This is a genomic window from Aminobacter sp. Piv2-1 (genome assembly GCF_037625995.1).
Classification (GTDB): Bacteria; Pseudomonadota; Alphaproteobacteria; order Rhizobiales; family Rhizobiaceae; genus Aminobacter.
In genome coordinates, this window is sequence record NZ_JARKMU010000016.1 from 1 (window position 1) to 96,838 (window position 96,838).

The following is a 96,838-nucleotide window of genomic DNA, read 5'->3' on the forward strand; positions in this document are numbered from 1 at the left end:
CAGAACCATCGATGCCCTGTGGAAGGCCATCGGTGACATCTGCAATCTCTTCTCGCCAACAGAATGCAGAAACTACTTCAACGCCGCTGGATATGGACTCATATGAAAGTCCGTCGCTCTAGCTATATGCAGTCGATGCTCGGCCAGCTGCGACAGATGGCCGAAGTCGAGCGCTGCCACATGCTCGCCTACCTCATCGAGATGGCCTACATCGAGGCGGGCGACATCATGCGGGGCGAGCGCCCCTCAGTCGTCCGGCGTGACGAGCGAAACCCGTCCGCCTGAGTGGCGTTCGAGACGGCCGGCCAGGTCGAGTTCCAGCAAGACCATGAAGATCTGCGCCGGATGCAGGCCGGTATGGCGAATGAGTTCGTCGACCTCGACCGGAACCGGCCCCAAGGCCTCGACGATGCGTGCCCGGTCGCCCTCGGCGGGCGGCGGCGCTCCGGTGAAGTCCGGGGGCTCCTCGACCTTCGGCGGCGTCGCCGGCAAGTTGCCGCCGGCGAGTGGCGCAAGGGCCTCGATCACGTCCGAGGCATCCGTCACCAGGGTCGCACCTTCCTTGAGCAGGCCGTTTGTCCCGGCCGCGCGCGGATCGAGCGGCGATCCCGGAACGGCGAATACCAGCCGGCCCAATTCCGCCGCGAGCCGCGCGCTGATCAGCGAACCGGAGCGGGTCGCCGCCTCGACCACCACCAGTCCGAGCGCCAGGCCGGCGACGATTCGGTTGCGCCGGGGAAAATCCTGCGCCCGCGGCTCCCATCCGAACGGCATTTCGGAGACGATCGCGCCGCGGATGGCGATCTCGTCGCACAGGTCGGTGTTTTCCGGCGGATAGGGATGGTCCAGGCCGCCGGCCAGCACGCCCACTGTCCCGGTGTCGAGGCTGCCGTGGTGAGCCGCCGTATCGATGCCGCGCGCCAGGCCCGAGATCACGGCATAGCCGTTGCGGCCGAGTTCGGCGGCCAGGGTGCGCGCCATCTTGATGCCGGCGAGCGAGGCGTTGCGGGCGCCCACGATGGCCACCGGCGGCAGTTGCAATACGGCAGCCGTTCCCTTCAGCGCGAGAAGGGGAGGCGGGTGGTCCATGCGCCTGAGCATCGGCGGGTAGTCGGCCTCGCCGATGGCGACGAACCGGGCGCCGAATCGGCGGGCCGCGTCCAGCTCGGCCTCGGCTTCGGCCACGGAGGGGATGCGCACGCTGCGCTGGGCGCCGCCGGCACGCATGACCTCGGGCAGCATCTCGATCGCCGTCTCGGCCGAGCCGAAGCGGTTGATGAGGTTGCGGAAACTCGCCGGACCCACGTTGGGCGTGCGGATGAGGCGCAGCCAGTGAAGCCGCTGCCGGTCGCTCAGTTGCGGCCCGGCGGCGGCTTGGCTCATCCCTTGGCTCCGATCCGCGATTCGGTGCCGGAGAGCAGCCGCGAGATGTTGGCGCGGTGGCGAATGAAGACGATCGCGCTCATCAGCGCGAGCAGGCCGGCAGCCTTGGGAAGGTCCATCATGTAGAGGGCCACGGGGACGACCACCGCCGCGGTGAGCGCGGCGAGCGAGGAGTAGCGGCTGACAAGTGCCACGAAGAGCCAGGTGGCGGCGAAGATCAGCGCGCCGAGGTAGGAGAGGCCGAGCAGGACGCCGAGATAGGTGGCGACGCCCTTGCCGCCCTTGAAGCCGAGCCAGATCGGATAGAGGTGGCCGATGAAGGCGCCGAAGCCTGCGAAGATCGCGGCGTCGTGGCTCCAGCGGCTGGCGATCACGACCGCGACGGTGCCCTTGAGGGCGTCGAGCAGCAGGGTCGCGGCAGCCAGCTTCTTGTTGCCGGTACGCAGCACGTTGGTGGCGCCGATATTGCCGGAGCCGATCTTGCGCACGTCGCCGAGGCCGGCCGCGCGCGTCAAAAGCAGGCCGAACGGAATCGAGCCGAGCAGGTAGCCGAAAACGGCAGCCGCGATCAGCACGCTCACCGCCGTCGGAAAAATGTCGTCCGGCATCAAGATACTTATTCTCCCCCGTGGCCGTCAGGCCGCGAATACTGTGCGACCGGCGACCATGGTTTGCAAGACCTTGCCCTGGAGCCGCGCGCCTTCGAAGCAGGTGTTCTTGGAGCGCGAGCGGATATCCGTTTCGCGTACGATCCACGGCTCGTCGAGGTCGACGAGCGCGAGGTCGGCCGCCGCACCCGGCCGCAGCGTGCCCCCGGGCAGGCCGAACAGCCTGGCGGGCGCCGTCGACAGCGCCTCGATGATTCGGATGAGCGGAACGTCGCCGTTGTGGTGCAGGCGCAGCGTCACCGCGAGCAGCGTCTCGAGCCCGATCGCACCGACGGCGGCGTCGGCGAACGGCAGGCGCTTGGTGTCGACGTCCTGCGGGTCGTGCGAGGAGACGATGATGTCGATGGTGCCGTCCCTCAGCGCCTCGATCATGGCCAGGCGGTCGTCCTCGGCGCGCAGCGGCGGCGCCAGGCGGAAGAAGGTGCGGTATTCGCCGACGTCGTTCTCGTTGAGCGACAGGCTGTTGATCGACACGCCCGCGGTGACCTTGGCGCCATCGGCCTTGGCGCGCGCGACCGCTCCGGCCGCCATCGCCGTCGAGATCTTGGCCGCATGGTAGTTGCCGCGCGTCAGCCGGGCCAGCGCCAGGTCGCGCTCGAGCGGGATGGTTTCGGCTTCGCGCGGGATGCCGGACAGGCCGAGCCAGCTGGCGTAGAGGCCTTCGTTCATGACGCCGGACGAGGCAAGGTCCGCGTCCTGCGTCTCGTGCGCGATGACGGCGCCGAAGTCGCGTGCATAGGTCAGCGCCCGGCGCATCATCAGCGCATTGGCGATGGTGTGGCGCCCGTCGGTGAAGGCGACCGCGCCTGCCTCGCGCAACAGGCCGAACTCGGTCATCTCGTGGCCGTCGAGGCCCTTGGTGATCGCGGCTGCCGGAAAGACGTTGATCGACGCCGTTTCCTTGGCGGTGCGCAGCACGAACTCGACGAGCGCGACATTGTCGATCACCGGGTCGGTGTCGGGCATCATCACCATGGAGGTGACGCCGCCCGCGGCTGCGGCAACGCTTGCCGATGCGATGGTCTCGCGATGTTCGGCGCCGGGCTCGCCAATGAAGACGCGGCCGTCGACCAGGCCCGGGACGATCGCCTTGCCGGCACAGTCGATGACCTCGGCGCCTTCCGGCACACCCTGGTTCAGGGCCGCCGCTCCGGCAGCTGCGATCTTCTTGCCGTCGACGATGACCGAGCCGGTCTCGTCGATGCCGCGGGAGGGGTCGACGACGCGGGCGCGCTGGAAAACCGTGATGCTCATGCGTTCATTCCGTCGCGGTTGCGGCGCGGGTCGAGCAGCGCCTCCATCACCGCCATGCGCACGGCGACGCCCATCTCCACCTGTTCCTGGATGACGCTCTGCGGGCCGTCGGCGATTTCGGAGGCGATCTCGACGCCGCGATTCATAGGGCCGGGATGCATGACGAGCGCGTCTTCCTTGGCGGCCTTCAGCTTCTCGGCATCGAGGCCCCAGTAGCGGAAATATTCGCGCACCGACGGCACGAAGGCGCCGGCCATGCGCTCGCGCTGCAGGCGCAGCATCATCACCACGTCGGCGTCCTTGAGGCCCTCGGCCATCGACTGGGTGACCTCGACGCCCATCTGGGCGATGCCCGAGGGCAAGAGCGTCGAAGGGGCGACGACGCGGACGCGGGCGCCGAGCGCATTGAGCAGGAGAATGTTGGAGCGGGCGACGCGCGAGTGCAGGATGTCGCCGCAGATCGCCACGGTGAGGCGTCCGATGCTGCCCTTGGCGCGGCGGATGGTCAGCGCGTCGAGCAGCGCCTGCGTCGGGTGTTCATGCGCGCCGTCGCCGGCGTTGACCACCGAGCAGCCGACCTTCTGGGCGAGCAGGGCGGCAGCACCCGCCGACTGGTGGCGGATGATGAGGATGTCGGGCCGCATCGCGTTCAGCGTCATCGCCGTGTCGATCAGCGTCTCGCCCTTCTTCACCGACGAGCTTGCCACCGACATGTTCATGACGTCGGCGCCCAGCCGCTTGCCGGCGAGCTCGAAGGACGACTGCGTGCGCGTCGAGGCTTCGTAGAAGAGGTTGATCTGGGTGCGCCCCCTCAAGGTGGAGGTCTTCTTCTCGGACTGGCGCGAGATCGACACGGCTGCGTCGGCACGATCGAGCAGCAAGTCTATGTCGGAAGGGGAAAGGTCGCGTATGCCAAGAAGATGGCGGTGCGGGTAGAGCGGCAGGTGCGGAGCGTCGGTCATCTCAAGCCGCTGCTATAGGCTGTGCTTAAGTGACCCGCAAGCCGACTTTTGGATGCCGAAAGTTGTCCCCCGGGATTTTCGTCGCAAGAAAGCTGCGCCATAAGCTATCGATAAGCATTTCGGCTATAAAGCCGGCCAAGGGCAGCGGATTCGTGCCGTCGCCAGACCGATGAAGGACGAGCGTGACGCAGGACGTGCCGAACCAGCCCCCGCCGCTGACGGGCAGCAATGCCTGGCGCGGCGACCCGCTGCTGATCCAGATCGCGGAGAATTTTTCGGAGCCGGTCCGGCGCGATCTGGACGGGCTGGGGCGCTTCGTCTTCACCCACGAGGCGCAGGATCTGGCGCGGCTCGCCAATAGCGAGGTGCCGAAGCTCAAGACCTACGACCGGCAGGGGCGCCGCATCGACCAGGTCGAGTTCCACCCGGCCTACCATGCCCTGATGCGCCGCTCGATCGCCGGTGGCCTGCATTCGTCGGTGTGGGAAAACGGCGAGGCCGAGACAGGCCGCAGGCACCAGGTCCGCGCGGCGCGATTCTATCTCACCGCCCAGCTCGAATGCGGCCATCTTTGCCCGATCACCATGACCAGCGCTTCGCTCGCCGCGCTGATGGCGAGCCCCAAGCTGTTCCGCGAATGGGCGCCGCGGGTGACCACTCGCAAATACGACCAGGCGCAGAAGCCGCCGGTCGAAAAGACCGGCCTGACGCTCGGCATGGGCATGACCGAGAAGCAGGGCGGCACGGACGTGCGCGCCAACACCACTAGGGCCGAGCGCGCCGGCGGCAGCTTCTACCGGCTCACCGGCCACAAGTGGTTCATGTCGGCGCCGATGTCCGACGCCTTTCTGATGCTGGCGCAGGCGCCCGAAGGGCTTTCCTGTTTCCTGGTGCCGCGCATCCTGAGCGACGGTTCCGCCAACGGGCTGCAGTTCCAGCGCCTCAAGGACAAGCTCGGCAATCGCTCCAATGCTTCGTCGGAAGTCGAGATCCAGGATGCCATCGGCGATCTGGTGGGCGAACCCGGCGGCGGCGTGAAGACCATCATGGACATGGTGACGCTGACGCGCCTCGACTGCGCGGTGGCGTCGTCGGCCATCATGCGGGCCGGGCTTGCCGAGGCGGTTCACCACACGCGCCATCGCCAGGTGTTCGGCAAGAACCTGATCGATCAGCCGCTGATGCAGCGCGTGCTCGCCGACATGGCGCTCGACGTCGCCGGCGCGACCGCGCTCGCCTTCCGCCTGGCGCGCTCCTTCGACGAGGCCGCCAGCGACCGCAGCGAAGCCGCGTTCGCGCGCGCCATGACGCCGGTGGTGAAATACTGGGTGTGCAAGATCTCTCCGGCGCTGCTCTACGAGGCCATGGAGTGCCTGGGCGGCAATGGCTATGTCGAGGAGATGGCGATCGCGCGCCACTATCGCGAGGCGCCGGTCAACGCCATCTGGGAAGGTTCCGGCAACGTCATGGCGCTCGACGTCCTGCGCGTCCTTGGAAGGGCGCCCGGCCTGTTCGACGACGTTCTGGCCAGCATCGAGCGCGACCTCGGCGCGGGCGGCCGCAGCATCCTGGGCGTGCTCCGGGCGGCGATGCAGGTTGCCAATTCCGACGAAGGCTCGGCCCGTATCCTGACCGAGCAGCTGGCCATCTCGGCGGCGGCGGCGGAACTGCGCCGCATGGGGGCAGGGCGCATCGCCGACGCTTTCATCGAGACGAGGCTCGCCGGCCAGTGGCGCGGTACCTACGGCATGCTCGACGCGCGCCACGATTCCCGCCTGATCATCGACACGCTCTATCCCCAGTCGAACTGAGTTCGCCGGGGGAGCCCGCCGCGAGGCTCCGCGTCGGCCGCCTCCCTGTTAACCTTAACGAATGGTTTACGTTGCACGGCGGGGACGCAGGGGTCACAGTCCTCCGCGAACAGGCGGGACTCCCCCATGCGCGTTTCAAGGCACCGGCCAGACATCGGCGAACTCCAGGGCTTACAGGCCCGGGACGGCATGTGATGCGCTACATTTTCGCGGCCTGGGCCACACCGTTGGTGCTCTTCTGGGGCTGGTACTTCCTGTCGATCAACGACATCAACTTCGGCACCCCCTGGTTCAGCCGGGCGTTGAACCTCGCGATCTTCAACCTCTACGGCGAAGTGCTGGGCGTCGACCCGGCCACGATCCCGTGGATGATCGCCAAGGCCTGCGTCATCGACACGCTGATCCTTTTGGCGATCTGGGCGTTCCGCCGCCGCAAGGTCATCGCGGTGAAGTTGCGGTCGCTGCGGGCGCGCTATTTTCCGGCGGAATCCGCCCCCAGCGTCTGAAGCCGGTCCAGCACGCCCTGGAGGATGAAGGCGGCGGCGGCCGAATCGATCCGCTCGTCGCGCTTCCGGCGCGAGACGTCCATTTCGATCAGGACCCGCTCCGCCGCCACCGTCGACAGGCGTTCGTCCCAGAAGGCGAAGGGAAGATCGGTGAGCGTCGAAATGTTGCGCACGAAGGCGCGCGACTTCTGGGCGCGCGGGCCCTCCGAGCCGTCCATGTTGATGGGAAGCCCGATCACGACGGCCGCGACATTCTCCTTAATCAGGAGACCGATGAGGGTGCCGGCATCCAGCGTGAACTTCTTGCGCATGATGACCGGACGCGGGTGGGCGAAGGACAGCCCGCGGTCGGAAACCGCCACGCCGATCGTCTTGTCGCCGAGGTCGAGGCCGGCGAGGGTCTTGCCACCGGCAAGAAGGGCTGGAAGCTGTTCAATGGTGACGACGGCCACGCGGCTTTCCTTTTGACATGCAATCGCGGCGTTCTATCCTCTGGCCGACGAAATTACGAGGAGTGCCGGACGAATGAAACTGACCTGGTATGGACATTCGGCGTTCCGCATCGAGGCTGCGGGGGCGACGATCCTGATCGACCCGTTCCTGACCGGCAATCCGTCCTGGGGCAAGTCGTGGGAGCAGGCGGCCGAAGGCGTCACCCACGTGCTGCTCACCCATGGGCATGACGACCACATCGGCGACGCCGTGGCGATCCTTAGGAAGACCGGCGCCATGCTGGTCGCCAATTTCGAGATCTGCATGTATCTCGTCGGCAAGGGCGTCAGCGACAGGAAGATCAATCCGGGGAATCACGGCGGCACCGTGGACTGCGGCGGTTTCACCACCACCTTCGTCAACGCGCTGCATTCGTCGTCTGCCGGCGGCGCGGGCGGCACCAACACCTATCTGGGCAACCCCGCAGGGCTGATCCTGCACTTCCCGGACGAGCGCACGCTCTATCACATGGGCGACACCGACATCTTCTCCGATATGGCGCTGATCAACGAGCTGCACGAGCCCAAGATCGGTATCGTGCCGATCGGCGACCGTTTCACCATGGGCGGCGCGGTCGCGGCACTCGCCTGCCGGCGTTTCTTCAATTTCGAGACCGTGCTGCCTTGTCACTTCGGCAGCTTCCCGATCATCGACCAGACGGCGGAGAAATTCGTCGCCGGGCTCGATGGCTCGGGCGTCGAGGTGGTGCTGCCGAAGGTGGGCGAGGCGAGGGAAATCTGAACGCGGCGGCCTGCGGCTGCGCACCTAAGGGGGCTTTGATGCGTGATTGGCGACTGCTTGCAGCCGTTACGGCGTTTGTGCTGGGTGTCCAGGTCGCGACGGCCGAAGAATTCATCAAGGGCGTCTACCTTCAATCCGAGGAGCTTTGCGCCAAGGCCAAGAAGGAAACGCTGCAAGCGGTCATCGATGACGGCAACCTGATGCTGTCGGCCAACGGCATCGAAAGCGTCGAGTACAATTGCGAGTTCCTGAACATCGCAAGGGGGCAACGCTCGCCGGCCTGGGCGGTCACCGCGCTGTGCCAGGAGCCGGGTCACCTGTTCCCCGACGTGTTGTCGATCCTCGAACTCAGCCCGACGCAGCTCGACCTCGTGTCGGTGCGGACCGTTGACGCCGAAAGCGGCCAGACCAGCAATGCCGGCACCTATTACCTCTGCGACGGCGTCACCATGCCGTGAGCGTGATCATGCGTGTTGCGCCGCGCGCGCCGCGCCGTTATAGCCGCCAATGATCCTTTCCCCCGGTCTGCCGGAGTTTTTTCGATGTCCGTTGATCTCAAGACAGTCAAGCGCGTCGCGCATCTCGCCCGCATCGCGGTGAGCGAGGAGGATGCCGAGCGCATGACCGGCGAACTGAACGCCATCCTGGGTTTCGTCGAGCAGCTCAACGAGGTCGATGTTTCCGGCGTCGAGCCGATGACCTCGGTCACGCCCATGGAGATGAAGAAGCGCGTCGATGCCGTCACCGACGGCAACAAGGCCGCCGACATCGTCGCCAATGCGCCGGCGACCGACGAGAACTTCTTCCTGGTGCCCAAGGTGGTGGAGTAAGCCACGGTGGCCATCGATATCGCCGTCGAAAGCCCGTTGCAGGATGAGGTCCGCGGCCTGATCGCCGAGCTCAACGCGACCCTGCTCGAGCTGACGCCGCCGGAATTCTGCTTCCATATGACGGCCGAGCAGATGGCCGAGCCGGAAACCACGGTTTTCATCGCCCGCGACAACGGCGAAGCGGTCGCCTGCGGCGCCCTGAAGCGCCACGAGGATGGAGTTGGCGAGGTCAAGCGCATGTACACGCGCCCGCCCCATCGCGGCAAAAGGATCGGCGCCGACATCGTCGGCCGGATCGAGGCCCTGGCGCGCGAGGAAGGCATTACCCGCCTGGTGCTGGAGACTGGCGACCGTCATCCGGCCGCCTGGGCGGTCTATGAGGGCGCCGGCTTCAGCCGCTGCGGCCCGGTACTCGACTATCCCGACTCGCAGTGGTCGATTTTCTACGAAAAGAATCTTTCGAGCTGAGCACATGACCGATCTGACCAGACTGACGATTGCCGAAGCGCGCGGGAAGCTGCGCGGCAAGGAGATCACCGCTTCGGAGCTGACCGAGGCCTATGTGTCGGCCGTCGAGCAGGCCAATCCGAGCTTCAACGCCTATGTGGCGACGACGCCCGACAAGGCGCGCGAGATGGCCAAGGCATCCGACGCCAGGCTCGCCAGGGGCGAGGGCGGGGCGCTCGAAGGCATTCCGCTCGGCATCAAGGACCTGTTCGCCACCGAGGGCGTGCACACCCAGGCCTGCAGCCATGTGCTCGACGGCTTCAAGCCGCGCTACGAATCGACGGTTACCGCCAATCTCTGGGCCGACGGCGCGGTCATGCTGGGCAAGCTCAACATGGACGAGTTCGCCATGGGCTCGTCCAACGAAACCTCCTATTACGGCCCGGTGGTCAACCCGTGGCGCCGCTCGCGCCTCGATCAGGTCGTGACGCCGACCACGCATCAGGGCGACGGCGGCTTCGTCTCCGCAGGCGGCGCCAGGACCGCGCGCACGCTCGACAACGCCCAGCTCGTGCCGGGCGGCTCCTCGGGCGGCTCGGCCGCTGCCGTTGCCGCATGGCTCTGCGCCGGTGCCACGGCAACCGACACCGGTGGCTCGATCCGCCAGCCGGCGGCCTTCACCGGCACGGTAGGCATCAAGCCGACCTACGGCCGCGTGTCGCGCTGGGGCACGGTCGCTTTCGCCTCGTCGCTCGACCAGGCTGGTCCGATCGCCCGCGACGTGCGCGACGCCGCCATCCTGCTCAAGTCGATGGCCTCGGTCGATCCGAAGGACACGACGTCCGTCGACCTGCCCGTGCCGGACTACGAGGCTGCCATCGGCAAGTCGCTGAAGGGCATGAAGGTCGGCATCCCGAGGGAATACCGCGTCGACGGCATGCCCGACGACATCGAGGCGCTGTGGCAGAAGGGCATTGCCTGGCTCAAGGACGCCGGCGCCGAGATCGTCGACATCTCGCTGCCGCACACCAAATACGCGTTGCCGGCCTATTACATCGTGGCGCCTGCCGAAGCCTCGTCCAACCTCGCCCGCTATGACGGCGTCCGCTACGGCCTGCGCGTGCCGGGCAAGGACATCGTCGAGATGTACGAGAACACGCGCGCCGCCGGCTTCGGCCGCGAGGTCAAGCGCCGCATCATGATCGGCACCTATGTGCTGTCGGCCGGCTACTACGACGCCTACTACCTGCAGGCGCAGAAGGTGCGCACGCTGATCAAGCGCGACTTCGAGCAGGTCTTCGCCGCCGGCGTCGACGTCATCCTCACGCCTGCCACGCCTTCGGCCGCCTTCGGCATCGCCGACCAGGACATGGCCTCCGATCCGGTCAAGATGTACCTCAACGACATCTTCACCGTCACGGTGAACATGGCGGGCCTGCCGGGCATCGCCGTGCCTGCCGGCCTCGACGGCCATGGCCTGCCGCTCGGCCTGCAGCTGATCGGCCGTCCGTTCGACGAGGAGACGCTGTTCCAGACCGCGCATGTGGTCGAGCAGGCGGCCGGACGCTTCCAGCCGGAGAAGTGGTGGTAGGCGCTTCGCGCCTGCCTTGAGGCGATGTTCTTCTACCTCTCAAAAATCTTCTGGTTCTTCGCCCAGCCGCTCAATTTCGCGATCCTCCTGCTGGCGTTCGGGCTCGCCGCCAGCTTCTTCGGCCGGCGCCGCCTGTTGCGAACGGCGTCCTTGCTGGCCTTCCTGATCCTCGCGCTCGCGGCCTGGACCTCGCTCGGCGCCGTCCTGCTGACCCCGCTCGAGGAGCGCTACCCGCGACCAGCCCTGCCGGACGAGGTCGCGGGCATCGTCGTGCTCGGCGGCGGCTTCGAGGGCGCGATCAATCTCGCCCGCGGCGGCTACGAGCTCAACAGCGGCGGCGATCGCTTCGTCGAGACGGCCGTTCTGTCGCGCCGCTACCCGCAGGCGAAGGTCGTCGTCTCGGGCGGCACCGGCACGCTGGTCCTCGACGGCGAGGGCGATGCCGACACGGCGCCGCGGCTGCTCGAGGCACTCGGCGTCTCGCGCGACCGTCTGGTTCTCGAGAACCGCTCGCGCAACACCTACGAGAATGCGCTCTATTCCAGGCAACTTGTGTCGCCCAGGCCGGGCGAGACCTGGCTGCTGGTCACTTCGGCCTTCCACATGCCGCGCTCGATGGCGCTGTTTGCCAAGGCTGAGTTTGCCGTCGTTCCCTGGCCTGTCGATTATCGCACGTCCGGCCAGGAGGGTATCGGCCTGTTCACCGACAACCCGGCCGATTCGCTGCAGAACACGACGATCGCCCTGCGCGAATGGGCCGGCCTGCTCGCCTACTGGCTGTCGGGCCGCATCGACGAGCCTTTCCCCGGTCCCTGAAGCAGGACGGCCCGCCGGGCTTCGGAGAAGAACTGGCGCCGGACCAGCACCGCCAGCAGCACCATGGTGGTGAAGAAGAAGACGCTGGCGTCGACGAACCAGCCAAGGTAGCCGAGCGAGAAGAACACGCCGCGCAGCCCGGCGTTGAAATGCTTGCCGCCAAGCACGTTCATGCGCGTGGCCCGCATCACCGCCAGGCCGATCTCGTCGTCGGGCTCGCCGCCGGCGCGAAGCTGCGGCACCGCGCCGATCAGGATCGAGCAGTAGTTGAACAGGCGATAGGCCCAGCCGAACTTGAAGAACGAATAGGCGAGCACGACGATCAGGCCGAAGACCTTGATCTCGAACAGCGGCCGTGCCGTGTCGCCCGCCAGCGGCACGTCGCTCAAGACTGCCAGCACGCGATCGGACGCGCCGAGCAGCGCGAAGCAGCCGCCGATGGCGATCAGCGAGCTCGACGCGAAGAAGGCCGTGCCCTGCTGCAGGCCGTTCATGATCGAGGTGTCGACGATCCGCACCTCGCGGCGCGCCATGGTTGCCATCCAGGCGGCACGTTGGGTGTTCATCGCCCGCGTGAGCGACATGCGCTTGACGATATGGCCTTCCGCCGCCGCGGCGTGGAATACCCAGCCGGCGACGAAGAACGCCAGCGCGGCCACGTCGAGTGTGCTCATCAGGCCGAGGATCGAGAAGGAATCGCCGTTCATCCGCTAGAGATAGCACGGTGGGAAGCGCGATTTCGAGAGCGCCCGTCTGTCACGCCGTTGCCGCACATGTTGACGATATATGAACCAATACGTCGGCTTAACCGTATGAATCCATTAAGGTGATGGTCTCGATGGGAGCCGGCATACGCATGCTTGCCATGGTTTCGCCATCTTTGGCCGTTGCGAAATCCCCGGCAAGGGCGTATCCAGCAGTCCCACTCGGGACAGGCTGCATGGCCGGCGAAATCGCCGGCCCGCCCAACGACAAGGGTCTTGCGACACATCATGGACGACGGCGTTCAGAAATCCTGCTGGGGCTTGACGGTCAAGGCAGTGCTCGGTTTTGCGGTTTTTCTCCTCCTTGCCTGGCTCGTCAGCGGCAATGCCGAAAAGGTGGCGGTCGTGACTGCCGGATGATCCAATCATAGAGAAAAATGGATACAGAAAGCGCGGCGGAGCCGCGCTTTTTTGCTATGTGGCAAATGTCGCGCGATGATCAGGCGGCGTCGGAGCGTGCCAAGCATTGGTGTAGAATGGGCGGGAAGATCGCATGGATACGCGACCGAACCGCGCCGTCGCAGGGAGTGAAACTTGTTCCTTTCGGTATTTGACCTGTTCAAGATCGGCATCGGTCCGTCGAGTTCGCACACGATGGGGCCGATGACGGCGGCTGCGCGCTTCCTCGACGAGGTCCTCAGCGGTGACTGGCCCCGTCCCGCCGGGGCCAAGGTCGACAGGCTGGCGGCCAGCCTGCACGGCTCGCTCGCCTACACCGGCGTCGGCCACGGCACCGACAGGGCGGTCATCCTCGGCCTGACCGGTTTGACGCCCGTGACGGTCGATCCGGACAAGACCGACGCGATCATCGATCAGGTTTCCCAGGACAAGCGGGTGTCTCCGCCCGGTCATCCGTCCTATCGCTTCGACCCGGCCGTCGACCTCGTGCTCGACAAGAAGACGCCGCTGCTCGGACATGCCAACGGCATGGCCTTCTATGCCTATGATGCCGGCGACCGGCTGCTGCTCAAGCGCATCTACTATTCGATCGGCGGCGGCTTCGTCGTCTCGGAGGAAGAACTGCAGCGCATGAAGGCCAAGACCGCGTCGCCCGCCCAGGGCAAGCGCGTGCCCTATCCCTTCTCCAACGCCGTCGAGATGCTGGCCATGGCGGCGCGCAGCGGGCTTTCCATCGCCGAGATGAAGCGGGCCAACGAGGAAATTCACATGCCGCGGGGCGAGCTCGATGCCGGGCTCGACGCGATCTGGGATGCCATGAGCCGGTGCATCGACCGAGGCTTGTCGCAGGACGGCATCATGCCGGGTGGGCTGAAGGTGCGCCGCCGCGCGCGCCAGTTGCACGAGAAGCTGCAGGAGCAGTGGAGCCAGAACCGGCCCAATCCGCTGCTCGCCAACGACTGGCTGTCGATCTACGCCATGGCGGTCAACGAAGAAAACGCGGCCGGCGGGCGCGTCGTGACGGCGCCGACCAACGGTGCGGCCGGCACGCTGCCGGCGGTGCTGCGCTACTGGCTGCATTTCCATGTCGAGGCCGACAAGGAGAGCATCCGCGACTTCCTGCTGACCGCCGCTGCCGTTGGCGGCATCATCAAGACCAATGCCTCGATCTCGGGCGCCGAGGTCGGCTGCCAGGGCGAGGTGGGCTCGGCTTCGGCGATGGCCGCAGCCGGCCTCTGCGCGGTCATGGGCGGCACGCCGGAGCAGGTGGAGAATGCGGCCGAGATCGCGCTCGAGCACCATCTCGGCATGACCTGCGATCCGGTGGCCGGCCTCGTCCAGGTGCCGTGCATCGAGCGCAATGCGCTCGGCGCGGTCAAGGCCGTCACCGCGGCCTCGCTGGCGATCAAGGGCGACGGCAAGCATTTCGTGCCGCTCGACGCGGCAATCGAGACCATGCGCCAGACCGGCATGGACATGAGCGAGAAGTACAAGGAAACCAGCCTCGGCGGCCTCGCGGTCAACGTCGTTGAGTGCTGAAGCTTTCCTTCTCCCCGTTCACGGGGAGAAGGTGGCCCGAAGGGCCGGATGAGGGGCGGCGCATCGATCTGCGAGGTTGGCTCAGTCCGTCTTCCGCCTGCCCGTCGCGGTGATGGTTGCCGGAGCCGAAAGCAAAAGCCTGGACGAACGGCTGTCGGAGGCGATCGAGCGCGCCGCAGGCGCTGCCTGAGCTGTGGGCGAGAGCCCGTTCGTTGTTGACCGCAGCACTTGTCGCGCCCATGTTCGAAACATGTCACTCAACTTGATTAAGCTCTGCGTCGGCTGCGACAGCGTCGAGGATCTCGAGGAATTGATCACTTTCCGCCTCGACGAACGGCGCCGCGCCGGCGAGCCCGCGGAGCAGTTCCACACCACCCGCATGGTCCCGACGCGGGGCACGGAGCTCACCGACGGTGGTTCGCTCTACTGGGTGATCAAGGGCATCGTGCAGTGCCGCCAGCGCCTTCTGGAGATCCGGCCGTTCACCGATTCCGAGGGCATCGGCCGCTGCCACCTGGTGCTTGAGCCGACGGTCGTGCGCACCGAATGGCAGCCGCGCCGCGCCTTCCAGGGCTGGCGCTATCTCAAGCCCGAAGACGCCCCGGCCGATCTCGGCCAGGGCAAGGCTGCACTTGCCGAAATGCCGCCCAAGCTCAGACTGGAGCTGGCCGAACTCGGCCTGCTCTGACGGCGCCGAGCCGCCGCAATCGACGGTCTTGCAAGCCGGCGCGCGCCGCCACATCTTGATGGGTGATGAGCGACGATCGCAAGCCACTCGCACCTTCTGCGAACCGCCCTCCGGCGGAGCGCCGTTCGGATGCGGTGGAGATCGATGCCTTCGTGCGTCAGGCGCGCGCACTGGCAGGGGCCAAGGCCAACGGCCGCCTGATCCTCGCCCTTGATGCCACCATGAGCCGCCAGCCGACCTGGGACCTTGCCTGCGAGCTGCAGGGCCAGATGTTCGACGCCGTCGGCAAGGCCGGCAAGCTCAACGTGCAGCTCGTCTATTTCCGCGGACTGGGCGAATGCCGGGCTTCGAAGTTCGTTGCCGATACGACTGCCCTGAAGGGCCTGATGACCTCGATCCAGTGCCGCAGCGGCCAGACGCAGCTCGGCAAGGTGCTCAGCCACGCGCTCAAGGAGACCACCGCCGCCAAGGTGGATGCACTCGTCTACATCGGCGACGCGATGGAGGAAAATGTCGACGAGCTCGCCGAGAAGGCCGGCCGGCTGGGCCTGCGCGGCGTTCCGGCCTTCGTTTTCCAGGAAGGGCACGATGCCGAGGCCGAACGCGCGTTCAAGGAGATAGCGCGGCTGTCCAAGGGCGCATGGTTCCGGTTCGACCGCAAGGCTGCGGCAACACTGTCCAAGCTGCTCTCGGCAGTCGCAGTCTTTGCGACCGGCGGCATCAAGGCGCTGGAGGCGAGGGGGCGGCCGGAGGACGTGCTGATGATCGAGCACCTGAGGGGGCGCAGTTCGCCATGACCGCGTTCGCCGTCATTGCGTTCGTCCTGCTGACCTTGGCCGCGCTGATCGCCCTGCTTGCGCGGGCCGATGCGGCCAAACTCGCCTGGGCGCTGAAAATGGCCGGTCCGATCGCCCTGGGCTTGGTCGGTGTCGTCCTGCTGCTTCTGGGCCGCGCTGCGATCGGAGGCGGGCTCATATCGGCGGCGCTCGCCTGGTATGCCGCGAGCCGGCGCGGCGGCTCTTCAGCCAGGACGCCGGGGCGCCGATCGACCGTTCGGACGGCGGCGCTCGAAATGGAACTCGATCACGACAGCGGTGTTCTGACCGGGATTGTCCTGGCCGGCCGCCAGGAGGGGAAGTCTCTCGCCTCGCTCGGTCTCGCCGAGCTGAAGGGACTTCTGGCCGAGCTCTCCGGCGATCCGGAGAGCCGGCAACTACTTGAGACCTACCTTGACGGCAGGTTTCCCGTTTGGCGCGAAGACGCGAAGCCTGACGGTCACGAGGGGCTGGGTGTTCCGCCAGGTTCTGGCGCCATGACTAAGGAGGAGGCCTACAAGATCCTTGGTCTTGAAGCGGGGGCTGCCGCGGCGGATGTCCGCAAGGCCCACCGCCGACTGATTCAGCGCCTGCATCCCGATCTCGGCGGATCGTCTTTCCTGGCGGCGCGGATCAACGAAGCCAAGGACGTCCTTCTCTCCGATCATCACTAGTTCTCCTTCGACTCGACACAATTCAGGAGATTGGCGGTCGCCTATTGCGCGATGGCGTAGCAGGCGATCTTCTTCTTCTTCAGTGCGTTGCAGGCCTTCCAGGCTGCGTCCTTCGAATCGAAACCGGAGAATCGGGCGCGGAAATAGGTCACGCCGCCCTTCTCGAAAGGCACCGTGAATGCGGATGCGTCGGCGAGGACCTGCGGAACCTGCTTGGCTGCCTTGTCGAGGATGGTGCGGGCTTCCGAGTCGCTCGGCGACGAGGCGATCTGGACGGCCCAGCCGGTCGGCACCGAGGCGGTCTTGAAGGCGTCCACTGCCGGAGCCTCGGACGGCTCGGCGAATGCCTGCTCGACGGCCTCGGCGGCGTTGCTCGGCACGGCCTCCTTGGACTTGCGGATCTGGAACGGGATGTTGCCGCCGAAGCGCTCGGCCGAGGCCATCGCGATCTTGGGCTGTGCGGAGAGGCCGATGGTCGGCTTCTGCGCAGGCGCCGCCACGGGGGCGACTTCGGCTGCCGCAGCCGGCGCGTCGTCGGAAACGGCTGCTACCTCGATCGGCTGCTCAGCCTGCGGACGGCGATCCGGCGTCGGCACTTCCTGCTTGGGCAGCGCGACCTTGGCGGCGACGACCGGCTCAGGGGCGCTCACATCGGCCTTGGCGATCAGATCGCCGCCGCCACCGCGTCTGGACGCCTGCGGAAGATAGGTCTTGATCAGTTCGGCCATGCGGCTGTCGCGGCCGGCGCCGCTGGCACCGCCCATGACGACGGCGACCAGGCTGCGGTTGCCGTCCTGCACCGAGGAAACCAGGTTGAAGCCGGAGGCGCGGGTGTAGCCGGTCTTGATGCCGTCGACGCCCTTGACGCGGCCGAGCAGGCGGTTGTGGTTGGCGATCCGCTGGCGGCCGAAGGCGAAGGAGCGGGTCGAGAAATAACCGTAGTACTGCGGGAAATGTTCACGCAGCGCGATGCCGAGCGTCGCCATGTCACGCGCGGTGGTGAATTGCGCGGTGTTGGGCAAGCCGTTGGCGTTGCGGAAGACGGTGCCCTTCATGCCGAGGCTACGCGCCCTGGCGGTCATCATGCGGGTGAAGTTCTCCTCGGAACCGCCAATCATCTCGCCAAGCGCGGTCGCTGCGTCATTGGCCGAGCGCGTCACGAGCGAAAGGATCGCGGCCTCGACCGTGATCGAGCTGCCAGCCTTGACACCGATCTTGGTCGGTGGCTCGGACGCTGCGTTCTTGGAGAAGACGACCTGTGTATCCTTGCGGATCTTGCCCTTCGCAAGCGCTTCGAAGGTCATGTAGAGCGTCATCATCTTGGTGAGCGAGGCCGGATAGCGCCGGGAATCGGCGCTCGACGAATGCAGCACCTTGCCGGTGTTGGCGTCGATGACGATGGCTGCGTACCTGCTGTCCTTCGCTGCCGAAGTGGGGGCGACCGTCGACAGTCCGATCGCTGCCGCGAGCGTGTAAACCATCATGGATTTTAATGAGATAGCCGCCTTGAAGAGCTTACCCGGCAACGCCTGACGCACTGTTTCACCCTTGGATTATCGTTGCGTTCGGGGCGGCAAAGGTTCCTGCCCCATATCCGCGCACTCTAAGGGTGGCCGCGTTACCAATCCGTTTATGGTAACCGCCCCGTTCACACTTTTGCTCGGGCTTAAATCGAAATTTAGGGAATGGCAGGGGCTGGCAAATGACGCTGGGTCAGTTGACAATTTGTGCGGTGCACAATATGTAGGCTGCATCGCACAATCGCATAGCGCAGCGCTCCCAACCCGAAAGGATGCAGCGATGACCCAGACCTATGAAGATTTCAGCAAGTACGGCAAGGAATTCGTGGACACCGGCCTGAAGAGCTATGCTTCGCTCTCCAAGGGTGCCCAGGCGATCGCCACCGAGGCGACCGACTACACCAAGAAGAGCTTCGAGACGGGCGCTGCCGCCTTCGAGAAACTGCTCGGCGTCAAGTCGTTCGACAAGGCTATCGAGATCCAGGCCGACTACGTCAAGCAGGCCTACGAGGGCTTCGTCGCCGAGGCGACCAAGTTCGGCGAACTCTACGCCGAACTGGCCAAGGACGCCTACAAGCCCTTCGAGTCGCTCGTCGCCAAGGCGAAGTGACCGATCCCAACAGTGGGGGGCGGATCTCAGCATCCGCCAAGAAAGACCCGGCTGCGCCTTCGCAGCCGGGTTTTTTGTTGCAAGAGCAGTCGTCGGCTTCACGAAAGAGGCAAAACGCTCTGGGTAGTCCAGTGGCCATATTGTCAGCACGTTAGAAGGGCTTAAAATCCTCCCAGTGACACCTACATGACGAGGTGGGTCGGAATTGACGAAGGGCAGGACCACGGTGACTATCGGCTTGGAGGCCACACGGCTTGATGTGGCGCGGATGCAGAACGGTGACGAGGGCGGCAACGGCCCCGGCCGCGGAACGGCAGTCATCACCCGCAGCAAGACCAAGACCAAGCGGCCGAGCCTCTACCGGGTCCTCATCCTCAACGACGACTACACCCCGATGGAGTTCGTCGTGCATGTGCTCGAACGCTTCTTCCAGAAGGACAGGGAGGCCGCGACCCGCATCATGCTGCACGTCCACAACCATGGCGTCGGCGAGTGCGGGATCTACACCTATGAGGTGGCCGAGACCAAGGTGTCTCAGGTCATGGATTTTGCCAGACAGAACCAGCATCCGCTACAATGCGTGATGGAGAAGAAGTGAGGTATTGAATGCCGGCTTTCTCCCAAGGCCTCGAAAAGGCGCTGCACCAGGCGCTGACGCTCGCCAACGAGCGTCACCACGAATACGCGACGCTAGAACATCTGCTGCTCGCATTGATCGACGACACCGAGGCTGCCGCCGTCATGCGCGCCTGCAACGTCGATCTCGACGAACTGCGCCAGACGGTGCTGACCTACATCGACACCGAACTCGACAACCTCGTCACCGGTTACGACGAGGACTCCAAGCCGACGGCCGGGTTCCAGCGCGTCATCCAGCGCGCCGTCATCCATGTGCAGTCGTCCGGCCGCGAGGAAGTATCCGGCGCCAACGTGCTCGTCGCCATCTTCGCCGAGCGCGAGAGCCACGCCGCCTATTTCCTGCAGGAGCAGCAGATGACCCGTTACGACGCGGTCAACTACATCTCGCACGGCATCGCCAAGCGTCCCGGCGCCTCCGAGGGCCGCACGCCGCGCGGTGCCGACGAGGAGCAGCACGGCCCCGGCAACGAGGCGGGCGAGGAAAGCGCCAAGACCAAGAAGCAGCAGGACGCGCTGACGGCCTACTGCGTCAACCTCAACGCCAAGGCACGCGCCGGCAAGATCGATCCGCTGATCGGCCGCGAGGCCGAGATCAACCGCACCATCCAGGTACTGTGCCGGCGGTCGAAGAACAATCCGCTCTATGTCGGCGATCCTGGCGTCGGCAAGACGGCGATCGCCGAGGGTCTGGCCAAGCGCATCGTCGAAGGCGACGTGCCGGAAGTGCTCGAGGATGCTACCATCTTCGCCCTTGACATGGGCACGCTGCTCGCCGGCACGCGCTATCGCGGCGACTTCGAGGAGCGGCTGAAGCAGGTCGTCAAGGAACTCGAGGAATATGCCGGCGCGGTGCTGTTTATCGACGAGATCCACACGGTTATCGGCGCCGGCGCCACCTCGGGCGGGGCGATGGATGCTTCCAACCTGCTCAAGCCGGCTCTGTCGTCAGGCGCCATCCGCTGCATCGGTTCAACGACTTACAAGGAGTTCCGCCAGTTCTTCGAGAAGGACCGGGCGCTTGTCCGCCGCTTCCAGAAGATCGACGTCAACGAGCCGACGGTTGCCGATGCCATCGAGATCATGAAGGGCCTGAAGCCCTATTATGAGGACTTCCACAAGGTGAAGTTCACCAACGAGGCGATCAAGGCCGCGGTGGAACTCTCGGCGCGCTACATCAACGACCGCAAGCTGCCGGACAAGGCGATCGACGTCATCGACGAGACCGGCGCCTCGCAGATGCTCTTGCCCGAGGGCAAGCGCAAGAAGACCATCGGCATCAAGGAGATCGAGGCGACCATCGCCACCATGGCTCGCATCCCGCCGAAAACCGTCTCCGCCGACGACGAGAAGGTGCTTGCCGGCCTCGAGACCGAGCTCAAGCGCGTCGTCTATGGTCAGGACACGGCGATCGAGGCCCTGGCCGCATCGATCAAGCTGGCGCGTGCCGGCCTGCGCGAACCGGAGAAGCCGATCGGCTCCTACCTGTTTTCCGGCCCGACCGGCGTCGGCAAGACCGAGGTCGCCAAGCAGCTCGCAGCCTCGCTCGGCGTCGAACTGCTTCGCTTCGACATGTCCGAATACATGGAGCGCCACACCGTCAGCCGTCTGATCGGCGCGCCTCCCGGCTATGTCGGCTTCGACCAGGGCGGCCTGCTCACCGACGGCGTCGACCAGCATCCGCATTGCGTGCTCCTGCTCGACGAGGTCGAGAAGGCGCATCCCGACCTGTTCAACATCCTGTTGCAGGTGATGGACCACGGCAAGCTGACCGACCACAACGGCAAGCAGATCGACTTCCGCAACGTGATCCTGATCATGACCACGAATGCGGGCGCCTCCGACATGGCCAGGGCGGCCATCGGCTTCGGCTCGTCCAAGCGCGAAGGCGACGACATGGAGGCGATCAACCGGCTGTTCTCGCCGGAGTTCCGCAACCGTCTCGATGCCATCATCCCGTTTGGCTCGCTGCCGGTGCCGGTCGTTCACCAGGTGGTTCAGAAGTTCGTCATGCAGCTGGAGACGCAGCTCTCCGAGCGTGGGGTCACATTCGACCTGTCGCAAGAGGCCGTCGCCTGGCTGGCCGACAAGGGCTACGACGAACGCATGGGCGCGCGCCCGCTCGCCCGTGTCATCCAGGAGCACATCAAGAAGCCGCTGGCCGAAGAGGTGCTGTTCGGCAAGCTCAAGAAGGGCGGAACGGTTCGCGTCACAGTGGAGAAGAAGGAGACCGGCGAAACCGGCCTCAAGCTCGAAACCGTGGCGGACGACGTGCCGGTCAAGCCAAAGAAGGAAGAGCCGGCCGACCGGCCCAAGACCAAGCGGATTGCCGCCAAGAAGCCCGCGGCCAAGAAGGTCGTGGCCGCCAAGCCGAAGTCCGACCCCAAGGGCAAGGACGGAGGCAAGCGGAGCCTGGTTCCGCAATTGCCCAGAAAGGGTTGAAATCAGACGAGAAAGCCCCGGTAACGGGGCTTTCTTTTTTGGCATTCCGCCAGCGATCAGTCCAGGATTGCGCTCTCGACGCGGTTGCGCCCCCGCCGCTTGGCCTCGTAGAGCCACTTGTCGGCGTCCTTGGTCATTTCCTCGACGGTCGCCGGACCGCCCTCGACGGTGGTGATGCCGATGCTGACGGTGGCGCTCATGCCGAGATCGGTGACGCTGGCCGACGCGACCGCGGCGCGCAGGCGCTCGCCCATGACCGCAGCATCGCCCGCATGCAGGTCCTGGCAGATCGCGGCAAATTCCTCGCCGCCGTAGCGGAACAGGTAATCGCCGCTGCGCAATGAGCCCGCCAGCGCATGCGCCACGTCCTTCAGCACCTTGTCGCCGGTCACATGACCGAACTGGTCGTTGATGTTCTTGAAATGATCGATGTCGATCATCAGCAGGCTCACCGGCTTGCCCGCGCCGACGCTCCGGTCGACCAGCGACTGCGCCATCGATTCGAACTGGCCGCGGTCGCGCGCGCCGGTCAGTGAATCGATGCCGGTGCGCTGCAACAGGTCTTCGTAGCGGTGGCGAAAGGTGAGCCTGTCGAAGACCTTGAGCAGCGGCTCTGGGCTGGCGGGGGCGGGGCGGGTCTCGACATAGCGCAGATAGCCGACAAGAAGCAGGCTGTAGAGCGCGGCCGCTCCCATCTTGGCAATCCAGCCGCCGTAGAGCGCGCTTATCGGCACGCCCGTGACGAGGCGCAAACCGATGAAGAACAGCAGCTGGTCGAAGGTCAGCACCACTGCAAGGCTCAGGAATGCGCGCTTGAAGATCGTGCCGGCTATGCGCTGGCCGAGCTTTTCGTAGAGCAGGATGAGGGCGATGCTGTCGACGAAGAGCAACAGCGTTCCCCACACCATCAGCAGGCCCATCTGGTCGAGGAAGGTGAGGTCCGGCTGGTAGCCCGGCAATTCGGCCGCGCCGCCGTAGAGGCGCAGAACCAGCGCAAGCCCGACCATCAGGCAGTTGCCGATCAGCAGGCCGTAGATCGGCTGGCGGACGGTCTCGGCGTCCTCCTTGATGTAGAGGAGCAGGAACATCACCAGCTTGCCCGAGAACATGACGGTCGAGCCGGGCGAGATGAGGCCGAAGGGAAGCGGCAGGAAGAAGACCGCGGCCAGGTAGGTCTCGAGGAAATGCATCACGCCCAGCACGCAGACGAAGATGCCGATGCCGAACCTGTGCCGGGCGTGGAACACGGCCGCCATGGTTGCGAAATAGATCAGAGCCTGCACCACTAGCAGAATCGTGCCGGACATGACTTCCTCGCTTCCCCACAAGACTTCTCTACATGTTGACGGTGCGTAAGTTGTCAATATGCCGTCGCGGCGTTCCGCAACTTTGACATGGCTGGGGGATCGAAGGCCTATCGGCTCGCAGAACCGCCGCGTAGGTCGGACGGCGGCGCTGACTTGGCGCAATGCCCGTGCTATCGGCTTGGCAATGGCTGCCCCGACCCACCACCTTCCGTGCCGAGCATGACCGCGCGCCGTCTTTGGTATCTGCGCGGCGCTCGAACGGCGGTTTCCATTCCGGGCCTCATCCTGGCCAGCGCCTTCGTCGGCTTTGCCGGCCTCGCCAAGGAAGCGGGGCTCACTCTGGCAGAGACCGTGTTCATGGTCGGCATGGTCTGGGCCTTGCCCGCCAAGGTCGTGCTCGTCGGCGCCATCCTGTCCGGGGCCTCGCTGCCCGCCGCCGCCTTTGCGGTCGCGCTTTCGTCCATTCGCCTCGCGCCGATGGTGGTTGCCCTGGTTCCCGAACTGCGCGGGCCGAAAACGCCGCGCTGGGTGCTCTACGTGCTTTCCCATTTCGTCGCGGTGACCTCGTGGGTGCTCGCCATGGAGCGGCTGCGCGGCATCCCCCGCGACATGCGCACCAGCTACTATGCCGGGCTCGGCTCGACGCTGGTGCTGGTCAACATGGCCGTGGTCGCAATCGTGTTCCTATTGGCCGACAGCTTGCCGCCGGCGGTTTCGGCAGCCCTTTTCCTGCTCACGCCGATGTATTTCCTGACCTCGCTGTGGGGCTCGGCGCGCGAGCGCGCAGGGCACGTCGCCATGGCCATCGGGCTGGTCGTCGGCCCCTTGCTCCACCTTGTGGTGCCGGGATTCGATCTGCTGGGGGCAGGGCTGATCGGCGGTGGCGTCGCGTTTGCTTTCCACAAGCTGTTGCGTCGGAGGGCGCCGGCGTGACGTTCCAATCGGTCGATGCCTGGTGGTGGCCGTTCCTGTTCATCCTGGTGGGCGGCTGGCTGGCTACCGACGCCTGGCGCTTCCTCGGCGTCTATCTGGGCGACCGCCTCTCGGAGGATTCCGACCTGCTGGTGCTGGTCCGGGCGCTCGCCACGGCACTTGTCGCAGCGGTCATCGGCAATCTCATCGTCTTCCCGAGCGGCGAGCTGGCCGAGACACCGCTGGCGCTGCGCCTGGCCGCCGTCGCGGCAGGCTTCGCCGCCTACATGCTGCTGGGGCGCAAGGTCATCGTCGGCATCATCGCGGCGGAAGCCGTGCTGCTCGGGGGGATCGCACTGTTCTAACTGCGGCCACGCTCGACGGGGACGTCGCGACAAGGATGGATTCACACGGGCTTAACCGCCGCTAACTAATGTGCTGCTCGGGTGCGAGGGGCAAATGGTGGAAATCCATTCGACGGTCAGGCACATTCAGGTCGCTGGAGCGGATCTGGGCACGGCGGGACGGCTGAAGATCGCCCTGATTTCCAGTCTCGTGGTCATCGACACGATCTGGATCGCCGCGTCGGATTTCGAATTCGATCTGCGCAGCCTGGCGAAGGTTGCGGCCGTCACCATCGCGTTGGCCACCATTTCCTGGTTCTACCGCGTGAAGCGCCCGATAAGGCAGTTCGAGACGCTTTGCACCGAGACCGCGTTCCTGTTGGCCTTCTCCGCATCGGCTGCGGTCTTCAGCGTCCTGATGACCTCAATCGGCTTGCCCTTGGTCGACGACAGGCTGATGGCGATTGACGCCGAGTTGGGTTTCGACTGGCTGGCCTATGTGGGTTTCGTCAATGACAGGCCCTGGCTCGGTGTAGCGTCGTCCTTGGTCTATGTGACCACCATCTCGCAGGTGGCGCTGACGGTTGTTGCCGTCGGAATGCTGGGACACCTCCAGATGGTCCAGCGTTTCGTCCTTTCGGTAATGTTTGGCGCTCTGATCTGCATTGTCATCTCTGCTTTGCTGCCTGCGGCTGGCGCATTGGGCACGATACGACCATCGCCGGACTTCATTGCGGCGAACAACCCCGTCGTCGACCTGGAATACAAGCAGGCCTTCTTCGACCTGCGCAACGGTCTTGGCCGCCTGATCTCGCTCGACGAACCGCGTGGCCTCATCGCTTTCCCCTCCTACCATAGCACTCTCTCCGTCCTGATCGTCCTCGCGTTCGTGGGGACAGGCAGGTGGTTCTGGCTGGTGTTGGCCCTCAATCTCGCCGTGATCTTCTCCACGCCAGTGGACGGTGGTCACCACCTCATCGACGTGCTCGGCGGCGTTGCGGTCGCCTTCGCGGCGTGGGCACTGGCCGGTCGCTTCTTCGCGGTGCGGACATCCATTCGGACGGATTCATGAGCGAGATTCCCTTCAGAGATGGTCCCGGTCCTTCGCTCGCCCCGCGCAGCCTGGTGGGGGATGCGCCACTCGGCCGGAGGTTGGCCGAGTTCCTTCGGTTGAATTGCAAGGAGCAGGGCCTGTTTCTCGGTGCGGTTCTGCTTGTCGTTGCCGCCCGTTTGATCCTGTTGCCCGGTGCAGTTGAAATGATGGCATGGTCCATCACGCAGAGCCTGCGGCCGTTCGTCGGGGCCTGGGCGCTGGCCATATGCGGCTACCTGGCGATCAGGACGCTTCGCTCGGGATCGATTTCGAAGAGTTTCGACTACCTTTGGGCTGAAGTGTTCACGTGGCGCAATGCAGCCGTGGCCGTTCCGGCCTTGGTGGCGGCCGCCCTCTTGATGAATTCGTTCAGTCATTTCAAATCAGCGATCCCGACTTTCAATCCGTATGGGCTCGATGCCTTGTTCAGGGATGCAGATCGCTATCTGCATTTCGGAACGGACCCGTGGAGATGGCTCGATGCCGTGCTGGGATACGGAACTGCAACGGTAATACTGGACCGCGTCTACTACCTGTGGTTCTTCGCCGTGTATCTTTCCATGGGACTGGTGATGGGGTTGCCGGACAAGTTTGGCATCCGCCACCAGTTCATGCTGACCTATGTGCTGATCTGGGGCGTCCTCGGCATCATATTCGCCACGGCGTTGTCGTCCGTCGGTCCGATCTTCTACGATCTTGCCTATGGCGGGCCGTCCTCGTTCACCGAGTTGATCCGCAATCTCGAGGCGGTAAACGCCACCTGGGGCCTGAATACCCTGCAGGTCCGCGAAGTGTTGTGGGGTTCCTATGTGAACGATATCGACACCGTCATTTCGGGCATCTCGGCCATGCCTTCCATCCACAACGCGATGTGCGTGCTTTTCTTTCTTGCAGCCCGGCATATCAACCGCTGGCTGGCCGCAGCCGCGGCGGTCTTCGCCCTGATTATCTTCGTGGGATCGGTCCATCTGGGCTGGCACTACGCCATTGATGCATATGCATCGGCATTCGGCGTTGCCCTGCTTTGGAAACTGGCTGGGCTCCTGACCGGCAACGCCGCAGCCCGCCGCGCAGTGGCCCCGCTTCACGTCGCGGAGCCAGCTCGACCGTAGGCCTTGGCCCGCAGCAGCGGGTTCAGGCGTTTGCCAGCGCCGCCCTGATCCTCTCGGCGTTGGCCGCGAGGACTTCCGGCTTTTCCATCGGCCCGCCCGGTGCCTTCAACGCCACGCCGTCGAATCGCGGGATCACGTGCACATGCAGGTGGAAGACCACCTGGCCGCCGGCGCTTTCGTTGAACTGGTGCACGGTGACGCCCTCGGCGTCGAAAGCCTTCTTCACCGCGCGCGCCAGCTTCTGCGCCGTGCGCATCACCGCGGCCAGGCTCTCTGACTCCACGTCGAGGATGTTGCGCGCCGGCTGCTTTGGAAGCACCAGGCAATGGCCCTCGCCACGCGGCATGATGTCCATGATGGCGACCGTGTCGGCGTCCTCGTAGAGCTTGTGCGACGGCAATTCGCCACGCAGGATCTTGGCAAAGACGTTGTTTGGATCGTAAGCGATGCTCGACATGGCCTATCCCGTTTGATGCTGATACGTGGTGGATGTTTCGGCGCTGGCGCCGACCGCGTCAAGCCGCGAGGGGGCCGAGAGGAGCGAAGTTGAACTACGTCTATTTGATCGTTGCGATCGCCTTCGAGGTGGTGGCCACCTCGGCGCTCAAGGAAACCCAGGGCTTTACCAAGCTGATCCCGTCGGTCATAGCGCTCGCGGGCTATGGCTTCGCCTTCTACTACCTGTCTCTGGTGTTGAGGGTCGTCCCGGTCGGCATCGTCTACGCTCTATGGTCGGGTGCCGGAATCGTCCTCATCACCGGGATCGCCTGGGTGTGGTTCCGCCAGTCGCTCGACCTGCCGGCGCTGCTCGGCATCGGCCTCATCATGGCCGGCGTGGTGGTCATCAACCTGTTCTCGAAATCGGTCGCGCACTGAAGCTCAGCCGCGCCGGAACGGGCCGTGGTCTTCCAGATATTCGCCGATTTCGGCGACCTCTTGCCGCTCGCGCTCTAGATATTCGGCCACTGCCCGGCGCAGGCCGGGATGCACGATGTAGTGTGCCGACTGGGTGGTGACGGGGCGGTAGCCGCGCGCCAGCTTGTGCTCGCCCTGGGCGCCTGCCTCGACGACCTTGAGCTTGCGTTCGATGGCGAAGTCGATGGCTTGGTGGTAGCAGACCTCGAAATGCAGGAACGGGTGGTCCTCGATGCAGCCCCAGTTGCGGCCGAAGAGCGTGTCCGATCCGATGAAGTTGATCGCGCCGGCGATGTAGCGCCCGCCGCGGCGGGCCATGACGAGCAGCACGTCGTCGGCCATGCGTTCGCCGATCAGCGAGAAGAATGTCCTGTTGAGGTAGGGCCGACCCCATTTGCGGCCGCCCGTGTCCATGTAGAAGGCGAAGAAGTCGTCCCAGGCCGCCTCCGTCAGGTCGCGGCCGGTCAGCCATTCGATCGAGATGCCCGCGGCCAGCGCCTCGCGCCGCTCCTTCTTCAGCGCCTTGCGCTTGCGCGAGGCGAGCGTGGCCAGGAAGTCGTCGTAGCAGGCAAAGCCTTCGTTGATGAAGTGGAACTGCTGGTCGGTGCGGCGCAGGAAGCCGGCCGCCTCGAGGACCTCGACCTCGTCGGCCGGGGCGAATGTCACATGCGCCGAGGAGACGCGCAATCCCTCGGCGACGCTGCGAAGGGCGGTAGCCAGCGCCGATCTCGCTTGGCCGGTATCGGTCTCGGCCACCGTTAGCAGGCGCGGGCCGGTGGCCGGCGTGAACGGGACCGAGCACTGCAGCTTGGGATAGTAGCGTCCGCCGGCGCGCTCGAAGGCGTCGGCCCAGCCATGGTCGAACACATACTCGCCCTGGCTGTGGGATTTGGCGTAGCAGGGAAGGGCCCCGAGAAAGGTGCCGTCAGCTTCCAGCCGCAGATGATGCCCCTGCCAGCCGGTCTTGCGGACGGCGCAGCCGGACTCCTCCAGGATGTTCAGGAAATCGAATGAAACGAAGGGGTTGTAGGGAATTCCTGCCTGGCCCTTGGCCGCGCCCGACAGTCTGCTCCATTCGTCGCGGCTGAACTCTGCGATCGAGGCGGCGACGCGGACGGCGTATCCGCCATCCGCCAATTTCGCCCCGGCGTCGCTCGCATTGGTCATTGGCTTTACTTACGCTCGAAAGCCGTTGTTGCAAGGGGCTAGGCGACCGCCGCCCCGTCGGGCAGGAACCCCTCGAAAGTCATCTGGTCGGCGTGGGCGAAAGTCCTCTCGACCGCGTTGCCGTCGCGCACCGTCCAGGTGATAACGGGCATGTCGAGGCGTTCGCGCACAAAGCTCACGAAGCGGTTGGGCAGGTGGTCGACCGCGTAGGAAACGAATGAGATCCCGTGCGCGAGCATGGAGAAATGCGCCTCGAGTTCCCGATCCTTGTCGCCCCATGCGGTCAGGCCGCCGGGAATGCCGGGGGCATGTCTCGCGAAATCCCGGATCAGCCAGTGGTCGAAGGACATGATCGCCGCCTTGCCGTGGTAACCGCGCAGGACTGCACCGACCTTGGCGACGAGGCCGTCGTCCTTGCCCGGGATGCCCTTGAGTTCGATCACCAGCGGCACGCGGCCGTCGACGAGCCTGAGCAGTTCCTGGAGCGTTGGCACGTGGTCGGCGGTGGCGCCGATGCGCAGGGCGCCCAACTCGGCCGCGGTTCGCTGCCAGACATAGCCTTCCGTGCCCGTCAGGCGGTCGAGCGCATTGTCGTGGAAGACGACCACTTCGCCGTCCGCCGTCAGATGCACGTCGCATTCGATCGCGTAGCCGTGCTGGGCGGCCCTTTCGAATGCCGACAGCGTGTTTTCCCAGCACTGCTTGTTGAGGTCGTGCAGGCCCCGGTGGGCGATGGGGCGGGCCGTGAGCCAGGCGAGGTCGGTCATCGGCATTTGTCCGTTCACTCGGTTTCAACGATCGCTTCGATCTCGACCGCCGCATTGAGCGGCAGCGAGGCGACGCCGACCGCCGAACGCGCATGCTTGCCGCGCTCGCCGAGCACAGCCACGAGGAAATCGGAGGCGCCGTTGGCGACCAGGTGCTGCTCGGTGAAGTCGGGCGTGGACGCCACGAAGACCGTGATCTTGACGATGCGGCGGATCTTCTCGAGGTCGCCGAGGGCGGCCTGCACCTGGGCCAGGATGTTGACGGCGCACTGCTTGGCGGCGTCCTTGGCCCCCGCCGTGTCGACGTCACGACCAACCAGGCCGGAGGCCAGGAGCTTGCCGTCCTTGAGCGGCAGCTGGCCGGCGGTGAAGACGTAGCTGCCGGTCGCCATGAACGGCACGTAGTTGGCCGCAGGTGCCGCGGCAGCGGGCAGCGTGACGCCGAGGTCGCTCAGCCGCTTTTCGATTGTTTCGCCCATTGTCTTTCCTTATCTCTGAGTCTGGCGTGGAAGGTGAGTTGGCGCCGAAACTGCTATTTTTGCCTCGCTTCCGCCACGACTTTTTTTAAGGTGGACCATCATTCCCAGCGGTCTGTCAGACCGCGCCGACCGGAGCCTCATATATGCGCGCAGCGCGCCTTGCCCTACTTGCCACCCTGTCCGCTCCGGCTTTCGGCGCCATGCCTGCCTTTGCCGCCCCTGTGGCGCTCGCTCCGCACCGCGCGGTCTATGACCTGGTGCTCGACCAGGCCTCCGATCGGTCGGGAATCACCGGCCTGACGGGCCGCATGGTCTACGAATTCAACGGCTCGCCTTGCGAGGGCTACACGGTCAAGTTCCGCTTCGTCACGCAGATCGCGACGCGCGAAAATACCCGCGTGACCGACCAGCAGACGACGACCTTCGAGGATGCGGAGGGAAAGACCTTCTCCTTCGTCACCAAGTCCTTCGTCGACCAGAGCCTCGACCGGGAGGTGAAGGGCACCGCGACGCTCGAGCCCAACGGCCTGAAGGTCGAGCTGGAGAAGCCGCAGGCCGGCGTGGTGGACCTGGCGAAGACGCAGTTCCCCACCCAGCACCTGGTCGAACTCATCGGCAAGGCGGAGAAGGGCGAGACCTTCTACGAGACCAGCCTGTTCGACGGTTCCGAAGACGCCGACAAGGTGATGACCACCACCGTCATCGTCGGCAAGAAAAGCCAGGCGCCGAGCGGCGATCCGGAGCTGCCGGTTCTGGCGGGGCTCGCCAAGGACCAATATTGGCCGGTCGACATCGCCTATTTCGACCTGAGCAAGGGCGGCGGCGAGGAAGTGCCGGAGTATCGCATCAGTTTCAAGCTGCACGAGAACGGGCTGACCCGTGATCTCGTCATGGACTATGGCGACTTCTCGATGACCGGCAAGCTGGTCAACCTTTCCCTGTTCCCCACGCCCAAGGGCGAGTGCAAGCGGTAAGCGAGCGCCGGTGGCGGTCTATGTCGACGCAGCTATCTGGAAGTGGGTGGGCCACCGCTGGTGCCACCTGCTCGCGGACGACACGGCCGAGCTGCATCGTTTCGCCGCGCAGCTGGGCCTGAAGCCGTCCTCCTACCAGGGGCCGCCCAAGACGTCGGCGCCGCATTACGACATCACCGGTTTCGAACGCGATCGGGCCGTGAGGCTCGGCGCGATCGAATGCAGCCGCGAGGAGATCGTGGCGGTGTTCCGGCGGGTCCGTGTCCGCAACTTCAGGCGGCGCGATCCGAAGCCCGCGGAGAAGCAGGCGCCGCCCGAGCCGACGCTTTCTGGATGGGCCGCCGGCAGCTGAACGGACCGAACCCGAGCGGGCAGGGCAGGCGATGCGGTTCGCGGGGTTGCCTTCGCAGCGCAACACGTCTATATGCCGCCGCATTCCACACACGGACTTTGGTTTCCGACCGGGAGAAATCCGGCTGAGACCTCCGGTGGCGTTTCGAGCAATCCAGCGAAAAGCGTCATGTCCGTGGAGGCTAACCGGAAAGGAAAATGACAGATGGCATTGCCTGATTTCAGCATGCGCCAGCTCCTCGAAGCTGGTTCTCACTTTGGCCACCAGACCCACCGCTGGAACCCGAAGATGGCGCCCTACATCTATGGCGCCCGCAACAACATCCACATCATCGACCTGTCGCAGACGGTTCCGCTGCTGCACCAGGCGCTGAAGCAGGTTTCGGACGTCGTGTCGCGCGGCGGCCGCGTGCTGTTCGTCGGCACCAAGCGCCAGGCTTCGGACATCGTTGCCGACGCCGCGCAGCGCTCGGCCCAGTATTACGTCAACTCGCGTTGGCTCGGCGGCATGCTGACCAACTGGAAGACGATCTCCAATTCGATCCAGCGTCTGCGCAAGCTCGACGAGATGCTCGCCGGCGAAGCCCAGGGCTTCACCAAGAAGGAGCGCCTGAACCTCGACCGTGAGCGCGAGAAGCTCAACAAGGCCCTCGGCGGCATCAAGGACATGGGCTCGACCCCGGACCTGATGTTCGTGATCGACACCAACAAGGAAGCGATCGCCATCCAGGAAGCCAAGCGTCTCGGCATCCCGGTCGTCGCGATCATCGATTCGAACTGCGACCCGGACAAGATCGACTTCCCGATCCCGGGCAACGACGACGCCGCCCGCGCGATACAGCTTTATTGCGACCTGATCGCCAAGGCTGCCATCGACGGCATCGCCCGCCAGCAGGGCGCGCTGGGCGTCGACATCGGCGCTGCGGCCGAAGCTCCGGTCGAGCCGGCTCTCGACAATTCCGCGTCGGGCGAAGCCGAGGCGTAATCGCGAAGGCCGGGTGACCGGCCTTCCTTCCAGGATTTGGCGCATACCTCGCGCCGGCGTACGGCGCATCATCGAACCCTCGGTGGTGCGCCAGCGCATTTAGAAACAAAGAGGCCACAATGAGCATTTCGGCAGCACAGGTTAAGGAACTCCGCGAACTCACCGGCGCGGGCATGATGGATTGCAAGGCGGCGCTGGCCGAGACCGGCGGCGACATGGAGGCCGCGGTCGACTGGCTGCGCAAGAAGGGCATCTCCAAGGCTGACAAGAAGGCCAGCCGCACGGCGGCCGAAGGCCTGATCGGCGTCGACGCCGGTGTCCGCGAAGCCGTCGTCGTCGAGGTCAACTCCGAGACCGACTTCGTCGCCCGCAACGCCGCCTTCCAGGAGATCGTTGCCAACGTCGCCAAGGTCGCGCTCGCCTACGGCACGACCGAGGCCGTCGCCGCGGCCAAGTATCCGGGCTCCGACAAGTCGGTCTCCGACACGATCAAGGACGCCGTCGGCACCATCGGCGAGAACATGAGCTTCCGTCGTTCGGTCAAGCTGTCGGTTTCGGAAGGCGTGGTTGCGACCTACGTCCACAACGCCGTCGCCGACAACCTCGGCAAGCTCGGCGTCCTGGTCGCGATCGAGACCGCCGGCAACCATGATGCGGCCCGCGCCTTCGCGCGTCAGGTCGCCATGCACGTCGCCGCGACCAACCCGCTTGCCCTGACCCCCGACGAGGTCGACGCCGCTCACGTCGAGCGCGAAAAGGCGATCTTCGCCGACCAGGCCCGCCAGTCGGGCAAGCCGGAGAACATCATCGAGAAGATGGTCGAAGGCCGCATGCGCAAGTTCTACGAGGAAGTCGTGCTCCTGAAGCAGGCCTTCGTGCTCAACCCCGACCTGACGGTCGAGGCAGCACTCAAGGACGCAGAGAAGCAGATCGGCGCGCCGGCCAAGATCTCCGGCTACATCCGCTTCGCGCTCGGCGAGGGCATCGAAAAGGAAGAGAGCGACTTCGCAGCCGAAGTCGCAGCCGCTGTTAAGGGCTAAAAGCCGCGCTGCATCAAGCGCTTCCTGAGGATAGCCGAAGGGCGCCGCGTGACATCGCGGCGCCCTTCGTGTATCGGAACTCCCGATCTTTCAACAGCCGCGAGGAATTCATGACCGCCAAGCCGCTCTACAGGCGTGTTCTGCTCAAGGCCTCCGGCGAAGCCCTGATGGGCGACCAGCATTTCGGTATCGACGTGTCGGTGGTGGACCGCATCGCGTCCGACATCGCGGAGGCGAGGGCGCTCGGCGTCGAGGTCGGCGTGGTCATCGGCGGCGGCAACATCTTCCGCGGCGTGGCCGTGGCCTCGAAGGGCGGCGACCGCGTCACCGGCGACCACATGGGCATGCTCGCCACCGTCATCAACTCGCTGGCGCTGCGCACGTCGCTGGTCAAGATCGGTGTGGACGCCGTCGTGCTGTCGGCCATCGCCATGCCGGAACTATGCGAGAGCTTCTCCCAGCGCCAGGCGACCGCCTACATGAACGCCGGCAAGGTGGTGATCTTTGCGGGCGGTACGGGCAACCCGTTCTTCACCACGGATTCGGCCGCGGCGTTGCGCGCCGCCGAGATCGGGGCGGATGCGCTGTTCAAGGGGACGCAGGTCGACGGCGTCTATTCCGCCGATCCCAAGAAGGACCCGAGCGCGACGCGCTTCGAGCGCATCACACATGCAGAAGTGATCAACCGCGGCCTGGCTATCATGGATACGGCGGCGATTGCGCTTGCGCGGGAAAACAACATTCCGATAATCGTCTATTCAATCCACGAAAAAGGCGGTTTCGGTGAAATATTGAAGGGTGGCGGCCACTGCACGGTTGTTGCGGACGCCTGAGGATATGAACGGTGGCCCCGGGCTTCGGGACCAAGGAGACTGCTATGAGCCTTGACTACAACGATCTTCAGCGGCGTATGGACGGCGCCATCAGCGCTTTCAAGCACGACCTCGCTTCGCTGCGCACCGGTCGCGCCTCGAGCAACCTCCTCGATCCGATCCACGTCCAGGCCTATGGCTCGGCGATGCCCATCAACCAGGTCGCCACGGTATCCGTGCCGGAGCCGCGCATGATCTCGGTCTCGGTCTGGGATAAGTCGATGGTCGGCGCGGTCGATCGCGCCATCCGCGAGGCCAATCTCGGCTTCAATCCGATCGTTGACGGCACCAATTTGCGCATACCGCTGCCGGAGCTCAACGAGCAGCGCCGCAAGGAACTGGTGAAGATCGCGCACGGCTATGCCGAGAATGCCAAGGTTGCGGCCCGCCACGTGCGCCGCGACGGCATGGAGGCGCTCAAGAAGGCCGAAAAGGACGGCGACATCAGCCAGGACGACCATCGCGTCAAGTCCGACAAAGTGCAGAAGCTGACCGACGACACCATCAGCCAGATCGATAGCCTGCTCGCCGGCAAGGAAGCCGAGATCATGCAAGTCTGAGCCGACGAAGAGCCGGCCCGAAAGCGAACTGATGACTACGCCCGCGCATGTCGCGATCATCATGGACGGCAATGGCCGCTGGGCAAAAGCCCGCGGCCTGCCGCGCGTTGCGGGGCATCGCGCTGGCGTGGAGGCGTTGCGCAAAACGGTCCGCGCCGCCAGCGATCTCGGCATTTCCTGGCTGACCGTCTACGCCTTTTCGTCGGAGAACTGGTCTCGCCCGAAGTCGGAAGTCACCGATCTGCTGGGTTTGCTGAAGCTGTTCATCCGCCGCGACCTTGCCGAATTGCACAACGCCGGCGTCAGGGTTCGCGTCATCGGCGACCGCGAGACCCTGCAGTCGGACATCAGGAGCCTGCTGGAAGAGGCCGAGACGCTGACGGCCGGCAACTCGGCGCTGAATCTGGTCATTGCTTTCAACTACGGCGGACGCGACGAGATCTCGCGAGCCGCGCGACAGCTCGCCGAGGCCGTCGTGAGAGGCGAGCTCTCTAGCGACGAGATCACGCCCGAACTTTTTGCCGAGCGTCTCGACACCGCGGGTATCCCGGATCCGGACCTGGTGATCAGGACCAGCGGCGAGGTCAGGCTTTCGAATTTCCTGCCCTGGCAGTCGGCCTACAGCGAACTTGTCTTCCTGCCCTGCTACTGGCCCGATTTCACGCGCGAGCATTTGGCCGAGGCGGTGCGCGAGTTCACCGGCCGCGAGCGTCGTTTCGGCGGGCTTGCGGCTCGCGACATCGCCTTGTGACGGCGGCAGGCATGAGCAATCTTCAGCTCCGGACCATCTCGGCGGTCGTGCTGGCCGTCGCAGCGCTGGTGCTAACCTGGGCCGGCGGCCTGCCTTTCAGGCTGCTTTCGGCGGGCATCGCGCTCGGCATCTTTTACGAATGGTCGCGCATGTCGCGGACCCGGGCGGAGGGCGCATGGGCGCCGGGTCAGATCGGTTTCGTGCCGGAGGCGCTGATTCTTGTCTTCGCGGTAGCCCTGGCGTTGGGCGCGCCCGCCATCGTGCTCATCGGGCTGGCGGTCCTGTCTGCGGCCGTGCTGTGGCTGCTGGGACGGATTCGCGAGGCCGGCGCGTGGGACGCTGCGGGATTCGCCTATGCCGCCCTTTCGGGGCTCTCGCTCGCGCTACTGCGCGGCAATGACGCAGCTGGCCTTGCCGCCATCCTGTTTCTCTTTGCGGTGGTGTGGTCGACCGACATCTTCGCCTATTTCGTCGGCCGCAGCGTCGGCGGTCCGAAGCTCGCCCCTGCCATTTCGCCCGGCAAGACGCGCAGCGGTGCCGTCGGCGGTGCCGCAGGCGGTGTCGTGGCGGGCGTTCTGCTCGCGCTGGCGGTCGGCGCCGGCAGCGTAGTGATGCTCGCCGGCGTGGCGTTGCTGCTGTCGGCGATCTCGCAGGCGGGCGATCTTTTCGAGTCCTGGGTCAAGCGTCGGCATGGCTACAAGGATTCAGGATCGCTCATACCCGGTCACGGCGGCGTGATGGACAGGGTCGACGGGCTTGTCGCCGCGGCTTTTGCCCTATACGTCATCGGGTGGCTGTCTGGTTCGGCCGATCATCCGGCGCAGGCCCTGTTTCCGGTCTGAGTTACCGGCGGCAAGGCCTGAAGGGTGCCAGACGGAGGGGTGATGCGGCGGTTCGTGGTTGAGGGCATGACTTGAGCGAGTATCTTCCCGCATTCCTGAGCACGGATGGCCTGCTGCTCGGCACGATCGTTCCATTCCTGTTCGTGCTGATGATCGTCGTGTTCGTGCACGAGATGGGGCACTACCTCGTCGGCCGCTGGTGCGGCATCGGCGTGAAGGCTTTCGCCGTCGGCTTCGGGCCGGAGCTGATCGGCTTCAATGACCGGCGCGGCACGCGCTGGAAGCTCTGTGCCATTCCACTCGGCGGCTACGTCAAATTCGTCGGCGACATGAATGTCACCAGCTCGCCCGAGGGCGGCGAGGCCGACCGGCTGAGTACAGCCGAACGCAAGGTTGCCTTCCACACCCAGCCCGTCTGGAAGCGCGCCGCAACGGTGTTTGCCGGGCCGCTGTTCAACTTCCTGCTCACGATCGCCGTCTTCACCGTGCTGTTCACGGCCTATGGCCGCTACGTCATGGAGCCGACGGTGGCCGAAGTGCGTGCTGAAAGTCCGGCGGCCAAGGCCGGCATCCAGCCGGGCGACCGATTCGTCAGCGTCGACGGCAGGCAGGTCGAGACGTTCTCCGACGTCCAGCGCCTGGTGTCGGGCCGCGGCGGCGATCCGATCGCCTTCGTCATGATGCGGGACGGCAAGGAGGTTTCCGTCACCGCCGTGCCGGAACTCATGGAGCAGCAGGATGCCCTTGGGAACAAGGTCAAGGTCGCCGTCATCGGCGTGGTCAACAACGAGGAGCTGGGGCAGCCGCGGCTCATCACCTACGGCCCGGGCGGAGCCTTCGTCCAGGCGGTCACGGAAACCGGTCAGATCATCGCCCGAACCGGCCAGTTCCTGAAGCGTTTCGTCTTTGGGCGCGAGGACAAGTGCCAGCTCGGCGGGCCGGTCAAGATCGCTGACATGGCCGGCAAGGCGGCCAAGCTGGGCTTCGGCTGGCTGGTGCAGCTGGTTGCATTGCTGTCGGTCGGAATCGGGTTCCTGAACCTGCTGCCGATTCCGCCGCTCGATGGCGGCCACCTGGCTTTCTACGCGGTCGAGGCGGTCATCCGTCGCCCTGTTTCCGAAAGGGCCATGGAGGCTGTATACCGGGTGGGAATGATTCTGGTTCTTGCGTTCATGGGGTTCGTTTTCTGGAACGACCTTTTTGGATGTTGAATTCATGAAGAAAATCGACGCGGAGAGGGCGTCTGTTGAGGGACCATTTACCATCCCGGTCGGTATGAGTGACGCGAAAGTCACGCTCGCTGGGTAAGTAAGTGCAAATTAACCAGAACCCTTGCGTGTAGGGAAAATCCGGTTATTACGGTACGGGAAAATTTACCGCGACGTCCGGTTTTCTCGCCGTGGGGACTTCGAGAAAAGGTTGTAAAGGCCGATGAAGGCAGCATTTAAGTTTGCGAGCGCCGCGTCCGCGGTAGCTCTGTCCGCCGCTCTGGCTGTGCCTGGCGCGGTCGTTGTTCAGTTTGCCGCCGTTTCGGCGGCGGAAGCTGCCGTCGTCAACCGGATCGAGGTGCGCGGCAACCAGCGCGTCGACGCCGAGACGATTCGCAACTACATCACCATCAAGCCGGGCAAGACGTTCTCGAACGCCGACATCGATGAGGCGGTGAAGTCGCTGTTCGGCAGCGGCCTGTTCTCCGACGTCCGCATCAACCAGGTCGGGTCGACGCTCGTCGTCCAGGTGTCCGAGTACCAGGTCGTCAACAACGTCCTGTTCCAGGGCAACAAGAAGCTGAAGGACGCCCAGTTGGGCGCTGCCGTCCAGCTCAAGCCGCGCGGCGCCTTCTCGCAGGCGACGATGGAGGCTGATGCCGAGGCGATCAAGGAAGCCTACAAGCGCGTCGGTCGCGACGACGTGACCGTCAAGACCCAGGTCATGGATCTCGGCGAAAACCGCGTCAACGTGGTCTACGAGATCAACGAAGGCGGCCGCACCAAGATCGCCGCGATCAATTTCGTCGGCAACAACGCCTATGGCGACCGCCGTCTGGCGGACGTGATTTCGACCAAGCGCTCGTCGTTCCTGTCGTTCATGCTGCGCGACGACATCTATGACGAGGATCGTCTGCGCGCCGACGAGGAAGCGCTGCGCCGCTTCTACTTCAATCGCGGTTATGCCGACTTCCAGGTCGTGTCCGCCTTCGGCGAGCTCGACGAGGCGACCAACCAGTACACGATCACCATCACGGTGGACGAGGGCCAGCGCTACACCTTCGGCGACGTCTCGGTGGAAAGCACCATTCCCGAGATCGACGGCGCCACGCTGCAGTCGCTGGTCGAGACCCGCAAGGGCGACGTTTACAACGCCAAGAACGTCGAAGATTCGATCATCGCGATCACCGAGAACGTCGCCGGCAAGGGTTATGCCTTCGCCAAGGTGACCCCGCGCGGCGACCGCAATTTCGAGACCCGCACGATCAACGTCGTCTATACGGTCGACCAGGGCGCCAAGGCCTATGTCGAGCGCATCGAGATCCGCGGCAACGAGCGCACGCGTGACTTCGTCATCCGTCGCGAGTTCGACGTCAGCGAAGGCGACGCCTTCAACCAGGTTCTCATCCAGCGCGCGAAGAAGCGGCTTGAAGCGCTTAATTTCTTTGAGCGCGTCGAGATTTCGACGGCCCCCGGCTCGCAGCCGGACCAGGTCGTGCTGGTGGTCGATCTGGTCGAGAAGTCGACCGGCGAGTTCTCGATCGGCGCCGGCTACTCGACGGGTGGCGACAATGCCGGCCCGTCGGTGGAAGGCTCGATCACCGAGCGCAACTTCCTCGGCCGCGGCCAGTTCATCAAGTTCTCCGCCGGCGGCGGCAAGAACTCCCGAGACTACAGCTTCTCGTTCACCGAGCCGTATTTCCTCGGCCGCCGCATCGCTGCAGGTTTCGACATCTATCGTCAGACCCGCAAGTACGACGAGTACGACAGCGACATCACCGGCGGCACGATCCGCTTCGGCCTGCCGATCACGGACAACATCTCGACGCAGCTGGCGTACAACATCTCGCAGGAAGAATATTCCTTCTCGGAAGGTTGCGACGGTGCAACGGATCCCAACAGCCCGGATCTTGATTGCGACGTGTCGCCTGCGATCATAGATGGCGTCGAGCGCAGCCCATGGATCAAGTCGTCGGTCAGCGGCACGCTGGTCTACAACACCATCGACGACATGAAGAACCCGCGTAACGGCATCTATGCCAACTTCACGACTGAAGTTGCCGGCCTCGGCGGTGACGCGAAGTTCGTCAAGTTCACGGGCCGCGGCAGCTACTACCAGACGATCTCCGAGGAAATGGACATCGTCGGTCTTGTTTCGGTCGGCGGCGGTCACATCCAGGGCTTCGGCGACGACGGCCTGCGCGTGTTCGATCACTTCAAGAACAACGACCGCATGATCCGCGGCTTCAAGTACAACGGCATTGGTCCGTTCGATCAGAATGGCGAGGATCACCTCGGCGGCACGACCTATTTCAATGCCTCTGCCGAAGCACAGTTCCCGATCCCGGTCGTTCCCGAGAGCTTCGGCCTGCGTGGTGCGGTGTTCGCGGATGCCGCCACGCTCTACGGCAACAAGGTCGATGTCGCGGGTACCGATATCGTTTCGACGGGCATGGAGTGGCGTGCCTCGGTCGGTATCGGCCTGCTCTGGGCGTCGCCCTTCGGCCCGCTGCGTATCGACTACGCGGTGCCGGTCAAGAAGGAAGACACCGACGACACCCAGGAATTCAACTTCGGCATTTCGACCCGCTTCTAATCGCGTGGAACGATGCTTCCGGGCCGCAACGGCCCGGAAGCCCGCCCGGCTCAGCTGGAAAAGCACTTCATGACGGACCCGGTGTTCTTTGTGCCGTCACGCCGCTTGACCGCAGGCGAGGTGGCCGACTTGACCGGCGCCGTGCTCGCAGATCCCGGCCACTCCGACATCATCATCACGACCATCGCCTCTGCCGCCGAAGGCGGCGAGGGCGCCTTGGTGTTCGTCGACGGCAAGCGCAATGCCGGCCCATTGGCGACGCTCAAGGCCGCGGCTGTGCTGTGCACGGCGGACGTCGTCGGCCTTGTCCCCGCCGGCATCGCCGCACTCGTCACGCCCAGGGCCCAGCAGGCCTTCGCCCGTATCGGCCGCATCCTCTACCCGGCAGCCGAGCGCCCCGTGGGCGCGACCGGCGAGACCGGCATCTCGCCCCATGCCCATATCGACACGACGGCTCATGTCGAGGCGGGCGCGATCGTCGAGGCCGGTGCCGTCATCGGCCCCGATGCCGCGGTGGGCGCGGGAACCGTAGTTGCGGCCAACGCGGTCATCGGCCGTTCCGCACAGGTCGGGCGTGACTGCTACATCGGACCGCACAGCTCGATCCAGTATGCGTTGCTCGGCAATGGCGTCATTGTCCATGCGGGCGCCAGGATCGGCCAGGACGGCTTCGGTTTTGCCGGTGGTCCCAAAGGGCCGGAGCGGGTGCCGCAGATCGGCCGCGTCATCATCCAGGACAATGTCGAGATCGGCGCCAACACCACCGTCGACCGCGGCGCGTTGGCGGATACGGTCATCGGAGAAAACACCAAGATCGACAATCTCGTCCAGATTGCCCACAACGTGCGCATTGGCCGCAATTGCGTCATCGCCGGGCTGACGGGTATCTCGGGCTCCTGCGTCATCGGCGACAACGTGATGATGGGCGGCGGCGTCGGGCTGGCGGACCATCTGACCGTCGGCGACGGCGCCAAGCTGGCGGCCCGCAGCGGCTTCATGAACAATGTGCCGGCAGGCGAGGTCTGGGGCGGTTTCCCGGGCAAGCCGATAAAGGAAATGATGCGCGAGTTCGCGGTGCTCAAGAAGCTGGCCAAGGCCAGGACCAAAGAGGGTGGGAGCAATGACTGACCAGGCAACAACGACGCTCGAGGCCGTCGACATTTTCGGCCTGTTCAAGCTGCTGCCGCACCGTTATCCGTTCCTTTTGATCGACCGCATCGTCGAGATAGACGGCGACGACTCCGCCGTCGGCATCAAGAACGTCACCTTCAACGAACCGCATTTCCAGGGCCATTTCCCCGGCCAGCCGGTCATGCCCGGCGTACTCATCATCGAGGCGATGGCGCAGACCGCGGGCGCGATCTGCCTGCGCCTGGTGGTCGATGAAAGCCCGTCGCTGGTCTACCTGATGACCGTCGACGCGGCGAAATTCCGCAAGCCGGTCGTGCCCGGCGACCAGTTGCGAATCCACGTCAAGAAGATCAAGAAGCGCGGCAACATCCTGAAGTTCGCCTGCGACGCGCGGGTGGACGGCGCGACCGTGGCGGAGGCCGAGGTTGCCGCGATGATGGTGCCCAAGGAATAGTACTTATCGTCATGCAGACCGAGACATTCATCCATCCTGCAGCCGTCGTCGAAGCCGGCGCAAAGCTCGGCGCCGGCGTTCGCGTCGGGCCTTTCTGTCATGTCAGCGCCGACGCCGTGATCGGCGACCGGGTCGAACTGGTCAGCCATGTTGCGATCATGGGGGCGACGACGCTCGGCGAAGGGTGCAGGGTTTTCCCGCAGGCCACGCTGGGCGCGGCACCGCAGAACAACAAGCACAAGGGCGGGCGCACCACGCTGGTGGTCGGCAGGAACTGCACGATCCGCGAAGGCGTGACCATGCATCTCGGCAGCGACAGCAGCCGCGGCGAGACGACGGTCGGCGACAACGGCCACTTCCTCGCCTATGCGCATATCGCGCATGACTGCGTCGTCGGCGACAACGTCACCATGGCCAATGTCGCCACCCTAGGCGGCCATGTCGAGGTCGGCAACAACGTCACCCTCGGCGGCCTCGTCGCCGTGCACCAGATGACGCGCATCGGCCATCATGCCTTTGCCGGCGGTGCTGCGATCATCGATGGCGACATCATTCCCTACGGCATGGTCATGGGCAACCGCGCCCGCCTGCGCGGGCTCAATGTCATCGGCATGAAGCGATCTGGCGTTGCGCGCGCCGAAATCTTCGCGCTGCGCAAGGCCTACAAGATGATCTTCGATCCGTCCCGGGCGGTGGCCGAGAACATCCCCGAGGTCGAGAAGCTGTTCGGCACGTCGCCGATCGTTCGCGACATGCTCGATTTCATCCAGGCGCGCGGCAAGCGCCACTTCACCGTCCCGCCGCTGCGCAACGCCGTCTCCGACGACGCCGCCGATGACGAAAGCTGAGGCTGGGCGGAAGACAGTCCTTGCCGCGGCCGACAAGGTCGCCATAGTCGCCGGCAGCGGCCGGCTGCCCGTCAATGTCGCCGAAAGCCTGGCCTTGGTCGGGCACGTGCCCTTCATCGTGCGCATCGCCGGCGAGACGGACCCCGGCACCAGCCTCGAAACCTACCCGGGCTCCACGCTCGCCGTGGAGCAGTTCGCCGGGCTTCTGCCGCTGCTCAGGCGCCAGGGCATCACCCATGTCGTACTTGCCGGCGGGGTGAGCCGGCGGCCGATGTGGCGCGCCATACGCCCCAGCCTGTCGCTGCTGTCGATCCTGCCGCGCGCCATCCTGGCCCTGCGGCGCGGCGACGACGGGCTCCTGCGTATCCTGGTCGACCTCATCGAAGACAATGGCATCAAGGTGGTCGGTGCCCACCAGGTCGTGCCGGAACTGCTTGCGGTGGAAGGCCGCATGGGCACGCATGCACCTATCGCGGCCGATTGGGACGATCTGCGGGCGGGTCTGGAAGCTGCCCGTGCCATCGGCGCGCTCGATATCGGACAGGCAGCAGTCGCCATCGGTGGCCGTGCGATTGCGCTCGAGGGCATCGAAGGAACGGATCTTCTGCTCGAACGCGTGCGGGATCTGCGCAAAAACGGCCGCATCGCCGGGCGAAAGCGCGGCGTGGTGGTCAAATGTGCGAAGCCTGGCCAGGAACTGCGCGCTGACCTGCCGACGATCGGTCCCGCGACCGTCGATGCCGCACATGCAGCCGGGCTTGCCGGTATCGGCGTCGAGGCCGGACGTTCGCTCGTGCTGGATTTCGGCGAACTCGTGGAGCGGGCCGACCGCCTCGGCCTGTTCGTCGTCGGCCTCACCGGCAGGGAGACGGCACGATGACCCAGCCGCCGCTCAAGATCGCGATCGTGGCGGGCGAGGAATCGGGGGACCTGCTCGGGGCCGACCTCGTGCGTGCCCTGCGCCAGATGAGCGGGCGCGACGTGCGATTGGCGGGGGTGGGCGGCAGGCATCTGCAGGAGCTCGGGCTTTCGCCGCTCTTCAATGCCGGCGAAATCGCCCTGATGGGCCTGTCGGCGATCTTGCGCGACCTGCCGCGCCTGATCCGGCGGATCGGCGAGACCGCGCGCTTCGTCGCGGCCGAGAAGCCGGACTGCCTGATCACGATCGACAGCCCCGATTTCTCCCTCCGCGTTGCCAGGAAGGTGCGCGCGCTCGCCCCAGAGATCCCGATCGTCCACTATGTCTGCCCGAGCGTCTGGGCGTGGCGACCCGGTCGCGCCAAGGCCATGCAGCCGCATGTCGACGAGGTGCTCTGCATCCTGCCGTTCGAGCCGAAGGAACTTGCCAGGCTGGACGGGCCACCCGGTACCTATGTGGGGCACAGGCTGACCAGCGATCCCGGCGTGCTGATCGCGGCGGCCATGCAGGAGCGCGGCAGCGGTCCCTCGGAGGAAGGCGGCGAGAAGACCCTATTGCTGCTGCCGGGCTCGCGCCGCAGCGAGGTCCGCGCGCTGCTCGGCCCGTTCGGGGAAACGGTTTCCATCCTCAAGGCGCGCGGGCATCGCCTGCGCCTCTTGCTGCCCACGGTCCCGCATGTCGCCGACATCGTCACGGCGACCACGAGCCAGTGGCCCGACAAGCCGGAAATCATCCTCGACGCGCAGAAGAAGTGGCAGGCTTTCGGCGAGGCCGATGCGGCCCTGATAGCGTCGGGCACGGTGTCGCTCGAACTGGCGCTCGCCGGCGTGCCGATGATGTCGTGCTACAAGCTCGATGCGGTGATGCGCATGGTGCAGCGCCTGATCACGGTCTGGAGCGCCTCGCTGCCCAACCTCGTCGCCGACCGGCCGGTGGTCATCGAAGCCTACAACGAATTTGTGCGGCCGCAGTGGATGGCCCGGCATCTCGAGGGGCTGCTGGTCGACAGTGCACTGCGGCAGTGGCAGAAGGACGGCTTTGCCGAAATCAGGCGCCGCTTCGCGACCGAGCGGCCCTCCGGCGAGTTGGCCGCCCAGGTCGTCCTGAAACATATCCGCAAATGAAAACGCCCGCCGGAAGGCGGGCGTTTCACATTGAGGTCGTACCGGCTCAGCGCTTGGCGATCGGCACGTAGTCGCGCTCGGGCGCGCCGGTGTAGAGCTGGCGCGGGCGGCCGATCTTCTGGCGCGGATCCTCGATCATCTCCTTCCACTGGGCGATCCAGCCGACCGTGCGGGCGAGTGCGAACAGCACGGTGAACATGGTGGTGGGGAAGCCCAGCGCCTTCAGCGTGATGCCCGAGTAGAAGTCGATGTTCGGGTAGAGCTTCTTCTCGATGAAGTACTCGTCGGTCAGCGCGATGCGCTCGAGTTCCATCGCCACGTCGAGCATCGGATCGTCCTTGATGCCGAGTTCGCCGAGCACCTCGTGCGTGGTCTTCTGCATGATCTTGGCGCGTGGATCGTAGTGCTTGTAGACGCGGTGGCCGAAGCCCATGAGGCGGAACGGGTCGTTCTTGTCCTTGGCGCGGTCGATGAATTCCGGGATGCGGTCGACCGAGCCGATCTCGGAGAGCATGTTGAGCGCGGCTTCGTTGGCGCCGCCGTGAGCCGGACCCCAGAGGCAGGCGATGCCGGCCGCGATGCAGGCGAACGGATTGGCGCCCGACGAACCGGCGAGGCGCACGGTCGAGGTCGAGGCATTCTGCTCGTGGTCGGCGTGCAGGATGAAGATGCGGTCCATGGCACGCGCCAGCACCGGATTGACCTTGTACTCCTCGCACGGCACGGCAAAGCACATGTGCAGGAAGTTGGCGGCGAAGTTCAGCTCGTTCTTCGGGTAAATGAAGGGCTGGCCGATGTGGTACTTGTAGGCCATCGCCGCGATCGTCGGCATCTTGGCGATCAGGCGGATCGAGGCCACCATCCGCTGGTGCGGATCGGAGATGTCCGTCGAGTCGTGGTAGAAGGCCGACAGCGCGCCGACCACGCCGCACATCACCGCCATCGGATGGGCGTCGCGGCGGAAGCCGGTAAAGAAGCGCGACATCTGCTCATGCACCATGGTGTGGCGCGTGACGCGATAGTCGAAGTCGTCCTTCTGGGCCTTGGTCGGCAGTTCGCCGTAGAGCAGCAGGTAGCAGACCTCGAGGAAGTCGCCGTGCTCGGCGAGCTGGTCGATCGGGTAGCCGCGGTGCAGCAGCACGCCGGCGTCGCCGTCGATGAAGGTGATCTGCGACTCGCAGCTTGCCGTCGAGGTGAAGCCCGGGTCGTAGGTGAACGCGCCGGTGGTGGAGTAGAGCGAGGCGATGTCGATGACATCCGGCCCGACCGTCCCGCCTCGGACCTTGAACTCGTGGGTCTGGCCGCGGAACTCCAGTTTGGCGGTTGAATCTGTCATCGCATACTCCTTAGTGCTGAGTTGCCGCTGGGCGGCGCAATCTTCTTAACAAGCAACCCGATAGGTCCGGAACGCTCGGTCTCGCCCTCCAGCTTTCCCGCTGCTGTCAAATTAGCCTGTTGCCGCAATGTTGCACCGCAAAAGCCTCATTACAATGCAAAATTAGGAAAGCACTGCTGACCTAATCGATTTGATCAGAAATGCGGGCCAGACTTTCGTCGCGCCCCAGAACGGCGAGTACATCGAACACGCCGGGGGAGGTGCTCTTGCCGGTCAGGGCGGCGCGCAACGGCTGGGCGACCCCGCCCAATTTCACATTTTCGCGACCGGCGAACTCGCGGATTGCAGCCTCGGCGGAGGCCGCGTTCCAGTCTGCGCCTGCCACCGTCGAAAGGGCTGCATGCGCACCCTTGAGGATGTCCTTGGCCGGACCAGCCAGCAGACCGGCTGCCTTCTCGTCGACGGCCAGCGGGCGCAGGGCGAACAGGAAAGCAGCACCGTCTGCCAGCTCGACCAGCGTCTTGGCGCGCTCCTTCAGGCCGGGCATGGCGGCGAGCAGTTGCGCCTTGGTGCGGTCGTTGAGGCCCTCGGCAACGATTGCGCCATTGGGCAGGTAGGGCAGGGTGGCGATGAAGATGTCGAGCAGCCTGGCGTCGTCCATCTGGCGCATGTGGATGCCGTTCAGCGCCTCGAGCTTGGCGAAGTCGAAGCGCGCGGCGCCCTTGTTGACGTCCTCGATCTCGAACCAGCCGATCATGTCGGCGATGCTCATCACCTCGTCGTCGCCATGGCTCCAGCCGAGGCGGGCGAGATAGTTGAGCAGGGCTTCCGGCAGGTAACCCATGGCCCGGTAGGCGTCGACGCCGAGGGCGCCGTGGCGCTTCGACAGCTTGGCGCCATCGGCGCCGTGGATCAGCGGTATGTGCGACATCACGGGCACGTCCCAGCCCATGGCATCGTAGATCACCGTCTGGCGCGCGGCATTGGTCAAATGGTCGTCGCCGCGGATGATGTGGGTGACGCCCATGTCATGGTCGTCGACGACCACGGCGTGCATGTAGGTCGGCACGCCGTCCGAACGCAGGATGATGAAATCGTCGAGGTCCTTGTTGGGGAAGCGCACGTCGCCCTGCACGCGGTCGCGCACCAGCGTCTCACCCTCGGTCGGTGCCTTGATGCGGATGACCGGCTTCACGCCGGCCGGTGCCTCGGACGGGTCGCGGTCGCGCCAGCGGCCGTCATAGCGCGGCGGGCGGCCCTCGGCGCGCGCCTTCTCGCGCATCTCGTCGAGTTCGGCCGGCGAGGCGTAGCAATAATAGGCCTTGCCCATGCGGACGAGCTCCTCGGCCACCTCGCGATGGCGCGGGGCGCGCTCGAACTGCGAGATCGGCTCGCCCTCCCAGGTGAGTCCCAGCCAGGTCAGGCCCTCGAGGATCGCCGCGGTCGCCGCGTCGGTCGAGCGCTCGCGATCGGTGTCTTCGATACGCAGCAGCATCTTGCCGTCGGTATGGCGGGCATAGAGCCAGTTGAAAAGTGCGGTGCGGGCCCCGCCGATATGCAGGTAGCCGGTGGGCGAGGGGGCGAAGCGGGTGACGACGGGCATGGCGAATTCCAAGGCAGGCATGGCGTCGCCCGGCCGGAGACCGGCGGCGCATGGCGTTTCGGTGGCGTTGATGTAGCATAGAAGGTCAGGGGCGCAAGGGGCATGCCCGATGGGCGACCATGTGCGGGAGGGGCGAGCCGGCGAAAGACCGGTCGCGGAGACGGCCGAGCGCGTCCTGCTCGCCGGCGGCGAGGCGTTGCCCCCGCTTACCTGGGCGCGTCGGCGCGACCCTCAGCCATTGTCCGCAGGTACAAATCACGCGCCGCGGCCGGGCAATCGGCGGTCGTGGATGCAGACTCCCATGGCCGTCGTCCATGGACGCTTCACGGTCCGGACACTGGCAGCGGCAATCGAGACCGAACTCGACCGCGGCGTGGCGTTCCTGCTCGTCCCGGTGTTCCTGGCGGTTGGGGTGCTGGCCTATTTCAGCCTCGCCGAGGAGCCGGCCTTGCTGCCGATCGCGTCGGCAGCCCTGGTCATGGCAGTGCTGGCGTTGGCCGCGCGCACCAGGAGATGGCTTCACTACGGGCTGGCCGCTCTGGCCTTCTGCCTGCTCGGCATGGCGGCGGCAAAGCTCGAAACCGCCCGCCTGGGCACGAAAATGCTCGGCGCCGAGATATCGACGCAGTTGCAGGGCCGCGTGGTGGAGATCGACCGGCTCGACAAGGGGCGCGTCCGCCTGACCATCGACGTCATTGCCACCGCGCGGCCAACGCTGCGCTATGCGCCGGATCGCGTGCGCCTGACGGCGCGCCGGGCGCCGGCAGGTCTCGCGGCGGGATCCCTGGTCAGCGGCTATGCGCGGCTGATGCCGCCCTCCGGTCCGATTCGGCCCGGCAGCTACGACTTCTCCTTCGAAAGCTACTTCGACGGGATCGGCGCCAGCGGCTTCTTCATGAAGGGGCCGGAACTGGTCGCGGACGCGCAACCTGTTGCGCTCGCCCTTGGGATCGAGGCCTGGCTCGGAAACCTTCGCGACCGCATTGCCCTGCGCATCCGCGACCGGATCGGCGGCGTGGAGGGCGAAATCGCCGCGGCACTCATGGTCGGCGTGCGTGGCGGCATTCCGGAGGAGGTCAACGAAGCGCTGCGGCGGACGGGCCTCTATCACATCATCTCCATTTCGGGCCTGCACATGGCCATGGTCGCCGGAACCGTCATGCTGGGCCTGCGGTTCGGTTTTGCGGCCTTTCCGGCCTTCGCATCCCGGCATCCGGTGAAGAAATACGCCGCCCTCGCTGCCCTGGTCTCCACCGGCGGCTATCTTTCCATTTCCGGTGCCGAAGTTGCGGCGCAGCGCAGCTTCATCATGCTCGCCGTCATGTTGACGGCCGTGCTGTTCGACCGCGCCGCCCTGACCATGCGCAACCTCGCGATCTCGGCCATCATCGTCATTCTCGCATCTCCCCACGAGGTGGTCGGTCCGAGCTTCCAGATGTCGTTCGCGGCAACCGCGGCACTGGTCGGCGCTTATGGCTGGTGGTCGGACAGGCCGACCGACCAGGCGCAACCGGCGATCCAGCGTTCGCTCGCGGCAAAGACGTGGCGCAGGCTCTGGGCCCTGGCAGTCGGGCTTCTGGCAACCTCGCTGATCGCCGGGCTGGCGACGAGTGTGTTCGGGGCGTGGCATTTCCAGCGCATCTCGCCGCTCAGCCTCTTCGCCAACCTGGCGGTGATGCCCATCGTCTCGGTGCTGGTGATGCCTTTTGCGGTTGCCGCCGGCGTGCTGATGCCGCTTGGCCTGGATGGGCTGTTCCTCGACACGATGGGGCGGGGTCTGGGCGCGATGATCGCCCTGGCGCAATGGTTCTCCGAGCGGTCGCCGGTCGACGCCGTCCGCCTGATTTCCGCCCGGTCGGTGATCCTCGTGACGGTTGCGCTCTGCGTCGCCTCCATGGCGACCACCCGGCTGAGGTTAGCCGCCCTGCCGTTCGCCGCGAGTGGATTGCTGCTGCTCGGCGAGGCAAGGACGCCAGACATATTGATCTCCGAAGACGGCCGGCTGGTCGGCGTGCCGACAGCGGACGGCAGGCTGGCGGTCAACCGCGCACGTCCGAGCGACTTCATCACCGACAGCTGGAAGAGGGCGGTTGTGGCGGAGGACCTGGTCGGCCCGGTTGGCGCGGGCGGCAAGGCGGCCCCGACCGCGAAGGCCTCCGCCGCGCGGCCAGATGCCGCGCTGCCGCCAGAGTCGGCCATGTCCCTGCAAGGAGAAGAAAAACCGGACCGCCGGCGGGCCTTTATCTGCGACGGCGGCCTTTGCACCATCGAGCACCCGTCAGGCGCCGTGATCGCCTATGCCGGCAACGCGGCAACGGCGAAACCTGCATGCGTCGTGGCGAGCCTGATCGTGATCGACGACGCGACGGCGCGGGACCCGTGCGCGAATTCGGCGACGACCGTGGTCACCAAGCGCGACCTGGCGCGTTTCGGCAGCGTGGCCGCGTTCTTGCCTGAAAAAGGGGAGGCGGCGGTCCGTCAAATCGAAATCCAGAGGGCGATAGCCGAGCCGTACCGGCCATGGCATGCGCAGCGGGCGTTCTCCCGCGAGGCGCGGGGCCTGCCGCCCTTCCGCCGGGACCGTGCAAAGCCGCCAGTGGAGAAGGCTGCGCCATAGAGCGTTTTGCAGCCAGACAGAAGCGCCCGGCATCGCATGAATGCGGTCGAGAAAGGCAGCCAGGCGCAGAATGCGCATTCTTCGGAATGCCCGCCGAGCTAGCCCGGACGCGCTGCACCCTGACCGGATGCTCTGCCCCCTGAGAGGCGATCGCTCCTAACCAGCGCTGGGCGAGTTGAGGGCGTTTCCGCCTTCCCTCGCATCGCGAAAGCGCTCTATCTCCTCGCTTTCACGCAATCCCGGGCGGAAAATCGCTTCGCGCTTTTCCTGAATTGCCCTAGTAGCGCCGGATCAGCCCGACCAGCTTGCCCTGTACCTTGACCCGGTCGGGGCCGAAGATGCGGGTTTCATAGGCGGGATTGGCGGCCTCGAGCGCGATCGATGCGCCCTTGCGGCGGAAGCGCTTGAGCGTCGCCTCCTCGTCGTCCACCAGGGCGACGACGATCTCGCCCGGATTGGCGCTATTGGCATTGCGGATGATGACAGTGTCGCCGTCGAAGATGCCGGCCTCGATCATCGAATCGCCCTTGACCTCGAGCGCATAGTGCTCGCCGCCCGAAATCATGTCCGGCGGCACCGAGATCGAATGCGTCCTGTGCTGGATGGCGTCGATCGGCACGCCGGCGGCGATGCGTCCCATCACCGGGATGGCGACCGCCGCACCTGCGTCGTCGTCATTGCCGGCCGAGAGCGCGCGCGACGGCTCGGGCTTGCGCCCAAGGCTGCCTTCGATGACACTCGGCGAGAACTTCCTGGCGGCGTTGAGGCCCGGAGCGATCGAGTCTGGCAGACGGATGACTTCCAGCGCGCGTGCCCTGTTGGGCAGACGCCGGATGAAGCCGCGCTCCTCGAGCGCGGTGATCAGGCGATGGATGCCCGACTTGGAAGCGAGGTCCAGCGCCTCCTTCATCTCGTCGAAGGACGGGGGGATGCCCGCCTCCTTCAGCCGCTCATGGATGAACAGCAGAAGCTCGTGTTGTTTGCGCGTCAGCATCGCTGCCCCCAAGGGAATCGAAAGAAAAACAAACCCGGAACAAACACTATATGTTCCAGTTGTGTTCCGCAACCGATTAAATTTTGGTGAAGGTGCCGAGGGCGGTCAGCGCAGCATGAGCACCCGGCAGCCAGTGCCAGATTCGGCAGCTGGTGCGAAGGGCTCGCGGATGATGACGCAATTGGCTTCGGCCAGGGTTCGCAGCATCGACGAGTCCTGGACCCCGAAGGGCATGGCGACCAGGCCGGCGTCGGTCTCGCTCACCATGCCGCGCACATAGTCCTGGCGCAGGTCGTTTGCCTTCATGGGCGCACCGAGCACGGCCTCGCGGATGTCGGGTGCGTAGACCCGTCCGGCAAGCTTTGCCAGGAGCGGCTTCAGGAAGAGGTGCGAGCAGATGAGGCTCGCCACCGGATTGCCGGGAAGGCCGACGCAGCGAGTCTCGCCGAGCCGTCCGAACATCAGCGGCTTGCCCGGGCGCATGGCGATCTTCCAGAAGTCGAGCTTCATGCCGAGGTCGGTCAGCACGCCGTGCACCAGGTCGTGGTCGCCGACCGAGGCGCCGCCGAGGGTGACGATCACGTCGGCTGCGGCGTCGAGCGCCTCCCGGACGAGTGCGGAGATCGATTCGGTCTTGTCGGGCGCTATGCCGAGATCGAGGACGCGGGCGCCGACCGAGCGGGCAATGGCCGCCACGCCGTAGGCATTGGAAGAGATGATCTGGTCGGGGCCGGGCGTGCTTCCCGGCGGCAGCAATTCGTCGCCGGTGGCGATGATCGCGACCAGCGGCGCGCGTTGCACGTCGAGCGTCGGATGGTTGGCGGCGGCCGCGAGCGACAGCGCTGCCGGGTCGATCAGGCGCCCGGCATCGAGGATGAGATCGCCTTCGTTGAAGTCGAGGCCCTTGGTACGGATGTTGCGGCCGGGCGCGGTCGGCTCGAACACCTCGACCTCGCCGTTGCCGAGATCGCGCACGTTTTCCTGGATGACCACCGTGTCCGCTCCGGCCGGCACAGGCGCGCCGGTGAAGATGCGCACGGCCTGGCCGCGCGCGATCTTTCCGGCGAACTGCCGCCCGGCAGCCGCCTCGCCGATCAGCGCAAGCCGGGCGGGCAGGTCGGCGATGTCCTGCGCGATCACCGCATAGCCGTCCATCGCCGAGGCATCGAAGGGCGGCTGGGTGCGCAGGGCGTGGAGCGGCGCGCCAAGGACACGTCCGAAAGCTTCGTCGAGGCCGACGCGTTCCGTGCCCGCCGTGGCCGCGCCTTCGAGCAGCCGTTCAAGCGCGTCGGCGACCGGCAGCAGCGCCATCTAGTCGACAGCCCTGTAGTCGCCCGACTTGCCGCCGGTCTTCTCGACCAGGCGGATGCCGGAGATCACCATGCCGCGGTCGGCGGCCTTGGCCATGTCGTAGATGGTCAGGCAGGCGACGGAGGCAGCGGTCAGCGCCTCCATCTCGACGCCGGTCTTGCCGGTGACGCGCGCCAGCGCGGTCACCCTGAGGCCGGGCAGCGATTCGTCCGGCTCGATCTCGACCGACACCTTGGTCAAGAGGATCGGATGGCAGAGGGGTACCAGCTCGTGCGTGCGCTTGGCGGCCATGATGCCGGCGATGCGCGCCGTGCCCAGAACGTCGCCCTTCTTGGCGTTGCCGGACAGGATCAGCGCCAGCGTCTCGGGGCGCATCGTCACGGTGCCCTCGGCGATCGCGGTGCGGGTCGTCTCGGCCTTGTCGCCGACGTCGACCATGTTGGCCTCGCCGGTGGCGCCGATGTGGGTGAGGGCGGCCATGTCAGGCGCTCGCCGCGACCGGGCTGCCTTCGAGCAGCGCCCGCGTGGCCGCGGCCACGTCGGCCTGGCGCATCAGGCTCTCGCCGACGAGGAAGCTGCCGATGCCCGATTTTTCAAGCCTCAGGCAATCCTGGTGGGTGAAGATACCGCTCTCGCCGACGAGCAGGCGGTCCGCCGGGACCATCGGCGCCAGGCGCTCGGACGTCTCCAGGCTCACCTCGAAGCTGCGCAGGTTGCGGTTGTTGATGCCGAGCAGGCGCGAGGCGAGCTTCATGGCCCGCTCCGTCTCGGCTTCGTCGTGGACCTCGATCAGCGCGTCCATGCCGAGCTCGAAGGCCGTGTCCTCGAGCCGCCTGGCGTCGTCGTCCGTCAGGCTCGCCATGATGATGAGGATGGCGTCCGCACCCCAGGCGCGGGCTTCATGCACCTGGTAGGGCTCGAACATGAAGTCCTTGCGCAAGGCGGGCAGGGTGCACGCGTCGCGGGCGGCGGTCAGGAACTCCGGCGCGCCCTGGAACGACGGCGTGTCCGTCAGCACCGAAAGGCAGGCCGCCCCGCCTTCGGCATAGGCGCGGGCGAGCGCCGGCGGATCGAAATCGGCGCGGATCAGGCCTTTCGACGGGCTCGCCTTCTTGATCTCGGCGATCAGCCCGAAGCGGCCTTGGCTGCGCTGTGCTTCGAGCGCTGCGAGGAACCCCCTGGGCGGGGCCACGTCGTGCGCCCGTGCCTTCAGGTCCGCAAGCGGCGTGAGCGCCTTGGCGGCGGCGATCTCGTCGCGCTTGTAGGCCTCGATCTTGCGCAGGATGTCTGCCATGCCGCTACCCGTTCGACACCGCAACGAGGCGCTCGAGGACGGCGCGCGCGCGTCCACTGTCGATCGCATCGGCGGCAAGCTTGATGCCGTCGCCGATCTCGGCAACCTTGCCTGCGACCACGAGGCCCGCGCCGGCGTTCATCAGCACGGTGTCACGATAAGCGCCCGGGGTGCCCTCGAGCACGGCGCGCAGGGCAGCCGCATTGTAGGCCGAATCGCCGCCGCGCAAAGCTTCGCGGCTGTGGCGCGCGAGGCCGACCCCTTCGGGTGTAAGCGTGAAATTGCTGATCTTGCCGCCCGACAGAGCTGAAACCTTCGTCTCGCCGGTGGTCGTGATCTCGTCGTAGCCGTCGCCGTGCACGACCCAGGCGCACTCGGCGCCGAGTTCCTTCAATGTCTCCGCGACGGGCTCGACCCATTCGGGCGAGAACACGCCGAACAGCTGCCGGTTGACGCCGGCCGGGTTGGAAAGAGGACCGAGCAGGTTGAAGATCGTGCGGGTGCCGAGTTCGACGCGCGTCGCGCCCACATGCTTCATGGCAGGGTGATGCGCCGGCGCGAACATGAAGCCGATGCCGGCCTGATGGATGCAACGACTAATTGCGTCGGGGGCCAGCTCGATATTGACGCCGAGCGCGGTCAGCACGTCGGCGGCGCCCGTCAGCGACGACAGGCCACGATTGCCGTGCTTGGCGACCGGCACGCCGGCGCCGGCAATGACGAAGGCCGAGGCAGTCGAGATGTTGACGCTGTGCGAGCCGTCGCCGCCCGTGCCGACGATATCGACGGCATTGGCCGGCGCCTCGACGCGCAGCATCTTGTCGCGCATCGTGGCGAGCGCGCCCGATATCTCGCTTACGGTTTCGCCACGCACGCGCAGCGCCATCAGGAAGCCGCCGATCTGGCCGGGTGTCGCTTCGCCCGACATGATGATGTCGAAGGCTTCGCGGGCTTCCTCGAAGGTCAGCGGCGTTCCCGTCGCAACCTTGGCGATGTATGGCTTCAGCGTGCTCATGGCGTTCCCACCGCAAGCGCGCGGGTGATCGCGTTCTGGTCGACGGTGACCGCATATTCGCGCTGCAGCTGCGCCACGAGCTGGTCGAGCAGGTCGTCCGACATCTCCGAGGCGAAGGTCTTCTGCACGTCCTCCGGCACCGAGGCGGCGTCGGCGCCGGCCGGCTCGAACACTTCGGCCACCTTGAACAGGATCTGGGCGTCGCCGGTCGGCGAGGGGATCACGCCGGTTCCGCCCTGGCCCATCGCGAACATGGCGGCCGCGCCGTCGCGGCCGAAGTCGGCGTCGTCGGTGTCGCGCTTGAGGCCGCGCTTGGTCTGCTTCTCGAGCTTGAGTTCGGCGGCGATGACGTCGAGCGCGGTGCCGTCCTTGAGCCGCTTCTCCAGTTCGCCCGCTTTTTCGTTGAGGCGTTTTTTCGCCTCGGCCGCGGTCCAGTCGGCCACGACCTTTTCGCGAACCTCGTCGAGCGTGCGGTCGCGCGCCGGAGTGATACCTTCCACCTCGTAGAAGACAAAGCCGTTGGTGCCGATGTTGAGCGGCTGGTTCTCGATGCCGGCCTCGGCCTCGAAGGCAGCCTCGATCAGGTTGCGCGAGTCGGGCAGGGTGTTGACCACGCTGCCGTCGGGCTGCTGCCCGGCGCGGTCGATGGCGTCGACGGTGACGACCTTCAGCTTCAGCTTCTCGGCCGCCGCCTGCAGCGACTCGCCGCCCGCGCGCGCATCCTCATAGGAGTCGTGTACGTCGAGCAGGATGCGGTTGGCTTCCGCCAGCGCCAGGTCCTTGCGGATCTGGTCCTTCACCTCGTCGAACGCCTTCGTCGCCGCGGGCGTGACCTCGCTGACGCGCACGATCACCGGGCCGAAATTGCCCTGGACGACGTCGCTGACCTGGTTGGCCTGCATGGCGAAGGCGGCGTCGGCAACGGCCTTGTCGCCGACCTTGTCCTTCGTCACGTTGCCGAGAAGCACGTCGTGCGAGGTCTTGCCCTGGTCGGCTACGATCTTGTCGAAGCTCGCGCCACCCTTGATCGCGTCGGACGCCGCCTTGGCGGCTTCGGCGTTCGGGAACACCAGCTGTTCGATCTTGCGCGTCTCGGGCGTCGTGAACTGGGTCTTGTTCTGGTCGTAATCTTTGCGGATCTGATCGTCCGTCACCGAACCGAGGTCGACGATGTCCTCCGGCTCCAGCTTTGCATATTTCAGCTTGCGATACTCGGGTGCGGCATAGGTCTTCTTGTTTTCCTCGAACCATGCCTTGAGCACGTCGTCGGCGGGTGCTGCGATCGGCTCGACCAGCGACTTGGGCAACGCCAGATAGTCGATCGTGCGGTCTTCGCCACGGTAGAGCGCCACCGCGCGCAGCAGCGTGTCGGGCGCCTTCAGGCCGTCGGAAACCGCTTCCACGATCTGCTGGCGCACGGCCACCTGGGCGCGGTTCTTGAGGTAGTCCTCGGGACGCATGCCGATCTGCCTGAGGATGAAGTCGAAGGCCTGGCGGTTGAACTGGCCGTCCGGGCCCTGGAAGGCCGGATCCTGCCAGGTCAGCTGCGCCAGGCTGTCCTTGGAAAGGCCGAGGCCCAGCTTGCGGGCCTGTTCGTCCAGCACCGCGCCGGCCACCAGCTGGGCGAGGACCTGGTTGTCGATGCCGAAAGCCCGTGCCTGGTCGCGGGTCAGCCGCTGGCCGAACTGCTGCGAAAGCACGCTGATCTGGCGATCGTAGGCGAGGCGGTACTCGACGCCGGAAACGCTGGTCTTGCCGGCGGTGACGATCTTGTCGCTGCCGAAGCCACCGCGGAGAGAGCCGGAAATACCCCAGATCGCGAAGCTCACCACGAGCAACAGCAGCAAAAGTTTTGCTACCCAGGTTCCGGCAGCATTTCTAAGCGTGTCGAGCATTTTCCGTTCCGGTCTTCGGGCGTCTGCGACGCTTGATATGAACGAAGCGCAATAGCGCCCTTCAGCGCCAGTGTCGATTGCTTTGTGGCTTGTTTTTGGTAGTGAGGGGGCCCGAACGAAGATCGTTTCCGAAGGAAGAGCACATGACGCCAGGAATTCGCCCACTCGTCGCCGGTAACTGGAAGATGAACGGGACGAGCGCATCTCTCAACGAGTTGCGAGGCATCGCCAACGGCTTCATGGGTGGTCTCGACGCCGATACGGAAGCGCTGATCTGCGTGCCGGCGACGCTTTTGTCGCGGGCCGCCGAAATTCTTCACCGCACCCCGGTCAAGGCCGGCGGCCAGGATTGCCACGCCAAGGAAAGCGGCGCGCATACCGGCGACATCTCGGCGGAGATGCTGAAGGACGCGGGCGCGAGCCACGTCATCGTCGGGCATTCCGAGCGCCGGACCGACCATGGCGAAAGCGACGCTGTCGTTCTGACCAAGGCCGAGGCTGCCTGGCGGGCGGGGCTGGTCGCCGTCATATGCATCGGCGAGACGCGCGAGGAGCGCGAGGCCGGGGCGACGCTTTCGGTGCTGTCCAGGCAGGTCGCCGGCTCGGTCCCCACCACGGCGACGCCGGCCAATTCGGTGATCGCCTATGAGCCGGTCTGGGCGATCGGCACGGGGCTCACGCCTACCGCCGAGGACGTGGCCCAGGCGCATGCCCATATCCGCGCCCGCCTGACGGAGCTCCTGGGAGCGCCGGCTGCCAAGATGCGCATTCTCTATGGCGGGTCGGTCAAGCCGTCCAATGCCGCCGAGTTGCTGGCTGTTGCCAATGTCGATGGCGCGCTCGTCGGCGGGGCCAGCCTCAAGGCGGCCGATTTCCTCGGCATCGCCGAGGCCTACCGCAAGCTCTGAATTTCAGGCGGCGGCGGTTGCAATGCCGGGGTGTCGCCCCATATTCGGGCGGCGGGCTTGGAAAAGCCGTGAAAGCATTGTAATGAGCCGCCTCCGGAATGCCTGGCGCGAGTGCGTGCCGGCGAAATCCCGCCAGGAAAGATCCCAGGACGCCCAATGGAAACCATCCTCATCGTCATCCACCTGATGATCGTGCTCGCGCTCGTCGGCGTGGTGCTCCTGCAGCGTTCGGAGGGCGGTGGCCTCGGCATCGGCGGCGGTTCGGGCTTCATGACCGCGCGTGGCGCCGCCAACGCGCTGACGCGCGCGACCGCGATCCTGGCCACGCTCTTCTTCGTCACTTCACTGACGCTGTCGATCATCGCCCGCTATGGCGAGAAGCCCATCGACATCCTGGACCGGGCTCCGGCCACCCAGGGCGGCAGCACGACCGGCGGCAAGGGCGTTCTCGATCAGCTCGGCGGCTCAGCCCCGGCGGCGGGTACGACGGCTCCTGCCACGACGACCGAGCCTGCGGCTCCGGCGACAGCGCCTGCGGCGTCCGGGACCACCGAGCAGCCTGCGTCCGGCACCGCGCCCGCGCCTGCCACGCCCCAGGTTCCGAACCAGTAATCAACCGGCAACGCCGCAACCTGTTGTTGTTTGAACACAGTTGCGGCAAATGCTGCAAAATCTTCGAATTTCCCTTGTGTAGCCGGAGCGGTCTCCCTTGAGACGGCTCCGGCTATTCGATTATAGCTGAACCGCGGCGAATGGACGGGGCCTTGGGGGCACCGCGCGTTGCCGCGCATTTCTTTTCGCGCTGAACGTTCGGGATTCTTCGCCATGCAGCTCCGCCGCATCCTTTTAGCAGGTCTATGCGCCACCCTCATGGGTTCGGCCGCCATCGCCGCCACGCCGGCCGGCACGGTTGCGCCGCCGCAGCCACAGGTTGCGGGCGACGTCGTGGCAATCGCGGCGAAGAGCGACGCGTCGGAATTGAAGGCGCTCACGAAAAAGAAGAAGCCCACGGACGCCGATCTGGCGCGCATCCGCGAGCTGGAAGCCAAGATCAAGGCCGACAAGGAAACGGCCCGGCTGAAGATGCTCGAGGCCAAGAAGATGGCCATGCGCGAAGCCGCCAAGCAGAAGGCAGAGCAGGCGCGCGAGCTCGCCCGCCTGAAGAAGGCGGAGAAGGCCAGCGGGCAGGTCGCCTCGGCTGCTCCGGCCGCCGCGCCCACGCCCAAGCGCGATCTGAAGCCGCTGGACGTCTCGCAGCCGGTTGCGCCGCTCGCGCCCGACGCCATGGAAGTCGTATCGGCCGGCAACAGCGGCGAGCTGCGCAGTGAAAGCGCTGCGGCGCCGAAGCAGACCGGCCTGTTTGCCGGGCTGTTCGGCGGTGCCGTGCAGCAGCCTTCGATGCTGCCGCAGACTCGCGCACTGGACTCGGTGCTCGCCGAGCGCGACAAGAACAAGAAGTTCAAGGTGAAGTCCGATTTCGAGCCGCAGGAAGTGGCGTTCTCGGGCTACGAGCGCGGCCAGATCGTGGTCGATACCGGCGCGCGCTACCTCTACCTGGTCGAGTCGTCCTCGACCGCCCGCCGCTATGCCATCGCGGTCGGCCGCGAAGGTCTCGAGTTCAAGGGCAAGGCTACCGTCGGCGACAAGCAGGAGTGGCCGCGCTGGATCCCGACCAAGGAGATGCAGGAGCGCGAGCCCAAGAAATACGGCCAGTACAAGGACGGCATGAACGGCGGACCCGACAATCCGCTCGGCGCACGCGCCATCTACCTTTACCAGGGCAAGAAGGATACCCATATCCGTATCCATGGCACCAACCAGCCTCAGACGATCGGCACCAACGCCTCGAACGGTTGCTTCCGCATGGTCAATGACCATGTCATGGACCTCTACAACCGCGTGAAGATGGGCACCGAAGTCATCGTCATGTAGGCCGTTTCCGGAGCGACTTTCGCAGTCCTCCTGAAGCGACGAGAGCGGGCCGGCGGTCACGCCGGCCTTTTTGTTTGCGTTCCTTCCGGGTCGCAGCACCGAACAGCCAGATAGGGAAAAGTCCGACGCGGCGGATTTTTCTCTGGCGGAATCGATTTGGCCGCGTTAAGCGATGACTCCCATGGCGCGATATGTTTTCATCACCGGCGGCGTGGTTTCTTCCCTTGGAAAAGGCATTGCCGCAGCGGCTCTCGGAGCCCTTCTGCAGGCACGCGGCTATCGCGTGCGCATCCGCAAGCTCGATCCGTATCTGAACGTCGACCCCGGTACGATGTCGCCTTACCAGCACGGTGAGGTGTTCGTGACGGATGACGGGGCGGAGACCGACCTCGATCTCGGACACTATGAGCGGTTCACCGGACGTTCGGCGAACCAGAGCGACAACATCACCACCGGCCGCATCTACAAGAACATCATCGAACGCGAGCGGCGCGGCGACTATCTCGGCGCGACCGTGCAGGTCATTCCGCACGTCACCGACGAGATCAAGAACTTCATCCTCGACGGCAACGACGAGTACGACTTCGTGCTCTGCGAGATCGGCGGCACGGTGGGCGACATCGAGGCGATGCCGTTCCTCGAAGCCATCCGCCAGCTCGGCAACGACCTGCCGCGCAACAACGCGGTCTATGTCCACCTCACGCTCATGCCCTACATTCCGACCGCGGGCGAACTCAAGACCAAGCCGACGCAGCATTCGGTCAAGGAACTGCGCTCGATCGGCATTGCCCCCGACATCCTTCTGGTGCGCGCCGACCGCGACATTCCCAAGGAAGAACGCCGCAAGCTGTCGCTGTTCTGCAACGTGCGCGAATCCGCCGTCATCCAGGCGCTCGACGTCGGTCACATCTACGACGTGCCGCTCGCCTACCACAAGGAAGGCCTGGATTCGGAAGTGCTCGCCGCCTTCGGCATCGACCCGGCGCCCAAGCCGCGCCTCGATGCCTGGCAGAACGTGTCGCAGCGCATCCACAACCCCGAGGGTGAGGTCACTATCGCCGTCGTCGGCAAGTACACGGGCCTCAAGGACGCCTACAAATCGCTGATCGAGGCGCTGTCGCATGGCGGGCTCGCCAACAACGTCAAGGTCAAGCTCGACTGGATCGAAAGCGAGATCTTCGAAAAGGAAGACCCCGCACCGTTCCTGGAAAAGGTCCACGGCATCCTGGTGCCGGGCGGCTTCGGCGAGCGTGGTTCGGAAGGCAAGATCCTGGCGGCCAAGTTCGCCCGCGAGCGCAAGGTGCCTTATTTCGGCATCTGCTTCGGCATGCAGATGGCTTGCATCGAGGCGGCGCGCTCGCTCGCCGGTATCGAAAATGCCTCGTCGACCGAATTCGGCCCGACCAAGGAACCGGTCGTCGGCCTGATGACCGAATGGCTCAAGGGCAACATGCTCGAGAAGCGCAAGGTTACCGGCGACCTCGGCGGCACGATGCGACTCGGCGCCTATGACGCCAAGCTGGCGGCAGGCTCGAAGATCGCCGAGGTCTACGGCGACACCGACATTTCCGAGCGCCATCGCCACCGCTACGAAGTCAACATCGACTACAAGGATCGCCTCGAAGAGTGTGGCCTGGTCTTCGCCGGCATGTCGCCGGACGGCGTGCTGCCCGAGACGGTCGAATATCCCGACCATCCCTGGTTCATCGGCGTCCAGTACCATCCGGAGCTGAAGAGCCGGCCGCTGGAGCCGCATCCGCTGTTTGCGAGCTTCATCGAGGCGGCCGTCGAGCAGAGCCGGCTTGTCTGATTTTGATGCGTGCCGACGGAACCTCGCCGGCGCGCAATTTCCTTCCGGGGCAGCGCGGCGCATGACCACCTACGTCGCGCTTCTCTACAGCATCGTCCTCGGCCCCGGCCGCCGCCTCGTCATGTCCGACCTGCGCGCCATGGCGGCCGCCCTCGGCCTCGCCAATCCGCGCACGCTGGTTGCGACCGGAAATCTCGTCTTCGAGGCAAATGGCAGCTCGGTTGCCGAGCTGGAGCGGTCGCTCGAAGCGGCCTTCGCGCAAAAATTCGGCAAGCATGTCGACATCATCGTGCGCGACGCCGAGGCATGGCTGAAGCTCGTCGCCGCCAATCCGTTTCCAGAGGAATCCGGGCGCGATCCCGACCAGGTGGCGGTGCGCGTCATGCGCGAGCCGGTGACACCTGAAGTCATCGAGCGGCTTCGACCCTATGTCTCTGCCGACGAGAAACTCGCCGCCGTCAACGGCGACATCTGGCTTTATTTCTCGCGCAATGCCGGCTCGTCGAGGCTGCTGGGGGCACTCACGCCCAGGCGCGCGGGCGGCATCGGCACGTCGCGCAACTGGAACACGGTGCGCCGCCTCGGTGAGATGGTCGCCGGGTGAGGGCGCGGCCCACAACCTTGCGCGAGCTGACGATTTGAGGCACAGCGCTGGCCGATGACCAATAACGTCCAAGCCGGGCCACGCGCCCTCGACCATGTGGTCCTGCCGACCGCCGACCTTGCGGTCGCGCGCGCACGCCTGTCTTCGCTCGGCTTCACCGTGGCGCCGGTGGGCGTCCACCCCTTCGGCACGGTCAACGCCTGCGTCTACCTCGCCGACGGCACCTTCCTGGAACCGCTGGCCGTGGGCGATGCCGCGGCCGCCGACAGGGCCGTTTCGGAAAGCAACGTCTTCGTGGCGCGCGACCGTTCGTTCCGCGCCGCTCGTGGCGACGAAGGTTTTTCCGCCGTCGTCTTCGCTTCCGATGACGCCGACGCCGATCATCGCGAATTTGTCGAGGCAGGCGTCTCGGCCGGCCCGCGTCTCGATTTCTCGCGGCCTTTCGTCGATGCCACGGGGCGCGCCGACGTCGCTTCCTTCCGGCTCGCCTTCGCGGCCGAGCCGGCGGGCGATGCGTTCTTCTTTGCCTGCGAGCGCGCCAATGCACCCAGGGTTGACCGCAGCGCCCTGCAAATCCATGCAAACGGTGTCCGTCGGGTCGTCGCCATCGAAGCGGACGCGGGCGACACCGCGGCGGCCTCAGCCTTCCTGTCGACGCTGGCGCGCAGCAAGGCGGAGCCAGCGACCGACGGCGTCGAGGTCCCGCTTGCCAATGCCGGTTTCGTGCTCCGCGCCGCTACCGGCGGCGACAATATCCGCCTCGGCGGCATCGTCTTTGCCGTCGGCGATCTGGCTGCGGCGACTGCGCTTCTTGCAGGGCGCGGCATCGAGCACGATCTAAGCGGCCATCGGCTGGTGATTCCGCCGGCGCCCGGGCAGGGTACAGCCTTCATCTTCGAGGAACAGAAATGACCAAGCCGAATGCAAACGTCACGGTCGGCAAGACCCTCTTCGCCAACGATGCGCCGCTGTCGCTGATCGCCGGACCGTGCCAGTTCGAATCGCGCCAGCACGCCTTCGATATGGCCGGCAGGCTCAAGGAACTCACCCAGAAGCTCGGCATCGGCTTCGTCTACAAGTCGAGTTTCGACAAGGCCAACCGCAGCTCGCTGTCGAGCACGCGCGGCGCCGGCCTCGATGCGGCCCTGCCGGTCTTTGCCGACCTGCGCAAGGAACTCGGCGTCACCGTCATCACCGACGTCCACACCGAAGAGCAGTGCGCCATCGTCGCCGAAGTGGTCGACGTGCTGCAGATCCCGGCCTTCCTCAGCCGCCAGACCGACCTGCTGGTCGCTGCAGCCAGGACCGGCAAGGTGGTCAACGTCAAGAAGGGCCAGTTCCTGGCGCCCTGGGACATGAAGAACGTGGTCGCCAAGGTCACCGGCTCGGGCAACCCGAACGTGCTGGTGACCGAGCGCGGCGCCTCCTTCGGCTACAACACGCTGGTCTCCGACATGCGCGCGCTGTCGATCATGGCCGACATCGGCGCGCCGGTGATCTTCGATGCCACCCATTCGGTGCAGCAGCCGGGCGGGCAGGGCGCCACTTCGGGCGGCGAGCGCCGTTTCGTCGAGACGCTGGCGCGTGCCGCGGTCGCGGTCGGCGTGGCCGGCGTCTTCATCGAGACGCATGAGGACCCCGACAACTCGACCTCGTCGGACGGGCCCAACATGGTGCCGTTCAAGGACATGCCGGCGCTGCTCGAACGGCTGATGGCCTTCGACCGCATCTCCAAGGGATGAGGCGCCGCCCCGGATTCGGGGCGTCCCGCCTGCAACTCCAGCTTGAGCCCGGCGTTTGCCGAGGGTAGGCTTTCCTCGTGACTGAGCATTTCAGCAGGAGGAGTTCCATGTCTGTTGCCCGCGTTACGGAAATCACCGCATCGTCGACCAAGAGCTTTCAGGATGCGATCGAGCAGGGCATCGCCCGCGCCTCGATGACGCTGAAAAATGTCGAGGGCGCCTGGATCCAGGATCAGAAGGTCGTCGTCGAGAACGGCAAGATCGTCGCCTACCGGGTCAACATGAAGGTGACCTTCATCCTCACGGACTGACGCAGCCGCGCCCGCGTCTGCGGCCGAAAATCACTGGAACCTGTCCGTCGGGGCATCGTTAACCCTGCATTCCGTAACCAAACAGGAGCAGGACCATGACGACTGTCACCGGCCATACCGAAGCGATTCCCGCATCGCGGGTCATTGGCACCAGTGTCTACAACGCGGCCGGCGAATCCATCGGCAGCATCGAGGACGTCATACTGGAGAAGACGTCCAACGACATCATGTTCGCCGTCGTGGGCTTCGGTGGCTTCCTCGGCATCGGCGAGAAATTTCATGCCGTTCCGTGGTCCACGCTGGACTACGACACGAGGCTCGGCGGCTATGTGGTGCCGTTCTCGACCGACCAGCTGAAGGCTGCGCCGGCCTATTCCGTCAAGGAACTGACCGAAGACGACGGTCGGGCGGCGCGAGACGCCTCGTTCGCCCACTACCAGGTCGAGCCCTACTGGCATTGATGGGGTCGGCCTTGCCGGAAAGAGAAAAGCCCCGCGCTTGCGGGGCTTTTCGATTGAGCGCGGCGTTTACTTGGAACTCGGAATAATCCGGATCTGCGACGAGCCCTGAGGGGGCGGCTGGCTGTCGCAGGAAGTAAGGAACGCCGCGGCGATGAAGAACAAACTCAGGATACCACTCAACTGGCTCATGGCGAAACTCCCTCTGTTTCGCCCCGCGCGCCGCCAATTTACCCGAAAGTGTTGGCCGATGCCTGCCTGTTGAGATGAAATATGATGACAGGCCATCGCCGAAAGTGAATCCGCGCCTGACGCTGCGTGATATTTCGGCCGGCGCGATTGCCTTTTCCTCTGCTTTGGCTAAGACGGGCGCGGAAATCCAACCGCTCCATCTAGTCGCACAGATCCCGGGGATGCCTTTATGACTGCAATCATCGAAATCGTAGGTCGCGAGATTCTCGACAGCCGCGGCAATCCCACCGTCGAGGTGGACGTCGTTCTCGAAGACGGCTCGATGGGCCGCGCCGCGGTGCCCTCGGGCGCATCCACCGGCGCCCATGAGGCGATGGAACTGCGCGACGGCGGCCCCCGCTACCTCGGCAAGGGCGTCGAGCGCGCCGTCGAGGCCGTCAACGGCGAGCTGTTCGAGGCGATCGGCGGCATGGAAGCCGAGAATCAGATCCACATCGACCAGACCATGATCGAGCTGGACGGCACCCCCAACAAGAGCCGCCTCGGCGCCAACGCCATCCTCGGCGTGTCGCTCGCCGTCGCCAAGGCCGCGGCCGAGTCGTCGGGCCTGCCGCTCTATCGTTATGTCGGCGGCCCCAACGCCCGCGTCCTGCCGGTGCCGATGATGAACATCATCAACGGCGGGGCCCATGCCGACAATCCGATCGACTTCCAGGAATTCATGATCATGCCGATCGGCGCGCCCAGCCTGCGCGACGCGGTGCGCTGGGGCTCCGAGATTTTCCACACCCTGAAGAAGGGGCTGAAGGAAGCCGGTCACAACACCAATGTCGGCGACGAGGGCGGTTTTGCGCCGAACCTCAAGAGCGCCCAGGCCGCGCTCGACTTCGTCATGGCCTCGATCGAGAAGGCTGGCTTCAAGCCGGGCGAGGACGTGGCGCTGGCGCTCGACTGCGCCGCCACCGAGTTCTTCAAGGACGGCGCCTACGTCTATGAAGGCGAGAAGAAGACGCGCGACCCCAAGGCCCAGGCCAAATACCTGGCCAAGCTCGCCGCCGACTACCCGATCATCTCGATCGAGGACGGCATGTCCGAGGACGACTGGGAAGGCTGGAAGTATCTGACCGAGCTCTGCGGCGACAAGGTGCAGCTGGTCGGCGACGACCTGTTCGTCACCAATTCGGCCCGCCTGCGCGACGGCATCAAGATGGGCGTCGCCAACTCGATCCTGGTCAAGGTCAACCAGATCGGCTCGCTGACCGAGACGCTCGACGCCGTCGAGACCGCGCACAAGGCCCGCTACACCGCCGTCATGTCGCACCGCTCGGGCGAGACCGAGGACTCGACCATCGCCGATCTCGCGGTCGCCACCAACTGCGGCCAGATCAAGACCGGCTCGCTGGCCCGCTCGGACCGCACCGCCAAGTACAACCAGCTCATCCGCATCGAGGAAGAGCTCGGCCCGCAGGCGCGCTTTGCCGGAAGGTCGATCCTTCGGGGCTGAACTGGCTGAAATCGAAACCGGAAGAGGCGGGGCGCTTGCCCCGCCTTTTTTGTTGCGCGCGCGCTTCCGCGTCCCCCGGCTCGTAACCGTCCATTAAGCACAATGGAGCGACAAGAGCACAGAAGAGGGGACGGCCATGTGGACACGCCATCACAAGCAGAGGAATACGGGTCGCCTGATCGTCCCGGCGCTTGCGGCGGTCTTCCTCTCCTATTTCGGCTTCCACGCCTATAACGGCGAATTCGGCATCTATTCGAAGTACCGCTACCAGGCCCGCGCCGTCGAGCTGCAGGCGCGGCTCGACACGGTCAAGGCGCAGCGGACGGAGATCGAGCGCCGGGTGCAGATGCTCTATGACGGCAGCCTCGAGAAGGACATGCTTGACGAACAGGCGCGCAGGACGCTCAATGTGTCAGGTGCCGACGAGCTGACGATCATGCGTCCGCTTTCGCGCGCGAATTAACTCGAAGTCAGTTAATCGCCAAGAAATCCAGCAATTCTAGGCCCTTAACCGCATGCCTGCTATGCATTTTTCCGCATGGCGCAAGGGCATCCTCCGTGCTAGCGTCAACTACATGGAGAGGAGGGCAATGCATGATCTCCTCCAATGTCCGTAAAGAGACGATCAAGGGAGTGATGCATGGCTACAGCCGCGAAACGTGCGCCCGCCAAAGCCAAATCAGATTCTAAATCGGGTCCAGTAGCACCCAAACCAACCGAATTCACCAAAGAGCAGGAACTCTCCGCCTACCGCGAGATGCTGCTCATCCGCCGCTTCGAGGAAAAGGCCGGCCAGCTTTACGGCATGGGCTTCATCGGCGGCTTCTGCCACCTCTATATCGGGCAGGAAGCGGTCGTCACCGGCCTGCAGATGTCGCTGATCGAAGGCGACCAGATGATCACCGCCTATCGCGACCACGGCCACATGATCGCCATGGGCCTGTCCGCGCGCGGCGTGATGGCGGAACTCACCGGGCGCAGGGGCGGCTTGTCGAAAGGCAAGGGCGGCTCCATGCACATGTTCTCCAAGGAAAAGCACTTCTATGGCGGCCACGGCATCGTCGGCGCTCAGGTGTCGCTCGGTACGGGCCTCGCCTTCGCCAACCGCTACCGCGAGAACCCGAATGTTTCCGTGACCTATTTCGGCGATGGCGCGGCCAACCAGGGCCAGGTCTACGAAAGCTTCAACATGGCCTCGCTGTGGAAGCTGCCGGTGATCTACGTCATCGAGAACAACCGCTACGCCATGGGCACCGCGGTTTCGCGCGCCTCCGCCGAGACCGATTTCTCGCAGCGCGGCGTCTCCTTCAAGATCCCCGGCATCCAGGTCGACGGCATGGACGTGCGTGCGGTCAAGGCCGCCGGCGACATGGCGACCGAATGGTGCCGCTCGGGCAACGGCCCGATCATCCTGGAGATGCAGACCTACCGCTATCGCGGCCATTCCATGTCCGACCCGGCCAAGTACCGCTCGAAGGATGAAGTGCAGAAGATGCGCTCCGAGCATGACCCGATCGAGCAGGTCAAGGCGCGCGTGCTCGCCAAGAAGTGGGCGAGCGAGGACGACCTCAAGGCCATCGACAAGGATGTCCGCGACATCGTGGCCGACGCTGCAGATTTCGCCCAGACCGATCCCGAGCCGGATGTTGCCGAGCTCTGGACCGACATCGTGATCTAAGGGAGGGCGAAAGATGCCGATCGAAATTCTCATGCCTGCGCTCTCGCCGACGATGGAAGAGGGCAATCTGTCCAAGTGGATGAAGAAGGAAGGCGACAAGATCGTCGCCGGCGACGTCATCGCCGAGATCGAGACCGACAAGGCGACGATGGAAGTCGAGGCCGTCGATGAAGGCACGCTTGGCAAGATCCTGATCGGTGCCGGCACCGAGGGCGTCAAGGTCAACACGCCGATCGCCGTGCTGCTGCAGGACGGCGAAAGCTCGGCCGACATCGGCAAGGCAGCCGCTCCGGCGAAAGCCGAGGCGCCTGCCGCCGCGGCTGCGCCCGCGCCCGCCAAGAGCGAGGCTGCCGCACCTGTCGCTGCCGCGCCGAAGACCGAGGTCGCCGCCGATCCCGACATTCCGGCCGGCACCGAGATGGTGTCGATGACGGTGCGCGAGGCGCTCCGCGACGCCATGGCCGAAGAGATGCGCCGCGACGCCGACGTCTTCATCATGGGCGAGGAGGTTGCCGAGTACCAGGGCGCCTACAAGATCACGCAAGGCCTGCTGCAGGAATTCGGCCCGCGCCGCGTGGTCGACACCCCGATCACCGAGCACGGCTTCGCCGGCGTCGGCGTCGGTGCTGCGATGGCCGGCCTCAAGCCGATCGTCGAGTTCATGACCTTCAACTTCGCCATGCAGGCGATCGACCAGATCGTCAACTCGGCGGCGAAGACGCTGTACATGTCGGGCGGCCAGATGGGTGCGCCGATCGTGTTCCGCGGCCCGAACGGCGCTGCGGCCCGCGTCGCGGCCCAGCACTCGCAGTGCTACGCCGCCTGGTACGGCCACATCCCCGGCCTCAAGGTCGTCATGCCCTACACGGCGGCCGACGCCAAGGGCCTGCTCAAGGCCGCCATCCGCGATCCGAACCCGGTCATCTTCCTCGAGAACGAAATCCTCTACGGCCAGCATTTCGACGTGCCGAAGCTCGACAATTTCGTCCTGCCGATCGGCAAGGCGCGCATCCACAAGCAGGGCAAGGACGTCACCATCGTCTCCTTCGGCATCGGTATGACCTATGCGGTCAAGGCCGAGGCCGAGCTCGCTGCCATGGGCATCGACGCCGAGGTCATCGATCTCCGGACCATCCGTCCGCTCGATCTCGACACCATCGTCGCCTCGGTCAAGAAGACCAACAGGCTGGTGGTCGTGGAAGAAGGCTTCCCGCAGTCCTCGGTCGGCGACTTCATCGCCAACCAGGTGTCGCAGCGCGCCTTCGACCATCTCGATGCGCCGGTCATCACCATCGCCGGCAAGGATGTGCCGATGCCCTACGCCGCCAATCTCGAAAAGCTGGCTCTGCCCAATGTGGCCGAGGTGGTCGAGGCGGTCAAAGCCGTCACTTATCGCTGAGACGGGCGGGAGGACATCATGCCGATCAACATCACCATGCCTGCGCTTTCGCCGACCATGGAAGAGGGCAACCTCGCCAAGTGGCTGGTCAAGGAAGGCGACAAGGTTTCGCCCGGCGACGTGATCGCCGAGATCGAGACCGACAAGGCGACGATGGAAGTGGAGGCCGTCGACGAGGGCACCGTTGCCAAGATCGTCGTTCCGGCCGGCACCGAGGGCGTCAAGGTCAACGCGCTGATCGCCATTCTTGCCGGCGAAGGCGAGGATGCGTCCGCCGCCGCCAAGGGTGGCAACGGCGCTCAGGCCGCGGCCCCCAAGGCTGAGGCTCCGAAGGCCGAGGTGGCTCCTGCCGCCGCGGCACCTGCACCGGTCGCGGCCGCACCGGCTGCGAAGCCGGCGGCCACCAACGGCGCTGCGGCCGCGAGCGAGGGCCGTACCTTTGCTTCGCCGCTCGCCCGCCGCATCGCCAAGGACGCCGGCGTCGACATCGGCGCGGTCGCTGGCACCGGCCCGCATGGCCGTGTCGTCAAGGCCGACGTCGAGGCGGCGATCGCCGGTGGCGGCGCCAAGGCTGCTCCTGCTGCCAAGGCCCCGGCTGCTGCTCCCGCGGCTGCACCCGCTGCCAAGGGCATGTCGGACGACCAGGTGCTCAAGTTGTTCGAAGCGGGCAGTTACGAGCTCGTCCCGCACGACAACATGCGCAAGACCATCGCCCGCCGACTGGTCGAGGCGAAGAGCACCATCCCGCACTTCTACCTCACGCTCGATTGCGACATCGACGCGCTGCTGGCGCTGCGCGCCCAGCTCAACGCCGCCGCGCCGACCGTCAAGACCGAGAAGGGCGAGGTTCCGGCCTACAAGCTGTCGGTCAACGACATGGTCATCAAGGCGATGGCCCTGGCGCTCAAGGCCGTGCCGGATGCCAACGTGTCGTGGACCGACCAGGCCATGGTCAGGCACAAGCACGCCGACGTCGGCGTCGCCGTGTCGATCCCGGGCGGCCTGATCACCCCGATCATCCGCCAGGCCGACATCAAGACGCTGTCGGTCATCTCCAACGAGATGAAGGACCTCGCCGGCCGCGCCCGCAACCGCAAGCTCAAGCCCGAGGAATACCAGGGCGGCACGACCGCGGTTTCCAACCTCGGCATGTTCGGCATCAAGGACTTCTCCGCCGTCATCAACCCGCCGCACGCCACCATCCTGGCGGTCGGCGCGGGCGAGGAGCGCGCAGTCGTCAAGAATGGCGAGATCAAGATCGCCAACGTGATGTCGGTCACGCTGTCGACCGATCACCGCGCCGTCGATGGCGCGCTCGGCGCCGAACTGCTCGCCGCCTTCAAGCGCTACATCGAAAACCCGATGGGCATGCTGGTGTAAGGCATTCGCCCTCCTCGTCCGCGGGGAGGGCATCCGCCTTCAGGGGCCGAAGGGGCAGGGGATCGAGGACCCTTTCATGAAAACCGTTCTTTGCTACGGCGACTCGCTGACCTGGGGCTATGACGCGGCCGGTCCCGGCCGCCACGCCTTCGAGGACCGCTGGCCGAGCGTGCTGCAGGCGGAACTCGGCGACGGCGTCCAGGTCATCGCCGAGGGGCTGAACGGTCGCACCACGGCCTTCGACGACCATCTTGCCGGCACCGACCGCAACGGTGCCCGCACCTTGCCTACCATCCTCGGCACGCATGCGCCGCTCGACCTCGTCGTCATCATGCTCGGCGCCAACGACATGAAGCCGTGGATCCACGGCAATCCGCTTGCCGCCAAGCAGGGCATGGCGCGGCTTGTGTCGATCGTGCGCAACTACGACCACGGCATGGACTACCCCGCGCCCGAAATCCTGCTGGTTTCGCCTCCGGCTGTCAGCCGTACCGAAAATGCCGAGTTCAAGGACATGTTCGCCGGCGGCGACAAGGCTTCGCACAAGCTCGCGCCGCTCTATGCGCAGCTCGCCGACGAGGTCGGCTGCGGCTTCTTCGATGCCGGCTCGGCGGCCGTCACCACGCCGCTCGACGGCGTGCATCTCGACGCTGAAAACACACGGAAAATAGGCCATGCGCTCGCGCCCATCGTGCGCGTGATGCTGGAACTCTAAGACTGGAGAAACGCCTTGGCTGAGAACTACGACGTCATCATCATCGGCTCCGGCCCCGGCGGCTATGTCACCGCGGTCCGCGCCGCCCAGCTCGGCTTCAAGACCGCGATCGTCGAGCGCGAGCATCTCGGCGGCATCTGCCTCAACTGGGGCTGCATCCCGACCAAGGCGCTCTTGCGTTCGGCCGAGATCAAGCACTATGCCGAGCACGCCAAGAACTACGGCCTCAAGATCGACGGCACCGTGACCGCCGACGTCAAGGCGGTGGTCGAGCGTTCGCGCGGCGTCTCCGCCCGCCTCAACGGCGGCGTCGGCTTCCTGATGAAGAAGAACAAGGTCGACGTGATCTGGGGCGAGGCCAAGCTCACCAAGCCGGGCGAGATCGTCGTCTCCAAGTCGTCGAAGAAGCCGATGGAGCCGCAGCACCCGGCGCCCAAGAACACCAAGGGCGAGGGCACCTACACCGCCAAGCACATCATCCTGGCCACTGGCGCCCGGCCGCGCGCGCTGCCGGGCATCGAGCCGGACGGCAAGCTGATCTGGACCTATTTCGAGGCCATGGTGCCGCAGGAGATGCCGAAGTCGCTGGTCGTCATGGGTTCGGGCGCCATCGGCATCGAATTCGCCAGCTTCTACCGCACCATGGGCGCCGAGGTGACGGTGGTCGAGCTCCTGCCGCAGGTCATGCCGGTCGAGGACGCCGAGGTCTCCACCTTCGCCAAGAAGCAGTTCGAGAAGCAGGGGATGAAGATCATCCTCGACGCCAAGGTCACCAAGGTCGAGAAGGGCGCCAACTCGGTCACCGCCCATGTCGAGATGAAGGACGGCAAGGTCGAGAAGATCACCGCCGATCGCCTGATCTCGGCCGTCGGCGTGCAGGGCAACATCGAGAATCTCGGCCTGGAACCGCTCGGCGTGAAGACCGACCGCGGCTGCGTGGTGGTCGACGGCTACGGCCGCACCAACGTGCCGGGCGTCTACGCCATCGGCGACGTCGCCGGGCCGCCGATGCTCGCCCACAAGGCCGAGCATGAGGGCGTCATCTGCGTCGAGAAGATCGCCGGCCTGCCGGGCGTGCACGCGCTCGACAAGTCGAAGATCCCGGGCTGCACCTATTGCAACCCGCAGGTCGCCTCCGTCGGCCTCACCGAGGCCAGGGCCAAGGAAGCGGGCTACGACATCCGCGTCGGCCGCTTCCAGTTCGGCGCCAACGGCAAGGCCATCGCGCTCGGCGAGGACCAGGGTTTCATCAAGACGATCTTCGACAAGAAGACCGGCCAGTTGCTCGGCGCCCACATGATCGGCGCCGAGGTCACCGAGCTGATCCAGGGCTTCGTCGTCGCCATGAACCTGGAGACGACCGAGGAAGAGCTGATGCACTCGGTCTTCCCGCACCCGACGCTGTCGGAGATGATGAAGGAAAGCGTGCTCGACGCCTATGGGCGTGCGCTCAACGCATAGCGGCCAAGCGCCGGCGCGCCTTTCGCGGCGCGCCGGTTGGCACTATATGCTGGGCTGCGTGTCTGTTGGCCCGGCGCGACCCGGCCGGAGAGGAGCTATGGAGCCAGGCTACGGAATTCTCGGCATGCCCGGTGTCGGATTCTTCGGCATGCTGCTCATCGGCTTCCTCGCCGGCTATGTCGCCGAACGCACCATGAACCGCGACCACGGCTTCCTCACCAACATGCTGGTGGGCGTTGCCGGATCATTTGTCGGCGGCACACTGGCGGGGCTGCTCGGCATCAACTATTACGGGTTCGCGGGCAACCTCATCGTCGCCATCGCCGGCGCGATATTGCTGCTCTGGATTTTCGGCCGCTCGCGACCGCCGCGGCCTCAGTAGGAAGAACCGATGGTCACTGTGCTCGATCTCAAAGACCGTCCGCGCCCGCGGCACCCGGAAAAGGCCCATCGGCCCGATCAGGAGGTTCTGCGCAAGCCCGACTGGATCCGCGTCAAGGCGCCGGTCTCGCGCGGCTACCAGGAAACGCGCGACATCGTGAAGTCGCACAAGCTGGTCACGGTCTGCGAGGAGGCCGGCTGCCCCAACATCGGCGAATGCTGGGAAAAGAAGCACGCCACCTTCATGATCATGGGCGAGATCTGCACCCGCGCCTGCGCCTTCTGCAACGTCGCCACCGGCGTGCCGACCGCGCTCGACCCCAACGAGCCGGAGAGTGTCGCCAAGGCCGTGGCCCAGATGGGCCTGACCCATGTCGTCATCACCTCTGTCGACCGCGACGATCTCGCCGACGGCGGCGCCCAGCATTTCGCCGACGTGATCCACGCCATCCGCCGGCTGACGCCCGAAACCACCATCGAGATCCTGACGCCCGACTTCCTGCGCAAGGAGGGCGCGCTCGAGATCGTCGTTGCCGCCCGTCCCGACGTCTTCAACCACAATCTCGAAACCGTGCCGTCGAACTATCTGACGGTGCGTCCCGGCGCGCGCTACTTCCACTCGATCCGCCTCCTGCAGCGGGTCAAGGAGCTCGATCCATCGATCTTCACCAAGTCCGGCATCATGGTCGGTCTCGGCGAGGAGCGGAACGAAGTGCTGCAGCTGATGGACGACCTGCGCACGGCCAGTGTCGACTTCATGACCATCGGCCAGTACCTGCAGCCGTCGAAGAAGCATCATCCGGTCAAGAAGTTCGTCACCCCGGAAGAGTTCCAATCCTACGCCACCATCGGCAAGACCAAGGGCTTCCTGCTCGTGGCGTCCAGCCCGCTGACGCGCTCGTCGCACCATGCCGGCGACGACTTCGCCAAGCTGCGCGCCGCGCGCGAGGCGATGCTGGCGAAGCGGGCCTGACGTTCGCCAGCGGATGCCGAAGTTCGAGACCACGCGCCACGTCGGCCACTCGCCGGACGAGATGTTCGCCCTTGTGGCCGACATCGAGAAGTATCCCGAGTTCCTGCCCTTGTGCGAGGCGCTCAACGTGCGCACCCGCCGCGAGCGCGACGGCCGCGAGGTTCTCGTGGCCGACATGACGGTGGGCTACAAGGCGATCCGCGAGACCTTCACGACCCAGGTGCTGCTGACGCCGGCCGAAAACACCATCGACGTGAAATATCTCGACGGGCCGTTCCGCTACCTCACCAACGAGTGGAAATTCGTCGACGCGCCTGGTGGCGGGGCGGAGGTGCAGTTCTTCATCGACTACGAGTTCAAGAGCCGCATCCTCGGCGCGCTGATGGGCACGATGTTCGACCGCGCCTTCCGCATGTTCGCGGAAGCCTTCGAGAAGCGAGCGGACGCGATCTACGGGGCCGCGTAGCCGGCCTGGCCCACCGCCTTCAACCCCAGCCCCAGCGCCGTCCTCACCGTTTCGTGGCGGATGAAGTCGCGGCCCTTGTCCTCGAACAGGCGGAACTCGGCCTCTGCCGGCGTTCCTTTCCGGGCTATGCCGAACCAGACGAGGCCGACCGGCTTTTCGGCCGAGCCGCCGCCAGGGCCGGCGATGCCGGTGACGGCGAGCGCGAGGCTTGCGTGCGAATGGGCGAGAGCACCGGCAGCCATCTCGAGCGCGGTTTCGCGCGAGACCGCGCCGTGCGCCTTGAGCGTCGCCTCGGAGACCCCGAGCATCTCCATCTTCGCTTCGTTGGAATAGGTGATGAAGCCGCGGTCGACCACGGCCGACGAGCCGGCGATGTCGGTCAACGCCGCGACGATCATGCCGCCCGTGCAGCTCTCGGCGGTCGCGATCATCAGGCCGCGCGCCTCGCAGGCTTCGAGCAGGGCGGCTGCGAGCGCGCTCGTGTCGCTCATTCCGGCAGCTCTCCCGGATAGACGACGCTTGCCGTGGCGATCGCCGCGATGCCTTCCTCGCGGCCGACGAAGCCGAGCTTCTCGTTGGTCGTCGCCTTGATCGAGATGCGCTCGGGCGCGATGCGCAGCATGTCGGCGAGCTCGGCCGTCATCGCCGCCCTGTGCGGCCCGACGCGCGGCGCCTCGCAGATCAGCGTGATGTCGGCATTGGCGATGCGGCCGCCGCGCGCGCGCACGATGGCCGCCGCATGCTCGACGAACAGGCGCGAGGCCGCACCCTTCCACTGCGGGTCGGAAGGCGGGAAATGCGTGCCGATGTCGCCGGCGCCGCAGGTGGCGAGCAGCGCGTCGGTCAGCGCGTGCAGGCCGACATCGGCGTCGGAATGGCCGTTGAGCTTCTTCGAATGCGGGATCTTGACGCCGCAGAGGGTGACGTGGTCGCCCGCCTCGAAGGAGTGCACGTCATAGCCGTTGCCGGTGCGGACGTCGGGAAAATGCGGCATCTGGCCGGAAAGGCGCTGGTCGGCCATGGTGATGTCTCGTGCCCAGGTGAGTTTGACGTTGTCCGGCGAGCCGAGCACCAGCCGGACCGGAATGCCCGCCCATTCGGCGATGGCGGAATCGTCGGTGAAGTCGCTGCGTCCGGCCTCGAAGGCGCGCTGGTGGGCGGCAAAGATCGGCGCGAAGGGAAAGCCCTGCGGCGTCTGGGCCGAATGAAGGCCGCCGCGCGGCACAGTCTCTGCCACGGTGCGGTCGAAGGCTTCCTTCTTCAGCGTGTCGGAAACGGGCAGCGACGGCAGCGAGCCGTGCTTGGCGTCGATGCCGGCGATCGTCCGGTCGATGACCTCGGCGCCGACGAAGGGCCTGACCCCGTCGTGGATGAGGACCGCGGCGGGTGCCGCATCCTTTATCGCGAGCAGGGCGAAGCGGGTCGAATCCTGCCGTGTCGCGCCGCCGACGACGGTGGTGACCCGGGCGGCGTATTCGCCTGCGGCGGCAGCGAACAGCTCGGCGTCGTCGGCATGGATGGCGACCGCCACCGGGCCGATCCGTGGATGCTCGAGAAACGCCCTCAGCGTGTGCCAGATGACCGCCTTGCCGCCGATCCGGCGATACTGCTTGGGGCCGTCGGCCTGCCCGGCGCGCTCGCCGCGGCCGGCCGCGACGATGACGGCGGCGACGGTTGGCTGGCGGCTTGTGGGCAAGGCTCTGTCGTTCATGAGGTGAGGCTTAGTCGCGCGCATCGTAGAAGGCCAGAGGAATCCCGAAAGCGCCTCATTCGGCTGTCATTTCGCAGTTGCACAATAGGGCGAACCTGTCTACTCATTGTGCAGAGGCGAACGATGCTTTGTTTTTGTGCATGATTGATCTGGCGAAACTCGGCGAACCGTTGTCGATCGGCGACTTGACGATCCGCAACCGCGTGTTCCTGGCGCCGATGTCGGGCGTGACCGACGAGGCGTTCCGCACGCGTGCCCATGCGCATGGCGCCGGCCTGGTGGTTTCGGAGATGGTCGCCAGCGGCGAACTCGCCAAGGGGCGGGGCTCCAGCGGCTTCCGCATCCGCCATTCCGGCCTGCCGGTCCACATGGTGCAGCTCGCCGGACGCGAGGCCGCCCACATGGCCGAGGGCGCCCGCATCGCCGCCGGCGAGGGTGCCGATGTAATCGATATCAACATGGGATGCCCGGCCAAGAAGGTGACCGGCGGCTATGCCGGCTCGGCCTTGATGCGCGACCTCGACTTCGCGCTGACGCTGATCGATGCGGTGGTCGGGGCGGTCGACGTGCCGGTCACGGTCAAGATGCGGCTCGGCTGGGACGACGATGCGCTCAACGCTCCCGAACTCGCCCGCCGCGCCGAGCAGGCCGGCGTCAGGATGGTGACCGTCCATGGCCGCACGCGCTGCCAGTTCTACCAGGGCAGGGCCGACTGGCGGGCGATCGCGCAGGTCAAGCAGGCGGTGAGCATCCCCGTGGTCGCCAATGGCGACGTGGCCACGCCAGAGGATGCGGCTGAAATCCTCGAGCAGTCGGGCGCCGATGCCGTGATGGCCGGGCGCTCGCACTATGGCGCGCCCTGGACGGCGGGCGCGATCGCTGCGGCCGCGACCGGCGGGACGGCAGCCGGCGTACCTGCCGGAACCAGCGCGATGGCCGACTACGTCGTTGCCCACTACGAGGACATGCTTGCGCTCTACGGCATGGAAAGCGGCCTGCGCCAGGCGCGCAAGCATCTCGGCTGGTATCTCGACCGCCATACCCTCGGCGTGCCGGACCATCTGCGTCGCGGGGTGCTCACCTCGTTCGAGCCGAAGCAGGTGATTTCGTCGTTGCGTGAAGCCCTTGCGTCGTTCGGCGGAAGTTTTCCCGAAAGGAATGCGGCATGAGCTCCAGCATGGTTCCGGCCGCCGCCGATGCCGCGCAGATCGTGCTCAACACGATCCGCCGTCCGGTCATCATGATCGGGCCCGACAATTTCATCACCTTCGCCAATGCCGACGCCGAGGACTTCTTCCGCTCCAGCGCCGCCGTGCTGGCGCGCAGCGAGCTGTCCCGTTTCGTCCCCTTCGGCAGCCCGATCCTGACGCTGGTCGATCAGGTGCGCGAGCGCAACACGCCGGTCAACGAGTACCGCGTCGACGTCTCCTCGCCGCGCCTCGGCATCGAGAAGATGGTCGACATCTATGTATCGCCCGTGCCGGAGCTGCCGGGGTCGGTGGTGCTGATGCTGCAGGAGCGCTCGGTGGCCGACAAGATCGACCGCCAGATGACGCACCGGGGTGCGGCGCGCTCGGTGACGGGACTTGCCGCCATGCTGGCGCACGAGATCAAGAACCCGCTCTCGGGCATTCGCGGCGCGGCCCAGCTGCTCGAGCTCTCCGCCTCAGACGAGGACCGGGCGCTGACGCGGCTGATCACCGACGAAACCGACCGCATCGTGGCGCTCGTCGACCGCATGGAGGTGTTTTCGGACGAGCGGCCGATCGACCGCTACCCGGTCAACATCCACGTCGTGCTCGACCATGTGAAGGCCATCGCCCGCAACGGTTTTGCCAACGGCATCAAGATATTGGAGGACTACGATCCGTCGTTGCCTCCGGTCTACGCCAACCGCGACCAGCTGGTGCAGGTCTTCCTCAATCTGGTGAAGAACGCCGCCGAGGCCATCGGCCACCAGCCGGGCGGCGAGATCACGCTGTCGACCGCCTTCCGCTCCGGCATCCGCATGTCGATCCCCGGCACCCAGGACCGCGTGTCGCTGCCGCTCGAATTCTGCGTCCACGACAACGGTCCCGGCGTCTCCGAAGATATCCTGCCGATCCTGTTCGACCCCTTCATTACCACCAAGCCGAACGGTTCGGGGCTCGGTCTGGCGCTGGTGGCCAAGATCGTCGGCGACCATGGCGGGGTGATCGAATGCGATTCGACCCCGCGCGGTACCACCTTCCGCATCCTGTTGCCCGCCTGGAAGGAACTGCAGGCGCCGGACGCCGACATCCAGGGAGAGCACGCATGAGCCAGCGCGGAAACATCCTTGTCGCCGACGACGACGCCGCCATCCGCACGGTGCTCAACCAGGCGCTGTCGCGCATGGGCCACGACGTGCGGGTGACGTCGAATGCCGCCACGCTGTGGCGCTGGGTGGCGGCGGGCGAGGGCGACCTCGTCATCACCGACGTGGTCATGCCCGACGAGAACGCCTTCGACATGCTGCCACGCATCAAGAAAGCGCGGCCGGAGCTGCCAGTCATCGTCATGAGCGCCCAGAACACTTTCATGACCGCGATCCGCGCCTCCGAGACCGGCGCCTACGAATATCTGCCCAAGCCGTTCGACCTCACCGAGCTGCTCTCTATCGTCAACCGCGCGCTCGCCGAGCCGCGGCGGCCCAAGCTCGATGCGCGCCATGACGAGCAGCCCGATGCCATGCCGCTGGTCGGCCGCTCGGCGGCGATGCAGGACATCTACCGCATGCTCGCCCGCATGATGCAGACCGACCTCACTGTCATGATCACCGGTGAGTCGGGCACCGGCAAGGAACTGGTGGCGCGCGCGCTGCATGAATATGGCCGCCGCCGCAACGGCCCGTTCGTGGCGATCAACATGGCCGCCATCCCGCGCGACCTGATCGAATCGGAGCTCTTCGGCCACGAAAAGGGCGCCTTCACCGGCGCGCAGAACCGCTCGACCGGCCGTTTCGAGCAGGCCGAGGGCGGTACGCTGTTCCTCGACGAGATCGGCGACATGCCCATGGAGGCCCAGACCCGGCTGCTGCGCGTGCTCCAGCAGGGCGAATACACCACCGTCGGCGGCCGCACCCCGATCAAGACCGACGTCCGCATCGTCGCCGCCACCAACAAGGACCTGCGCACGCTCATCAACCAGGGCCTGTTCCGCGAGGACCTGTTCTACCGCCTCAACGTGGTGCCGCTGCGGCTGCCTGCATTGCGTGAAAGAGCCGAGGATATTCCGGATCTTGTGCGCCATTTCTTCAAGCAGGGCATGAACGAGGGCCTGCAGGCCAAGCGCATTTCCGTCGCCGGGGTGGAGCTGATGAAGCGCTATCCCTGGCCGGGCAACGTGCGCGAGCTCGAAAACCTGGTGCGGCGCCTGGCGGCACTCTATCCCCAGGACGAGATTTCGGCCGAGATCATCGAGGCGGAGCTCAAGACCGGCGAGCAGCAGCCGGTCGTGCCCGGCGGTAATCTCATCCCCGACGACCTCTCCGTCGGCCAGGCCGTCGAGCATTTCCTGCAGCGCTACTTCGCCATGTTCGCCGGCGAGCTGCCGCCGCCCGGCCTCTATCAGCGGATCCTCGCGGAAGTCGAATATCCGCTCGTGCTCGCCTCGATGACGGCGACGCGCGGCAACCAGATCAAGGCGGCCGAACTGCTGGGGCTGAACCGCAACACGCTGCGCAAGAAGATCCGCGAACTCGGCGTCAACGTCTACAAATCGTCGCGCGTCAGCTGATCTCCGCCACCCCAGCCTGCTGTCGATAGGCCGACGAAACATTTTCGCCGGCGGCGGAAATGTTGCACAATCGCCACAATGCGTTGCATAGATGTGACGCATTCGCGTCTCAACAAGGCAGCATGGCGATTCAGGCTCCATCTCTGAAGCAACCGATCTTTACCCCGCGCGGCGCGCAGGACGGCCGCCGTCTGCTCGCGCTTCCGGGCGTGGTGGCGATCGCCGCGGCCCTGGTCACGGCTGCGGTTTCCTTCGCGATTCTCGTCGGCGTGACGCCGATCACGCCCGATTCGACGACCACGCTGACGCTGATCGCCATCAATGCCGGTTTTGTCCTGATCCTCGTCGGGCTGATCGTGTTCGAGGTGCGCCGCATCGTCATGGCCCGGCGCCACGGCAAGGCGGCGTCGCGCCTGCATGTGCGCATCGTCACCATGTTCGCGCTGGTGGCGGCGCTGCCGGCGCTGCTCGTCGCCATCGTCGCCTCGATCACGCTCAACATCGGCCTCGACCGCTGGTTCGAGATCCGCACCAAGACGATCGTCAATTCGTCGCTGTCGATCGCCGAAGCCTATGTGCAGGAAAACGCCCGCAACCTGCAGAACACCACGCTGTCGATGGCCAACGACCTCGACAATGCGCGCTCGCTCTACGGCCTCGACCGCGGCGGCTTCCTCGATTTCATGGGCAGGCAGGCACAGCTGCGCGCGCTCGCCCACGCCGCCCTGATCAAGCCCGATGGCTCCTTCGTCATGAGCGCCAAGACCGGCGCCGACTTTGCCATGCCGGAGCCGCCGGCAGCGGCGGTGGAGGCCGCTGCCGACGGCAAGCCGGTGCTGATCGATCCGAGGACGCGCAACATCGTCGGCGCGATCATCAAGCTGCGGGAGATCGACGGGCTCTATCTCTACACCATCCGCCTGGTCGACCCCGACGTGATCAGGGCGCGCCAGATCGTGACGGCCAACACCGAGGAGTATCGCGACCTCGGCGCCAACCGGCGCACCACGCAGATCGCCTTCGCCTTGCTCTATCTCGGGCTGACGCTGATCGTGGTGCTGTCGGCCATCTGGACCGGCATCGCCGTTGCCGACCGGCTGGTGCGGCCGATCCGCCAGCTCATCGGCGCGGCCGACGAGGTCGCCACCGGCAATCTCGACGTCTCGGTTCCGGTGCGGCCGTCGGACGGCGACGTGGCGGCGCTTGCGGGCACGTTCAACAAGATGCTGCAGGAGCTCAAGTCGCAGCGCAACGAGATCCTGACGGCCAAGGACGTCATCGACGAGCGGCGGCGTTTCTCGGAAGCCGTGCTCTCGGGCGTCACCGCCAGCGTCATCGGCGTCGACCCCTATGGCAGCATCACCATCGTCAACCGGTCCGCCGAGGCCATGCTGGCGCTGCCGGCTGACGCGTCGCTCGGCCAGAACCTCTCTGTCCTCCTGCCGCATGTCGGCCGTGTCTTCGAGATCGGCCGCAGGTCGGGCCGCCCGGTTTATCGCGAGCAGGTCACCTTCTACCGTGCCGGGGCGGAGCGCACCTTCAACGTGCAGGTCACAGTGGAAGAGGGCGACAAGGAAACCGACGACAAGTCCTTCGTCGTGACTGTCGACGACATCACCGACCTCGTCACCGCGCAGCGGACGTCGGCCTGGGCGGACGTGGCGCGGCGCATCGCCCACGAGATCAAGAACCCGCTGACCCCGATCCAGCTCTCGGCCGAGCGCATCCGCCGCCGCTACGGCAAGGTCATTACCGAGGACCGCGAGGTCTTCGACCAGTGCACCGACACCATCATCCGCCAGGTCGGCGACATCGGCCGCATGGTCGACGAATTCTCGGCGTTCGCGCGCATGCCGAAGCCGGAAATGAAGGTCGTCGACATCCGCGAGCCGCTGCGCGAGGCCTCGTTCCTGGTCGAGGTGAGCCGTTCGGACATTGCCTTCGAACGCGACGTGCCGCCCGGACCGCTCAAGGGTACGTTCGACAGTCGGCTGATGGCGCAGGCCTTCGGCAATGTCATCAAGAATGCCGCCGAGGCCATCGAGGCGGTGGAGCGCCAGACGGGCGAGGGCGGCGTCATTAGAATCCGCGCCAGGCGGGATGGCAGGACGATCCGCATCGACGTCATCGACAACGGCAAGGGCCTGCCGCGGGAGAACCGCCAGCGCCTGCTCGAGCCTTATATGACGACGCGCGAAAAAGGCACGGGCCTCGGCCTCGCTATCGTCAAGAAGATCGTCGAGGACCATGGCGGAAGATTGGAGCTTCACGACGCGCCTGCCGATTTCCACGGCGGCCGCGGCGCGATGATCAGCATGATCTTGCCTGCGGCGGCCGAAGAGGCCCCCCCGGCCAATGCCGGAGACGCAGCGCAGGACGGACAAAACGAAAAGGTCGGAAATGGCGTCTGATATTCTCATCGTCGACGACGAGGAAGACATCCGTGAACTGGTCGCCGGCATCCTGAGCGACGAGGGCCACGAAACCCGAACCGCGTTCGATGCCGACAGCGCGCTTGCCGCGATCGCCGATCGCGCGCCGCGCCTGGTGTTCCTGGACATCTGGCTGCAGGGCTCGCGGCTGGACGGGCTGGCCCTGCTCGACGAGATCAAGACGCTGCACCCCAACCTGCCGGTGGTGATGATCTCGGGCCACGGCAACATCGAGACCGCCGTTTCGGCGATCCGGCGCGGCGCCTATGACTTCATCGAGAAGCCGTTCAAGGCCGACCGGCTGATCCTGATCGCCGAGCGCGCGCTCGAGACCTCCAAGCTCAGGCGCGAAGTCTCCGAGCTTAAGATGCGCAGCGGCGACACCCAGGACCTGATCGGCATGTCCTCGGCGATGAGCCAGCTGCGCCAGACCATCGATCGCGTCGCCCCGACCAACAGCCGCGTGATGATCATCGGGCCGTCCGGCTCGGGCAAGGAGATGGTGGCGCGCGCCATCCACGCGCATTCGGGCCGCAAGACGGGCCCGTTCGTCACGCTGAACGCCGCGACGATCACGCCCGAGCGCATGGAGATCGAGCTGTTCGGCACCGAATCGAATGGCGGCGAGCGCAAGGTCGGCGCGCTGGAGGAGGCGCATCAGGGCATCCTCTACCTCGACGAGGTCGCCGACATGCCGCGCGAGACGCAGAACAAGATCCTGCGTGTGCTGGTCGACCAGCAGTTCGAGCGCGTCGGCGGCACCAAGCGCGTCAGGGTCGACGTGCGCATCATCTCGTCCACGGCGCAGAATCTCGAGGCGATGATCGCCGAAGGGCGGTTCCGCGAGGATCTCTACCATCGTCTGGCCGTCGTTCCGGTGATGGTGCCGGGGCTGGCCGAGCGGCGCGAGGACATTCCCTATCTCGTTGACAATTTCATGAAGCAGATGGCCAAGCAGGCCGGCATCAAGCCGCGCCGTATCGGCGACGACGCGCTGGCCGTGCTCCAGGCCCACAACTGGCCGGGCAACGTCCGCCAGCTGCGCAACAACATCGAGCGGCTGCTCATCCTCGCCCGCGGCGACGATCCTGAGGCGCCGATCACCGCCGACCTCTTGCCGTCCGAGATCGGCGACGTCATGCCGCGCGCGCCGAGCCAGTCAGACCAGCACATCATGGCGCTGCCGCTCCGGGAGGCGCGCGAGATGTTCGAGAAGGAATATCTCATCGCCCAGATCAATCGCTTCGGCGGCAACATCTCCAAGACGGCCGAGTTCATCGGCATGGAGCGTTCCGCCCTGCACCGCAAACTGAAGTCGCTGGGCGTCTGAACGCCGCCGGCCAGCCAGGGTAGACAGCCCACATGCGCGTGATCATCTGCGGAGCGGGGCAGGTAGGCTACGGCATCGCCGAACGGCTGGCGGCCGAGAAGAACGACGTCTCGATCATCGACACGGCGCCGGAGCTGATCCAGTCGGTCCGCGATTCGCTCGACGTTCGCGGCTATGTCGGTCACGGCTCGCATCCGGAGGTGCTGGAGGCCGCAGGCGCTCAGAACGCCGACATGATCATCGCCGTCACCTTGTTCGACGAGGTCAACATCGTCGCCTGCGAGGTGGCGCACGCGCTGTTCAACGTGCCGATGAAGGTGGCGCGCATCCGCTCCCAGGCCTATCTCCAGCCGCACTACCAGGACCTGTTCTCGCGCGATCACCTTCCCATCGACGTCATCATTTCGCCGGAGCTCGAGGTCGCCGAGATGGTCCTTCGGCGCATCACGTTGCCGGGCGCCACCGACGTCGTGCGCTTCGCCGAGAACCGCATCGTCATGGTGGCGATCGAGTGCCTCGACGATTGCCCGGTCATCAACACGCCGCTGGGCCAACTCACCGAGCTTTTCCCCGACCTGCCGTCGACCGTGGTCGGCGTCAGCCGCAACGGCCAGCTGTTCATCCCGCATTCGGCCGATCAGCTCATCGTCGGCGATCTCGCCTATGTCGTTACCACCAAGGACCAGGTGCGCCGGACGCTCGGCCTGTTCGGCCACGACGAACAGGAGGCGACGCGCATCGTCATCGCCGGCGGCGGCAATATCGGGCTCCATGTCGCCCGCACCATCGAGCAGCGTCAGGGCCGCACGCGGATAAAGATCATCGAGGCCAGCAAGGAGCGCGCGGTGAAGGCGGCGGATGCGCTGCGCCGGACGGTGGTGCTCAACGGCAGCGCGCTCGACCAGAAGCTGCTGCTCGAGGCCGACATCCAGGACGCCGACCTCATGGTGGCGCTGACCAACAACGACCAGGTCAACATCCTGTCGAGCGTCATGGCCAAGCGCCTGGGCTGCAAGGGCAACCTGGCGCTCATCAACAGCCCGTCCTATCACGACCTGACCAAGTCGCTGGGCATCGACGCCTATGTCAATCCGAGCGCCGTCACCATTTCGCGCGTGCTCCAGCATGTCCGCCGCGGCCGCATCCGGCAGGTGCATTCGGTGCAGCGGGGAGCCGCCGAGATCATCGAGGCCGAGGCGCTCGAAACCTCGCCGCTGGTCGGTACTCAGCTGCGCGACCTCGAGCTGCCCGACGGCATGCGCATCGGCGCGATCTACCGCGACGGCCAGGTCATCAAGCCGGGCGGCTCCGTCAAGATCAAGCCCAAGGATCGCGTCGTCATCTTCGCGCTCGACAAGGCGGTCAAGCAGGTCGAGCAGATGTTCCGCGTCAGCCTGGAATTCTTCTGATCTGGATCACCAGTATCTCCGTTGCTGCCCGGCCGAGATCGGGTAGAACGCCGCAAACTGCCGAGGGGTTCGAATTCATGCCGCGCATCGCCTATGTCAACGGCCGCTATCTCCCGCATGCCTATGCCAGCGTGCACATCGAGGATCGCGGCTACCAGTTCGCCGACGGCGTCTACGAGGTCTGCGAGGTGGCGCGCGGCTTCATCGTCGACAGCAAGCGGCATCTCGACAGGCTCGACCGCTCGCTGTCCGAGCTGCGCATCGACTGGCCGCTCAAGCGGGCCGCGCTGGTCCATATCATGCGCGAGGTCATCCGCCGCAACCGCGTTGTCAACGGCATGGTCTACCTCCAGGTCACCCGCGGGGTGGCGTCGCGCGACCATGTCTTCCCGGTCGCTGGCACCCGCCCGGCGCTGGTCGTGACCGCCAAGCGCACCGACCCGGCCGCCGCCGCCAGGAAGGCCGCGGCCGGCCTCAAGGTGATCACGGTTCCGGAAAACCGTTGGGACAGGGTCGACATCAAGTCGGTCGGCCTGCTGCCCAACGTGCTCGCGCGCCAGCAGGCAAAGGAAGCCGGCGCCCAGGAAGCCTGGTTCGTCGATCCCGACGGCACGGTCAAGGAAGGGGCGGCGACCAACGCCTGGATCGTCACCAAGGACGGCAAGCTTGTCACCCGGCCTGCCGACCACGGCATCCTGAGGGGTGTCACCCGCACCACGCTGATGGAAGTGGCGGCAAAGCTCGGCCTAAGGGTCGAGGAGCGCGGCTTCACCGTCGACGAGGCCAAGGCGGCGCGCGAGGCTTTCATCACCGCGGCGACGACGCTGGTCATGCCGATCGTCGCGATCGACGGCCAGCCCGTCGCCAACGGCCATCCCGGCTCGGTGGCACTTTCCCTGCGTGAGGCGTTTTTTGACGTTGCGGAAAAAATCCAAGCCTGATAACCGCTTGGGCGTAAATGGTTAAATTCATCTCGTTCAGCTTGCTGCAGGTTGTGGCAAGGGGGTGTCTGCCGGCTTGACATGGGCCGTGTAATTTGGCGCATTGGCGGGCAGACAGGGATCGGCGAAAGAAAAAAACAATGGCGGAACGATCGCAGAATCTTCAGGATCTTTTCCTGAATTCAGTTCGTAAGAGCAAAAATCCACTCACCATTTTCCTCATTAACGGCGTGAAATTGACCGGGGTCGTGACCTCCTTCGACAATTTCTGTGTTTTGTTGCGCCGTGACGGACATTCCCAGCTCGTCTACAAGCATGCCATCTCGACGATCATGCCGAGCCAGCCGGTTCAGATGTTCGACGGCGAGGAAAGCCAGGGCGGCTGATTGGCGCGCGATAGAAACGCCGGCTCCAAGTCCGGCGCCAGCAACGGACCCGATTCGGTAGGGGGCGACAAAGCCCCGACCCGTGCGGTCGTCATCGTGCCGGTGCTCACGCGCCAGGCCAAGGGTGACGACGACAGCGCGCGGCCGCGCCTGTCGCGCTCGTCCGATGCTCGCCACGACGAGGCGGTGGGCCTGACCAAGGCGATCGATCTCGAGCCCGTCCACACGGCTGTCGTGGCGGTCGCCGAACCGCGGCCGGCAACCCTGCTCGGCAGCGGCAAGGTCGAGGAGTTCGCCGGGATCGTGAAGGAGCGCGGCGCCGAGCTGGTCATCGTCGACCATCCGCTGACGCCGGTGCAGCAGCGCAATCTCGAGAAGGAATTCAACGCCAAGGTGCTCGACCGCACCGGCCTGATCCTCGAGATATTCGGCCGCCGCGCCCGCACCAAGGAAGGCACGCTGCAGGTCGAGCTCGCCCACCTGAACTACCAGAAGGGCCGGCTGGTGCGCAGTTGGACCCACCTTGAGCGCCAGCGTGGCGGTGCGGGTTTCCTCGGCGGTCCCGGCGAAACCCAGATCGAGGCCGACCGGCGCGCCCTGCAGGAAAAGATCCTCAAGCTCAAGCGCGAGCTGGAGACGGTGCGTCGCACCCGCGACCTGCACCGCGCCAAGCGCCGCAAGGTGCCGTTCCCGGTCGTCGCCATCGTCGGCTACACCAATGCCGGCAAGTCGACGCTGTTCAACCGCCTGACCGGCGCCGGCGTTCTCGCCGAGGACATGCTGTTCGCCACGCTCGACCCGACGCTCCGGCGCGTGCGGCTGCCGCACGGCACGCCGATCATCCTGTCCGACACGGTCGGCTTCATCTCCGACCTGCCGACGCACCTGATCGCCGCCTTCCGCGCCACCCTCGAAGAGGTGGTCGAGGCCGACCTCGTCATCCATCTCCGCGACATTTCCGATCCGGACACGGCAGCCCAGGCCGACGACGTCGAGCGCATCCTCGCCGATCTCGGCGTCGATGCCGGCGACACCGACCGCGTCATCGAAGTCTGGAACAAGATCGACCAGCTCGACGAGGGCAATCGCGAGCGACTGCTATCGGACAGCTCCGGCGACCGCGGGACGCCGCCGATCGCCATCTCGGCGATCACGGGCGAGGGCATTCCCGCCCTGACGGCGGTCATCGAGCAGCGGGTCTCGGGCGAGCTGGAGACCATCGACGTGATGCTCGAGCCGAGCCAGCTCGGCCAGATCGACTGGCTCTACCGCAACGGCGACGTCGTCTCGCGCACCGACAACGACGACGGCAGCGTGTCGATGACGATCAGGGCCACGGCCTCGGCCCGCGAAGAGATCGCGGCGCGGATCGTGCGCAAGGGCAGGCACTGAGTTCGCCTGTTTCCGGGTTTCGCTGCCCCTCATCCCCCTGCCGGGACCTTCTCCCCGTTCACGGGGAGAAGGTCCCGGCAGGGGGATGAGGGGCGGCGCGAGAAGGCCTACTTCACCGTCTTCGCCTGCTGCCAGAGCGCTTCCATCTCGTCGAGCGTCGCCGCCTCCAGGCTGCTGCCGGCCTCGTCCAGCGCCTTTTCGACATAGTGGAAGCGGGTGCGGAACTTGTCGTTGGTGCCGCCGAGTGCCGCCTCCGAATCGAGCTGCAGGTGGCGGCCGAGATTGACCAGCGCAAACAGCATGTCGCCGAATTCGTCCTTGATCGCCGCCTGGTCGCCCTTGGCCATGGCCTCGCGCAACTCGCCGATCTCCTCCTCGATCTTGTCGAGGATAGGCGCTGCCTCGCCCCAGTCGAAGCCGACGCGCGCCGCCTTTTCCTGCAGCTTCAGCGCCCGCGTCAGCGCCGGCAGCGCCACCGGCACGGAGTCCAGGAAGCCGTTGCCGTGGTCCTCGGGGTCGAGTCCGCGCGCGATACGCGCCGAGCGCCTTTCGGCCTTCTCCTCGGCCTTGATCTTCTCCCACATGCCCTTGGCCGAACGCGCCTCGCGCGCCTCGGCGTTGCCGAAGACATGAGGGTGACGGCGGATCATCTTGGTCGTGATGCCCTGCACGACGTCGCCGAAGGAGAATTCGCCGGCCTCCTTGGCCATCTGCGCGTGGTAGACCACCTGCAGCAGCAGGTCGCCGAGTTCCTCGCGCAAATGGTCGATGTCGTTGCGCGAAATCGCGTCGGCGACCTCGTAGGCCTCCTCGATGGTGTAGGGGGCGATCGTCGCGAAATTCTGCTCGATGTCCCACGGGCAGCCGGTTTCCGGCTCGCGCAGGGCTGCCATGATCTCGATCAGGCGGGTGATGTCCTTGGAAGGGTGCATGAGAGCGATGCTATTACCCGCTCGCGCCCGCCCCAACAACCGCCTTGCCGGCCGAAGGCTTGTCCACAACGTAGTTGGGAGGCCTGCCGGCCCCGCTTCCGGCCTGTCGCGGGCCTCGGACGGCGCATTGCCCATTGACCTCCATGGCGCGCGCAGGCAGGTAGTCGCCATGCTGCATCTATCTCTCGTTGCATTCGGCGGCGCCATCGGCGCCTCGCTGCGCCATCTGGTCAACCTGGTGTCGCTGCGCCTGTTCGGCCCCAACTTTCCCTGGGGCACGATGGCCATCAACATCGTCGGGTCCTTCGCCATGGGGCTGTTCATCGGCTGGCTGGCGCGCCGCGCAGGCGCATCGAACGAACTGCGGCTGTTCGTGGCCACGGGGATCTTCGGCGGCTTCACGACCTTCTCGGCCTTTTCGCTCGATGTCGCGACGCTTTGGGAGCGTGGCGCGACCGTTTCGGCCGCGGGTTATGCGCTCGCGAGCGTGATCGGTGCGGTCCTGGCGCTGTTTTGCGGCTTGTGGCTCGCAAGAAGCATCGGCTGATGCTATTGGGCCGCTTCGAAACGTACAGGTGAATGATGGCAGGCGTCGAACAGATCACGGTGGAAGCCGGCGAAGCGGGCATGCGGCTCGACCGCTGGTTCAAGACCCATTTTCCCGGGCTCGGCTTCGGCCATCTGCAGAAACTGCTGCGCTCCGGCCAGATCCGCGTCAATGGCGGCCGCGCCAAGGCCGACACGCGCGTCGAGCCGGGACATGTGATCCGCATTCCGCCGCTCGACGTCGACAAGAAGGGCGAGGGGCCGCTGACCGCGCGCACCATGCGCAACCAGGACGACGGCGACGTGCTCGCCCAGATGCTGCTCTACGAGGACCCCAAGGTCTTCGTCTTCAACAAGCCGGCCGGCCTTGCCGTGCAGGGCGGCTCGGGCGTCTCCCGCCATCTCGACGACATGCTGGAGGCCTGGCGCAACAAGAAGGGCGAGAAGCCGCGCCTGGTGCACCGCCTCGACCGCGACACTTCCGGCGTGCTCGTCGTCGCGCGTACGCGCCTTGCGGCGATGAAGCTCGCCGAAGCCTTCCGCGCCCGCGAAACCAGGAAGACCTACTGGGCGCTGGTCAAGGGCGTGCCGCCCAAGCGCGAGGACAAGATCTCGACCTGGCTGATCAAGGAGCAGACGCCCGACGGCGACCGCATGCGCATCGCCAAGCACGGCGAAAAGGGCGCCGATCACGCCGTTTCCTACTATCGCATCCTCGAACAGGCGGCCCAGGCGCTGACCTGGCTCGAAATGGAGCCCTATACCGGGCGCACCCACCAGTTGCGCGTCCACGCCGCCCATATCGGCTGCCCGATCATCGGCGATCCGAAATATTTCGAGCACGACACCAACTGGGAATTCCCCGGCGGCATCCAGAACCGCCTGCACCTGCATGCCCGCCGCATCGTCATCCCGCATCCCGACCAGGGCGTGATCGACGTCACCGCACCGATGCCGCCTCATATGCGCCAGAGCTGGAACCTGATCGGCTTCGACGAGGAAAGCGGCTCGCCCGAGTGAGCCCTGGACGACCATGAAACTCGTACTTTTCGATTGCGACGGCACGCTGGTCGACAGCGCCGACATCATCCACGCCTCGATGGTGGCGACGTTTCGCGAGGCCGGCCTGCCGCTGCCGACGCCCGCCGCCACCAAGGGCATCATCGGCCTGACGCTCGACATCGCGATAGCCGCCCTGCTGCAGCGTCCGCTCGACGACGAGTGCCGGCATCTCGCCGCCCGCTACAAGGAACATTTCAACGCCTCGCACCGCCGGCCCGAATTCGAGGAGCCGCTGTTCGACGGTATTGCACAATTATTGGGCGCCTTGGCGGCGCGCGACGACGTGCTGATCGGCATGGTCACCGGCAAGTCGCGGCGCGGCGTGCGTCGGATCCTCGAAGCGCACGGCTTCGAACGCTATTTCGTCACCGTGCGCACGGCGGACGACTGCCCGTCGAAGCCGCATCCGGCCATGGTGCTGGAATGCTGCGCGGAAATGGGCGTCGACCCGGCCTCGACTTTGGTGGTCGGCGACGCCATCTATGACATGCAGATGGCCAGGAGCGCGGGTGCGCGCGCGGTCGGCGTGTCGTGGGGCTACCACCACCGTGAAGGCCTGTTCGCCACCGGCGCGGATGCCGTGATCGACACGCCCGCCGAACTGCTGGCCCTCATCGACTGACAGGAACGAACCATGCGCGACATTCTGAGCGATCTCGAAGCCGGCCCGCAGCTGTCTGATCCCGATCCGATCCGCCGGGCGCAGATCCAGATGCGCACGCCGCTGCCCAAGCGCTTCTACAAGGAGGCATCGGTCGCGGAAGCGGACGGCGCCCATGCCGTGCAGCTCGACGGCAAGTCGGTGCGCACGCCCGGCAAGGCCCTGCTCGCGCTGCCCACCGCGGCGGCGGCGCAGCTCGTCGCCGACGAATTCGCCGCCCAGGCCGAAGTCATCGACCCCTTCACCATGCCCGTCCTGCGGCTCGTCAACACGGCCATCGACGGCGTCGCCGCCGACCCGCAGGCGGTGCTTGAGGACATCCTGCGCTTTGCCTCCTCGGACCTGCTCTGCTACCGCGCCGACAGCCCGGAAAAGCTCGTCCAGCGCCAGTCCGATGCCTGGGATCCGGTGATCGACTGGGCGAGGGCGTCGCTGGGCGCCCGCTTCGTGCTCGCCGAAGGCGTGATGCATGTCGACCAGCCGCGCGAGGCGATCGCAGCGCTCGGCGTCCATCTTGCGCAGCGCTCGGAGCCGATGCGGCTCGCAGCACTCCATGTCATGACGGCGCTCACCGGTTCGGCGCTGCTGGCGCTGGCCGTGGAGATGGGCGAACTCGACGTTGAGGAGGCCTGGACGGCCGCGCATGTCGACGAGGACTGGCAGATCGAGCATTGGGGCCAGGATTCCGAGGCCGTCGCCCGCCGCGCCAACCGCAAGCGCGACATGCAGGCGGCCGTTGCCCTGCTGACCGCGCTGAAGCCGGTCTGACCCTCCGGGACGGCGCAGCACGCCGCTTGTGCAGGACGATCCCGGGCTGAGCTCTTGCCTGCCTAATATTTATGCAGTTCTCCAGTGGGCCGTCTCGCGAAGCCTTGCACTAGCTGCATTTCGCAGTTGGCACGAGGCTTGCTTCTCATGTGTCGGCAAAACAGCCGCCCCGGCGGCAGCACGACATGAGAGGACAGCATGACGAAGTACAAGCTCGAGTACATTTGGCTGGACGGATACACGCCGACCCCCAATCTTCGCGGCAAGACGCAGATCAAGGAGTTCGCGGAATTCCCCAGGCTCGAGCAGCTTCCGCTGTGGGGCTTCGACGGCAGCTCGACCCGGCAGGCCGAAGGCCGCAGCTCCGACTGCGTGCTGAAGCCGGTTGCGGTCTATCCCGATCCGGCCCGCACCAACGGCGTGCTGGTGATGTGCGAAGTGATGATGCCCGACGGCGTCACCCCGCATCCGTCCAACACCCGCGCCGGCATCCTCGACGACGAGGGCGCCTGGTTCGGTTTCGAGCAGGAATACTTCTTCTACAAGGACGGACGTCCGCTCGGCTTCCCGGAAAGCGGTTTCCCGGCTCCGCAGGGCGAATACTACACCGGCGTCGGCTACAAAAATGTCGGCAACATCGCCCGCCAGATCGTCGAGGAGCACCTCGACCTCTGCCTGGCCGCCGGCATCAACCACGAAGGCATCAATGCCGAGGTGGCCAAGGGCCAGTGGGAATTCCAGGTCTTCGGCAAGGGCTCGAAGAAGGCGGCCGACGAGATCTGGCTGGCGCGCTACCTGCTGCAGCGCCTGACCGAGAAGTACTGCATCGACATCGAGTACCACTGCAAGCCGCTCGGCGACACCGACTGGAACGGCTCGGGCATGCACGCCAACTTCTCGACCGAGTATATGCGCGAAGTCGGCGGCAAGGCCTATTTCGAGGCGCTGATGGCCGCCTTCGGCGAAGCCCGCGCCGACCACATCGCCGTCTACGGCCCGGACAACCACCTGCGCCTGACCGGCAAGCACGAGACCGCCTCGATCCACGTCTTCACCTGGGGCGTGGCCGACCGCGGCGCCTCGATCCGCGTGCCGCACAGCTTCGTGCGCAACGACTATCGCGGCTATCTCGAGGATCGCCGTCCGAACTCGCAGGGCGACCCCTACCAGATCGCCTCGCAGATCCTGAAGACGATCGCTTCGGTGCCGACCAGCGTCGAGACCAAGGAAGCTGCATAGCCTTTAGGCAGCGTCGAACAACAAAGCCCCGGGTTTCGGCCCGGGGCTTTTTTCGTTTCCAAAGGGTGGAGCGAGGCCTGATGCGCCTCGACCTCGCGGCCGCACAGATGCGCAGGTTGTGCGCAGCGCATAGAAAAAGCCCCGGATCGCTCCGGGGCTTTTTCGTTTTGTTTCTCGGATCATCTTAGATGGAGTAGTACATGTCGTACTCGACCGGGTGCGGGGTCATCTCGAAGCGCATCACTTCGGCCATCTTGAGCTCGATGAAGCTGTCGATCTGGTCGTCGTCGAAGACGCCGCCGGCCTTGAGGAAGCCGCGGTCCTTGTCGAGGCTCTGGAGTGCTTCGCGCAGGCTGCCGCAGACGGTCGGGATCTTCTTGAGCTCCTTGGCCGGCAGGTCGTAGAGATCCTTGTCCATCGGCTGGCCGGGGTGGATCTTGTTCTTGATGCCGTCGAGGCCGGCCATCAAAAGGGCGGCGAAGCCGAGATAGGGGTTCGCGCCCGGATCGGGGAAGCGGACCTCGACGCGCTTCGACTTGGGCGACGAGCCGAACGGGATGCGGCACGAGGCCGAGCGGTTGCGGGCCGAATAGGCGAGCAGCACCGGCGCCTCGTAGCCCGGCACCAGGCGCTTGTAGGAGTTGGTCAGCGGGTTGGTGAAGGCGTTGACCGCCTTGGCATGCTTGATGACGCCGCCGATGAAGTAGAGGCAGTTTTCCGACAGGCCGGCATATTCATTGCCGGCAAAGGTCGGCTTGCCGTTCTTCCAGATCGACATGTGGACGTGCATGCCCGAGCCGTTGTCGCCGAAGATCGGCTTCGGCATGAAGGTGGCCGTCTTGCCGTAGGCGTTGGCGACCTGGTGCACGACATACTTGTAGATCAGCATTTTGTCGGCGTTGCGGACCAGCGTGTCGAACTTGATGCCGAGTTCGTGCTGGGCGGCGGCCACCTCGTGGTGGTGCTTTTCGACGCGCACGCCCATCTCGGTCAGCACCGTCAGCATCTCGGAACGCATGTCCTGGCAGCTGTCGACCGGCGGCACCGGGAAATAGCCGCCCTTTACGCGCGGACGGTGGCCGAGGTTGCCGGTCTCGTAGTCGGTGTCGTCGTTCGACGGCAGTTCGGTCGAGTCGAGCTTGAAGCCGGTGTTGTAGGCGTCGGCCTTGTACTTGACGTCGTCGAAGACGAAGAACTCGGCTTCCGGGCCGACGAAGATGGTGTCGCCGATGCCTTCCGCCTTCATGTAGGCCTCGGCCTTCTTGGCGGTGCCGCGCGGATCGCGGTTGTAGGCCTCGCCCGAGACCGGGTCGAGGATGTCGCACAGGATCACCATGGTCGACTGGGCGAAGAACGGGTCCATGTGGACCGTGTCCGTGTCGGGCATCAGCACCATGTCGGACTCGTTGATGGCCTTCCAGCCGGCAATCGACGAGCCGTCGAACATGACGCCGTCGGAGAACATTTCCTCCTCGACTTCGGCGATGTCCATGGTGACGTGCTGGAGCTTGCCCTTCGGGTCGGTGAAGCGCAGGTCAACGAACTTCACGTCGTTGTCCTTGATCTGCTTCATGATGTCACTGGCTGTCGTCATATGCTGTTTCCCTGTCTGATGACGTTGGATTGGATGGATTGAAGAAGAGGTCAGATGGCGTCGATGCCGGTTTCGCCGGTGCGGATGCGCACCACTTCCTCGATGTTGGAGACGAAGATCTTGCCGTCGCCGATGCGGCCGGTCTGGGCAGCCTTGCGGATGGCCTCGATGGCCGCCTCGACGGCTTCGTCGCCGAGCACGACCTCGATCTTCACCTTGGGCAGGAAGTCGACGACATATTCGGCACCGCGGTAGAGCTCGGTGTGGCCCTTCTGTCGGCCGAAGCCCTTGGCTTCGGTGACGGTGATGCCCTGGAGGCCTGCTTCCTGGAGGGCTTCCTTCACCTCGTCGAGCTTGAACGGCTTGATGATCGCTTCGATCTTTTTCATGCGAATACTGGCCTCCACTTGCCGAATCCATTTGGGGTGATGCACCCGCTCGCGCTCATCGAAGCACGAAGCATGCCAGTTGCACCGCCTGCGACACAATTGAGCGGTTTGCCCACTCGTCGGCCGCAGAAGCCGGATATTGCGGTGGATTCCGCTCCGCTGACCAGAGGGCGCACAAACTTTCATCGCGAAATGCGCTCGAGGTCTGCCTAAAAATGCATCAGATTGCCGATGATTTGGGCTGCGGCCGATGTATTTCGAACCGAGCCTGCACTGTGATAACCATCATGGCGACGAGCGCACGGACATCGCCATGGCCTTCGAACTGCTGACCCCGAACGAGATGGCGGAAGCCGACAGGGCGACCATCGCCGCAGGGCCGATCGACGGCATCGGCCTGATGCGCCGGGCAGGGGGCGCCATCGCCGACCTGGTCTTGGCGCGCTATCCGGGCGCGCACCCCGTGCATGTGCTGTGCGGGCCGGGCAACAATGGCGGCGACGGCTATGTGGTGGCCCGCCTGCTGCGCGAAAGCGGGGTGCCGGTCAGGCTTTTTGCCGATGGCGCGCCGAAGGCGGGCAGCGACGCGGCACTGGCGGCGGCCGAGTGCCCGGTCGCGCCGGAGGCGCTTTCGCGGTTCTTGCCCGAGCCAGGCTGCCTGGTCGTCGACGCGCTCTATGGCGCGGGGCTGTCGAAGCCGCTGGCTGGCGAGGCCCTTGCGGCGGTCGAGCGGACGAACGCCTCAGGTGCCACCGTCGTCGCCGTCGACCTGCCGTCCGGCGTCTCGGGCGAGACCGGCGCGGTGCTCGGCGGCACGTTCGATGTTGCCGTGACCGTCACTTTCGCGCGCAAGAAGCCCGGCCACCTGCTGCAGCCCGGAAGGGCGCATTGCGGCGAGGTCGTCGTTGCCGACATCGGCATTTCCAATGCCGCGATCGCCGCCACCGGCACGCGCTGCCTGGAAAACGATCCCGCCTGGTGGCGCAGCCGGTTTCCATCGCCGGCCAACGACGCCCACAAATACAGCCGCGGCCATGTCGGCGTCTTCTCCGGCGGAGTCGCGGCCACCGGCGCGGCACGGCTGTCGGCGATGGCCGCGGCGCGGGCCGGGGCAGGGGCGGTGACTGTGCTGTCGCCGGGGGCAGCGCTGGCCACGAACGCCGCGCATCTCACCTCCATCATCCTCAGGCGCTGCGACGGGCTCGAGGACGCGCTTGCCTTTCTCGAGGCGCGCCGGCCGGCGGCGCTGGTCTACGGCCCGGGACTGGGGCCGGAACCGGAGGTCGGCCGCTTCGCGCTCGAGTTGATGATGCAAGGACATGGGCGCTTCGGCACGCTCGTGCTCGACGCAGACGGCATAACCTCGCTGTCGCACAAGCGCGCGGGCTTCCTGGAGGCGCGCCGCCGGCAGGGCCGCCCGGCGCTGGTGCTGACGCCGCATCATGGCGAGTTCGGCCGCCTGTTCCCCGACCTCGCCGCCGATGCCGCGCTGTCCAAGCTCGAACGGGCGCGGGCGGCAGCCGCCAGGGTGGACGCAACGATCGTCTACAAGGGGCCCGACACGGTGATCGCGGCGCCCGACGGGCGGGCTGCCATCAACGCCAACGGCACGCCGCTGCTCGCCACCGCCGGCTCCGGCGACGTGCTGTCGGGGATCGCCGCGGCTCTCGTGGCCCAGGGTATGCCGCATTTCGAGGCAGCCTGCGCTGGGGTCTGGATGCATGCCGACGCCGCCCGCCGCTTCGGCCCCGGCCTGATCGCCGAGGATCTTCCGCTCGCGCTGCGCGAGGTCGTCGCGGCGTTGACCGGGTGAGGGGCGGGCCGGGCTCTCCTTTCTTCTCCCTCGTGGGAGAAGGTGCCTGAGCGAAGCGAAGGCGGATGGGGGTGCTGGACGGCGTGCAGCGCCCGCGCCGGAGCTGCCAATCTCCCCTCATTTTCACCGCCTGTTTCTTCCCACCCCCCTCTGTCCTGC

At 65.8% G+C, this 96,838-nt stretch carries 96 protein-coding genes and 1 pseudogene; 72 read left to right on the forward strand and 25 right to left on the reverse strand.

Annotated elements, in window-relative coordinates:
* Positions 1–102: 102 nt before the first annotated feature.
* Positions 103–285 (forward strand): hypothetical protein, encoded by a 183-nt coding sequence (locus tag AmiPiv_RS23145; RefSeq protein ID WP_340041308.1) that lies wholly within the window; start codon positions 103–105, stop codon positions 283–285.
* Here the strand turns inward: AmiPiv_RS23145 and dprA are convergent.
* The 4 genes from dprA to AmiPiv_RS23165 are packed head-to-tail and all read right to left on the reverse strand — an operon-like array spanning position 247 to position 4,267.
* Positions 247–1,383 (reverse strand): DNA-processing protein DprA, encoded by a 1,137-nt coding sequence (gene dprA / locus AmiPiv_RS23150; protein WP_340041310.1) that lies wholly within the window; start codon positions 1,381–1,383, stop codon positions 247–249. The genes AmiPiv_RS23145 and dprA overlap by 39 nt on opposite strands.
* Positions 1,380–1,991, reverse strand: coding sequence for a glycerol-3-phosphate 1-O-acyltransferase PlsY (gene plsY / locus AmiPiv_RS23155; RefSeq protein ID WP_340041312.1), 612 nt, complete (start codon positions 1,989–1,991; stop codon positions 1,380–1,382). Before plsY ends, dprA begins: the two co-directional genes overlap by 4 nt.
* A gap of 27 nt (positions 1,992–2,018) precedes the next feature.
* On the reverse strand, positions 2,019–3,305 hold the full coding sequence (locus AmiPiv_RS23160) for a dihydroorotase (RefSeq protein ID WP_340041313.1): 1,287 nt from the start codon (positions 3,303–3,305) through the stop codon (positions 2,019–2,021).
* The gene (locus tag AmiPiv_RS23165; RefSeq protein ID WP_340041314.1) at positions 3,302–4,267 is read right to left on the reverse strand and encodes an aspartate carbamoyltransferase catalytic subunit; all 966 of its coding nucleotides are present in this window, start codon (positions 4,265–4,267) and stop codon (positions 3,302–3,304) included. The genes AmiPiv_RS23160 and AmiPiv_RS23165 overlap by 4 nt, the downstream gene beginning before the upstream one ends.
* A 182-nt stretch (positions 4,268–4,449) precedes the next feature.
* Between AmiPiv_RS23165 and AmiPiv_RS23170 the strand changes: the two genes are divergently transcribed.
* Both AmiPiv_RS23170 and AmiPiv_RS23175 read left to right on the forward strand, forming a co-directional pair.
* Positions 4,450–6,078, forward strand: a complete 1,629-nt coding sequence (locus tag AmiPiv_RS23170; protein WP_340041315.1) for an acyl-CoA dehydrogenase family protein — start codon at positions 4,450–4,452, stop codon at positions 6,076–6,078.
* Positions 6,079–6,272: 194 nt separating this feature from the next.
* On the forward strand, positions 6,273–6,584 hold the full coding sequence (locus AmiPiv_RS23175; RefSeq protein WP_340041317.1) for a DUF6105 family protein: 312 nt from the start codon (positions 6,273–6,275) through the stop codon (positions 6,582–6,584).
* Here AmiPiv_RS23175 and ruvX read toward each other — a convergent pair.
* Positions 6,551–7,036 carry a Holliday junction resolvase RuvX gene (gene ruvX, locus AmiPiv_RS23180; protein ID WP_340041319.1) on the reverse strand — a complete coding sequence of 162 codons (486 nt, stop codon included), beginning with the start codon at positions 7,034–7,036 and terminating at the stop codon, positions 6,551–6,553. The genes AmiPiv_RS23175 and ruvX overlap by 34 nt on opposite strands.
* 73 nt (positions 7,037–7,109) lie before the next feature.
* On the opposite strand from ruvX, the gene AmiPiv_RS23185 reads away from it, so the two are divergent.
* The 6 genes from AmiPiv_RS23185 to AmiPiv_RS23210 all read left to right on the forward strand — a co-directional run bounded on the left by AmiPiv_RS23185 (position 7,110) and on the right by AmiPiv_RS23210 (position 11,501).
* Positions 7,110–7,817, forward strand: coding sequence for a metal-dependent hydrolase (locus AmiPiv_RS23185; RefSeq protein WP_340041321.1), 708 nt, complete (start codon positions 7,110–7,112; stop codon positions 7,815–7,817).
* A gap of 38 nt (positions 7,818–7,855) precedes the next feature.
* A complete protein-coding gene (locus AmiPiv_RS23190; protein ID WP_340041323.1) occupies positions 7,856–8,275 on the forward strand; it encodes a hypothetical protein in 420 nt (139 codons plus the stop codon).
* Positions 8,276–8,359: 84 nt separating this feature from the next.
* Positions 8,360–8,647 (forward strand): Asp-tRNA(Asn)/Glu-tRNA(Gln) amidotransferase subunit GatC, encoded by a 288-nt coding sequence (gene gatC / locus AmiPiv_RS23195; RefSeq protein ID WP_340041325.1) that lies wholly within the window; start codon positions 8,360–8,362, stop codon positions 8,645–8,647.
* A gap of 6 nt (positions 8,648–8,653) precedes the next feature.
* On the forward strand, positions 8,654–9,115 hold the full coding sequence (locus AmiPiv_RS23200) for a GNAT family N-acetyltransferase (protein ID WP_340041327.1): 462 nt from the start codon (positions 8,654–8,656) through the stop codon (positions 9,113–9,115).
* Positions 9,116–9,119: 4 nt separating this feature from the next.
* Positions 9,120–10,685, forward strand: a complete 1,566-nt coding sequence (locus AmiPiv_RS23205; protein WP_340041329.1) for an amidase — start codon at positions 9,120–9,122, stop codon at positions 10,683–10,685.
* A 24-nt stretch (positions 10,686–10,709) separates the two neighbouring features.
* Complete coding sequence (locus AmiPiv_RS23210; protein WP_340041331.1) at positions 10,710–11,501, forward strand: YdcF family protein; 792 nt, start codon at positions 10,710–10,712, stop codon at positions 11,499–11,501.
* Here AmiPiv_RS23210 and AmiPiv_RS23215 read toward each other — a convergent pair.
* Complete coding sequence (locus tag AmiPiv_RS23215) at positions 11,456–12,208, reverse strand: DUF599 domain-containing protein (protein WP_340041333.1); 753 nt, start codon at positions 12,206–12,208, stop codon at positions 11,456–11,458. The genes AmiPiv_RS23210 and AmiPiv_RS23215 overlap by 46 nt on opposite strands.
* Before the next feature lie 285 nt (positions 12,209–12,493).
* Between AmiPiv_RS23215 and AmiPiv_RS23220 the strand changes: the two genes are divergently transcribed.
* The 5 genes from AmiPiv_RS23220 (at position 12,494) to AmiPiv_RS23240 (ending at position 16,380) form a co-directional block, all read left to right on the forward strand.
* Positions 12,494–12,625, forward strand: coding sequence for a hypothetical protein (locus AmiPiv_RS23220; protein ID WP_340041335.1), 132 nt, complete (start codon positions 12,494–12,496; stop codon positions 12,623–12,625).
* 174 nt (positions 12,626–12,799) lie between these two features.
* Complete coding sequence (locus AmiPiv_RS23225; protein WP_340041337.1) at positions 12,800–14,203, forward strand: L-serine ammonia-lyase; 1,404 nt, start codon at positions 12,800–12,802, stop codon at positions 14,201–14,203.
* A gap of 250 nt (positions 14,204–14,453) precedes the next feature.
* Positions 14,454–14,891, forward strand: coding sequence for a DUF1489 family protein (locus AmiPiv_RS23230; protein WP_340041339.1), 438 nt, complete (start codon positions 14,454–14,456; stop codon positions 14,889–14,891).
* A 65-nt stretch (positions 14,892–14,956) separates the two neighbouring features.
* On the forward strand, positions 14,957–15,688 hold the full coding sequence (locus tag AmiPiv_RS23235; protein ID WP_340041341.1) for a VWA domain-containing protein: 732 nt from the start codon (positions 14,957–14,959) through the stop codon (positions 15,686–15,688).
* Positions 15,685–16,380 (forward strand): DnaJ domain-containing protein, encoded by a 696-nt coding sequence (locus tag AmiPiv_RS23240; RefSeq protein ID WP_340041343.1) that lies wholly within the window; start codon positions 15,685–15,687, stop codon positions 16,378–16,380. Before AmiPiv_RS23235 ends, AmiPiv_RS23240 begins: the two co-directional genes overlap by 4 nt.
* Positions 16,381–16,421: 41 nt before the next feature.
* On the opposite strand, the gene AmiPiv_RS23245 is transcribed toward AmiPiv_RS23240, so the two are convergent.
* Positions 16,422–17,864, reverse strand: coding sequence for a D-alanyl-D-alanine carboxypeptidase (locus AmiPiv_RS23245; RefSeq protein ID WP_340041344.1), 1,443 nt, complete (start codon positions 17,862–17,864; stop codon positions 16,422–16,424).
* Positions 17,865–18,180: 316 nt separating this feature from the next.
* On the opposite strand from AmiPiv_RS23245, the gene AmiPiv_RS23250 reads away from it, so the two are divergent.
* From AmiPiv_RS23250 to clpA, 3 genes are all read left to right on the forward strand, one after another.
* Complete coding sequence (locus tag AmiPiv_RS23250) at positions 18,181–18,510, forward strand: phasin family protein (RefSeq protein WP_340041345.1); 330 nt, start codon at positions 18,181–18,183, stop codon at positions 18,508–18,510.
* A gap of 268 nt (positions 18,511–18,778) precedes the next feature.
* A complete protein-coding gene (gene clpS, locus AmiPiv_RS23255) occupies positions 18,779–19,108 on the forward strand; it encodes an ATP-dependent Clp protease adapter ClpS (protein WP_340041485.1) in 330 nt (109 codons plus the stop codon).
* Between the two features lie 8 nt (positions 19,109–19,116).
* Positions 19,117–21,588 (forward strand): ATP-dependent Clp protease ATP-binding subunit ClpA, encoded by a 2,472-nt coding sequence (gene clpA / locus AmiPiv_RS23260; RefSeq protein WP_340041347.1) that lies wholly within the window; start codon positions 19,117–19,119, stop codon positions 21,586–21,588.
* 56 nt (positions 21,589–21,644) lie between these two features.
* On the opposite strand, the gene AmiPiv_RS23265 is transcribed toward clpA, so the two are convergent.
* A complete protein-coding gene (locus tag AmiPiv_RS23265; protein ID WP_340041349.1) occupies positions 21,645–22,895 on the reverse strand; it encodes a GGDEF domain-containing protein in 1,251 nt (416 codons plus the stop codon).
* 219 nt (positions 22,896–23,114) lie between these two features.
* Between AmiPiv_RS23265 and AmiPiv_RS23270 the strand changes: the two genes are divergently transcribed.
* The 4 genes from AmiPiv_RS23270 to AmiPiv_RS23285 all read left to right on the forward strand — a co-directional run bounded on the left by AmiPiv_RS23270 (position 23,115) and on the right by AmiPiv_RS23285 (position 26,356).
* On the forward strand, positions 23,115–23,828 hold the full coding sequence (locus AmiPiv_RS23270; protein WP_340041351.1) for an AzlC family ABC transporter permease: 714 nt from the start codon (positions 23,115–23,117) through the stop codon (positions 23,826–23,828).
* Complete coding sequence (locus AmiPiv_RS23275) at positions 23,825–24,172, forward strand: AzlD domain-containing protein (RefSeq protein ID WP_340041354.1); 348 nt, start codon at positions 23,825–23,827, stop codon at positions 24,170–24,172. Before AmiPiv_RS23270 ends, AmiPiv_RS23275 begins: the two co-directional genes overlap by 4 nt.
* A 94-nt stretch (positions 24,173–24,266) precedes the next feature.
* Positions 24,267–25,223 carry a phosphatase PAP2 family protein gene (locus AmiPiv_RS23280; protein ID WP_340041356.1) on the forward strand — a complete coding sequence of 319 codons (957 nt, stop codon included), beginning with the start codon at positions 24,267–24,269 and terminating at the stop codon, positions 25,221–25,223.
* A complete protein-coding gene (locus tag AmiPiv_RS23285; protein ID WP_340041358.1) occupies positions 25,220–26,356 on the forward strand; it encodes a phosphatase PAP2 family protein in 1,137 nt (378 codons plus the stop codon). Before AmiPiv_RS23280 ends, AmiPiv_RS23285 begins: the two co-directional genes overlap by 4 nt.
* 22 nt (positions 26,357–26,378) lie before the next feature.
* Here the strand turns inward: AmiPiv_RS23285 and AmiPiv_RS23290 are convergent, their stop codons facing one another.
* Positions 26,379–26,813 (reverse strand): HIT family protein, encoded by a 435-nt coding sequence (locus AmiPiv_RS23290; protein ID WP_340041360.1) that lies wholly within the window; start codon positions 26,811–26,813, stop codon positions 26,379–26,381.
* An 89-nt stretch (positions 26,814–26,902) separates the two neighbouring features.
* Here AmiPiv_RS23290 and AmiPiv_RS23295 point away from each other — a divergent pair, with 89 nt between their 5' ends.
* The gene (locus AmiPiv_RS23295) at positions 26,903–27,232 is read left to right on the forward strand and encodes a DMT family transporter (protein WP_340041362.1); all 330 of its coding nucleotides are present in this window, start codon (positions 26,903–26,905) and stop codon (positions 27,230–27,232) included.
* 3 nt (positions 27,233–27,235) lie between these two features.
* Here the strand turns inward: AmiPiv_RS23295 and AmiPiv_RS23300 are convergent, their stop codons facing one another.
* The 3 genes from AmiPiv_RS23300 to AmiPiv_RS23310 are packed head-to-tail and all read right to left on the reverse strand — an operon-like array spanning position 27,236 to position 29,684.
* Positions 27,236–28,438 carry a GNAT family N-acetyltransferase gene (locus AmiPiv_RS23300; RefSeq protein WP_340041364.1) on the reverse strand — a complete coding sequence of 401 codons (1,203 nt, stop codon included), beginning with the start codon at positions 28,436–28,438 and terminating at the stop codon, positions 27,236–27,238.
* A gap of 38 nt (positions 28,439–28,476) precedes the next feature.
* Entirely contained in the window at positions 28,477–29,205 is a 729-nt protein-coding gene (locus AmiPiv_RS23305) for a glycerophosphodiester phosphodiesterase (RefSeq protein ID WP_340041366.1), read from the reverse strand.
* 14 nt (positions 29,206–29,219) lie between these two features.
* A complete protein-coding gene (locus tag AmiPiv_RS23310) occupies positions 29,220–29,684 on the reverse strand; it encodes a RidA family protein (protein ID WP_340041368.1) in 465 nt (154 codons plus the stop codon).
* Positions 29,685–29,827: 143 nt separating this feature from the next.
* Here AmiPiv_RS23310 and AmiPiv_RS23315 point away from each other — a divergent pair, with 143 nt between their 5' ends.
* From AmiPiv_RS23315 to lpxB, 15 genes and pseudogenes are all read left to right on the forward strand, one after another.
* Positions 29,828–30,658 carry a cell envelope integrity EipB family protein gene (locus AmiPiv_RS23315; protein WP_340041370.1) on the forward strand — a complete coding sequence of 277 codons (831 nt, stop codon included), beginning with the start codon at positions 29,828–29,830 and terminating at the stop codon, positions 30,656–30,658.
* 10 nt (positions 30,659–30,668) lie between these two features.
* Positions 30,669–30,929, forward strand: a pseudogene (locus AmiPiv_RS23320) (DUF4031 domain-containing protein); the annotation flags it as partial.
* A 285-nt stretch (positions 30,930–31,214) separates the two neighbouring features.
* Positions 31,215–31,994, forward strand: coding sequence for a 30S ribosomal protein S2 (gene rpsB / locus AmiPiv_RS23325; RefSeq protein ID WP_340041372.1), 780 nt, complete (start codon positions 31,215–31,217; stop codon positions 31,992–31,994).
* A gap of 119 nt (positions 31,995–32,113) precedes the next feature.
* Positions 32,114–33,034 (forward strand): translation elongation factor Ts, encoded by a 921-nt coding sequence (gene tsf, locus AmiPiv_RS23330; RefSeq protein WP_340041374.1) that lies wholly within the window; start codon positions 32,114–32,116, stop codon positions 33,032–33,034.
* Positions 33,035–33,144: 110 nt separating this feature from the next.
* Entirely contained in the window at positions 33,145–33,867 is a 723-nt protein-coding gene (gene pyrH / locus AmiPiv_RS23335; protein WP_340041376.1) for a UMP kinase, read from the forward strand.
* Positions 33,868–33,911: 44 nt separating this feature from the next.
* Positions 33,912–34,466 carry a ribosome recycling factor gene (gene frr, locus AmiPiv_RS23340; protein WP_340041378.1) on the forward strand — a complete coding sequence of 185 codons (555 nt, stop codon included), beginning with the start codon at positions 33,912–33,914 and terminating at the stop codon, positions 34,464–34,466.
* Positions 34,423–35,217 carry an isoprenyl transferase gene (locus tag AmiPiv_RS23345; protein ID WP_340041486.1) on the forward strand — a complete coding sequence of 265 codons (795 nt, stop codon included), beginning with the start codon at positions 34,423–34,425 and terminating at the stop codon, positions 35,215–35,217. The genes frr and AmiPiv_RS23345 overlap by 44 nt, the downstream gene beginning before the upstream one ends.
* An 11-nt stretch (positions 35,218–35,228) precedes the next feature.
* The gene (locus AmiPiv_RS23350; RefSeq protein ID WP_340041380.1) at positions 35,229–36,059 is read left to right on the forward strand and encodes a phosphatidate cytidylyltransferase; all 831 of its coding nucleotides are present in this window, start codon (positions 35,229–35,231) and stop codon (positions 36,057–36,059) included.
* 71 nt (positions 36,060–36,130) lie between these two features.
* A complete protein-coding gene (gene rseP / locus AmiPiv_RS23355) occupies positions 36,131–37,270 on the forward strand; it encodes an RIP metalloprotease RseP (RefSeq protein WP_340041382.1) in 1,140 nt (379 codons plus the stop codon).
* 220 nt (positions 37,271–37,490) lie between these two features.
* Positions 37,491–39,863, forward strand: coding sequence for an outer membrane protein assembly factor BamA (gene bamA / locus AmiPiv_RS23360; RefSeq protein WP_340041384.1), 2,373 nt, complete (start codon positions 37,491–37,493; stop codon positions 39,861–39,863).
* A 69-nt stretch (positions 39,864–39,932) separates the two neighbouring features.
* Positions 39,933–40,991 (forward strand): UDP-3-O-(3-hydroxymyristoyl)glucosamine N-acyltransferase, encoded by a 1,059-nt coding sequence (gene lpxD, locus AmiPiv_RS23365; protein WP_340041386.1) that lies wholly within the window; start codon positions 39,933–39,935, stop codon positions 40,989–40,991.
* Positions 40,984–41,448 (forward strand): 3-hydroxyacyl-ACP dehydratase FabZ, encoded by a 465-nt coding sequence (fabZ, locus tag AmiPiv_RS23370; protein WP_340041388.1) that lies wholly within the window; start codon positions 40,984–40,986, stop codon positions 41,446–41,448. The genes lpxD and fabZ overlap by 8 nt, the downstream gene beginning before the upstream one ends.
* Before the next feature lie 11 nt (positions 41,449–41,459).
* On the forward strand, positions 41,460–42,296 hold the full coding sequence (lpxA, locus tag AmiPiv_RS23375) for an acyl-ACP--UDP-N-acetylglucosamine O-acyltransferase (RefSeq protein WP_340041390.1): 837 nt from the start codon (positions 41,460–41,462) through the stop codon (positions 42,294–42,296).
* Positions 42,283–43,176, forward strand: a complete 894-nt coding sequence (locus AmiPiv_RS23380; protein WP_340041392.1) for an LpxI family protein — start codon at positions 42,283–42,285, stop codon at positions 43,174–43,176. The genes lpxA and AmiPiv_RS23380 overlap by 14 nt, the downstream gene beginning before the upstream one ends.
* Positions 43,173–44,339, forward strand: a complete 1,167-nt coding sequence (gene lpxB / locus AmiPiv_RS23385; protein WP_340041394.1) for a lipid-A-disaccharide synthase — start codon at positions 43,173–43,175, stop codon at positions 44,337–44,339. Before AmiPiv_RS23380 ends, lpxB begins: the two co-directional genes overlap by 4 nt.
* A gap of 46 nt (positions 44,340–44,385) precedes the next feature.
* On the opposite strand, the gene gltA is transcribed toward lpxB, so the two are convergent.
* A complete protein-coding gene (gene gltA / locus AmiPiv_RS23390; RefSeq protein ID WP_340041396.1) occupies positions 44,386–45,675 on the reverse strand; it encodes a citrate synthase in 1,290 nt (429 codons plus the stop codon).
* A 181-nt stretch (positions 45,676–45,856) separates the two neighbouring features.
* The gene (gene gltX, locus AmiPiv_RS23395) at positions 45,857–47,278 is read right to left on the reverse strand and encodes a glutamate--tRNA ligase (RefSeq protein WP_340041487.1); all 1,422 of its coding nucleotides are present in this window, start codon (positions 47,276–47,278) and stop codon (positions 45,857–45,859) included.
* A gap of 289 nt (positions 47,279–47,567) precedes the next feature.
* Here gltX and AmiPiv_RS23400 point away from each other — a divergent pair, with 289 nt between their 5' ends.
* Positions 47,568–49,895, forward strand: a complete 2,328-nt coding sequence (locus tag AmiPiv_RS23400; protein ID WP_340041398.1) for a ComEC/Rec2 family competence protein — start codon at positions 47,568–47,570, stop codon at positions 49,893–49,895.
* A 277-nt stretch (positions 49,896–50,172) separates the two neighbouring features.
* Here AmiPiv_RS23400 and lexA read toward each other — a convergent pair whose 3' ends face one another.
* The 6 genes from lexA to AmiPiv_RS23430 all read right to left on the reverse strand — a co-directional run bounded on the left by lexA (position 50,173) and on the right by AmiPiv_RS23430 (position 56,404).
* The gene (gene lexA, locus AmiPiv_RS23405) at positions 50,173–50,889 is read right to left on the reverse strand and encodes a transcriptional repressor LexA (protein ID WP_340041400.1); all 717 of its coding nucleotides are present in this window, start codon (positions 50,887–50,889) and stop codon (positions 50,173–50,175) included.
* A gap of 105 nt (positions 50,890–50,994) precedes the next feature.
* Positions 50,995–52,200, reverse strand: coding sequence for a molybdopterin molybdotransferase MoeA (locus AmiPiv_RS23410; RefSeq protein WP_340041402.1), 1,206 nt, complete (start codon positions 52,198–52,200; stop codon positions 50,995–50,997).
* The gene (moaC, locus tag AmiPiv_RS23415; RefSeq protein ID WP_340041404.1) at positions 52,201–52,680 is read right to left on the reverse strand and encodes a cyclic pyranopterin monophosphate synthase MoaC; all 480 of its coding nucleotides are present in this window, start codon (positions 52,678–52,680) and stop codon (positions 52,201–52,203) included.
* A 1-nt stretch (position 52,681) separates the two neighbouring features.
* On the reverse strand, positions 52,682–53,494 hold the full coding sequence (gene trpC / locus AmiPiv_RS23420) for an indole-3-glycerol phosphate synthase TrpC (protein ID WP_340041406.1): 813 nt from the start codon (positions 53,492–53,494) through the stop codon (positions 52,682–52,684).
* A 4-nt stretch (positions 53,495–53,498) separates the two neighbouring features.
* The gene (trpD, locus tag AmiPiv_RS23425; RefSeq protein ID WP_340041408.1) at positions 53,499–54,509 is read right to left on the reverse strand and encodes an anthranilate phosphoribosyltransferase; all 1,011 of its coding nucleotides are present in this window, start codon (positions 54,507–54,509) and stop codon (positions 53,499–53,501) included.
* Positions 54,506–56,404 carry a peptidyl-prolyl cis-trans isomerase gene (locus tag AmiPiv_RS23430; protein ID WP_340041410.1) on the reverse strand — a complete coding sequence of 633 codons (1,899 nt, stop codon included), beginning with the start codon at positions 56,402–56,404 and terminating at the stop codon, positions 54,506–54,508. Before AmiPiv_RS23430 ends, trpD begins: the two co-directional genes overlap by 4 nt.
* 143 nt (positions 56,405–56,547) lie before the next feature.
* Between AmiPiv_RS23430 and tpiA the strand changes: the two genes are divergently transcribed.
* From tpiA to AmiPiv_RS23525, 19 genes are all read left to right on the forward strand, one after another.
* Positions 56,548–57,312: a triose-phosphate isomerase gene (tpiA, locus tag AmiPiv_RS23435; RefSeq protein ID WP_340041412.1), complete on the forward strand. Its 765-nt coding sequence runs from the start codon at positions 56,548–56,550 to the stop codon at positions 57,310–57,312.
* 156 nt (positions 57,313–57,468) lie between these two features.
* Positions 57,469–57,924 carry a preprotein translocase subunit SecG gene (gene secG, locus AmiPiv_RS23440; protein ID WP_340041415.1) on the forward strand — a complete coding sequence of 152 codons (456 nt, stop codon included), beginning with the start codon at positions 57,469–57,471 and terminating at the stop codon, positions 57,922–57,924.
* Positions 57,925–58,182: 258 nt separating this feature from the next.
* Positions 58,183–59,244, forward strand: a complete 1,062-nt coding sequence (locus tag AmiPiv_RS23445) for a L,D-transpeptidase (protein WP_340041417.1) — start codon at positions 58,183–58,185, stop codon at positions 59,242–59,244.
* Positions 59,245–59,416: 172 nt separating this feature from the next.
* The gene (locus tag AmiPiv_RS23450) at positions 59,417–61,054 is read left to right on the forward strand and encodes a CTP synthase (RefSeq protein WP_340041419.1); all 1,638 of its coding nucleotides are present in this window, start codon (positions 59,417–59,419) and stop codon (positions 61,052–61,054) included.
* A gap of 61 nt (positions 61,055–61,115) precedes the next feature.
* Positions 61,116–61,658 carry a DUF1697 domain-containing protein gene (locus tag AmiPiv_RS23455; protein ID WP_340041421.1) on the forward strand — a complete coding sequence of 181 codons (543 nt, stop codon included), beginning with the start codon at positions 61,116–61,118 and terminating at the stop codon, positions 61,656–61,658.
* Between the two features lie 54 nt (positions 61,659–61,712).
* The gene (locus tag AmiPiv_RS23460) at positions 61,713–62,570 is read left to right on the forward strand and encodes a VOC family protein (RefSeq protein WP_340041423.1); all 858 of its coding nucleotides are present in this window, start codon (positions 61,713–61,715) and stop codon (positions 62,568–62,570) included.
* Positions 62,567–63,400, forward strand: a complete 834-nt coding sequence (gene kdsA / locus AmiPiv_RS23465) for a 3-deoxy-8-phosphooctulonate synthase (RefSeq protein ID WP_340041425.1) — start codon at positions 62,567–62,569, stop codon at positions 63,398–63,400. The genes AmiPiv_RS23460 and kdsA overlap by 4 nt, the downstream gene beginning before the upstream one ends.
* Before the next feature lie 107 nt (positions 63,401–63,507).
* Entirely contained in the window at positions 63,508–63,711 is a 204-nt protein-coding gene (locus AmiPiv_RS23470; protein WP_340041427.1) for a dodecin family protein, read from the forward strand.
* 95 nt (positions 63,712–63,806) lie between these two features.
* Complete coding sequence (locus AmiPiv_RS23475) at positions 63,807–64,172, forward strand: PRC-barrel domain-containing protein (RefSeq protein ID WP_340041429.1); 366 nt, start codon at positions 63,807–63,809, stop codon at positions 64,170–64,172.
* Positions 64,173–64,590: 418 nt separating this feature from the next.
* Positions 64,591–65,865, forward strand: coding sequence for a phosphopyruvate hydratase (gene eno / locus AmiPiv_RS23480; protein WP_340041431.1), 1,275 nt, complete (start codon positions 64,591–64,593; stop codon positions 65,863–65,865).
* A gap of 136 nt (positions 65,866–66,001) precedes the next feature.
* Complete coding sequence (locus AmiPiv_RS23485) at positions 66,002–66,328, forward strand: FtsB family cell division protein (RefSeq protein ID WP_340041433.1); 327 nt, start codon at positions 66,002–66,004, stop codon at positions 66,326–66,328.
* Positions 66,329–66,505: 177 nt separating this feature from the next.
* Entirely contained in the window at positions 66,506–67,543 is a 1,038-nt protein-coding gene (gene pdhA, locus AmiPiv_RS23490; protein ID WP_340041435.1) for a pyruvate dehydrogenase (acetyl-transferring) E1 component subunit alpha, read from the forward strand.
* Between the two features lie 13 nt (positions 67,544–67,556).
* Positions 67,557–68,942: a pyruvate dehydrogenase complex E1 component subunit beta gene (locus AmiPiv_RS23495; protein ID WP_340041437.1), complete on the forward strand. Its 1,386-nt coding sequence runs from the start codon at positions 67,557–67,559 to the stop codon at positions 68,940–68,942.
* Positions 68,943–68,960: 18 nt separating this feature from the next.
* Positions 68,961–70,322, forward strand: a complete 1,362-nt coding sequence (locus tag AmiPiv_RS23500) for a pyruvate dehydrogenase complex dihydrolipoamide acetyltransferase (protein WP_340041439.1) — start codon at positions 68,961–68,963, stop codon at positions 70,320–70,322.
* A gap of 76 nt (positions 70,323–70,398) precedes the next feature.
* Entirely contained in the window at positions 70,399–71,037 is a 639-nt protein-coding gene (locus tag AmiPiv_RS23505) for an SGNH/GDSL hydrolase family protein (protein WP_340041441.1), read from the forward strand.
* Between the two features lie 15 nt (positions 71,038–71,052).
* The gene (lpdA, locus tag AmiPiv_RS23510; protein WP_340041443.1) at positions 71,053–72,498 is read left to right on the forward strand and encodes a dihydrolipoyl dehydrogenase; all 1,446 of its coding nucleotides are present in this window, start codon (positions 71,053–71,055) and stop codon (positions 72,496–72,498) included.
* A 97-nt stretch (positions 72,499–72,595) separates the two neighbouring features.
* Positions 72,596–72,880, forward strand: a complete 285-nt coding sequence (locus tag AmiPiv_RS23515) for a GlsB/YeaQ/YmgE family stress response membrane protein (protein ID WP_340041445.1) — start codon at positions 72,596–72,598, stop codon at positions 72,878–72,880.
* A 9-nt stretch (positions 72,881–72,889) separates the two neighbouring features.
* Positions 72,890–73,852 carry a lipoyl synthase gene (lipA, locus tag AmiPiv_RS23520; RefSeq protein ID WP_340041447.1) on the forward strand — a complete coding sequence of 321 codons (963 nt, stop codon included), beginning with the start codon at positions 72,890–72,892 and terminating at the stop codon, positions 73,850–73,852.
* A 13-nt stretch (positions 73,853–73,865) separates the two neighbouring features.
* Positions 73,866–74,318, forward strand: coding sequence for a type II toxin-antitoxin system RatA family toxin (locus AmiPiv_RS23525; RefSeq protein WP_340041449.1), 453 nt, complete (start codon positions 73,866–73,868; stop codon positions 74,316–74,318).
* Here the strand turns inward: AmiPiv_RS23525 and AmiPiv_RS23530 are convergent.
* Together AmiPiv_RS23530 and AmiPiv_RS23535 are read right to left on the reverse strand one after the other, a co-directional pair.
* Positions 74,303–74,809 carry a CinA family protein gene (locus AmiPiv_RS23530; RefSeq protein WP_340041451.1) on the reverse strand — a complete coding sequence of 169 codons (507 nt, stop codon included), beginning with the start codon at positions 74,807–74,809 and terminating at the stop codon, positions 74,303–74,305. The two genes, AmiPiv_RS23525 and AmiPiv_RS23530, sit on opposite strands and share 16 nt — an antisense overlap.
* Complete coding sequence (locus AmiPiv_RS23535) at positions 74,806–76,029, reverse strand: bifunctional 2-C-methyl-D-erythritol 4-phosphate cytidylyltransferase/2-C-methyl-D-erythritol 2,4-cyclodiphosphate synthase (protein ID WP_340041453.1); 1,224 nt, start codon at positions 76,027–76,029, stop codon at positions 74,806–74,808. Before AmiPiv_RS23535 ends, AmiPiv_RS23530 begins: the two co-directional genes overlap by 4 nt.
* Before the next feature lie 140 nt (positions 76,030–76,169).
* On the opposite strand from AmiPiv_RS23535, the gene dusB reads away from it, so the two are divergent.
* From dusB to hflX, 9 genes are all read left to right on the forward strand, one after another.
* Complete coding sequence (gene dusB, locus AmiPiv_RS23540; RefSeq protein WP_340041455.1) at positions 76,170–77,198, forward strand: tRNA dihydrouridine synthase DusB; 1,029 nt, start codon at positions 76,170–76,172, stop codon at positions 77,196–77,198.
* Positions 77,195–78,328 (forward strand): two-component system sensor histidine kinase NtrB, encoded by a 1,134-nt coding sequence (locus AmiPiv_RS23545; RefSeq protein ID WP_340041457.1) that lies wholly within the window; start codon positions 77,195–77,197, stop codon positions 78,326–78,328. Before dusB ends, AmiPiv_RS23545 begins: the two co-directional genes overlap by 4 nt.
* Positions 78,325–79,785 (forward strand): nitrogen regulation protein NR(I), encoded by a 1,461-nt coding sequence (ntrC, locus tag AmiPiv_RS23550; protein WP_340041459.1) that lies wholly within the window; start codon positions 78,325–78,327, stop codon positions 79,783–79,785. The genes AmiPiv_RS23545 and ntrC overlap by 4 nt, the downstream gene beginning before the upstream one ends.
* 122 nt (positions 79,786–79,907) lie before the next feature.
* Entirely contained in the window at positions 79,908–82,196 is a 2,289-nt protein-coding gene (locus AmiPiv_RS23555; RefSeq protein ID WP_340041461.1) for a sensor histidine kinase NtrY-like, read from the forward strand.
* The gene (gene ntrX, locus AmiPiv_RS23560; protein ID WP_340041463.1) at positions 82,186–83,547 is read left to right on the forward strand and encodes a nitrogen assimilation response regulator NtrX; all 1,362 of its coding nucleotides are present in this window, start codon (positions 82,186–82,188) and stop codon (positions 83,545–83,547) included. Before AmiPiv_RS23555 ends, ntrX begins: the two co-directional genes overlap by 11 nt.
* A 32-nt stretch (positions 83,548–83,579) precedes the next feature.
* Positions 83,580–84,956: a Trk system potassium transporter TrkA gene (gene trkA, locus AmiPiv_RS23565; protein ID WP_340041465.1), complete on the forward strand. Its 1,377-nt coding sequence runs from the start codon at positions 83,580–83,582 to the stop codon at positions 84,954–84,956.
* 77 nt (positions 84,957–85,033) lie between these two features.
* Positions 85,034–85,897 carry a D-amino-acid transaminase gene (locus tag AmiPiv_RS23570; protein WP_340041467.1) on the forward strand — a complete coding sequence of 288 codons (864 nt, stop codon included), beginning with the start codon at positions 85,034–85,036 and terminating at the stop codon, positions 85,895–85,897.
* 140 nt (positions 85,898–86,037) lie between these two features.
* A complete protein-coding gene (gene hfq, locus AmiPiv_RS23575) occupies positions 86,038–86,283 on the forward strand; it encodes an RNA chaperone Hfq (RefSeq protein WP_018428055.1) in 246 nt (81 codons plus the stop codon).
* A complete protein-coding gene (hflX, locus tag AmiPiv_RS23580; RefSeq protein WP_340041475.1) occupies positions 86,284–87,675 on the forward strand; it encodes a GTPase HflX in 1,392 nt (463 codons plus the stop codon).
* Between the two features lie 107 nt (positions 87,676–87,782).
* On the opposite strand, the gene mazG is transcribed toward hflX, so the two are convergent.
* Entirely contained in the window at positions 87,783–88,607 is an 825-nt protein-coding gene (gene mazG / locus AmiPiv_RS23585; protein WP_340041476.1) for a nucleoside triphosphate pyrophosphohydrolase, read from the reverse strand.
* 169 nt (positions 88,608–88,776) lie between these two features.
* On the opposite strand from mazG, the gene crcB reads away from it, so the two are divergent.
* The 5 genes from crcB to AmiPiv_RS23610 all read left to right on the forward strand — a co-directional run bounded on the left by crcB (position 88,777) and on the right by AmiPiv_RS23610 (position 92,883).
* Positions 88,777–89,154, forward strand: coding sequence for a fluoride efflux transporter CrcB (gene crcB / locus AmiPiv_RS23590; protein WP_340041477.1), 378 nt, complete (start codon positions 88,777–88,779; stop codon positions 89,152–89,154).
* Between the two features lie 35 nt (positions 89,155–89,189).
* A complete protein-coding gene (locus AmiPiv_RS23595) occupies positions 89,190–90,173 on the forward strand; it encodes an RluA family pseudouridine synthase (RefSeq protein WP_340041488.1) in 984 nt (327 codons plus the stop codon).
* 13 nt (positions 90,174–90,186) lie between these two features.
* On the forward strand, positions 90,187–90,837 hold the full coding sequence (locus AmiPiv_RS23600; RefSeq protein ID WP_340041479.1) for an HAD family hydrolase: 651 nt from the start codon (positions 90,187–90,189) through the stop codon (positions 90,835–90,837).
* A gap of 12 nt (positions 90,838–90,849) precedes the next feature.
* Positions 90,850–91,644 carry an ATP12 family chaperone protein gene (locus tag AmiPiv_RS23605; protein ID WP_340041481.1) on the forward strand — a complete coding sequence of 265 codons (795 nt, stop codon included), beginning with the start codon at positions 90,850–90,852 and terminating at the stop codon, positions 91,642–91,644.
* Positions 91,645–91,842: 198 nt separating this feature from the next.
* Positions 91,843–92,883, forward strand: a complete 1,041-nt coding sequence (locus tag AmiPiv_RS23610; RefSeq protein ID WP_340041482.1) for a glutamine synthetase beta-grasp domain-containing protein — start codon at positions 91,843–91,845, stop codon at positions 92,881–92,883.
* A gap of 184 nt (positions 92,884–93,067) precedes the next feature.
* On the opposite strand, the gene glnA is transcribed toward AmiPiv_RS23610, so the two are convergent.
* On the reverse strand, positions 93,068–94,477 hold the full coding sequence (gene glnA / locus AmiPiv_RS23615) for a type I glutamate--ammonia ligase (RefSeq protein ID WP_340041483.1): 1,410 nt from the start codon (positions 94,475–94,477) through the stop codon (positions 93,068–93,070).
* A 50-nt stretch (positions 94,478–94,527) separates the two neighbouring features.
* Positions 94,528–94,866 (reverse strand): P-II family nitrogen regulator, encoded by a 339-nt coding sequence (locus tag AmiPiv_RS23620; protein WP_340041484.1) that lies wholly within the window; start codon positions 94,864–94,866, stop codon positions 94,528–94,530.
* 313 nt (positions 94,867–95,179) lie between these two features.
* On the opposite strand from AmiPiv_RS23620, the gene AmiPiv_RS23625 reads away from it, so the two are divergent.
* Complete coding sequence (locus tag AmiPiv_RS23625) at positions 95,180–96,679, forward strand: NAD(P)H-hydrate dehydratase (protein ID WP_340041491.1); 1,500 nt, start codon at positions 95,180–95,182, stop codon at positions 96,677–96,679.
* The last annotated feature ends 159 nt before the right edge of the window (positions 96,680–96,838 follow it).

Bases quoted from the DNA above. Each gene is read 5' to 3' on its own strand.
- AmiPiv_RS23145 (WP_340041308.1), top strand. From the start codon at position 103: ATGAAAGTCCGTCGCTCTAGCTATATGCAGTCGATGCTCGGCCAGCTG.
- dprA (WP_340041310.1), bottom strand. From the start codon at position 1,383: ATGAGCCAAGCCGCCGCCGGGCCGCAACTGAGCGACCGGCAGCGGCTT.
- plsY (WP_340041312.1), bottom strand. From the start codon at position 1,991: ATGCCGGACGACATTTTTCCGACGGCGGTGAGCGTGCTGATCGCGGCT.
- AmiPiv_RS23160 (WP_340041313.1), bottom strand. From the start codon at position 3,305: ATGAGCATCACGGTTTTCCAGCGCGCCCGCGTCGTCGACCCCTCCCGC.
- AmiPiv_RS23165 (WP_340041314.1), bottom strand. From the start codon at position 4,267: ATGACCGACGCTCCGCACCTGCCGCTCTACCCGCACCGCCATCTTCTT.
- AmiPiv_RS23175 (WP_340041317.1), top strand. From the start codon at position 6,273: ATGCGCTACATTTTCGCGGCCTGGGCCACACCGTTGGTGCTCTTCTGG.
- AmiPiv_RS23185 (WP_340041321.1), top strand. From the start codon at position 7,110: ATGAAACTGACCTGGTATGGACATTCGGCGTTCCGCATCGAGGCTGCG.
- AmiPiv_RS23190 (WP_340041323.1), top strand. From the start codon at position 7,856: ATGCGTGATTGGCGACTGCTTGCAGCCGTTACGGCGTTTGTGCTGGGT.
- gatC (WP_340041325.1), top strand. From the start codon at position 8,360: ATGTCCGTTGATCTCAAGACAGTCAAGCGCGTCGCGCATCTCGCCCGC.
- AmiPiv_RS23205 (WP_340041329.1), top strand. From the start codon at position 9,120: ATGACCGATCTGACCAGACTGACGATTGCCGAAGCGCGCGGGAAGCTG.
- AmiPiv_RS23210 (WP_340041331.1), top strand. From the start codon at position 10,710: ATGTTCTTCTACCTCTCAAAAATCTTCTGGTTCTTCGCCCAGCCGCTC.
- AmiPiv_RS23215 (WP_340041333.1), bottom strand. From the start codon at position 12,208: ATGAACGGCGATTCCTTCTCGATCCTCGGCCTGATGAGCACACTCGAC.
- AmiPiv_RS23220 (WP_340041335.1), top strand. From the start codon at position 12,494: ATGGACGACGGCGTTCAGAAATCCTGCTGGGGCTTGACGGTCAAGGCA.
- AmiPiv_RS23230 (WP_340041339.1), top strand. From the start codon at position 14,454: ATGTCACTCAACTTGATTAAGCTCTGCGTCGGCTGCGACAGCGTCGAG.
- AmiPiv_RS23235 (WP_340041341.1), top strand. From the start codon at position 14,957: ATGAGCGACGATCGCAAGCCACTCGCACCTTCTGCGAACCGCCCTCCG.
- AmiPiv_RS23240 (WP_340041343.1), top strand. From the start codon at position 15,685: ATGACCGCGTTCGCCGTCATTGCGTTCGTCCTGCTGACCTTGGCCGCG.
- AmiPiv_RS23245 (WP_340041344.1), bottom strand. From the start codon at position 17,864: ATGATGGTTTACACGCTCGCGGCAGCGATCGGACTGTCGACGGTCGCC.
- AmiPiv_RS23250 (WP_340041345.1), top strand. From the start codon at position 18,181: ATGACCCAGACCTATGAAGATTTCAGCAAGTACGGCAAGGAATTCGTG.
- clpS (WP_340041485.1), top strand. From the start codon at position 18,779: ATGCAGAACGGTGACGAGGGCGGCAACGGCCCCGGCCGCGGAACGGCA.
- clpA (WP_340041347.1), top strand. From the start codon at position 19,117: ATGCCGGCTTTCTCCCAAGGCCTCGAAAAGGCGCTGCACCAGGCGCTG.
- AmiPiv_RS23265 (WP_340041349.1), bottom strand. From the start codon at position 22,895: ATGTCCGGCACGATTCTGCTAGTGGTGCAGGCTCTGATCTATTTCGCA.
- AmiPiv_RS23270 (WP_340041351.1), top strand. From the start codon at position 23,115: ATGACCGCGCGCCGTCTTTGGTATCTGCGCGGCGCTCGAACGGCGGTT.
- AmiPiv_RS23280 (WP_340041356.1), top strand. From the start codon at position 24,267: ATGGTGGAAATCCATTCGACGGTCAGGCACATTCAGGTCGCTGGAGCG.
- AmiPiv_RS23285 (WP_340041358.1), top strand. From the start codon at position 25,220: ATGAGCGAGATTCCCTTCAGAGATGGTCCCGGTCCTTCGCTCGCCCCG.
- AmiPiv_RS23290 (WP_340041360.1), bottom strand. From the start codon at position 26,813: ATGTCGAGCATCGCTTACGATCCAAACAACGTCTTTGCCAAGATCCTG.
- AmiPiv_RS23300 (WP_340041364.1), bottom strand. From the start codon at position 28,438: ATGACCAATGCGAGCGACGCCGGGGCGAAATTGGCGGATGGCGGATAC.
- AmiPiv_RS23305 (WP_340041366.1), bottom strand. From the start codon at position 29,205: ATGACCGACCTCGCCTGGCTCACGGCCCGCCCCATCGCCCACCGGGGC.
- AmiPiv_RS23310 (WP_340041368.1), bottom strand. From the start codon at position 29,684: ATGGGCGAAACAATCGAAAAGCGGCTGAGCGACCTCGGCGTCACGCTG.
- AmiPiv_RS23315 (WP_340041370.1), top strand. From the start codon at position 29,828: ATGCGCGCAGCGCGCCTTGCCCTACTTGCCACCCTGTCCGCTCCGGCT.
- rpsB (WP_340041372.1), top strand. From the start codon at position 31,215: ATGGCATTGCCTGATTTCAGCATGCGCCAGCTCCTCGAAGCTGGTTCT.
- tsf (WP_340041374.1), top strand. From the start codon at position 32,114: ATGAGCATTTCGGCAGCACAGGTTAAGGAACTCCGCGAACTCACCGGC.
- pyrH (WP_340041376.1), top strand. From the start codon at position 33,145: ATGACCGCCAAGCCGCTCTACAGGCGTGTTCTGCTCAAGGCCTCCGGC.
- frr (WP_340041378.1), top strand. From the start codon at position 33,912: ATGAGCCTTGACTACAACGATCTTCAGCGGCGTATGGACGGCGCCATC.
- AmiPiv_RS23350 (WP_340041380.1), top strand. From the start codon at position 35,229: ATGAGCAATCTTCAGCTCCGGACCATCTCGGCGGTCGTGCTGGCCGTC.
- bamA (WP_340041384.1), top strand. From the start codon at position 37,491: ATGAAGGCAGCATTTAAGTTTGCGAGCGCCGCGTCCGCGGTAGCTCTG.
- lpxD (WP_340041386.1), top strand. From the start codon at position 39,933: ATGACGGACCCGGTGTTCTTTGTGCCGTCACGCCGCTTGACCGCAGGC.
- fabZ (WP_340041388.1), top strand. From the start codon at position 40,984: ATGACTGACCAGGCAACAACGACGCTCGAGGCCGTCGACATTTTCGGC.
- lpxA (WP_340041390.1), top strand. From the start codon at position 41,460: ATGCAGACCGAGACATTCATCCATCCTGCAGCCGTCGTCGAAGCCGGC.
- AmiPiv_RS23380 (WP_340041392.1), top strand. From the start codon at position 42,283: ATGACGAAAGCTGAGGCTGGGCGGAAGACAGTCCTTGCCGCGGCCGAC.
- lpxB (WP_340041394.1), top strand. From the start codon at position 43,173: ATGACCCAGCCGCCGCTCAAGATCGCGATCGTGGCGGGCGAGGAATCG.
- gltA (WP_340041396.1), bottom strand. From the start codon at position 45,675: ATGACAGATTCAACCGCCAAACTGGAGTTCCGCGGCCAGACCCACGAG.
- gltX (WP_340041487.1), bottom strand. From the start codon at position 47,278: ATGCCCGTCGTCACCCGCTTCGCCCCCTCGCCCACCGGCTACCTGCAT.
- AmiPiv_RS23400 (WP_340041398.1), top strand. From the start codon at position 47,568: ATGCAGACTCCCATGGCCGTCGTCCATGGACGCTTCACGGTCCGGACA.
- lexA (WP_340041400.1), bottom strand. From the start codon at position 50,889: ATGCTGACGCGCAAACAACACGAGCTTCTGCTGTTCATCCATGAGCGG.
- AmiPiv_RS23410 (WP_340041402.1), bottom strand. From the start codon at position 52,200: ATGGCGCTGCTGCCGGTCGCCGACGCGCTTGAACGGCTGCTCGAAGGC.
- moaC (WP_340041404.1), bottom strand. From the start codon at position 52,680: ATGGCCGCCCTCACCCACATCGGCGCCACCGGCGAGGCCAACATGGTC.
- trpC (WP_340041406.1), bottom strand. From the start codon at position 53,494: ATGGCAGACATCCTGCGCAAGATCGAGGCCTACAAGCGCGACGAGATC.
- trpD (WP_340041408.1), bottom strand. From the start codon at position 54,509: ATGAGCACGCTGAAGCCATACATCGCCAAGGTTGCGACGGGAACGCCG.
- AmiPiv_RS23430 (WP_340041410.1), bottom strand. From the start codon at position 56,404: ATGCTCGACACGCTTAGAAATGCTGCCGGAACCTGGGTAGCAAAACTT.
- tpiA (WP_340041412.1), top strand. From the start codon at position 56,548: ATGACGCCAGGAATTCGCCCACTCGTCGCCGGTAACTGGAAGATGAAC.
- secG (WP_340041415.1), top strand. From the start codon at position 57,469: ATGGAAACCATCCTCATCGTCATCCACCTGATGATCGTGCTCGCGCTC.
- AmiPiv_RS23445 (WP_340041417.1), top strand. From the start codon at position 58,183: ATGGGTTCGGCCGCCATCGCCGCCACGCCGGCCGGCACGGTTGCGCCG.
- AmiPiv_RS23450 (WP_340041419.1), top strand. From the start codon at position 59,417: ATGACTCCCATGGCGCGATATGTTTTCATCACCGGCGGCGTGGTTTCT.
- AmiPiv_RS23455 (WP_340041421.1), top strand. From the start codon at position 61,116: ATGACCACCTACGTCGCGCTTCTCTACAGCATCGTCCTCGGCCCCGGC.
- AmiPiv_RS23460 (WP_340041423.1), top strand. From the start codon at position 61,713: ATGACCAATAACGTCCAAGCCGGGCCACGCGCCCTCGACCATGTGGTC.
- kdsA (WP_340041425.1), top strand. From the start codon at position 62,567: ATGACCAAGCCGAATGCAAACGTCACGGTCGGCAAGACCCTCTTCGCC.
- AmiPiv_RS23470 (WP_340041427.1), top strand. From the start codon at position 63,508: ATGTCTGTTGCCCGCGTTACGGAAATCACCGCATCGTCGACCAAGAGC.
- AmiPiv_RS23475 (WP_340041429.1), top strand. From the start codon at position 63,807: ATGACGACTGTCACCGGCCATACCGAAGCGATTCCCGCATCGCGGGTC.
- eno (WP_340041431.1), top strand. From the start codon at position 64,591: ATGACTGCAATCATCGAAATCGTAGGTCGCGAGATTCTCGACAGCCGC.
- AmiPiv_RS23485 (WP_340041433.1), top strand. From the start codon at position 66,002: ATGTGGACACGCCATCACAAGCAGAGGAATACGGGTCGCCTGATCGTC.
- pdhA (WP_340041435.1), top strand. From the start codon at position 66,506: ATGGCTACAGCCGCGAAACGTGCGCCCGCCAAAGCCAAATCAGATTCT.
- AmiPiv_RS23495 (WP_340041437.1), top strand. From the start codon at position 67,557: ATGCCGATCGAAATTCTCATGCCTGCGCTCTCGCCGACGATGGAAGAG.
- AmiPiv_RS23500 (WP_340041439.1), top strand. From the start codon at position 68,961: ATGCCGATCAACATCACCATGCCTGCGCTTTCGCCGACCATGGAAGAG.
- AmiPiv_RS23505 (WP_340041441.1), top strand. From the start codon at position 70,399: ATGAAAACCGTTCTTTGCTACGGCGACTCGCTGACCTGGGGCTATGAC.
- AmiPiv_RS23515 (WP_340041445.1), top strand. From the start codon at position 72,596: ATGGAGCCAGGCTACGGAATTCTCGGCATGCCCGGTGTCGGATTCTTC.
- lipA (WP_340041447.1), top strand. From the start codon at position 72,890: ATGGTCACTGTGCTCGATCTCAAAGACCGTCCGCGCCCGCGGCACCCG.
- AmiPiv_RS23525 (WP_340041449.1), top strand. From the start codon at position 73,866: ATGCCGAAGTTCGAGACCACGCGCCACGTCGGCCACTCGCCGGACGAG.
- AmiPiv_RS23530 (WP_340041451.1), bottom strand. From the start codon at position 74,809: ATGAGCGACACGAGCGCGCTCGCAGCCGCCCTGCTCGAAGCCTGCGAG.
- AmiPiv_RS23535 (WP_340041453.1), bottom strand. From the start codon at position 76,029: ATGAACGACAGAGCCTTGCCCACAAGCCGCCAGCCAACCGTCGCCGCC.
- dusB (WP_340041455.1), top strand. From the start codon at position 76,170: ATGATTGATCTGGCGAAACTCGGCGAACCGTTGTCGATCGGCGACTTG.
- AmiPiv_RS23545 (WP_340041457.1), top strand. From the start codon at position 77,195: ATGAGCTCCAGCATGGTTCCGGCCGCCGCCGATGCCGCGCAGATCGTG.
- ntrC (WP_340041459.1), top strand. From the start codon at position 78,325: ATGAGCCAGCGCGGAAACATCCTTGTCGCCGACGACGACGCCGCCATC.
- AmiPiv_RS23555 (WP_340041461.1), top strand. From the start codon at position 79,908: ATGGCGATTCAGGCTCCATCTCTGAAGCAACCGATCTTTACCCCGCGC.
- ntrX (WP_340041463.1), top strand. From the start codon at position 82,186: ATGGCGTCTGATATTCTCATCGTCGACGACGAGGAAGACATCCGTGAA.
- trkA (WP_340041465.1), top strand. From the start codon at position 83,580: ATGCGCGTGATCATCTGCGGAGCGGGGCAGGTAGGCTACGGCATCGCC.
- AmiPiv_RS23570 (WP_340041467.1), top strand. From the start codon at position 85,034: ATGCCGCGCATCGCCTATGTCAACGGCCGCTATCTCCCGCATGCCTAT.
- hfq (WP_018428055.1), top strand. From the start codon at position 86,038: ATGGCGGAACGATCGCAGAATCTTCAGGATCTTTTCCTGAATTCAGTT.
- mazG (WP_340041476.1), bottom strand. From the start codon at position 88,607: ATGCACCCTTCCAAGGACATCACCCGCCTGATCGAGATCATGGCAGCC.
- crcB (WP_340041477.1), top strand. From the start codon at position 88,777: ATGCTGCATCTATCTCTCGTTGCATTCGGCGGCGCCATCGGCGCCTCG.
- AmiPiv_RS23595 (WP_340041488.1), top strand. From the start codon at position 89,190: ATGGCAGGCGTCGAACAGATCACGGTGGAAGCCGGCGAAGCGGGCATG.
- AmiPiv_RS23600 (WP_340041479.1), top strand. From the start codon at position 90,187: ATGAAACTCGTACTTTTCGATTGCGACGGCACGCTGGTCGACAGCGCC.
- AmiPiv_RS23605 (WP_340041481.1), top strand. From the start codon at position 90,850: ATGCGCGACATTCTGAGCGATCTCGAAGCCGGCCCGCAGCTGTCTGAT.
- AmiPiv_RS23610 (WP_340041482.1), top strand. From the start codon at position 91,843: ATGACGAAGTACAAGCTCGAGTACATTTGGCTGGACGGATACACGCCG.
- glnA (WP_340041483.1), bottom strand. From the start codon at position 94,477: ATGACGACAGCCAGTGACATCATGAAGCAGATCAAGGACAACGACGTG.
- AmiPiv_RS23620 (WP_340041484.1), bottom strand. From the start codon at position 94,866: ATGAAAAAGATCGAAGCGATCATCAAGCCGTTCAAGCTCGACGAGGTG.
- AmiPiv_RS23625 (WP_340041491.1), top strand. From the start codon at position 95,180: ATGGCCTTCGAACTGCTGACCCCGAACGAGATGGCGGAAGCCGACAGG.